Origin of the sequence: Saccharopolyspora hirsuta (genome assembly GCF_008630535.1) — a bacterium.
In the GTDB taxonomy this organism is placed as follows: Bacteria; Actinomycetota; Actinomycetes; order Mycobacteriales; family Pseudonocardiaceae; genus Saccharopolyspora; species Saccharopolyspora hirsuta.
In genome coordinates, this window is sequence record NZ_VWPH01000018.1 from 1 (window position 1) to 115343 (window position 115343).

The 115343-nt window shown below is 72.1% G+C and carries 104 protein-coding genes, 1 tRNA gene, 1 other RNA gene, 2 pseudogenes and 1 riboswitch (1 of these 109 running past the window's edge); of the genes and pseudogenes, 39 read left to right on the top strand and 69 right to left on the bottom strand.

The genetic code is table 11. The features are described from left to right. Nucleotides 1–483 precede the first annotated feature (483 nt). The 4 genes from F1721_RS30705 to F1721_RS30720 form a co-directional block, all read right to left on the bottom strand. The gene (locus F1721_RS30705) at nt 484–4146 is read right to left on the bottom strand and encodes an FkbM family methyltransferase (RefSeq protein WP_150070336.1); all 3663 of its coding nucleotides are present in this window, start codon (nt 4144–4146) and stop codon (nt 484–486) included. Nucleotides 4147–4429: 283 nt separating this feature from the next. Next, nucleotides 4430–5773 (bottom strand): glutamine synthetase family protein, encoded by a 1344-nt coding sequence (locus tag F1721_RS30710; RefSeq protein WP_150070337.1) that lies wholly within the window; start codon nt 5771–5773, stop codon nt 4430–4432. A gap of 56 nt (nt 5774–5829) precedes the next feature. Further along, nucleotides 5830–7440 carry an SLC13 family permease gene (locus tag F1721_RS30715; RefSeq protein WP_150070338.1) on the bottom strand — a complete coding sequence of 537 codons (1611 nt, stop codon included), beginning with the start codon at nt 7438–7440 and terminating at the stop codon, nt 5830–5832. A gap of 108 nt (nt 7441–7548) precedes the next feature. After that, entirely contained in the window at nt 7549–9072 is a 1524-nt protein-coding gene (locus F1721_RS30720; protein WP_150070459.1) for an alpha/beta hydrolase, read from the bottom strand. A gap of 143 nt (nt 9073–9215) precedes the next feature. Here F1721_RS30720 and F1721_RS30725 point away from each other — a divergent pair, with 143 nt between their 5' ends. The 4 genes from F1721_RS30725 (at nt 9216) to F1721_RS30740 (ending at nt 15949) form a co-directional block, all read left to right on the top strand. Then, nucleotides 9216–10961 (top strand): NAD+ synthase, encoded by a 1746-nt coding sequence (locus F1721_RS30725; protein WP_150070339.1) that lies wholly within the window; start codon nt 9216–9218, stop codon nt 10959–10961. 238 nt (nt 10962–11199) lie between these two features. Continuing rightward, entirely contained in the window at nt 11200–14187 is a 2988-nt protein-coding gene (locus F1721_RS30730) for a DEAD/DEAH box helicase (protein WP_150070340.1), read from the top strand. Further along, nucleotides 14180–15001: an SWIM zinc finger family protein gene (locus tag F1721_RS30735; RefSeq protein ID WP_150070341.1), complete on the top strand. Its 822-nt coding sequence runs from the start codon at nt 14180–14182 to the stop codon at nt 14999–15001. Before F1721_RS30730 ends, F1721_RS30735 begins: the two co-directional genes overlap by 8 nt. Nucleotides 15002–15139: 138 nt before the next feature. After that, the gene (locus F1721_RS30740; protein WP_246155417.1) at nt 15140–15949 is read left to right on the top strand and encodes an SDR family NAD(P)-dependent oxidoreductase; all 810 of its coding nucleotides are present in this window, start codon (nt 15140–15142) and stop codon (nt 15947–15949) included. 12 nt (nt 15950–15961) lie between these two features. On the opposite strand, the gene F1721_RS30745 is transcribed toward F1721_RS30740, so the two are convergent. Next, complete coding sequence (locus F1721_RS30745; RefSeq protein ID WP_150070342.1) at nt 15962–16390, bottom strand: PPOX class F420-dependent oxidoreductase; 429 nt, start codon at nt 16388–16390, stop codon at nt 15962–15964. A gap of 107 nt (nt 16391–16497) precedes the next feature. On the opposite strand from F1721_RS30745, the pseudogene F1721_RS35455 reads away from it, so the two are divergent. Continuing rightward, a pseudogene (locus F1721_RS35455) lies at nt 16498–16614 on the top strand (MerR family DNA-binding transcriptional regulator); the annotation flags it as partial. 228 nt (nt 16615–16842) lie between these two features. Here F1721_RS35455 and F1721_RS30755 read toward each other — a convergent pair. Next, nucleotides 16843–17373 carry a TetR/AcrR family transcriptional regulator gene (locus F1721_RS30755; RefSeq protein WP_246155418.1) on the bottom strand — a complete coding sequence of 177 codons (531 nt, stop codon included), beginning with the start codon at nt 17371–17373 and terminating at the stop codon, nt 16843–16845. Nucleotides 17374–17490: 117 nt separating this feature from the next. On the opposite strand from F1721_RS30755, the gene F1721_RS30760 reads away from it, so the two are divergent. Beyond that, nucleotides 17491–18414: an SDR family oxidoreductase gene (locus F1721_RS30760; protein WP_150070461.1), complete on the top strand. Its 924-nt coding sequence runs from the start codon at nt 17491–17493 to the stop codon at nt 18412–18414. A 96-nt stretch (nt 18415–18510) separates the two neighbouring features. Here F1721_RS30760 and F1721_RS30765 read toward each other — a convergent pair whose 3' ends face one another. Together F1721_RS30765 and F1721_RS30770 are read right to left on the bottom strand one after the other, a co-directional pair. Further along, nucleotides 18511–18960 carry a VOC family protein gene (locus F1721_RS30765; RefSeq protein ID WP_150070343.1) on the bottom strand — a complete coding sequence of 150 codons (450 nt, stop codon included), beginning with the start codon at nt 18958–18960 and terminating at the stop codon, nt 18511–18513. A 158-nt stretch (nt 18961–19118) separates the two neighbouring features. After that, on the bottom strand, nt 19119–19382 hold the full coding sequence (locus F1721_RS30770; protein ID WP_150070344.1) for a DUF1905 domain-containing protein: 264 nt from the start codon (nt 19380–19382) through the stop codon (nt 19119–19121). 179 nt (nt 19383–19561) lie between these two features. On the opposite strand from F1721_RS30770, the gene F1721_RS30775 reads away from it, so the two are divergent. After that, on the top strand, nt 19562–20356 hold the full coding sequence (locus F1721_RS30775; RefSeq protein WP_150070345.1) for a transporter substrate-binding domain-containing protein: 795 nt from the start codon (nt 19562–19564) through the stop codon (nt 20354–20356). Between the two features lie 4 nt (nt 20357–20360). On the opposite strand, the gene F1721_RS30780 is transcribed toward F1721_RS30775, so the two are convergent. Further along, nucleotides 20361–20789, bottom strand: a complete 429-nt coding sequence (locus tag F1721_RS30780) for an ester cyclase (RefSeq protein ID WP_170301661.1) — start codon at nt 20787–20789, stop codon at nt 20361–20363. Between the two features lie 191 nt (nt 20790–20980). Here F1721_RS30780 and panB point away from each other — a divergent pair, with 191 nt between their 5' ends. Then, entirely contained in the window at nt 20981–21835 is an 855-nt protein-coding gene (panB, locus tag F1721_RS30785) for a 3-methyl-2-oxobutanoate hydroxymethyltransferase (RefSeq protein WP_150070347.1), read from the top strand. A gap of 81 nt (nt 21836–21916) precedes the next feature. Then, on the top strand, nt 21917–22801 hold the full coding sequence (locus F1721_RS30790) for an NmrA family NAD(P)-binding protein (protein WP_150070348.1): 885 nt from the start codon (nt 21917–21919) through the stop codon (nt 22799–22801). A gap of 236 nt (nt 22802–23037) precedes the next feature. On the opposite strand, the gene F1721_RS30795 is transcribed toward F1721_RS30790, so the two are convergent. Further along, complete coding sequence (locus tag F1721_RS30795; protein ID WP_150070349.1) at nt 23038–24015, bottom strand: glutathione S-transferase family protein; 978 nt, start codon at nt 24013–24015, stop codon at nt 23038–23040. Nucleotides 24016–24096: 81 nt separating this feature from the next. Between F1721_RS30795 and F1721_RS30800 the strand changes: the two genes are divergently transcribed. After that, nucleotides 24097–24684, top strand: a complete 588-nt coding sequence (locus F1721_RS30800) for a hypothetical protein (protein WP_150070350.1) — start codon at nt 24097–24099, stop codon at nt 24682–24684. 10 nt (nt 24685–24694) lie between these two features. Next, nucleotides 24695–25441, top strand: coding sequence for an SDR family NAD(P)-dependent oxidoreductase (locus tag F1721_RS30805; RefSeq protein WP_150070351.1), 747 nt, complete (start codon nt 24695–24697; stop codon nt 25439–25441). Nucleotides 25442–25469: 28 nt separating this feature from the next. On the opposite strand, the gene F1721_RS30810 is transcribed toward F1721_RS30805, so the two are convergent. The 22 genes from F1721_RS30810 to cobC all read right to left on the bottom strand — a co-directional run bounded on the left by F1721_RS30810 (nt 25470) and on the right by cobC (nt 48551). Then, nucleotides 25470–25856 (bottom strand): DUF4326 domain-containing protein, encoded by a 387-nt coding sequence (locus tag F1721_RS30810; RefSeq protein WP_150070352.1) that lies wholly within the window; start codon nt 25854–25856, stop codon nt 25470–25472. A 173-nt stretch (nt 25857–26029) separates the two neighbouring features. Then, the gene (gene npdG, locus F1721_RS30815; protein ID WP_211840701.1) at nt 26030–26695 is read right to left on the bottom strand and encodes an NADPH-dependent F420 reductase; all 666 of its coding nucleotides are present in this window, start codon (nt 26693–26695) and stop codon (nt 26030–26032) included. A 79-nt stretch (nt 26696–26774) separates the two neighbouring features. Continuing rightward, nucleotides 26775–28208 (bottom strand): RNB domain-containing ribonuclease, encoded by a 1434-nt coding sequence (locus F1721_RS30820; protein WP_150070353.1) that lies wholly within the window; start codon nt 28206–28208, stop codon nt 26775–26777. A 5-nt stretch (nt 28209–28213) separates the two neighbouring features. Further along, entirely contained in the window at nt 28214–28402 is a 189-nt protein-coding gene (locus tag F1721_RS30825; RefSeq protein ID WP_150070354.1) for a hypothetical protein, read from the bottom strand. A gap of 78 nt (nt 28403–28480) precedes the next feature. Continuing rightward, a complete protein-coding gene (locus F1721_RS30830; protein WP_150070355.1) occupies nt 28481–28939 on the bottom strand; it encodes a hypothetical protein in 459 nt (152 codons plus the stop codon). Between the two features lie 135 nt (nt 28940–29074). After that, the gene (locus tag F1721_RS30835; RefSeq protein ID WP_150070356.1) at nt 29075–30088 is read right to left on the bottom strand and encodes a C40 family peptidase; all 1014 of its coding nucleotides are present in this window, start codon (nt 30086–30088) and stop codon (nt 29075–29077) included. Between the two features lies 1 nt (nt 30089). After that, entirely contained in the window at nt 30090–30665 is a 576-nt protein-coding gene (locus F1721_RS30840; RefSeq protein ID WP_150070357.1) for a hypothetical protein, read from the bottom strand. Nucleotides 30666–30719: 54 nt separating this feature from the next. Further along, a complete protein-coding gene (locus F1721_RS30845) occupies nt 30720–32627 on the bottom strand; it encodes a hypothetical protein (RefSeq protein WP_246155407.1) in 1908 nt (635 codons plus the stop codon). Then, complete coding sequence (locus F1721_RS30850) at nt 32624–35506, bottom strand: ATP-binding protein (protein WP_246155408.1); 2883 nt, start codon at nt 35504–35506, stop codon at nt 32624–32626. Before F1721_RS30850 ends, F1721_RS30845 begins: the two co-directional genes overlap by 4 nt. Continuing rightward, nucleotides 35481–36020 carry a hypothetical protein gene (locus F1721_RS30855; protein WP_150070358.1) on the bottom strand — a complete coding sequence of 180 codons (540 nt, stop codon included), beginning with the start codon at nt 36018–36020 and terminating at the stop codon, nt 35481–35483. The genes F1721_RS30850 and F1721_RS30855 overlap by 26 nt, the downstream gene beginning before the upstream one ends. Before the next feature lie 3 nt (nt 36021–36023). Then, a complete protein-coding gene (locus F1721_RS30860; protein ID WP_093151701.1) occupies nt 36024–36320 on the bottom strand; it encodes a hypothetical protein in 297 nt (98 codons plus the stop codon). 582 nt (nt 36321–36902) lie between these two features. Further along, nucleotides 36903–37295: RNase P RNA component class A (gene rnpB, locus F1721_RS30865), an RNA gene on the bottom strand. Between the two features lie 63 nt (nt 37296–37358). Continuing rightward, nucleotides 37359–38330, bottom strand: a complete 972-nt coding sequence (locus tag F1721_RS30870; RefSeq protein ID WP_150070359.1) for an N-acetylglucosamine kinase — start codon at nt 38328–38330, stop codon at nt 37359–37361. Then, the gene (locus F1721_RS30875) at nt 38327–39580 is read right to left on the bottom strand and encodes a 6-phospho-beta-glucosidase (RefSeq protein WP_150070360.1); all 1254 of its coding nucleotides are present in this window, start codon (nt 39578–39580) and stop codon (nt 38327–38329) included. Before F1721_RS30875 ends, F1721_RS30870 begins: the two co-directional genes overlap by 4 nt. A gap of 2 nt (nt 39581–39582) precedes the next feature. After that, nucleotides 39583–40392, bottom strand: a complete 810-nt coding sequence (locus F1721_RS30880) for a carbohydrate ABC transporter permease (protein ID WP_246155419.1) — start codon at nt 40390–40392, stop codon at nt 39583–39585. 158 nt (nt 40393–40550) lie between these two features. Beyond that, nucleotides 40551–41531, bottom strand: coding sequence for a carbohydrate ABC transporter permease (locus tag F1721_RS30885; RefSeq protein ID WP_211840702.1), 981 nt, complete (start codon nt 41529–41531; stop codon nt 40551–40553). Then, entirely contained in the window at nt 41531–42871 is a 1341-nt protein-coding gene (locus F1721_RS30890; RefSeq protein WP_150070362.1) for an ABC transporter substrate-binding protein, read from the bottom strand. The genes F1721_RS30885 and F1721_RS30890 overlap by 1 nt, the downstream gene beginning before the upstream one ends. Before the next feature lie 56 nt (nt 42872–42927). Next, nucleotides 42928–44166 carry an ROK family transcriptional regulator gene (locus tag F1721_RS30895; protein WP_246155409.1) on the bottom strand — a complete coding sequence of 413 codons (1239 nt, stop codon included), beginning with the start codon at nt 44164–44166 and terminating at the stop codon, nt 42928–42930. 642 nt (nt 44167–44808) lie between these two features. Further along, nucleotides 44809–45915, bottom strand: a complete 1107-nt coding sequence (locus tag F1721_RS30900) for a bifunctional RNase H/acid phosphatase (RefSeq protein ID WP_150070364.1) — start codon at nt 45913–45915, stop codon at nt 44809–44811. Beyond that, complete coding sequence (locus F1721_RS30905; protein WP_150070365.1) at nt 45912–46643, bottom strand: zinc ribbon domain-containing protein; 732 nt, start codon at nt 46641–46643, stop codon at nt 45912–45914. Before F1721_RS30905 ends, F1721_RS30900 begins: the two co-directional genes overlap by 4 nt. Beyond that, on the bottom strand, nt 46640–47497 hold the full coding sequence (locus F1721_RS30910) for a Nif3-like dinuclear metal center hexameric protein (RefSeq protein ID WP_246155410.1): 858 nt from the start codon (nt 47495–47497) through the stop codon (nt 46640–46642). The genes F1721_RS30905 and F1721_RS30910 overlap by 4 nt, the downstream gene beginning before the upstream one ends. A gap of 4 nt (nt 47498–47501) precedes the next feature. Continuing rightward, nucleotides 47502–48551 (bottom strand): Rv2231c family histidinol phosphate aminotransferase CobC, encoded by a 1050-nt coding sequence (gene cobC, locus F1721_RS30915; protein ID WP_150070367.1) that lies wholly within the window; start codon nt 48549–48551, stop codon nt 47502–47504. 118 nt (nt 48552–48669) lie between these two features. Here cobC and F1721_RS30920 point away from each other — a divergent pair, with 118 nt between their 5' ends. From F1721_RS30920 to F1721_RS30935, 4 genes are all read left to right on the top strand, one after another. Beyond that, entirely contained in the window at nt 48670–49128 is a 459-nt protein-coding gene (locus tag F1721_RS30920; protein ID WP_150070368.1) for a low molecular weight protein-tyrosine-phosphatase, read from the top strand. Between the two features lie 5 nt (nt 49129–49133). Further along, nucleotides 49134–50009 carry a fructosamine kinase family protein gene (locus tag F1721_RS30925; protein ID WP_150070465.1) on the top strand — a complete coding sequence of 292 codons (876 nt, stop codon included), beginning with the start codon at nt 49134–49136 and terminating at the stop codon, nt 50007–50009. A gap of 48 nt (nt 50010–50057) precedes the next feature. After that, on the top strand, nt 50058–50795 hold the full coding sequence (locus tag F1721_RS30930; protein ID WP_150070369.1) for an AAA family ATPase: 738 nt from the start codon (nt 50058–50060) through the stop codon (nt 50793–50795). A gap of 124 nt (nt 50796–50919) precedes the next feature. Then, nucleotides 50920–51825 (top strand): SURF1 family cytochrome oxidase biogenesis protein, encoded by a 906-nt coding sequence (locus tag F1721_RS30935; protein ID WP_150070370.1) that lies wholly within the window; start codon nt 50920–50922, stop codon nt 51823–51825. A 511-nt stretch (nt 51826–52336) separates the two neighbouring features. Here F1721_RS30935 and F1721_RS30940 read toward each other — a convergent pair. Continuing rightward, entirely contained in the window at nt 52337–53287 is a 951-nt protein-coding gene (locus F1721_RS30940; protein WP_150070371.1) for a cobalamin biosynthesis protein, read from the bottom strand. A gap of 144 nt (nt 53288–53431) precedes the next feature. Between F1721_RS30940 and F1721_RS30945 the strand changes: the two genes are divergently transcribed. The 4 genes from F1721_RS30945 to F1721_RS30960 all read left to right on the top strand — a co-directional run bounded on the left by F1721_RS30945 (nt 53432) and on the right by F1721_RS30960 (nt 62344). Beyond that, complete coding sequence (locus F1721_RS30945; RefSeq protein WP_150070372.1) at nt 53432–55066, top strand: TIGR02677 family protein; 1635 nt, start codon at nt 53432–53434, stop codon at nt 55064–55066. Beyond that, nucleotides 55063–56274, top strand: a complete 1212-nt coding sequence (locus F1721_RS30950) for a TIGR02678 family protein (protein WP_150070373.1) — start codon at nt 55063–55065, stop codon at nt 56272–56274. The genes F1721_RS30945 and F1721_RS30950 overlap by 4 nt, the downstream gene beginning before the upstream one ends. Next, the gene (locus F1721_RS30955) at nt 56271–60368 is read left to right on the top strand and encodes a TIGR02680 family protein (RefSeq protein ID WP_150070374.1); all 4098 of its coding nucleotides are present in this window, start codon (nt 56271–56273) and stop codon (nt 60366–60368) included. The genes F1721_RS30950 and F1721_RS30955 overlap by 4 nt, the downstream gene beginning before the upstream one ends. A gap of 734 nt (nt 60369–61102) precedes the next feature. After that, on the top strand, nt 61103–62344 hold the full coding sequence (locus tag F1721_RS30960; RefSeq protein ID WP_246155421.1) for a TIGR02679 family protein: 1242 nt from the start codon (nt 61103–61105) through the stop codon (nt 62342–62344). Here F1721_RS30960 and F1721_RS30965 read toward each other — a convergent pair. Then, a complete protein-coding gene (locus F1721_RS30965; protein ID WP_150070376.1) occupies nt 62325–62810 on the bottom strand; it encodes a GNAT family N-acetyltransferase in 486 nt (161 codons plus the stop codon). The genes F1721_RS30960 and F1721_RS30965 overlap by 20 nt on opposite strands. Before the next feature lie 83 nt (nt 62811–62893). Between F1721_RS30965 and F1721_RS30970 the strand changes: the two genes are divergently transcribed. Continuing rightward, entirely contained in the window at nt 62894–63454 is a 561-nt protein-coding gene (locus F1721_RS30970) for a VOC family protein (RefSeq protein ID WP_150070377.1), read from the top strand. A gap of 111 nt (nt 63455–63565) precedes the next feature. Here F1721_RS30970 and F1721_RS30975 read toward each other — a convergent pair whose 3' ends face one another. Both F1721_RS30975 and F1721_RS30980 read right to left on the bottom strand, forming a co-directional pair. Continuing rightward, nucleotides 63566–64621, bottom strand: coding sequence for a saccharopine dehydrogenase family protein (locus tag F1721_RS30975; RefSeq protein ID WP_150070378.1), 1056 nt, complete (start codon nt 64619–64621; stop codon nt 63566–63568). Nucleotides 64622–64715: 94 nt separating this feature from the next. Continuing rightward, nucleotides 64716–65462: an IclR family transcriptional regulator gene (locus tag F1721_RS30980; protein ID WP_150070379.1), complete on the bottom strand. Its 747-nt coding sequence runs from the start codon at nt 65460–65462 to the stop codon at nt 64716–64718. 257 nt (nt 65463–65719) lie between these two features. Between F1721_RS30980 and F1721_RS30985 the strand changes: the two genes are divergently transcribed. Then, the gene (locus tag F1721_RS30985; RefSeq protein ID WP_150070380.1) at nt 65720–66109 is read left to right on the top strand and encodes a hypothetical protein; all 390 of its coding nucleotides are present in this window, start codon (nt 65720–65722) and stop codon (nt 66107–66109) included. A gap of 121 nt (nt 66110–66230) precedes the next feature. Here F1721_RS30985 and F1721_RS30990 read toward each other — a convergent pair whose 3' ends face one another. The 4 genes from F1721_RS30990 to F1721_RS31005 all read right to left on the bottom strand — a co-directional run bounded on the left by F1721_RS30990 (nt 66231) and on the right by F1721_RS31005 (nt 70112). Continuing rightward, the gene (locus F1721_RS30990) at nt 66231–66809 is read right to left on the bottom strand and encodes a TMEM165/GDT1 family protein (RefSeq protein WP_246155411.1); all 579 of its coding nucleotides are present in this window, start codon (nt 66807–66809) and stop codon (nt 66231–66233) included. 377 nt (nt 66810–67186) lie between these two features. Further along, nucleotides 67187–67648, bottom strand: coding sequence for a hypothetical protein (locus tag F1721_RS34635; protein WP_170301662.1), 462 nt, complete (start codon nt 67646–67648; stop codon nt 67187–67189). Nucleotides 67649–67951: 303 nt separating this feature from the next. Further along, nucleotides 67952–69523: an alpha/beta hydrolase gene (locus F1721_RS31000; protein ID WP_246155412.1), complete on the bottom strand. Its 1572-nt coding sequence runs from the start codon at nt 69521–69523 to the stop codon at nt 67952–67954. Between the two features lie 124 nt (nt 69524–69647). Next, on the bottom strand, nt 69648–70112 hold the full coding sequence (locus F1721_RS31005) for a DoxX family protein (RefSeq protein ID WP_150070382.1): 465 nt from the start codon (nt 70110–70112) through the stop codon (nt 69648–69650). A gap of 81 nt (nt 70113–70193) precedes the next feature. On the opposite strand from F1721_RS31005, the gene F1721_RS31010 reads away from it, so the two are divergent. After that, on the top strand, nt 70194–70805 hold the full coding sequence (locus F1721_RS31010) for a MerR family transcriptional regulator (protein ID WP_150070383.1): 612 nt from the start codon (nt 70194–70196) through the stop codon (nt 70803–70805). Here F1721_RS31010 and F1721_RS31015 read toward each other — a convergent pair. The 5 genes from F1721_RS31015 to F1721_RS31035 form a co-directional block, all read right to left on the bottom strand. Then, complete coding sequence (locus tag F1721_RS31015) at nt 70790–71554, bottom strand: putative hydro-lyase (RefSeq protein ID WP_211840708.1); 765 nt, start codon at nt 71552–71554, stop codon at nt 70790–70792. The two genes, F1721_RS31010 and F1721_RS31015, sit on opposite strands and share 16 nt — an antisense overlap. An 86-nt stretch (nt 71555–71640) precedes the next feature. Beyond that, a complete protein-coding gene (locus F1721_RS31020) occupies nt 71641–72498 on the bottom strand; it encodes a 5-oxoprolinase subunit C family protein (RefSeq protein ID WP_150070385.1) in 858 nt (285 codons plus the stop codon). Next, nucleotides 72495–73106: a 5-oxoprolinase subunit PxpB gene (gene pxpB, locus F1721_RS31025; RefSeq protein WP_150070386.1), complete on the bottom strand. Its 612-nt coding sequence runs from the start codon at nt 73104–73106 to the stop codon at nt 72495–72497. The genes F1721_RS31020 and pxpB overlap by 4 nt, the downstream gene beginning before the upstream one ends. Then, the gene (locus F1721_RS31030; RefSeq protein WP_211840703.1) at nt 73106–73867 is read right to left on the bottom strand and encodes a LamB/YcsF family protein; all 762 of its coding nucleotides are present in this window, start codon (nt 73865–73867) and stop codon (nt 73106–73108) included. The genes pxpB and F1721_RS31030 overlap by 1 nt, the downstream gene beginning before the upstream one ends. 7 nt (nt 73868–73874) lie before the next feature. Then, nucleotides 73875–75095, bottom strand: coding sequence for an NRAMP family divalent metal transporter (locus F1721_RS31035; RefSeq protein ID WP_150070388.1), 1221 nt, complete (start codon nt 75093–75095; stop codon nt 73875–73877). A gap of 171 nt (nt 75096–75266) precedes the next feature. Here F1721_RS31035 and F1721_RS31040 point away from each other — a divergent pair, with 171 nt between their 5' ends. Both F1721_RS31040 and F1721_RS31045 read left to right on the top strand, forming a co-directional pair. Next, on the top strand, nt 75267–75965 hold the full coding sequence (locus tag F1721_RS31040) for a GntR family transcriptional regulator (RefSeq protein ID WP_150070389.1): 699 nt from the start codon (nt 75267–75269) through the stop codon (nt 75963–75965). Nucleotides 75966–76002: 37 nt separating this feature from the next. Continuing rightward, the gene (locus F1721_RS31045) at nt 76003–76704 is read left to right on the top strand and encodes a maleylpyruvate isomerase family mycothiol-dependent enzyme (RefSeq protein ID WP_150070390.1); all 702 of its coding nucleotides are present in this window, start codon (nt 76003–76005) and stop codon (nt 76702–76704) included. A gap of 94 nt (nt 76705–76798) precedes the next feature. Here the strand turns inward: F1721_RS31045 and mshB are convergent, their stop codons facing one another. Beyond that, nucleotides 76799–77623, bottom strand: coding sequence for an N-acetyl-1-D-myo-inositol-2-amino-2-deoxy-alpha-D-glucopyranoside deacetylase (mshB, locus tag F1721_RS31050; RefSeq protein ID WP_150070468.1), 825 nt, complete (start codon nt 77621–77623; stop codon nt 76799–76801). A gap of 139 nt (nt 77624–77762) precedes the next feature. On the opposite strand from mshB, the gene F1721_RS31055 reads away from it, so the two are divergent. Continuing rightward, complete coding sequence (locus tag F1721_RS31055) at nt 77763–78677, top strand: endonuclease/exonuclease/phosphatase family protein (RefSeq protein WP_246155413.1); 915 nt, start codon at nt 77763–77765, stop codon at nt 78675–78677. 69 nt (nt 78678–78746) lie between these two features. Here the strand turns inward: F1721_RS31055 and F1721_RS31060 are convergent, their stop codons facing one another. The 5 genes from F1721_RS31060 to F1721_RS31080 all read right to left on the bottom strand — a co-directional run bounded on the left by F1721_RS31060 (nt 78747) and on the right by F1721_RS31080 (nt 82133). Then, complete coding sequence (locus F1721_RS31060; protein WP_150070392.1) at nt 78747–79706, bottom strand: DUF3048 domain-containing protein; 960 nt, start codon at nt 79704–79706, stop codon at nt 78747–78749. A gap of 96 nt (nt 79707–79802) precedes the next feature. After that, nucleotides 79803–80372, bottom strand: coding sequence for an NADPH-dependent FMN reductase (locus tag F1721_RS31065; RefSeq protein WP_150070393.1), 570 nt, complete (start codon nt 80370–80372; stop codon nt 79803–79805). Between the two features lie 57 nt (nt 80373–80429). Then, entirely contained in the window at nt 80430–81269 is an 840-nt protein-coding gene (locus F1721_RS31070; protein WP_150070394.1) for an arylamine N-acetyltransferase family protein, read from the bottom strand. Between the two features lie 33 nt (nt 81270–81302). Beyond that, entirely contained in the window at nt 81303–81647 is a 345-nt protein-coding gene (locus tag F1721_RS31075) for a hypothetical protein (protein WP_150070395.1), read from the bottom strand. A 30-nt stretch (nt 81648–81677) separates the two neighbouring features. After that, nucleotides 81678–82133: an Lrp/AsnC family transcriptional regulator gene (locus tag F1721_RS31080; RefSeq protein ID WP_150070396.1), complete on the bottom strand. Its 456-nt coding sequence runs from the start codon at nt 82131–82133 to the stop codon at nt 81678–81680. A gap of 156 nt (nt 82134–82289) precedes the next feature. On the opposite strand from F1721_RS31080, the gene F1721_RS31085 reads away from it, so the two are divergent. Further along, nucleotides 82290–85715: an indolepyruvate ferredoxin oxidoreductase family protein gene (locus tag F1721_RS31085; RefSeq protein WP_150070397.1), complete on the top strand. Its 3426-nt coding sequence runs from the start codon at nt 82290–82292 to the stop codon at nt 85713–85715. Between the two features lie 90 nt (nt 85716–85805). Here the strand turns inward: F1721_RS31085 and F1721_RS31090 are convergent, their stop codons facing one another. From F1721_RS31090 to F1721_RS31100, 3 genes are all read right to left on the bottom strand, one after another. Then, nucleotides 85806–86258: a GreA/GreB family elongation factor gene (locus tag F1721_RS31090; protein WP_150070398.1), complete on the bottom strand. Its 453-nt coding sequence runs from the start codon at nt 86256–86258 to the stop codon at nt 85806–85808. Between the two features lie 70 nt (nt 86259–86328). After that, nucleotides 86329–87063 carry a Clp protease N-terminal domain-containing protein gene (locus tag F1721_RS31095; protein WP_150070399.1) on the bottom strand — a complete coding sequence of 245 codons (735 nt, stop codon included), beginning with the start codon at nt 87061–87063 and terminating at the stop codon, nt 86329–86331. Nucleotides 87064–87113: 50 nt separating this feature from the next. Continuing rightward, on the bottom strand, nt 87114–87419 hold the full coding sequence (locus F1721_RS31100) for a hypothetical protein (protein WP_150070400.1): 306 nt from the start codon (nt 87417–87419) through the stop codon (nt 87114–87116). Nucleotides 87420–87528: 109 nt separating this feature from the next. On the opposite strand from F1721_RS31100, the gene F1721_RS31105 reads away from it, so the two are divergent. Continuing rightward, nucleotides 87529–87999 carry a YcxB family protein gene (locus tag F1721_RS31105; protein WP_150070401.1) on the top strand — a complete coding sequence of 157 codons (471 nt, stop codon included), beginning with the start codon at nt 87529–87531 and terminating at the stop codon, nt 87997–87999. Here F1721_RS31105 and F1721_RS31110 read toward each other — a convergent pair. Continuing rightward, the gene (locus F1721_RS31110) at nt 87977–89470 is read right to left on the bottom strand and encodes an SDR family oxidoreductase (protein ID WP_150070402.1); all 1494 of its coding nucleotides are present in this window, start codon (nt 89468–89470) and stop codon (nt 87977–87979) included. The genes F1721_RS31105 and F1721_RS31110 overlap by 23 nt on opposite strands. A 148-nt stretch (nt 89471–89618) precedes the next feature. Between F1721_RS31110 and F1721_RS31115 the strand changes: the two genes are divergently transcribed. After that, on the top strand, nt 89619–90977 hold the full coding sequence (locus tag F1721_RS31115; RefSeq protein ID WP_150070403.1) for a cryptochrome/photolyase family protein: 1359 nt from the start codon (nt 89619–89621) through the stop codon (nt 90975–90977). Between the two features lie 80 nt (nt 90978–91057). On the opposite strand, the gene F1721_RS31120 is transcribed toward F1721_RS31115, so the two are convergent. From F1721_RS31120 to F1721_RS31135, 4 genes are all read right to left on the bottom strand, one after another. Continuing rightward, nucleotides 91058–91333, bottom strand: coding sequence for a tryptophan-rich sensory protein (locus F1721_RS31120; protein WP_246155414.1), 276 nt, complete (start codon nt 91331–91333; stop codon nt 91058–91060). 201 nt (nt 91334–91534) lie between these two features. Continuing rightward, nucleotides 91535–91606 (bottom strand) — tRNA-Val (locus F1721_RS31125). A gap of 101 nt (nt 91607–91707) precedes the next feature. Next, nucleotides 91708–92172 (bottom strand): peroxiredoxin, encoded by a 465-nt coding sequence (locus F1721_RS31130; protein WP_150070404.1) that lies wholly within the window; start codon nt 92170–92172, stop codon nt 91708–91710. A 178-nt stretch (nt 92173–92350) separates the two neighbouring features. Continuing rightward, nucleotides 92351–92785: a DUF3052 domain-containing protein gene (locus F1721_RS31135; RefSeq protein ID WP_150070470.1), complete on the bottom strand. Its 435-nt coding sequence runs from the start codon at nt 92783–92785 to the stop codon at nt 92351–92353. A 293-nt stretch (nt 92786–93078) separates the two neighbouring features. Between F1721_RS31135 and aceE the strand changes: the two genes are divergently transcribed. Next, nucleotides 93079–95847, top strand: a complete 2769-nt coding sequence (gene aceE, locus F1721_RS31140; RefSeq protein ID WP_150070405.1) for a pyruvate dehydrogenase (acetyl-transferring), homodimeric type — start codon at nt 93079–93081, stop codon at nt 95845–95847. 432 nt (nt 95848–96279) lie between these two features. On the opposite strand, the gene F1721_RS31145 is transcribed toward aceE, so the two are convergent. Then, on the bottom strand, nt 96280–97845 hold the full coding sequence (locus tag F1721_RS31145) for an alkaline phosphatase D family protein (protein WP_150070406.1): 1566 nt from the start codon (nt 97843–97845) through the stop codon (nt 96280–96282). A gap of 118 nt (nt 97846–97963) precedes the next feature. Here F1721_RS31145 and F1721_RS31150 point away from each other — a divergent pair, with 118 nt between their 5' ends. Continuing rightward, nucleotides 97964–99007: an isocitrate/isopropylmalate dehydrogenase family protein gene (locus F1721_RS31150; RefSeq protein ID WP_246155415.1), complete on the top strand. Its 1044-nt coding sequence runs from the start codon at nt 97964–97966 to the stop codon at nt 99005–99007. A 52-nt stretch (nt 99008–99059) separates the two neighbouring features. Here the strand turns inward: F1721_RS31150 and F1721_RS31155 are convergent, their stop codons facing one another. Both F1721_RS31155 and F1721_RS31160 read right to left on the bottom strand, forming a co-directional pair. Next, a complete protein-coding gene (locus tag F1721_RS31155; protein WP_150070407.1) occupies nt 99060–100337 on the bottom strand; it encodes a M14 family metallopeptidase in 1278 nt (425 codons plus the stop codon). A 57-nt stretch (nt 100338–100394) separates the two neighbouring features. Beyond that, nucleotides 100395–101042, bottom strand: a complete 648-nt coding sequence (locus F1721_RS31160) for a nicotinamide mononucleotide transporter family protein (RefSeq protein ID WP_150070408.1) — start codon at nt 101040–101042, stop codon at nt 100395–100397. 92 nt (nt 101043–101134) lie between these two features. Beyond that, nucleotides 101135–101266, bottom strand: a riboswitch (FMN riboswitch). A 162-nt stretch (nt 101267–101428) separates the two neighbouring features. Here F1721_RS31160 and F1721_RS31165 point away from each other — a divergent pair. After that, nucleotides 101429–102610 (top strand): MFS transporter, encoded by a 1182-nt coding sequence (locus F1721_RS31165; protein WP_150070409.1) that lies wholly within the window; start codon nt 101429–101431, stop codon nt 102608–102610. A 116-nt stretch (nt 102611–102726) separates the two neighbouring features. After that, nucleotides 102727–102960: a DUF3263 domain-containing protein gene (locus F1721_RS31170; protein WP_150070410.1), complete on the top strand. Its 234-nt coding sequence runs from the start codon at nt 102727–102729 to the stop codon at nt 102958–102960. A 202-nt stretch (nt 102961–103162) separates the two neighbouring features. Here the strand turns inward: F1721_RS31170 and F1721_RS31175 are convergent, their stop codons facing one another. Next, a complete protein-coding gene (locus tag F1721_RS31175) occupies nt 103163–104053 on the bottom strand; it encodes a peptidoglycan recognition protein family protein (RefSeq protein WP_150070411.1) in 891 nt (296 codons plus the stop codon). A gap of 132 nt (nt 104054–104185) precedes the next feature. Further along, nucleotides 104186–104920 (bottom strand): mechanosensitive ion channel family protein, encoded by a 735-nt coding sequence (locus tag F1721_RS31180; RefSeq protein WP_246155416.1) that lies wholly within the window; start codon nt 104918–104920, stop codon nt 104186–104188. Nucleotides 104921–105159: 239 nt separating this feature from the next. Between F1721_RS31180 and F1721_RS31185 the strand changes: the two genes are divergently transcribed. The 5 genes from F1721_RS31185 (at nt 105160) to F1721_RS31205 (ending at nt 110011) form a co-directional block, all read left to right on the top strand. Continuing rightward, nucleotides 105160–106374 carry a PucR family transcriptional regulator gene (locus tag F1721_RS31185; protein WP_211840704.1) on the top strand — a complete coding sequence of 405 codons (1215 nt, stop codon included), beginning with the start codon at nt 105160–105162 and terminating at the stop codon, nt 106372–106374. Nucleotides 106375–106570: 196 nt separating this feature from the next. Continuing rightward, nucleotides 106571–107491, top strand: a complete 921-nt coding sequence (locus tag F1721_RS31190; RefSeq protein ID WP_150070412.1) for an ACP S-malonyltransferase — start codon at nt 106571–106573, stop codon at nt 107489–107491. Further along, the gene (locus tag F1721_RS31195) at nt 107488–108468 is read left to right on the top strand and encodes a beta-ketoacyl-ACP synthase III (protein ID WP_150070413.1); all 981 of its coding nucleotides are present in this window, start codon (nt 107488–107490) and stop codon (nt 108466–108468) included. The genes F1721_RS31190 and F1721_RS31195 overlap by 4 nt, the downstream gene beginning before the upstream one ends. A 62-nt stretch (nt 108469–108530) precedes the next feature. Next, nucleotides 108531–108770 carry an acyl carrier protein gene (locus tag F1721_RS31200; protein WP_150070414.1) on the top strand — a complete coding sequence of 80 codons (240 nt, stop codon included), beginning with the start codon at nt 108531–108533 and terminating at the stop codon, nt 108768–108770. Next, complete coding sequence (locus F1721_RS31205) at nt 108767–110011, top strand: beta-ketoacyl-[acyl-carrier-protein] synthase family protein (protein WP_150070415.1); 1245 nt, start codon at nt 108767–108769, stop codon at nt 110009–110011. The genes F1721_RS31200 and F1721_RS31205 overlap by 4 nt, the downstream gene beginning before the upstream one ends. Nucleotides 110012–110148: 137 nt before the next feature. Here the strand turns inward: F1721_RS31205 and F1721_RS31210 are convergent, their stop codons facing one another. After that, nucleotides 110149–110643, bottom strand: coding sequence for an NAD(P)H-binding protein (locus F1721_RS31210; RefSeq protein WP_150070416.1), 495 nt, complete (start codon nt 110641–110643; stop codon nt 110149–110151). 93 nt (nt 110644–110736) lie between these two features. Here F1721_RS31210 and F1721_RS31215 point away from each other — a divergent pair. Next, nucleotides 110737–110886: pseudogene (locus tag F1721_RS31215) on the top strand (AraC family transcriptional regulator); the annotation flags it as partial. Here the strand turns inward: F1721_RS31215 and F1721_RS31220 are convergent. Beyond that, nucleotides 110824–111402 carry a hypothetical protein gene (locus F1721_RS31220; RefSeq protein ID WP_150070417.1) on the bottom strand — a complete coding sequence of 193 codons (579 nt, stop codon included), beginning with the start codon at nt 111400–111402 and terminating at the stop codon, nt 110824–110826. The pseudogene F1721_RS31215 and the gene F1721_RS31220 sit on opposite strands and share 63 nt — an antisense overlap. Before the next feature lie 58 nt (nt 111403–111460). Next, complete coding sequence (locus tag F1721_RS31225) at nt 111461–111937, bottom strand: DUF3145 domain-containing protein (protein WP_170301666.1); 477 nt, start codon at nt 111935–111937, stop codon at nt 111461–111463. Nucleotides 111938–112354: 417 nt separating this feature from the next. On the opposite strand from F1721_RS31225, the gene F1721_RS31230 reads away from it, so the two are divergent. Beyond that, nucleotides 112355–113596, top strand: coding sequence for a hypothetical protein (locus tag F1721_RS31230; protein ID WP_150070419.1), 1242 nt, complete (start codon nt 112355–112357; stop codon nt 113594–113596). 4 nt (nt 113597–113600) lie between these two features. Here the strand turns inward: F1721_RS31230 and F1721_RS31235 are convergent, their stop codons facing one another. Then, entirely contained in the window at nt 113601–114263 is a 663-nt protein-coding gene (locus F1721_RS31235; protein ID WP_150070420.1) for a hypothetical protein, read from the bottom strand. A gap of 94 nt (nt 114264–114357) precedes the next feature. Next, nucleotides 114358–115343, bottom strand: partial view of a hypothetical protein gene (locus tag F1721_RS31240; protein ID WP_150070421.1) — the 3' portion only. Its footprint extends 43 nt past the window's final position; only the last 986 of its 1029 coding nucleotides appear in the window; its start codon lies off the right edge, out of view; it ends in the stop codon at nt 114358–114360.

A 115343-nucleotide genomic window follows, 5' to 3' on the forward strand; every position in this document is an offset into this window, starting at 1 on the left:
GGGGGCATACAAGAACACTAACCAAAACAGTCCGCTGTTGAGTTCTCAAAGAACACACCCACACCATCACCCACAACCACTCACGGCCGTGCAGCTCCGGGGAGCATTTCCTCTGTTCGCTTTCGTGTGCCGGTAACTCTAGCAGGCGCTCTTTTCGGGGTTTCAGGGGGGTACCCCTCGCTGATCTCTCCGAAGATCAAGCCTTGCTTGAGTTATCAACACGCCCGGTTTCCTCATCGGCTACCTGGCGACCGCTTTACGTTACCCGGTGCGCTCCGCGGTGTCAAACCGCGCGCCCCGGTCGGTCTGCGCTCCGCGGAGATCGTATCCGTTCTCCGGGGCGCTCCCGCTGCCGTCCTCGCCAGGACTTCGCGTCCTGGTCCGTCCGGCTTTCCGTGCGGCGAGGAGAAAGTTACGCACACGCTGCGTCAAAGTCAAATCGCCTGGTCAGCCGCTTGACCTCGCTCGGACAGCGGATCGCGGCTACTTGTGCTTCGGGCGCAGCCAGAGCTTCACGGTGCTCGCCGAACCGGCCGCGCTGATCGCTTCCAGCAGGTCAGAGGCCCCGACCGGGCGGGTTCGGCCGACCGGGACCAGCTCGTAGCCCCAGGTGCCGAACTCGCGGAGCGCGGCCGCCGGATCGTCACCCAGCTGGCTGATCGCGTCCGGTGTGAAGGAGCACACGATCGATGGGCGGTCCCGGCGGAGCAGGCGGACCAGGCCGCCGAGCACCCGGTGCACCCGCCCACCCACGTCGACGTGCACCACGGACAGCTTCAGGTCCTGCAGGGCCGCGTGGCCCTCCAGCTCCCGGTCCAGGCGGATGCCGCGCACGGATGCTTCCGCACCGTCCTCCGCCGGTTGCACCGACAAGCCCCCGGCCAGCGATACCTCGGAGGTCATGTCGCACGGGGCGTCCCAGGCCGCGCCTTCCAGGAGGACCATGCGGTGACCCCAGGCTGCGGGGACGTTGACCTCGACGTTGCGCTTGAGCAGCTCCGCGCTGCGGGGACAGGGCTCCACCGCGACCACCGCCCCGCTGTTGCCGAGGCGGCTCAGCACCCGGACCGTCTGGTAGCCGACGTAGGCACCGATGTCGAGGAAGATCCCGTCCGGCTCCAGCAGGGAGTCGATCAGCGCGGAGACGTCGGAGTCCCAGGTCGGGTGGGAGGACAGCCAGGGGAGCATGAAGCTGTCGTCGGCTGGCAGGCGGAGCAGGCCCGCGTCGCAGAGGACCGGTGTTGTCGTGCCGTCCCCGGCTCCGGTGTTGCGCTCGTGCTCGCGCAGCAGGATGCGCTGCAGGACGTCGGTGCGCTGCAACGCGTTCGCCGCGTCGGCGGAGGCCGCGCGCACGGACGTTTCGACGTTCTGGTCCGGGGTTTGGCGCTTCTCCAGCGCATCCATCCGGTCGAGGATCCGCTCGACCGCACCGGTCAGGCTGTCCAGGCGCTCCGCGAGGGCGTCCACGCGGTGGTCGTCGACCGAGCCGCTTTCGAGCTCGCGCAGTCGGCGGTGCTGTTCGGCCAGGTCGGCGCGGGCGCGGACCACTCCGTCCTCGGTGCCCATGAGCTGGGCGCCGAGCTGGTCCTGGCGTTGGGCGAGCTGGGCGAGCTGGGCGCGCATCGCCTCCACGTCGCCGTCGCCGTCCGCCTCGTACTGGCGGCGCAGGAGTTCCGATGCGGTCTGCTCGACGCCGTCGACCAGCGAGCGCATGACGTCGCGGATGTGCTCGTCGTAGTGGCTGAGCGCTTTGAGCACCGCCTTGCGCAGGGCCGGGGCCATCGCGTTGCGGCTGCTCACGCCCGTGTCGGGCGCGCGGTGCAGCGCGTGGCGGGCCACCAGCAGCGGGCGCAGCGGGTCGTCGAACTGGCCGTGGCGGTCGGTCGACCACTTCGTCCGCCAGTTCCGGTAGGCGTGCTCGACCCGTTCGCGCAGGCGAGCACCAGCTCGGGCCACGGTGTGCGTGGCGAGCAGGTTGTCGCGCGCCGCGACGCCGAAGGCGGCGGTCGCGTCCGCGTCGTCGGCGGCCTCGCGGAGCAGTTCCGCCGCCGCGTCGATGTCGGGTTCGCCCGGGCCCTGGCAGGGCACGAGGCGGGCTGCTTCCGCGCCGAAGATCTCGGCGACCGCGCCGTGGTCCCCGGCGATCACCGGGATGCCGTGCGCGGCGACCTCGAGCAGCCGCAGGACGTGGTCGTCGGTCGCGCCGCCGCGGTGCAGCGAGGTGAAGCAGTCGGCGGCGGACAGCAGGGTCCGGAGGTCGGGCTCGTCCTCGATGAGCTGGATGCGCGGGTCGGCCGCGGTGGCCAGGCGCAGGCGCTCGGCGGCTTCGGGGAACTCACCGGCACCGACGACGCCGATCAGCAGGCGCACGTCGTTGCGCTCCGGGAACGCGGTGAGGAACGCGCTGACCGCGCCCAAGGCGTTGTCCGCGCGCTCGGTGGCGTGATCGGCGCAGGTGGTGATCACGAACTCGTCGGACAGCCCGAGGCGGGCGCGAGCGCCCTTCCGCGTCGGCAGGTCCACCAGCTCGCGCTCGGGCGCGGGCAGCGTGACCACCCGGGTCTTCGCGCCGCTGCGGCGGGCCACCGCGCGGCTGCTCTCGGAGAGCACCCAGGTCTCGGCGACGTCGTCGGAACCGACCGCGCCGGTGTGCACGTCGATCACGTACCTGCCAGCCGGGACCGGCAGGTCCGGGGCGCAGCGCAGGACGACCGGGTAGTAGGCGGTGTCCGCGGACGGCAGGCCCGAGGCGCGGACCGCGTCGCGCACCAGTTCGGCCAGCGGGCCGTCGCCCAGGACCGCCACCCCGAGCTGGTCCACCAGGGCCGCGCGGTTGTCGATGCGGCGGTGCACCGCCTCGGCCGGGACGCGACCGCTGGCCACGCCGACCCCGACGCACCACTCGTGGAAGGCCTCCGCGTCCGCGCCGAACGGGTCCGGGTAGTCGCGGCGCAGGACCGGGTCGTCCGCCCACACCGCCGCAGTCCAGCGGGAACCGCCCGCAGCCCGCTGCTGGTCGTCGGCCGGGGCGCAGGCCCACGACAGGAACTCCGGCAGGGCGTCCGGTTCGAACGGGCTCGGCGGGGCTTGGCCGTCGAGCCACGCCGCGAGGTACTCGCCGCGCAGGGTGGTCGGGAGCACGACGCCGTCCGGCAGGGCGTCGAACGGGTGCGGCTCCTCGCGGGTGTACCCCGCCTCCACCAGCGCGTTCCGGTAACCGGCGCACAGCCCGGCGAGCGTCTGGTGCTCGGACAGCAGGACGCGCGGGCGGTCGGCGTAGGCGGTGGACAGCAGCCATGGACGCTGCGGTTGGAAGCCGTCGAAGTGCACGCTGCGCAGCAGCGCGCCGTCCACGGTGTGGCTGCCGTCGGCAGTGGTCGCGAGCTCGCGCTGCGCGGCGTTCCACACCGAGAGGCCGACGCCGGGATCGCGGATCACCTTGTGGTCCACGAGCGCCGGGGCGTCGTCGAGCACCGGGGTGGCCATCGTCGGGTCGCTGCGCAGCTGCTCCACCCAGGTCTCGAGCAGCTGCTCGGCACCGGGGCGGACCGCGAACACGCTCGGGTCGAAGGTGCCGGACTCGGCGAGGTCGGCCGGGCTGGGGCGCAGGCCGTCCACCGCGAGCGGGCGGAGCACGCGCGGCACCAGGGCGACCGGGCGGTCCGGGGTCAGGCCGGTCAGCAGGTCGTCGAAGCGGCCGAAGACCTGCACCGACGGCTCGAAGTACAACGTGGTGTGACCGGTCTTGAGCAGGTGCTGCAGGAAGCGCGGGCGCAGCACGTTGCGCAGCTGCTCCGCGGTGCACCCGGTGGCCAGCCGGGCGAACTCCTGCGGGTCGATGCCGATGTCGGCGACCGACAGGGCGTCCGCCTCCACCTGTCCCGGCCGGTCCACCAGCAGGAGCGCGAACCGCGCGCTCGGGTGGTGGCGGCGGAAGGTGTCCCGCAGGACCCTGGCGGCCGGGAGCTGGTCCGGGCAGGCCAGGGTGCACCCGAGCAGGGTGCCCGACACCGGCTCCTCCGGCGTCTCCGCCGGCCACTCCGGCTCGAACAGCTCCGCCGACTGCTCCAGCACACCGGACTGCAGGGAGGACTCCTCGGAGCTCCCGGAGCTGATCGGGTCGTGCTTCGCCTGCGAATCAGTCACGGGCGCAACCTATCGCTATCCGAGCACCGACCAGAAGCCCAACCCCACCAGCCCCAGCAGCTGTGACGAACTCGGTCCGCGCACCCTCATCGGGAGCGCGATGACCACGGCCGATCCCGACCGTTCCTCACCGCTTCCGACGCGCCCCGGCGTGTCGTGCTCGACAACCGATTCGTTGTCTTTGAAGCGGCGCCAGCCGCTTAGCCCACCCTCGCAACCGGCACCGCCGCGGCCTCTGAGGTTCCGCCACCCGCACCGCAGAACGAGCCTGGAACACCTTCGATCAGAGCATCGGCATGAGGGTTCGGAGCTCGTACGGGGTGACGTGGCTCCGGTAGGAGTTCCACTCCTCGCGCTTGTTGCGCAGGAAGAAGTCGAAGACGTGCTCGCCGAGGGTTTCGGCGACCAGCTCGGAGGACTCCAGCTCGCCCAGCGCCTCGTTGAGGTTCTGCGGCAGGTTGGCGTAACCGGCTGCCTTGCGCTCGCGCTCGGTCAGGCTCCAGACGTCGTCCTCGGTGGCGGGCGGCAGCTCGTAGCCCTTGTCCACCCCGCGCAGGCCCGCCGCGAGGATCACCGCGTAGGCCAGGTACGGGTTGCAGGCCGAGTCCAGGTTGCGGACCTCGACGCGGCGGGAGGACGCCTTGCCCGGCGAGTACATCGGCACCCGGACCAGGGCGGACCGGTTCGCGTGGCCCCAGCACACCGCGGTCGGGGCCTCGCCGCCGACCACCAGGCGCTTGTAGGAGTTGACCCACTGGTTGGTCACCGCGCTGATCTCGCGGGCGTGGTGCAGGATCCCGGCCACGAACGCGCGGCCGATGTCGGAGAGCTCGAACGGGTTCTCCGGGTGGTAGAAGGCGTTCTGGTCGCCCTCGAAGAGGCTGAAGTGGGTGTGCATGCCGGAGCCGGGCTGCGCGCTGAACGGCTTCGGCATGAAGGAGGCGCGCACGCCCTGGGTGATCGCGACCTCCTTGACCACGTAGCGGAAGGTCATCACGTTGTCGGCCATGGTCAGCGCGTCGGCGTAGCGCAGGTCGATCTCCTGCTGGCCGGGCGCGCCCTCGTGGTGGCTGAACTCCACCGAGATGCCCATCGCCTCCAGCGTCTCGATGGCGTTGCGCCGGAAGTGCGGGGCGGTGTCGTGGCTGGACTGGTCGAAGTAACCGCCGGAGTCCGCCGGGACCGGTTCGGAACCGTCGTCGGGCAGGTTCTTGAGCAGGAAGAACTCGATCTCGGGGTGCACGTAGCAGGTGAAGCCCGACTCGGTGGCGCGGGCCAGGGTGCGGCGCAGCACGTGGCGCGGGTCCGACCAGCACGGCGAGCCGTCCGGCATGTGGATGTCGCAGAACATCCGGGCCGAGTAGTGCTCCCCGTCCGGGGTCTCCCAGGGCAGCACCTGGAAGGTGGCCGGGTCCGGCTTGGCGACCATGTCCGACTCGTAGATCCGGGCGAACCCCTCGATCGCCGAGCCGTCGAACCCGATGCCCTCGGCGAAGGCGCCTTCCAGCTCGGCCGGCGAGATCGCCACCGACTTGAGCATGCCGAGGACGTCGGTGAACCACAGCCGCACGAAGCGGATGTCACGTTCCTCCAAGGTGCGGAGCACGAACTCCTGCTGGCGGTTCATGCACGCAGCCTAAGAGTTCCGGCGCCGAATCGCGTAACTGGTCCGTGAACCCGGGACTACCCGAACCCGATGAGCGCGATCATCGGCGGCAGGACGAGCGCGATCAGCACCGCACCGGCCACGTCGAAGACCGCGCCGGAGCGGATCATCTTGGTGATCGGCACCGCTCCCGAGCCGTAGACCACCGCGTTCTGCGGGGTCGAGACCGGCAGCATGAACCCGAAGGAGGCCGCGAAGGTGGCCGCCAGGGCGGGCACGAACGGGTTGACCCCGGCCGCGACCGCGATCGGGATGACGATCGGCACCACCACGGCCGCGGCGGCGGTGTTCGAGGTCGTCTCGGAGATCAGCACCGCCAGCGCGATGGCGAAGACGGTGATCGCGATGACGCTGGAGAAGCCCAGCGCAGCGGCCGCGCCCCGGCCGATGGTCTGGGCGAGCTCGGTCTCGGCGAGCAGCGAGCCGAAGATGATGCCGGTGCCGAACAGCACCACCGTGCCCCAGTCGATGCGGCTGGCCTCGGTCCAGGTGAGCGTGAAGCGGCGCCGGGACCAGTCGGTGGGCAGCAGGAACAGCAGCGACGCCCCGAGCACCGCGACGATGCCCTCGTCGAGCCGGTCGCTGATCAGGTCGTAGGCCGGCGAGTCGTTGCCCGCGACCAGCGCGACCACGCCCGGCGTCACCCACAGCACGACGGTGGTGGCGAAAGCGATCAGGGTGTTCTTCTCCGCCCGCGAGAGCTTGCCGAGCTTGGCGCGCTCGGCTGCGACGTAGTCCTCGACGCCGGAGAGCTTGTTGATCTCGGGCCGGTTGAGCAGCAGCAGGACCCCGGCCAGCACGACGAACATCAGCAGGCAGACCGGCGCGGCCATGGCCATCCACTGCAGGAAGGAGATGCGCTGGCCGGTGGCCTCCTCGATCAGGCCGCGGCCGATCAGGTTCGGCGGCGAGCCGATCGGGGTGAGCAGGCCGCCGACGCTGGCGCCGTAGGCGAGCATCAGCATCAGCGCGACGCCGACACGCAGCCGCAGCGGGTCGAACGGGGCGCCCTCGGGCAGCTGCTTGCGGACCAGCTCGGCGATGACGGCGAGGATGCCGACCGCCGTGGGCAGCAGCATCGCGACGGTCGCGGTGTTGGAGACCACCGCGGACAGCAGGCAGGTGATCACGCCGAAGGCGATGATCACCCGCGCGGCGCTGCGGCCGACCCCGGGCAGCGACAGGATGGTGAACGCGAAGCGCCTGGCCAGGCCGTGCCGCAGCATCGCCTGGGCGAGGATGAACGCCCCGATGAAGGTGAACACGGTGGAGGACCCGAACGGTGCGAGCACGTCGTCGGGCGGCAGGACGCCGAGGACGACGATCGCGCCGACGCCGATGAGCCCGCCGACCGGGATCGGCACCGGTTCGCAGACCCACAGCACGATGACGCCGAGGAGCACGGCGGCGAGCTTGTGCTGGGCCGGTTCGAGCTGGGTGGGGAGCAGCAGGAAGAGGACGGCCAGCGCCGGGGCCAGGAACAGCCCGGCGGTGCGGCGAGCCCGCTCGAACCGCTCTTCGGCCGGGGAGAGGACCTGCTCGCCCAGTCCCCGGTACGTGCTGCCGGACAGCAGCACCGACGTCACGCTCTGCTCGTTGCTCTCGCGCCCACCGTCCCCTTTGTCCACTCCCAGACGATAGGCGCGGTGTGATTCAGTTCACCATCGTCCGTTCGGCCGCCGTGGCGGTGGTGCGAGCGGCGGAAGGCGCCTCCCGCGCGGGGAGGCGCCTTCCGGTCACTTCGACTCGCAGCGGGCCCCGTTCGCGGGGACGGTCAGGTCGACCAGGTACTTCGTGCCCGCGTCGTCGACGCAGGTGATGCCCTGCAGGAAGACCGTGTGCTGGGTGCCCTCGTAGGTGAGCAGCTTGCCGTGCAGCGCCTCGGCCAGCTTGACGCCCGCGTCGTAGGGCGTTGCCGGGTCGCCGGTCGTCGAGATCACCAGCGTCGGGGGCAGCGCACCCACCTCGGGGTCGGTCGGCTCGCCGGTGACCGGGACCGGCCAGAAGGCGCACATGTCGCGCGCCGCGCTCGGCGGGTTGCCGTCGTCGAGGAACGGTGCCGCCTCGCGGTAGCGGCGGTCGGCCTCGCGGCGCTGCTGCGGGTCCAGGACGCGCTGGTCGTCGACGCAGTGCACGGCGTCGAAGGCGTCGGTGGTGTTGGAGTAGCGACCGCTCTGGTCGCGGCTGAAGTAGCTGTCCGCGAGCGCCAGCAGGGTCCGGCCGCTGCCCTGGCGCAGCTCGGCGAGCCCGCTGTCCAGCTGGCTCCAGAGGCTGGGCGCGTAGAGCGCCTGGATGGCCCCCATCGAGGCGTCCGTGTAGGACAGCTCGCGGCCGTCGCCGGCGCGCGCCGGGTTCTCGACCAGCGGGCGGGTGATCTGCTGGAACTGCGCGACCGCGGCCTTCGGGTCGTGGCCCAGCGAGCACTGCTGGCGGGCCGCGCACCAGACCGCGAAGTCGTCGAAGGCGCGCTGGAACCCCGCGCCCTGGGCCACCAGCTGGTCGATGGCCGACTGGCCGGGGTCGATCGCGCCGTCGAGCACCATCGCCCGCACGTTGCCCGGGAACTGCTCGGCGTACTCCGCGCCGATCCGGGTGCCGTAGGAGTAGCCGAGGTAGTTGAGCTTCTCGTCGCCGAGCGCCGAGCGGAGCACGTCCATGTCGCGGACGACGTCGCGGGTGCCGACGTTGGCCAGCAGCTGGGTGCCGGTGCGCTCGGCGCACTTGGCCGCGTAGTCGCGCTCCTCCCGCTCGGTCTGCGCGACCCCGCTCGGCGAGGTGTCCGCGTCGGAGTCCAGCCGCTTGGCGTCGCGCTCCTGGTCGGTCAGGCAGCGCACCGCCGGTTCGGAGGCGCCGATGCCGCGCGGGTCGAAGCCGATCAGGTCGAACCGCTCCCCCAGCTCGGAGTTGCGCAGCGACCCGGCCAGGCTCGCCGCCGTGCTCATCCCGGACGCACCGGGACCACCCGGGTTGAGCTGCAGCGAACCGATCTTCTGCTGCTGGTCGGCGGCCGGGCTGCGGAGCACGCCGATGGTGATCACCTGGCCCTGCGGGGCGGCGTAGTCCAGCGGGACCTCCAGGCGCGCGCACTCGAGGCCCGGGTTGGCGTAGGAGGCGCGATCGCTCTCGGTCCTGGCGTAGGGCGCGCACGGCCCCCAGGCCAAGGCCTGCCCGTAGTACCGCTCCAGGCCCGGCGGGACGGGTCCGACCGGCCCCTTCTGATCGGTGTGCGGCTGCAGCGGCGGAGGAGCCTGGGTCGGCATGCTGCACGCGGCGGCGCTCAGCACGGCGAGCGCGGAAAGCACGGTCAGTAGGCGGTTCACCACTGGATCGTGACATGCACGAGCAGGTGTGAGTCGCGCCGGGCGGGACGACACCGCCCGGTCGGGTGCGCGAAGATGGGGTCATGCCCCAGTTGCGCATCGCACTCGCACAGGTCAACGCATGCGTCGGCGACATCGCCGGGAACAGCTCGATGGTCCTGGAGTGGACCCGCCGCGCGGTGCAGGAGGGCGCCCACCTGGTGGCGTTCCCGGAGATGGTGCTGTCCGGCTACCCGGTCGAGGACCTCGCGCTGCGCAAGTCGTTCGCCGCGGCGAACCTCGCCGAGGTCGAGCAGCTCGCCCGCCGGTTGCAGGACGCCGGTTGCGGCGACGCGCTGGTGGTCGTCGGGCACCTCGGCCGCGACGACCAGGGGCCGCGCAACTCCGCGTCGCTGCTGCACGGCGGCGAGGTCGTGGCGACCTACCACAAGCACCACCTGCCGAACTACGGCGTGTTCGACGAGGCCCGCTACTTCGCGCCCGGCTTCGACCTGCCGATCGTGCGGTTCCACGGGCTCGACGTCGGCGTGGTGATCTGCGAGGACATCTGGCAGAACGGCGGTCCGGTGGCCGCGCTGGGCCAGGTCGGGGTGGACCTGGTGGTCTGCCTCAACGGCTCGCCCTACGAGCGCGCCAAGGACGACGTCCGCACCCCGCTGGTGGTGCGGCGGGCCGCGGAGGCCGGTGCGCCGATGGCCTACGTCAACCTGGTCGGCGCGCAGGACGAACTGGTCTTCGACGGCGATTCGATGATCGCCGCGGCGGACGGCGAGATCACCGCGCGGGCACCGCAGTTCGCCGAGCACCTCCTGCTGCAGGACCTGGACCTGACCGCGGGCGGGCACACCTCGACCACGGTGTCCAGCGAGCCCGGCCCGATGCGGATGCCCGCCTTCGACGTGCAGCGGATCGTGCTGGAGCCGAAGCCGCTGCCGAGCTACGAGCCGCTGCCGCCCGCTCCCCCGGCCGAACCGCTGGACGACGAGGCCGAGGTGTGGGGCGCGCTGGTCACCGGGCTGCGGGACTACGTGCACAAGAACGGCTTCCGCTCGGTGACCTTCGGCTTCTCCGGCGGCATCGACTCGGCGGTGGTCGCGGCGCTGGCCGCCGACGCGCTCGGCGCGGACGCGGTGCACGGCGTCTCGATGCCGTCGAGCTACTCCTCCGAGCACTCGCGGTCCGACGCCGCCGAGCTGGCCGAGCGCATCGGGTGCCACTTCGAGGTGCAGCCGATCGCCGACATGGTCGAGGTGTACGTGCGGCAGCTGGAGCTGACCGGGCTGGCCGAGGAGAACGTGCAGGCGCGCGCCCGCGGGATGCTGCTGATGGCGCTGTCCAACCAGCGCGGGCACCTGGTGCTGGCGACCGGGAACAAGACCGAGCTGGCGGTGGGCTACTCGACCATCTACGGCGACGCGGTGGGCGCCTTCGCGCCGATCAAGGACGTGCCGAAGACGCTGGTGTGGAAGCTGGCGAAGTGGCGCAACGCGGACGCGGAGAAGCGCGGCGAGGTGCCGCCGATCCCGGAGAACTCGATCACCAAGCCGCCGTCGGCGGAGCTGCGGCCGGGGCAGGTGGACCAGGACTCGCTGCCCGAGTACGACGTGCTGGACGTGGTGCTGGACGGCTACGTGGAGGGCGACCGGAGCTACGCGGACCTGGTCGCCGAGGGCTTCGACGCCGAGCTGGTCGAGCGGGTGCTGCAGCTGGTGGACCGGGCCGAGTACAAGCGGCGGCAGTACCCGCCGGGGACCAAGATCACGTTCAAGGCGTTCGGCCGGGACCGGCGGCTGCCGCTGACCAACCGCTGGCGCGAGATCGCGCCGTGACGACGTCAGTCGTCCAGGTGCGGGTCCACGTCGGGCGAACGCGCAGTTTCAGTTGAAACCGCGGTTCCCACCCACGGCGGATCGCAGTTTCAGTTGAAACTGCGGACCGTCGGCGCGTCGGGGTCCGGACATGCCGACGTGCGTCGGGTGGCTCCGCGATTTCAATGGAAGTCGGACGTGCGATTTCCATTGAAATCGCGGCCGTCCGGGGTCGTGGCGACCTAAGGAGGAAGATCCGGTGTGGGCCGTGCACGCGCTGTGCACTGTGGACGGTCGGCTGGTGCTGTGGGCCGAGGACTCCGAGCTCCCCGCCCGGGTTCCCGGGCGCGCGCCGAGCGGTCCGCTGGCGCACCCGTTCGCGGTTCCGGGTGAGGCGCTGCGCGATGCGCTGGCCGGGGAGCCGGTCAAGGTCGACCCGGTGCGGGTTCAGCTGCCGTCCTACGCCTCCGCTCCGGTCCCGTCGCCGGAGCTGGTCCGGGACCCGCTGACCGCCGGGCCCGCGCCGCGCGGGAAGCTGCGGCTGCGGGAGTGGCTGGTGCCCGCCGTGTCGTGCAGCCCGGCTTCGGTGGTCGAGCTGCTGGACGAGGACGTGCCCGGCTGCCGGTCGGGGGCTTCGGCGCGGTTCCTGCGCGGCCTCGCCGAGTGGGCGGAGCAGCTCGTGTCGGGTGGGCGGGTGCTGCCCGCGCTGGTCGACGCGGACGAGTGGCCGACCGCGCGCTGGCGACCGGCCCTGTCCAGCACGGATTCGGCGCACTTCGTGGCCCTGCGCGACGCGATGCCACCGGCGTTCCGCTGCGAGCGCGGCGATGCCCCCGCCGAGGTCCTGCGCACCGCGCTGGACGTGCTGGTCGACGGCATCGCGCGCAGCCGGGTCGCCGATCTCGAGCTGACCCGCGGGCGGACCGCGGCGGCCGCGTGGCTGCGGGCGCTGACCGGGGAACCGCGGTTCGACAGCGCGGAGGGGCAGGTCCGCAAGCTCGCGCGGCAGCTGGACAGCTGGCGCGCCAGCGGGGGTCGGCAGAGCCCGGTGCGGACCTGCTTCCGGTTGCACGCGCCCGAGGACGACGAGGACTGGCGCCTGGAGTTCCTGCTGCAGGCCGTGGACGACCCGAGCGTGCTGGTGTCGGCCGAGGAGGTGTGGCGGGCGGACAGCAGGGTCCTGCAGCGCTGGGTCGACGAGCCGGAGGAGCTGCTGCTCACCGACCTCGGCGCGGCCAGCCGGATCTTCCCGGTGCTGGACCGGGCGCTGCGCGTGCCGCACCCGAGCGAGCTGCTGCTGGACGCCGACGGCGCGTACGAGTTCCTGACCAGCGCGACGCTGCTGGACCAGGCGGGGTTCGGCGTGCTGCTGCCGTCCTGGTGGGGGCGCACCGAGGAGCTCGGCCTGAAGCTGACCGCGACCAGCACCGGCACCGCTGGCGCGGTGGCCAAGGAGTCCGGCGTCGGGCTGGCCGACCTGGTCGACTACCGCTGGGACCTGGCGCTCGGCAACGAGCAGCTGACCGAGGCGGAGCTGGACGAGCTGGCCGCCGCGAAGGTCCCGCTGGTGCGGCTGCGCGGCCGGTGGGTCCGGATCGACCGCAAGCGCCTGGCGGCCGGGCTGGCGTTCCTGGAGCGGTCCGGGTCCGGGCAGATGACCGCGGGCGAGGTGCTGCTGCAGGCCGGGCTCCCGGCGGAGGACGCCGAACGGCCGATGCCGGTCGTGCAGGTCAGCGGGCGCGGGTGGGTCGGCGACCTGCTGTCCGGCCAGCTCGAGCAGCACCTGGAGCCGGTGGAGCCGCCCGAGGGCTTCAACGCGACCTTGCGCCCGTACCAGCGGCGCGGTCTGGCCTGGCTGGCGTTCCTGGACCGCCTCGGGCTCGGGGCGTGCCTCGCCGACGACATGGGCCTGGGCAAGACCGTGCAGCTGCTGGCGCTGGAGGCCCTGGTGCGCGCCGGGGGATCGCGCGGGCCGACGCTGCTGGTCTGCCCGATGTCGCTGGTCGGCAACTGGCAGCGGGAGGCCGCGCGGTTCGCGCCGTCGCTGAAGGTGCACGTCCACCACGGCTCCGACCGGCTCACCGGCGAGGACCTGCTGGAGGAGGCAGGCGGGCACGACCTGGTCATCACCACCTACCCGCTGGCCGCGCGGGATTCGGCCGTGCTGCGGGAGATCCGCTGGGACCGGGTGGTGCTCGACGAGGCGCAGAACATCAAGAACAGCAACTCCCGGCAGGCCCGGGCGGTGCGCGGGCTGTCCGCGCGGCAGCGGATCGCGCTGACCGGCACCCCGGTGGAGAACCGGCTCGCCGAGCTCTGGTCCATCATGGACTTCGCCAACCCCGGCGTGCTCGGCTCGCTGAGCACCTTCCGGGCGCGGTTCGCGGTGCCGATCGAGCGCGACGGCGACACCGGGGCGGCCGCGCGGCTGCGGCGCGTCACCGGACCCTTCGTGCTGCGGCGGGTGAAGACCGATCCGGCGATCATCAGCGATCTGCCGGACAAGATCGAGATGAAGCAGCTGTGCAACCTCACCGCCGAGCAGGCCTCGCTGTACCAGGCGGTGGTGGACGACATGCTGGCGCGCATCGACGAGAGCGAGGGCATGGAGCGGCGCGGCCTGGTGCTGGCGACGATGTCCAAGCTCAAGCAGGTGTGCAACCACCCGGCGCAGCTGCTCGGCGACGGCTCCCCGCTGCCCGGCCGGTCCGGGAAGCTGGCGCGGCTGGAGGAGATCCTCGAATCGGTGCTGGCCGACGGCGACAAGGCGCTGTGCTTCACCCAGTTCGCGGGCTTCGCCGGGATGCTGGTGCCGCACCTGGCCGCCCGGTTCGACACCGAGGTGCTGCTCCTGCACGGCGGCACGCCGAAGAAGGCCCGCGACGAGATGGTCCGCCGGTTCCAGGAGTCCGACGGCCCGGCGATCTTCCTGCTGTCGCTCAAAGCCGGTGGCACCGGGTTGACGCTGACCGCCGCCAACCACGTCGTGCACCTGGACCGCTGGTGGAACCCGGCGGTCGAGGACCAGGCCACCGACCGGGCGTTCCGCATCGGGCAGCGCCGGGACGTGCAGGTCCGCAAGCTGACCTGCATCGGCACCCTGGAGGAGAAGATCGACCGGATGATGGCGGACAAGAAGGCGCTCGCGCAGCTGGTGGTCGGTTCCGGGGAGAACTGGCTGACCGAGCTGTCCACCAGCCAGCTGCGCGAGCTGGTGGCGCTGGAAGCGGAGGCCGTCGGTGAGTGAGTGGCGCGGATTCCCCCGCCCCGGCAAGCCGATCCGCGTCGAGGGCGGCATCAAGGCGCGCAGCAAGCGCGGCGAGATCGCGCAGACCTGGTGGTCGCGGCGGTTCATCGAGGTGCTGGAGTCGTTCGGCATGGGCGGGCGGCTGCAGCGCGGCAAGAACTACGCGCGAGCCGGGCAGGTGCTGAACCTGACGCTGTCCACGAGCGTGGTGGTCGGCCTGGTGCAGGGTTCCCGGCCCGAGCCGTACCGGGCGCGCATCGGCATCAAGGCGTTCTCGTCGGCGGAGTGGGAGCAGGTCGAGCGGGCGCTGGCCGGGCAGGCGCTGTACGCGGCGAAGCTGCTGGCCGGGGAGATGCCCACCGACGTCGAGGAGGTCTTCGCCGAGCTCGGCCTGGAGCTGTTCCCGACGACGATGCGCGAGCTGACCATGGACTGCTCGTGCCCGGACTGGGAGATCCCGTGCAAGCACCTGGCGGCGACCTGCTACCTGCTGGCGGAGTCCTTCGACGCGGACCCGTTCCAGATCCTCGCCTGGCGCGGCCGATCCCGCGAAGAGCTCCTGGACCGCCTGCGCGCGCTCCGCGGCACGACCGGCCCGGCCACCCAGGAGCCCGCCGACGCTGAAACGCTGGCGGACCGCCTGGACACCTTCTGGACCGCACCGGAACTCCCGGCGCCACCGGCCGCCCCGCAGAGCACCGCTCCGGACGCGCTCCTCGACGAACTCGCCCCGCTCGACGTGCACGTCGGCGGTGTGCCGGCGGTCGACCTCCTCCGCCCCGCCTACCGGGCGATGTCCGCGCGGGAGCGGTGAGAACGGGCTCGGGAGGCGTTCCTGCCGGTAGGCTCCCCCTGCGGAAGATTGCGGTGGGCGAGGCTGTCCTGGTCACCGGGGCTTCGTCCGGGCTGGGACTGGCCACCTCGACATCGCTGGCGCGCGGGTCGGCCGGTGGTGCTCGGATGCCGCAGCGCTGACCGTGACGCCGCCGCTGCCGCCGCGATTCGCGAGGACGTTCCGGGCGCGGCCGTGGCCGTGCTCGAGGTGGACGTGGCCGATCTGTCCTCGGTGCGGAACGCGGTGCGCGCGTTGGACGGGCAGCCGCTGGGCGCGCTGGTGTGCAACGCCGGGGTCCAGATCACCCGTGGTGCACAGCGGTCCCACCGATGGGTACGAGCGACCTTCGCCACCAACCACCTCGGCCACTTCGCCCTGATCCGCGCGCTGCTCGGGCAGCTGGTCGAGCCCGCTCGCATCGCGCTCGTGTCCAGCGGTACGCACCTCGGGCCGTTGCGGTCGTTCGAGGTTCCCGCTCCTCGCTGGGAGGATCCCCGCGCACTCGCCGATCCCGCTCTGTCGTCGCTGGGCGGCTCGGGCCGCGACGGGCCCGTTCGCTACTCGACCTCGAAGCTGGCGAACATCTACACCGCTTACGAACTGGCGCGCAGGGGTGCGCGATCGGCGGATCGCGGTCAACGCCTTCGATCCGGGGCCGATGCCGGAGACCGGGCTGGCGCGCGATTACCCCGCGGCGATTCGGCGTCTCCACGCGCGAACCGGCCCGCTGCTGGTGCGTGCGGTTCCCGGCATCCGGCCGGTCGATCAAGCCGCAGCCGCCCTGACCTCGCTGATCACCGCCCCGTCGTCGGCCGGGTCAGTGGCGGGTACTTCGCGGGCCGCGAGCTGAGCCGGAGCTCAGCGGAGTGCTACGACGAGACGCACGCCCAAGAGCTCTGGGAAGTCTCGGACGAACTGGTCTCCTGACGAGCGCGGTTCTCAGCTGTCCGACGGGGTCTGGTGAACGGTGCGGCGCATTTCGTACCAGTTCTCGCCGACGGGTTCACCCGCCATGTTCCAGCTCCAGGAGGTGGTCGGGGTGATGCGCAGGTACACCCCCGGCCCGATCATCCCGACCCGCTCGATCGGCCCCTCCGCCTCGCCGTAGACGCGGATCCCCCGCGCGACGAAGGGGTCGAAGGACACCAGGTCGTCGAAGACCAGGGCGACCTTGGGGTTTCCGTCCCGGACGTTGCGGAACTTCCGGGTGTTGGCGACCGAGGCACCGCTCCCGCCGACCCAGAAGTAGATCCCGTCGAACTCGCAGGCGAGCGGCACCACATCGGGCTGCCCGTCGGCGGCGACGGTGGAGAACCGGACGATCGGCTGCGACCGCAGGTAAGCGATCTCCTCGTCGGTGAAGGACATGAACGACTCCTTCGCGCTGCTCGCGGCCAGCCTCCCATCACCCCGGTCCACCGGCCAGCGCGCACCAGCCTTGACCTTGTCGCAGCGTCAACGCTTCTACTGACGACATGCGAATCGGTGAGATCACCGCGCTGGTCGGCGTGTCCACGCGGACCGTGCGCCACTACCACCACCAGGGCCTGCTGCCCGAACCGGAGCGCCGGGCCAACGGCTACCGCCGTTACGGCCTGCGCGACGCGATCCAGCTGGCGCGGGGTTCGCCCGCCGGGTCGCAGCGGGCCGGGGTGGGAGTTCTGCCAACGGGAACACCCAGATCGCCGCGTTCACCCACCGCCGAACACCGCGCAATCGGAAGCAAGTGCGTGAACTGGTGCTACGGCCTTCGGTGCTGGTCCGTGAACAGCGCCTTCTGGCCATGCTCGACGAGCACGGGCAGCTGCCCCGTACAGGTGTCAGACGGCGGTGACCTTGCGCAGGTCCTCGACGGCCGACAGGATGTGCGACTCGAGATCGTGCCCGTCCTCGTCGGCGAGCCACTGGGCGAATCCGAACCGGAATGCGGCTACTCCGGCTGCAGCGGCGAGAGCGGCTTGCGGCTCGGATGCCCCTCTGTCGCGCAGCGCCTGCGTCATCGCCGCGCTCAACTTCGCGACCTTGGCCAGCTCGCGTTCCTGCAAGTCGGGGTGCGCATCGATCGCGCCCTGACGGCTCCGGGCCAGGGCGCGCCGCTCGTCGAACCACGCGGTGGTCGCGCCGAATGCGCTGATGATGGCCTCGAGCGGCGCCAGGTCCGGCGGCGCTGCGATCAGGGCGTCGACGACCATGCCGATGAAGCGTTCCTGACCGGCGAAGAGCACTTCTCGCTTGTCGGCGAAGTACCGGAAGAAGGTGCGCTCGGTGAGTCCCGCGGACGCGGCGATCTCGGCGACGGTGGTCCGGTCGTAGCCCTGGTCGGCGATCAGCTCCAGCGCGGCGCGCTGCAAGCGCCCTTCAGCGTCCGGCTGCCAACGACCCATTCCCGCAGTTTAGTGATGACAGTCGTTGACATGAAACGCACCGCCATGACAGTGTCTGACATCATTCCTCTGGAAGGGGTTCCCATGCGCGTCTTCGTCACCGGCGCGTCGGGCTGGGTCGGCTCCGCCGTCGTCCCCGAGCTCGTCGCCGCTGGGCACCAGGTCATCGGCCTCGCCCGCTCGGAGGCATCGGCGGCCGCCGTCACGGCTGCGGGTGCCACGCCGATCCGCGGCACCGTCGACGATTTCCACGTGCTGCGCGACGCAGCTGCAGCGTCCGACGCCGTGATCCACCTCGCCTTTCCTGTCGACCTCGCCCGCGCCGGGCGGATGCACGACGCCGTCGCCTCCGACGTGGCCACGATCCAGGCCCTGGGCCAGGCACTCCCCACCGGCGGCGCCATCGCAATCGCCACCGGCACTGCCGGACTCGCGCGGAACGGCGTCCCCGCCACAGAGCGAGATCGTCCCGCGGCGGACGCCCTGATCGCCGCGCGACAGCCCTCGGACGACGCTGCGCTCGCCCTCGCCGAGCGGGGTCTGCGCCCCTCGGTGCTGCGGCTGGCACCGGTCAACCACGGCGAGGGCGACAACGGGTTCCTCCCCGCCCTCATCGGGACCGCCCGCGAGAAGGGCTTCTCGGGCTACCCCGGCGACGGGTCGGCACGCTGGTCAGCGGTGCACGTCCGGGACACCGCCCGGCTCTTCCGCCTGGCGATCGAGACCGGGGCGACCGGGTACCTGCACGCGGTGGCCGAGGAGGGCATCCCGCTGCGCGAGATCGCCCAGGCCATCGGTCGCCACCTCGATCTCCCGGTGCGTCCGGTGCCGATGGATCGGGTCGACGAGCACTTCGGGTTCCTCGGGATGTTCCTCAAGTCCGACACCCCGGTCTCCAGCGCCCACACCCGAGAGGTCATCGACTGGGTCCCCACCTGGCCGGGTCTGTTCGAGGAAATCGAGGAGGGCCACTACTTCGCCCCGAACGCGATCAGCAACGGCCTCTGACGCCGGATTCCGCGCGAAGACGATGTCGCGCCCGCGGGTGCCGGCGATTTCGTGCGAGGTCACCAGCCCCCCCGGAGGACGTCGAAGGTGCCCTCGTCACCGGCTTTCGTCGATGGCGGGCATCGGGGTGCCTGTGGGGTGCCAGGTTTCGAGGAAGGGTTGTTGGCGGGTGAGGTCCACCAGTTCCACTCGGGCTCCGATGGAGTCCACCCGGTGGTAGGCGAAGGCCCTGCCGTACGGGCAGCCGGAGAAGTCCTCGGGGAGGCCCAGGGATTCCAGGCGGCGGGTGCCCGCTTCGAGGTCCGTCGTCCAGTAGCCGAGGTGGTCGAAGCGGGCTCCCGCCGAGGCGTCCCAGGGGCTGCCCGGTGGGCCTTCGATCAGCTCGATGAACGGGGCTCCGCCCGCGGTGAAGACGATGCGGTACTGCCAGTCGCCGAGGGTGCTGGTCTGCGGCTCGTGCCACTCGGCACCGGACGCGTTCTCGAGGTCGCGCATCGCTCGCTCGAGGTCGGGCACCGCGAAGCACACGTGGTAGAAGGACGTCACCGAGATCCAATCAGCGGGGGTTCGACCGGCCGCGGGAGGGAGGTACCCCCAGAACCCTCCCTCCCGCGGTCCCACGCGCTCCCCGCTCATTAGACGTCGGGGTCGGCGTTTGGTTGCAGCCTCCTTTTCACCGTTTTTCCCACCGCCGAGAACGCTGGTCAGAGGCGTTCCAGGAGGCGGACGACGACCTCGTCGCCGGGCTGCTTGCCCAGCTTCTCCCGGATCGCCGCCCTCACCGGGAGCTTGTGCGTGCCGTCGCCCAGGGCCATGAAGGAGCTCTGGAACGGTTCGCCGTCGATCGTGCCGCGCACCTTCACCAGACCGCGGGTGCCGAAGTACTCCGCCGATCGCGGCCAGACCACGTAGGTCCAACCGCCCGGCTTGGGGCTCTTCCGCAGCTCGGCGGTGAACGTCTCATCCATGGCAGCCTCCTCAGCGCTGCACGGGTAGACCCGCGGGCGCGGCAGAACTAATCGGTGTCAGCCGAGCACGCCGCGGCCCACCTCCGCGCAGGACGTCGCACGGATCCCGGCGTCCGCGCACTGGATTTCGGCGGGCCGACGGGTTATGCATGTGCGGCGAAGATCGAAAGGCGGGCGTCATGCGGTGGAAGCGGTTCGGGGTCGGGTTGGTCGTGGCCGGGGTCGTCGCGGTGAGCGCGTCGTGCACCCCGGCGCCGGAGCCCGCGGCCGCCGCGAACCGGCTGGACGAGGTCGTGCAGCGCGGTGAGCTGCGGGTGTGCAGCACCGGGGACTACCGGCCGTTCACCTACCGGGACCAGGCCGGGCAGTGGAGCGGCATCGACATCGACATGGCGCACGACCTGGCCGGTGAGCTCGGGGTGCGGGCCACCATCGTGCCCACCACCTGGAAGACGCTGGTCGAGGACTTCACCGCCAAGTGCGACATCGCCGTCGGCGGGGTGTCGATCACGCTGGAGCGCGCCCGGGAGGCGTTCTTCAGCCGCGCCTACGTCGTGGACGGCAAGACGCCGATCACCCGCTGCGAGAACGCCGCGCGGTTCCAGACGCTGGAGCAGATCGACCAGCCCGGCGTCCGGGCGGTGGTCAACCCCGGCGGCACCAACGAGAAGTTCGCCCGGGCCAACCTCAAGCGGGCCACCATCGTCGACCACCCGGACAACAACACGATCTTCCAGCAGATCATCGACGGCGAGGCCGACCTGATGATGACCGACGCCGCCGAGACCCGCTGGCAGGCCAAGCAGCACCCCGAGCTGTGCTCGGTGCACCCCGACCAGCCGTTCACCTTCAGCGAGAAGGCCTACCTGCTGCCGAAGGGCGACGTGGTGTTCCAGCAGTACGTCGACCAGTGGCTCAACCTCGCGATGCACGACGGCACCTACGCGCGGATCTCCGAGCCCTGGATCGGCTGACCGCTCAGGCGCGCCGGGTGGCCGCCTGCTCGACCAGGCCCAGCTGGGCCAGCAGGGTCAGCTGGTCGTAGTAGACCTCGCCGCCGATGACCCGGCCGTGCTCGTCGTAGCGCAGCGTCTCGCAGAACGCCATGTCCATCTGGCGACCGGTCGGCTCGTGCTTGCCGAGCGGGCCGTCGTTCTCGCCGCGGCCGTGGAAGTAGGCCACCGAGAAGCCGGGGCCGTCGACGTAGGACGCGCCGATCACGCGCGCGTCCGAGAACGCGCTGATCCACTCCCCCAGCCACTCCTTGAACTGGGCCAGCGTGTGCATGGTGCCGCGGCGGGGGTGGTCGATGTAGGCGAACTCGGCGCCGACGTGGTGGTCCATCTCGTCGAGCTGGCGCTCGTTGAACAGCTCGTGCAGCTTGCGGTGGGTGTCCTGGTTGCGCATCGCCGATCCCTCCCGCCCCCGCATGCTCCGCCCGCACCGCTGGAGCGGGCCAGGGGCGAAAGGCTCCCGGTGTGACGTTGCTCCGCCAGGTCTCGGCGCGGCCGCCGGAGCGTGCGACGCTTTCCGGTGCAACCATCCGCAACTACCCGGGGACCTGCCGAGCAGGCCTCGAGGGAACAGGACGGTCAACGATGACTGCTGCCCAGAACCAGGGCGAAACAGCTGCCCCGTACGGCTCGACCCCCACCAAGCGGCGGGTCCGCATCCACCACCTGCAGCAGCTGAAGGAGCGCGGCGAACCCTGGCCGATGCTCACCTCCTACGACATGTACACCGCGCGGATCTTCGACCAGGCCGGGATCCCGGTGCTGCTGGTCGGCGACTCGGCGGCCAACAACGTCTACGGCTACGAGTCCTCGCTGCCGGTGACCGTGGACGAGCTGCTGCCGCTGGTGCGCGCCGTGACCCGCTCCGCCGAGCGCGCGCTGGTGGTGGCCGACCTGCCGTTCGGCTCCTACCAGGCCTCGCCGGAGCAGGCGCTGGCCACCGCGACGCGGTTCATGAAGGAGGGCCGCGCGCACGCGGTCAAGCTGGAGGGCGGGCGGCGCTACGCCCCGCAGATCGAGGCGCTGGTCTCGGCCGGTATCCCGGTGATGGCGCACATCGGCTTCACCCCGCAGAGCGAGCACGGCCTCGGCGGGTACCGGGTGCAGGGCCGCGGCGACGCGGCCGAGGAGCTGCTGGCCGACGCGCTGGCGGTGCAGGAGGCCGGTGCGTTCGCCGTGGTGCTGGAGATGGTGACCGCGGAGGCGGCCAAGCAGGTCACCGGCGAGCTGCGCATCCCGACGGTCGGCATCGGCGCCGGGCCGGACTGCGACGCGCAGGTGCTGGTGTGGACCGACATGTCGGGCATGAACACCGGCCGCACGGCGCGCTTCGTCAAGCGCTACGCCGACGTGGGCGGCATCCTCGCCGACGCGGCCACCCGCTTCGCCGAGGACGTCCGCGGCCGCGCCTTCCCCGCCGCGGAGCACTCCTTCCGCTGACCGGGCGGCGGGGGCTCCCGCTCCGGGAGCCCCCGCAATCGCGGTCAGAACCCGGCCGCGATCGACCGTAGCGTTCCGGGCATGCAACACGAACCCAGGAAGATCGTCGTCACCACGCCCACCGGACACGTGGGCTCGCGAGTCGTGCAGCTGCTCCTGCAAGCGGGCGTGCGCCCGACGCTGCTGCTGCGAGCGCCGGAGAAGCTCGACGCGGCCACGCGCGACCGGGTGGACGTCGTGCAGTGCGATCAGGGAGATGCGGACGCCGTCGTCCGCGCGACGCGGGGCGCTGACTGCCTCTTCTGGGTGGACCCGCCCACGGCGGACGACGACCCGGCCGCCGGTTATGCCCGCATGGGCGCCAACGCAGCGCGGGCAGTTCGGGAGAACGACATCCCCCGCACCGTGTTCCTCAGCAGCATCGGCGCGGAGAAGCGCCACGGCGCCGGGGAGATCGACGGGCTGGCCAGGACCGAGGAGATGCTGAACGCCACCGGGGCCAGCGTGCTGCACCTGCGCTGCGGCTACTTCTTCACCAACCTGCTCATGGACCTCGCGGACCTGCGCAGCGGCGTGCTCCGCACCCCGTGGCCCCTCGACTTCTCGATGCCCTGGGTCGATCCCCGCGACATCGGCGAGGTCGCGGCCGCGAGACTGCTCTCGGACAGCTGGTCGGGCGCCGGTGTGCAGGCCGTGCACGGTCCGGAGGACCTGACGTTCTCGCGGGTGGCCGAGATCGTGAGCCGGGCCGTGGGGAACGAGGTGCGCGCTGTGCGGATCTCCGACGACGAGTTCCGCGCCGCACTGCGCTCAGCTGGTCTGAGCAGCGGGCAGGTCGAGGGCATCGTCGGCATGTCGGTCGGGCAGCGCGACGGCTTCACCCCCGAGGACGAGCGCAGCATCCTCACCACCACACCGACCACGCTCGCGGCCTGGGCGTACGCGCACCTCCGGCCCGCGCTCTGAAAACCGGTGAGGCGGCGGGACCACGTCCGACTTCCGCGCCTCAACCGCAGGCCAACCGCGCCCACGGTTCCCCGGTGGTTCGGTGGACCGCTTCGAGCTGCTCCAGGACCTCGTCCAACCGCCCGGGATCCGCGATGTACCCCAGCGCTCCCCGGCAGCGGCTCCACCATCCCCAGCTGCTCGCGACCGTCGAAGACCCGCAGGTGCCAGCGCCCCAGCCCGGTCGAGAACGGCCGCTAGGCGGGCGGGGTGCCGTCGCCGAAGGGCCTGCCGCCCAGGGATTCCCGGCCGTGCGGGGTGCGCCAGCCGGACAGGTCCGGGCCGGCCGGGACGATGCCGGTCGGGTTGATCTGGTGGTGGGTGGCGTAGTAGTGCCGCTTGATGTGGTCGAAGTCGACCGTGTCGCCGAAGCCCGGGGTCTGGAACAGGTCGCGGGCGTAGGCCCACAGCACCGGCAGCTCGGTCAGCTTCTGCCGGTTGCACTTGAAGTGGCCGTGGTAGACCGCGTCGAACCGGACCAGCGTGGTGAACAGCCGGACGTCGGCCTCGGTGATCGTGTCGCCGACGAGGTAGCGCTGGTCGGCCAGCCGCTCGGACAACCGGTCCAGGCGGGCGAAGAGCCGCTCGAAGGCCTCCTCGTAGGCCTGCTGCGAGGTGGCGAAGCCGCAGCGGTACACGCCGTTGTTGACGTCGGCGTACACCTCGGCGTTGACCTCGTCGATCTCCGCGCGCAGGTGCTCGGGGTAGAGCTGCGGGGCGCCCTCGCGGTGGTGCGCGGCCCACTGGGTGGACAGGTCGAGGGTGATCTGCGGGTAGTCGTTGGTGACGACCTTGCGCTCGGCGACGTCCAGGATCGCCGGGACCGTGTACCGCCCGGCGAACTCCGGGTCGGCGGCCAGGTACGCCTCGGACAGGTGGGAGATCCCGGTGACCGGGTCGCGGCCGTCCGGGTCGAGGCCGAACCGCCAGCCCGCCTCGTCCCGGATCGGGTCCACCACGCCCAGCGACAGCACGTCCTCCAACCCCAGCAACCGGCGCACGATCACCGACCGGTGCGCCCACGGGCAGGCCAGGCTCACCACCAGCCGGTACCGGCCCGGCTCCACCGGCCACCCGGAGGAGCCGTCGGCGGTGATCCGGTCGGTGAACCGGTTCGCCTGCCGCACCCACTCGCCGCGCTTCGACGTCTCCGCCCCGAACTGCGCCTCAGCCATGCCGCCACCCTAGGCCCGCGCGCCGCCGTTCGTCCGGATTCCCGGCTAGCGGGATGGTGGGGGCGTCCCTAGCCTCCGGTCATGGTGGTGCAGCGACTGCAGGCGGTTGCGCTCCTGCTGGGACCGGTGGTCTTCGCGATCTCGCCGTTCTTCTGGATCGACGGCCACTACGGGGTCACCGGCGGCGCGCTGATCGCGCTGTCCGCGGTGCCGTGGGTGTACGGGCTGATCGGCGAGTACGAGCGGCTGCGCGAGCGCCTGCCCACCCTGGCCGGGCTGTGGTTGTTGCTGCTGCTGATCGGGATGTTCGGCAGCATCGCCTTCGGGCTGCAGGGGTTCTTCGAAGGGGTTTTCGGCATCACCGGGCGGGCTTCGCTGGCGGCGTTCGAGGACTACCCGCCGCACAGCCTGTTCGTGCTGCTGCTGCCGGGGCCGGGCTTCCCGCTGGCGCTGCTGGCCTTCGGCGCGATGCTCGGGTGGACCCGGTTGGCACCGCGCTGGGTCTCGGTCCTGATCTGCCTCGCCGCGATCTTCTTCCCGCTGGCCCGGGTCCTCCGCGTCGACTGGATCGCCTACCTCGCCGACCTGCTGATGGTGGTGGCGTTCGGCCTCCTCGCGTGGCGCGCGTGGCAGCGGCGTGACCTTCCCGGCGGGGCCGCGGCGGCTTAGGGTGCCGGGCATGGATCTGGATCTCTCCGGGCGCTGCTTCATCGTCACCGGCGCCAGCAAGGGGCTCGGCTTCGCCACCGCCCGGGCGCTGGTCGACGAGGGCGCCAACGTCGTCGTCTCGTCCTCGTCGGAGGAGAACACCGCCGCTGCGGTCGCCGCGCTCGGCGACCGGGCCCGCGGGCTCGCCGCCGACCTGACCGACCCCACCGCGCCACGTCGGTTGATCGACTGCGCGCGGGAGCAGTTCGGGCGGCTGGACGGGCTCTTCGTCAGCCACGGCGGGCCGCCCGCCGGGATGCCGAGCGGGCTCGACGACGACACGCTGCGCCGCGGCCTGGAGATCGCCACCATCGCGCCGATCCGGATGGCCCGCGACGTCGCCGCCGAGCTCGGCGACGGCGGCTCGGTCGTGGTCCTGACCTCCACCTCGGGGGCGGAGCCGCTGACCGGCCTGGCCAGCTCGAACGTCGCCCGCCCGGCCACCCAGGGCTTCGTCAAGGACCTGGCCAACGAGGTCGGCCCGCGCGGCGTCCGGGTGAACGCCCTGCTGCCGGGCCGCTTCGACACCGAACGCGCCCGCGAACTCGTCGCGGGCAACCCGAAGGCCCAGGAAGCCGCCGAGCAGGCGGCGGCGCTGCGCCGCTCCGGCGACCCGTCCGAACTCGCGGACGTCGCGGTCTTCCTGCTCTCGCCCCGGGCCTCCTACGTCACCGGAGCGGCCTGGACGGTGGACGGCGGCCGCCGCGCCGAGATGTGACCGCCCGCTCCGCGGTGGTGCGGCCCGCTCAGCCCGCGCGCTTGGCGAGGACGTCGGCGTGGCAGGGCTTCGGCGCGCACCAGCAGCCCAGGGCCCGGCCGGACAGCTCACCGCCGCGGAGCTTCGCCAGCAGGTTCGGCTGCTCGTCGAGCCACTGCTCGTAGTGCCGCACCATCGCCTCGCGGTCGACCTTGGCCTCCTTGAGGAAGGGGCTGGCGAACTCCGACTCCGGCCAGGAGTGCCGCGGCCCGGAGTGCCCCACGTAGGTCAGCAGGCCGGACTCCTCCAGCCACGGCACCAGGTGCTTGTGCGGGCCGCCCTTGCGGACGTTGACCACCACGGTGTGGCCGTCGAGCAGGGCGTCGGCCCGCTCCCGCTCGTCGTCGCTCCAGGAACTCGCTTCCTCCGGCAGCACCGCCACCACCTCCGCCGCCCAGGGTGCCGCCGCGACCAACCCCCGACAACGCCGTCACCCGGGAGCGCGCAATTTCGCACGAAATCGCCGTTCACCCGGGTGACGGTCAATTTCGCGCGAAATCGGCACCACCCGCTCCCGGGTGCCGAGGATGCGGGAGCCGCTCGGAGTCGTCAGACGTCGGTGATGCGGAGTCCGGCGTGGGCCTTGTAGCGGCGGTTGATCGCGATGAGGTTCGCGGTGAAGGCCTCCACCTGGTGGGCGTTGCGCAGGCGGCCGCCGTAGATGCCGCGCACGCCGGGGATCGTGTCCGCCAGGGCGCGGACCACGTCGGTGGCCTCGCGGTCGTCGCCGAGCACCAGGACGTCCAGGTCGACGTGCTCGACGCCCAGGTCGGCCAGGGTCACCGCCGAGACGTGGTGGAACGCCGCGGTCACCCGCGACTCCGGCAGCAGCTGCTCGGCCTGCTGCGCCGCGCTGCCCTCCGGCACCGGCAGCGCGTACGGGCCCTTCTTGTCGAAGCCCAGCGGGTTCACGCAGTCGATCACGATCTTGCCCGCCAGCTGCGGCTGCAAGGACTTCAGCAGCTCCGCGTGGCCGTCCCACGGCACCGCCGCCAGCACGATGTCGGCCGCCGCCGCACAACCCGCGTTGTCCTGACCGGTGACGTCACCGCCCGCGACCTCGACGATCTCCTTCGCCGCCTGCTCGGCCCGGTCGGCGCTGCGCGAGCCGATGACGACCTTCAGCCCCGCCCGCGCCCACCGGATCGCCAGCCCGCGGCCCTGCGCCCCGGTCCCGCCCAGGACCCCGATGGTCATCTCCCGCACGTCAGCCACCTCTGGCCCCTCTCGTCACCGTCGATTCCCTCACATCAACGATCGACCGGCGCGCCGAAATCCGCCAAGGGGGTGTGCGTCAGGCCACTTCGAAGGCGACCTCGCGGCGGGCCGAGTCGGCCACCACCAGCCGCACCCGAACCTGCTGGCCCTCGCCGAGCCCGTCCCCGGTGCAGCGGGCGATGACCGGCGGATCGGCCACGAACACCTCGCCCGCCACGCCGTTCGACGCGCGCAGCACGGTCGCCGGGAAGTCCTCCCCCACCCGCGAGACCAGCGACCACGCCTGAGCTTGCGCTATGCAGGCCCGCTCCACCTGACCCGCGATCCGGTCCGAGCTGCCCATCGCCGACGGCAGCTGCGCCAGCGCCTCCAGCACCCACCCGGGCACCTGCCGGTCCCCGGCCACCGCCAGGCACACCTCCGCGCTGTAGCGGTCCACCAGGCGCCGCAGCGGAGCCGTGACGTGCGCGTACGACGCACCGATGCCCGCGTGGTTGGCCTTCGCGGGCGCGCCGTCGCCGAAGGCGGTGTACCCGGCCCCGCGCAGCAGCCGCGTCGCCGCGACGTGCACGGCGAGCGCTTCGGGCCGGATCGGGTCCAGCTCGGCCAGCGCGACCGCGGGCGGCAGGTCCACCGGCCAGTCCACCCCCAACCGCGCGGCCGAGCGGCGCAGCCCGGCGACCGTCTCCGGCTCCGGGTCCGGCACCGTGCGCAGCACCCCGATCCCGGCGGAGAGCATCATCTCCGCCGCGCACATGCCGGTGAGCAGCGAGATCTCCGCGTTCCAGGCCTCGACCACCAGCCGCGGCCGCAGCACCAGCCGCCAGCCGCCCGCCCCGTCGGACTCCACCTGCTGCTCGGGCAGCCCGAGCTCGATCGCGCCGCGCCGCATCGCCTGCTCCCGGCGCAACCGCCCGACGTCGGGCAGCAGCGCGATCGACGGGTGCGGGGCGCCCAGCTCCAGCGAGCGCTGCACCCCGTCGTAGTCCAGCTGCGCCACCGACCGGACCAGCGCGCGGCGGACGTCGACCCGCACCGGCAGCCCGTCCAGGTCCAGGTCGATGGTCCACAGCACGGCTGCGCGCACCTGGCCCGGCAGCAGGCTCGCGGCGTCCTCGGACAACCGCGTCGGGTGCAGCGGGACGTTGCCGTCGGGCAGGTAGAGGGTCTGGCCGCGGCGGCGGGCCTCCACGTCGAGAGCGCCGCCGGGGACCACGAACGCGGCCACGTCGGCGATCGCGTAGTGGATCCGGTAGCCGCGGTGACGGCGGCGGACCAGCACCGCCTGGTCGAGGTCCTTGGCGCCCGGCGGGTCGACGGTGACCAGCGGCAGGTCGGTGGCGTCCGCCCGGGAACCGGTGGGCACCGGCTGCGCCACGGTCTGCTCGACCTCGGCCAGCGCGGCCGGCGGGTAGTCCGCGGGCAGGCCCAGCTCGCTGCGGATCGCCGAGAAGTCCTGTGCGGCAGCGGCAACTCCGGTGCCACACGGTGGACCCACCGCCGCCGACACGAGGCTCAGTCCTCGTCGTCTTTCCAGCGCACGTCGGCCTCGTCGGCCGCCTTGGTGCGCTCCCTGGCTATCTCCAGCGCGCGGGCCGCGGTCTCCTGGTCCGGGTACGGCCCCAAGCGGTCAGCGGCTCGGCAGCCGGCCTTCGGCTCGACCTGCCGATGCTTCAAGCAGAAGTACCAGCGTCCGCGAGGCATGCACCGAGCCTCGCACGACTCCGCGCACCTGTCACGCACCGAGCCCCGACTCGACCGGGATGTCCGAATGAGATCCGGTCACCACGCTGGTGGCGGCGGGGCGGCCGGGGTCGGCTGCGGGCCGCCCGGGCCCTGCTTCGGGATCGGGTCCAGGCACGACACCAGCACCTGCTGGGTCTCCGGGTTCTCCACCCGGCGCCCGTCGCGGAGCCGGTACTCGAGCTCGCCGTTGTCGTCGACCTCCACGGTGCAGCCGACCTCGGCGAGCTGGTCGTCGTCGAGGTCCACCAGCCGCTCGTAGCGGGACGGCACGACCCGGTAGATCGGCCACTGCAGGTGCCCGAACGCCTGGTGGAACTCGGCCAGCAGGTTGCTCATCTGCTGCTGCCACGGCAGCGGCATCGCCTCGGCCAACGAGCGCGGCAGCACCGCGTACCCGGCGTCCACCCCGGGACGCGGCTGGCCGAGGTAGTCGCCCAGCGGCGTGCTCGACGCGGGCGGACCGGACGGCCGCGGAATCGGGTCTGGCGTGAACATCGTGCACCCTTTCCGAGAAGTCGCGCGGACGCGGAAGAGCGGCGCAGCCGCCCCACCACCTCGACGGGCCCTCGGGTTCCGGGGACCACGCCGAGCCGCGCGCTCTCAACGTCAGCAGGCCCCCGCCATTCTTACCTAACGCTGGCCGCCCGCGGCAGGAGCAGCAGCCTCCTTCGGGGGCGTGTCGGCGGCCGGTCGGACCACCATGGGCAGCAGCTCGCCGCCGTCCCACAGCTTCTCCACCTCGACGGACTCACCGGGCTGCGGCGCGTGCAGGACCTGCTCGTCGCCCAGGTACAGCGCCACGTGGTGGATGCCCTTCGGGTCCCGGCCGCTGCCCCAGAAGACCAGGTCGCCGGGCTGCGCCTGGTTCAGCGGCACGTGCACGCCGCCCTGGAAGTACTGCGTCTGCGAGTACTTCGGGATGTCCACCCCGGCGGCCTTCCACGCCTGCTGGGTCAGCCCCGAGCAGTCGAAGGTGTCCGGCCCGGCGGCGCCCCACACGTACGGCTTGCCCAGCTGCGCGTGCGCGTACTTGAGGGCCTGCTCGGCCAGCACGCCCGCGCTCGGCAGGTCCTCGCAGCCGCTGATGCCCGCGACGTCGCCCTCGGTGCTGACCAGGTGCGCGGCCATCGCCTCCCACTTGTGGTAGCGCAGCGGGAACGCCGAGCGCTCCACCTTCTGCGCGGCGGTGCCGGGCCGCATCTCCTCCCAGCCGGGCACCTCGAGGAGCACGTCGTAGAACTTGTTGATCGCGTAGTCCACGTCGGTGACCTGCTGCGGGCTGCCCCAGCCCATGGACGGGCGCATCTGGAAGATGCCCAGCGAGTCGCGGTCGCCGTAGTTGACGTTGGCCAGGTTCGACTCGGTCTTGCCCGCCTGGATCGCGATCTGCCAGGCCCGCGGCGGCAGCCCGCGCTGCTGGCCGATCTCGATGATGCGCTGGGCGATGCGGACCGAATCGTCGCTCAGCGTCGCGGCGTCGCGCTCGCCGCGCTCCTGCCCGTCCCCCCACGGGCCGAGGTCCGAGCTGCAGCTGGACCAGCCAGCCCGGCCCCCGCCGCCGGACAGCAGCACGGTGACCGCGCCGATGCCCACCAGACCTGCGAAACCCGCGAGCACGACGAACGCAACCACGAGCTTCCGCATGTCAGCCTTCCTTGTCGTACTGGGCCACTCGCCAACCGGCCTCGGTCTTGGTCACGGTCACCTGCAGCACGCCGATGTCGGTGGGCAGGCGCACCAGCATCGCGCCCCCGGTCGAGCTGATCGCGGTCGCGGCGCCGGTGATCACGTTGCCCGCGTTGACCGGGTCCACCGAGGCCATCTCGGTGATGAACTCGTCGGTGGTGAAGGGCTTCAGCTTCGCCAGCCACTGCGCGCGGTCGGCGCCCACCGGGTGGTCCACCCACGCCTTGCCCCACTCCTCGACGACCGCCAGCCCGGCCGGGTCCGGGGCGGTCTGCGGGGGCGGGTCCGCGGGCACCGAGATCGTCGGCGGGGCCTTCGTCGGCCGCGGCACCACCGCGGAGTGCGCGGGTGGTTGGCCGGGGGCAGGCTCGGCCAGGTTCTCGCTCGGCGGCGGTTCGGGGAGCACGAAACCGATCAACGTCGCCACGGCGGCGAGCGCGACCACCGCCGCGGCCAGGTGCCTGGGCGAGCGCAGCGGCCAGCCCCACAACCTGCGGTACACCGCAGCGCGCCCGCGGTGCGTCCGGATCGGCATCAGGCCCCCTTCTTCCGGCTGTCCTCTAAGCGGTTCTCACCCGGTGTCCGGATCTCAGCCATCGGCCACCTCCAGGCCCCTGGAGGGCCGGTAGATCACGTAGACCGGGCGGCCCGCGACGACCTCCATCTCGGCGCGGCGCGGACCCGCGGGTTCCGGCGGGCCGGAGATCGGGGACCCGGCCGTGCGGGACGGGATCAGCACCGGGTCCTCGTCGACGCCGTCCCACTTGGCGTCCGCCACCGGGTTGGTGTCGACGACGCGGCTGGTGCTCCGCGCCTCCGGCAGCGCGGGCATGCCACCCGGTCGGCGCGGCGCCCCGCTGGACAGCGCTGTACCGGCCCCGGCCGTCACCGCCGCGGGCGCCTCGCGGTCCAGCCGCTGCGCGGTGGCGGCGACGGACGGGTGCTGGGCCTCCGGGCGGCTGCGCCGCCGCTCCCGCGGTGCCTCGGCGTGCTCGGCGTCCGGGTCCATGCCCCGCGCCCGCTCCCAGAAGCTGCCCTCCTCCTCGTCCTGGGGCCGCCCCCGCCGGAACCGCGAGAAGATGCCCTGCGGTGCGCGCGGCACCGCCCGTCCGACGGTGCCCACGGACAGCTCGACCATCTGCCCGATCCGCCGCACCGGCTTGGCCACCATCAGGAACACCACGGTGACCAGCGCGGCGAGCAGGATCTGGACCAGCGGGTTGAACCCGCGCAGCGGGTCGAAGATCCAGGTCAGGATCAGGGTGTGCAGGCCCGCCATCGCCGCGATCATCACCACGTTGAGCACCGCGGCCCCGGCGACGCGGCCGATGGTGCGCAGGACCTGGTGGTAGACCAGCGCGACCAGGCCGATCAGCGGTCCGGCCAGGATCAGCACCCGCAGCAGCACCTGCGCGAGCAGGATGGTGGCCTTGGCCAGCAGCTGGAACGAGGCGTAGGCGAAGGCCTGCACGGTGGCCAGCACCCCGGCACCGACGCGGCTGCCGTCCACGCCCTGGAAGTAGCCGTAGGCGCTGGTGCCGCTGAGCCGACCCGCGACGTCCTGGAACGCCTGCTTCTTCGGCTCCGCCGAACCGGCGTCGACGCCGTCGTTGACCTCCTGGCGGGTCCACGACTGGGCGCGCAGCAGGTCGCGGCCCATCTCCTTGGCCTGCGGCGAGTCGGCCGAGCCGAACTCGCCCTGCAGCCAGTTGCGGTAGATGACCTGGTCGTGCAGCAGGGTCGGCAGCGCGTGGCGCTCGTCGACGCCCACCTCCTGCAGGAACCCGGCCTGCACCGCCGAGGTGCCGGTGATCAGCACGTCGTCGAGCGCGTGCGTGTAGACCAGCGGGGTCAGGTAGGTCGCGGAGGCGAACCAGAGCCCGGCCAGCGCCCACATCCCCCGCTTGCCGATGGCCGCCAGGTCACCGGTCCAGATGTAGCGGAAGAGCACTATCGCCAGCACCAGCGCGACCAGGCCGAACCACGGGGTGAACACGCTGTCGTAGAGCGCGATGGTGCCGGTCGACACCAGCTCGTCCAGCGGCGCGAGCAGGTTCCCGTTGAGCAGCGCGTAGTGCAGGCCGTTGGTGGCGCCGACGAGGTTCTTGGCGACGTTGAACAGCTCGTTGCCCACCCACGTGTCGACCGTGGCGTTCGGGTTGGTCACGCCCTGCGGGCCGCAGCCGAGGTCGTAGGTGTGCCAGACCAGACCGGCGTAGCCGACCTCGTTGTAGGCGCTGCCCGGGTACCCGGTGCCGAGCGAACCCGGGTCCAGGGCGCCGACCATGCCGGAGCCGGGGCGTTCGGGGTTCGGGGCCTCCTTGCAGTCGAAGGGCTGGCCGAAGGCCGGGGCGCCGATCAGCGCCTGGATCGCCAGCAGCCCGGCGACCACCGCGAACGCCCGGCGCTTCGCGCGCTCACGCCTCCCCCGGCGCCGCCGCAGCAGCACCGCGCCGATCACCGCGGCCAGCGCGACCGCCAGCAGCGCGCCGGTCACCGGGCGTCATCCCCTCCCCGCTCGCCCGCGGGGGTCGAGCGGTCGCTGCCGTCATCGCCGTATCCGATGCCGACGGTTTCGAGCTCGAACTCGTCGAAGGTCTCGTCGAGGTCTTCCGGGTAGTCGTCGGACGACCGCAGCGCGGGCGCGGCGGAGTCGGAGTTGGCTCCGTCGGCCGGTTGCAGCGCGCGCGGTTCCACGTCCTCGTCCACGGCGGGGGTGGTGTCCAGCGCGTTGCGCAGGTGCTCCAGGTGCGGGCCGGAGAAGTCGATGCGGATCTTCTCCACCCCGCCGGCGCCGTCGCCGAAGATGAACTGCCGCGGCGAGCGGTCCCGCTCGGTGCTGTTGCGCGCCGGGCCCGGTCGGCGGCCGAGGGCGGCCACCACCTGCTCGTACCCGGCACCGACCGGCACCTTGAGCAGGCGCAGCGCGTCGGCCTGGGCGTCCTCGTCGTCCAGCCGCCCGATGAACACCGAGTCCAGCAGCGACACGAAGCCCTGGATGCGCAGGAAGTCGGCCGGGATCTGGCTGGACAGCAGGACCCGGACGTTCCACTTCCGGGAGTCGCGGGCGAACCGGTTCATCAGCACCCGGCCGGTCGGCACCTCGGAGAGGAAGAACGCCTCGTCGATCCAGACGCCCTTGCGCTCGTTCTTGGGCCGCTCGTAGATCGACCGCTGGGTCAGCCAGGCGGCCAGGTTGAGCATCTCCACGCCGAGGGCCTCGGCGTCGGTCCAGTGCTCCCGGCCCACGCCGTCCTTGGGCAGCGCCAGCCCGGCCATGGTCAGCACGGTGAGCCGGTCCTCGCGGCGCTCGGAGTACGGGTCGGCGTCGGCCTCCGGGATCAGCAGCGACATCCGCTCCCGGATCTCGTCCAGGAAGTCGGCGACCACGACGGCGTGCTCGTGGTGCTCGCTGGCGTCGCGGCGCAGCGCCTCGAAGACCATGCCCGGGTGCGCGTCGGGCCGACCGCCGACCGCGCGGACCGCGCGCAGCAGCACGATCCGGGTCTGCGGCAGGCGCGCCACCTCGTAGGGCAGCAGCCCGGTCAGCACGTCGAGCACCAGGCGACGGCGGGTCGCGGCGGCCAGCGCGCGCTCCCGGCGCCAGCTGCGCTCCGGGTCGTCCTCGTCGACGAAGTGCTCCAGCTCCGGTTCGGCGACCACCCGGTACGGGTTGAGGATGCCGGGCTGGGCGTTGAGCAGGTTGATCGGCCGGGCGTAGGGCCGCAGCTCCGGCAGCTCGCACAGCGCTGCCAGCGGGCCGGAGGGGTCCAGCAGCGTCCAGTTCGCCCCGGACCGCAGCGTCTTGTAGACGGTGCCGCCGCCGAGGAACGACTTGCCGCCGCCCAGACCGGCGACGATGGCCGTCAGGCCGGAGGCGTCGCGGACCTCCTGGGCCATCCACGGGTCCCAGGCGACCGGGCGCCGGGTGGCGGTGCAGGTCTCGCCGAGCAGGATGCCGCGCCGGTCGCCGACCTCCGCGGTGGCCTGCGGGACCGCCGAGGCCGCCCACACCACCGAGCCGCGCCGCAGGTAGGCGCTGTTGGCCAGCGGCTCGCCGGGGATGAACTCGCGGGCCAGCGCGTACTGGGCCTCGGGGTGCTCGATGGCGATCTTCGGCTTGTACAGGTCGAGGATCTGCTGGGCCAGGCGCAGCGCGTCGCGCTCGGTCGGGCCGGACACCGCGAGCCGCCACCAGGACTTGACCCGGGTGGCCAGCGCGGTGAACCCGGAGGTCATCTCGTCGTCGACCTCCAGCACCCGGTTGGCCTGCCGGGCCAGCGAGGTCGGCGGCTCCAGGCCGTGCTCCTCGGTGTAGTGCCGGACCTGCGAGCGCACCTTGTTCATCTGGCGCTGCAGCTCGCCGCCGACGTCCTCGGGGCGGCGCACGTAGATCCGCGCGGACCACTCCACCGGCGCGGGCATCCGGTCGGAGTGCTGCATCCACGGGTCGTCGATCTCGGGGATCTGCAGGCCGTGGGTCTGGCCGACGGTGAGCACCGCGAGGTGCCGGACGACGCCCGCGTTGGACCCGGTGCGGCCGCGGACCGTCACGGTCGGCGCGTACGGGTCCTGGTGCATGTCGGAGGCGTCGGTGAACGACGCGAGGTCTTCCGGCTCCCACGGGGCGCCGGGCACCGCGGGCAGGTTGCGCGGTGCGGGCAGGCCCAGCGAGCAGGAGCGGTGCATCAGCCAGGAGATCTCCTCGGCGGTGACCGGGCGGCCGTCCAGCCCGGCCGAGCCGATGACCTGGTCGAGGTGCTCGATCTCGCTGTCCAGGGCGATCAGCTCGGCGTCCACCGCTTCCGGGAAGACCTTGCGCAGCAGCGGCGCGGCGCGCTCGACGGCGCGGTCCACCACGTTGCGGGTCTGCACCTGGACCCCCAGGTAGACCTCCTTCTCCGCCATCGAGCGGCCCATCAGCTGCTGCTGCTCGCCGACCATGTAGTCGTCGAAGCTCAGCGCGCCGGGGGTGTCCGGGATGGGGTTGCGCGCGTTGTGCACGTGCGCCTCGGCCCACATCCGGATCGGGTAGGGCCGGTTGGTCACGCGCAGGTGCAGCCAGCGGCCCTGCAGCTCGGCGTACTGGCCGGCGATCGCGGCGATCAGGTCCTGGCGCTGGGAGTCCGAGCGGAACGACCAGCGCTGCGGGGAGAGCCGGTACCAGGCGAACACGTCCTGGCCGGTGCGCAGCAGGTGGCCGTCGATGGACCGCGCCGCGATGGACGGCGTGTAGGTCGGGATCGACTGCTCGTCACCCGGGGTCCGACCGCGTTTGCCGGGGTTGCCCTTGGCACTGCGGGCCTTGCCGTGCGAACCGCGGGGGCCCGGGACCTGTTGCGTGTTGCGCTCACGGCCTCGCCGGCGACCGAACACCGCGAACCTCCTTGCTACGCGCGCGCCTGCTGGGAACCGTGTTGCGGGCCGCCGGTTTCCCGGACCGGGCGGGCCGCTGCTGCCGCTGGGGGTGGCCGCGGTGGGCCTGCTGCTCCGGCGCCTTCCTCCGGTTGGCGGCCTTCTGCTTGGGGCGGGGTCGCTGCGCCCGGACCCTGATCCGGGCCGCGCTGGCCGCCCCGCCCCTGCCGGAGGTCTTCGCCCGGGGAGCGGTGAGCTCGCGCAGCCACATCACCATGACCGCGCCCAGCGGTCGTTCGTGCCCGATCTTGGCGCAGATGATCCGGGTGAGCACGACGGTGATGATCACCGCCCAGGCGGTGGAGAAGAAGCCGAAGCCGATGTTCATCCGGCGCTCCACCGCGAGCACGATCAGGAACACCACGATGCCCACGCCCCAGGCGACGTAGCGCGCCCGCCACGGGAAGGTCGCTTTCGGCGGCCCGAGCCAGACCGCGTCGACCCGGTAGATCTCGTCGTCGGTGCGTATTCGCACTGGTCAGCCCCCGGAGCTGAACAGGCCGGCGATGAACGTGCCGATGTTGACCCCGGCGTTGGTGGTGACCGCCAGGCCGATGATCGCCAGCGCGACGATGACACCGCCGACGCGCCGCATCACGCCGGCGTTGTCGCCCTTGCCGCCGCCCAGCCACAGCAGCAGGATCGCGACGGTCAGCAGCAGCAGCGGGAGCAGGTTCTCGAGGATCCAGCCCTGAATCCCGCCGGTGCCCAGCTGTCCCGGTTGCTGCGCCAGTACGTCCAGTTGCGCCAGTGTGTCCAGCGACGTGGCGATCATCTCTTTACCCCTGAGTGCGCGGAGTGTCGTCGGGCCGGTACCTCAGCGCGCCGGGAGTGATCCGGCACGCAGGTACGAGTAGAACATGACATGGTCACCAGAAGTAGTGGTTGCGAGTTCGGGTGTGGCGGGGTACGGCACTGCCGACCGGTTGCCGTCACGCCGCGAATAGGCCGTTCGGGGTTGCCGCTTTCGGCGCACCACCGGGAAAAACGCGCTCACCAGGTCGGTTCCCGCCTGGAATCTCGTGGCTGTTCACCCGCTTGCGAACCCCTTCGTAACGCACCGTGCACGACTCGGTCATCCAGTGGATTTCCGCACATCGCGTCATGATGCACCCGACCGGATCACGCGAATGTGAACTCGCGGAGCGGGATCGGGCTGAGGTGATCTAGACGCGCTGCCTCAGCGTAGCGGCCCGTGTACAGCGACCGACGGGCAGGGCCACCGCAGGAGCGAACCGGGAAGTGCACAGTGGACGATCCACCTGCCGAAACCCGCTCCCGGAGGATCGAGCAGGAACGTTCGCGTCGTGGCGCCACCGGCAACGCAAACCAGCCGCTGGAACAACTCGGTACGGGGCGGATGAGTCGGCCTGTAAGCCGGATTCTGTTCCGGGGGCCTCGCGGCCGTCCCTTCGGTGACCATCCATCTCGACCCGCCGTCGCCGACGGGCTCGTGCGGCCTACCCGCGGACTCGGGCGGGCCGCCCTCGATCGTCCGCGCAGACGCCTGGTCGGGCGTCCTCTTGGCCTTGCTCCGGGTGGGGTTTACCTAGCCACCCCGGTCACCCGGGGTGCTGGTGGTCTCTTACACCACCGTTTCACCCTTACCCGGCGGTGTCCGCCGGGCGGTCTGCTCTCTGTGGCACTGTCCCGCGGGTCGCCCCGGGTTGCCGTTAGCAACCACCCTGCCCTGTGGAGTCCGGACTTTCCTCGACGGGATCGCTCCCGCCGCGGTCACCCAGCCGACTCATCCGCCCGTCAAGTCTAGAACGCCGGGGGTGCGCGCCGGGGTCCGGCCCCGGCACGCACCTGGTCACAGCGCTGCCCGGCTCAGGCGTTCGCGGGCGGCCCGGTCGGCGCCGATGCGGTCCAGGCCGAGCAGCCCGGCGCCGATCACCGGGGGTGCTTCGACCAGGCGGACCTGCACCTCGGGGGCGACCTTCGCGCACCGGCGGCGGATGTCGGGCAGCAGCCGCCGACCGGCCCCGGCCAGCACGCCGCCGCCGAGCACGACGGTCGGCGCGTCGAGCAGGTCCAGGCGGCGCAGCGTCACCGAGGCCATCAGCCCGATCTCCTCGGCCTGCCGGTCGACGAGCTCGGTGGCGATCGCGTCCCCGGCCTCGGCGACCTCGAACAGCAGCGGGCACAGCTCGTGCAGGACCGCGTGGTCGAGCTCGCCGAAGTGCAGCGCCTCGACCACCTCGGCGGCGCTGCGCGTCCCGAAGTGGGCCACGACGGCGGGCAGCAGCTCGGTGGGCGCCCCGCGACCGTCCTCGGCCCGCACCGCCCACCAGAGGGCTTCCTGCCCGAGGAACGCCCCGCCGCCCCAGTCCCCGGAGATCCGGCCGATCGCCGGGAAGCGGGAGGTGCGGCCGTCGGCGGCGACGCCGACGCTGTTGATGCCCGCCCCGCACACCACCGCCACCCCGACCCCGTCGTCGGTCCCGGCGCGCAGCAGCGCGAAGGTGTCGTTGTCCACCGACAGGGTCTCCGACCAGCCGCGTTCGGCGATGGCCCGGTACAGCTCCTCCTCCTCGCGCGGCAGGTCCGCCCCGGCCAGGCAGGCCGCGGTGTGCCGGGCGAACGGCGGTCCGGCGGGCAGCCCGGCCCGGGCGGTGGCCTCGGCGGCGAGCGCGGCTAGGGCGTCCATGCAGCGCTCGACGCCGACGTGCTGCGGGGACGCTCCGGGGCCGCGCACCGAGGCCAGCACCGAGCCGTCGTCGGCGACGAGCAGGACGTCGGTCTTGCTGTTGCCGCCGTCGACGGCCAGCACCGCGGGCTTCATCGGGCCCACGGCAGGTACTGGGCGTTGCGCCGCACGAGCTCGTCGGCCAGCTGGTCGGCGAGCGCGTGCTGGCCGACCAGCGGGTGCGCGAGCAGGGCGTCGGCGACGCGGTCCCGGCCGCCGCGCAGCGCCGCGTCCAGCGCCAGCTGCTCGTAACCGGCGACGTGGCCGATCAGCCCGGCCAGCGCGGGCTCCACCGGGCGCACCGGCAGCGGCCGGGCGCCGTCGGAGTCCACAGTGGAGTTCGTCTCGACCACCATGTCGTCCGGCAGGAACGGCAGCGCGCCGTCGTTGCGCACGTTGACGACGTGCTCCTCCGGTCCGCCGGAGGTCAGCGCGTGCACGAGCTGCACCGCGGCCTCCGAGTAGTACGCGCCGCCGCGCTTGGACAGCTCCTCCGGCTTGGTCCTGAGCTCCGGGTCCGCGTAGCGCTTGAGCAGGTCCCGCTCCACGTCGGCGACCACGGTCGCCCGGGGCGGTGCGGTGCGCTGCTCGGCGACGACCTCGTCGTGCGCGTAGAAGTACTTCAGGTAGTACGACGGCACCGCCCCCAGCCGCCGGAACAGCTCCGGCGGCAGCCCGATGTGCTCGGACATCGCCCCGGCGTGCTCGCCGAGCAGGTCCGGCAGGACGTCGCGCCCGCCGACCTGCACCCCGCGCACCCAGGTGAGGTGGTTGAGCCCGGTGTGCTCCAGGCGCACCGAGTCCGGCGCGACGTCGAGCAGGTCCGCGATCCAGCGGCTGAAGGTGATCGCGACGTTGCACAGCCCCACCGCGCGGTGCCCCTCGGCGAGCAGTGCGCGGGTGACGATGCCGACCGGGTTGGTGAAGTTGACGATCCACGCCTGCGGCGCGACCGCCCGCACGTGCTCGGCGATGTCGAGCACCACCGGCACCGTGCGCAGCGCCTTGGCCAGGCCGCCCGCGCCGGTGGTCTCCTGGCCGACGCAGCCGCACTCCAGCGGGAACGTCTCGTCGCCGTACCGGGCCTGCTGGCCGCCGACGCGCAGCTGCAGCAGGACCGCCGCCGCCCCGGTGGCCGCCTCCACCACGTCGGGCGTGGTGCGCAGCCGCGCCGGGTGCCCGGCCTCGCGCAGCAACCGGCGGCAGAACTCGGCCACCACGTCCAGCCGCTCCGCGTCCGGGTCGACCAGCACGATCTCCTCGACCGCCGGTTCGCGGCGCCGGGCCAGGCCGTCGATCAGCTCGGGCGTGTAGGTGGAACCCCCGCCCACCACGGTCAGTTTCATGGTCACCCCTTGACTCCGGTGAAGGTGATGCCGCGGACGAAAGCGCGCTGGGCGAACAGGAAGAGCACGATGACCGGCAGCATGACCAGGACCGTGGCGGCCATCGTCAGGTTCCACTCCACGCGGTGCATGCCGCGGAACGAGGCCAGCCCGATGGACAGCGTCCAGGACTGCTGGTTCTCCCCGGCGTAGAGCAGCGGGCCGAAGAAGTCGTTCCAGGTGTAGAGGAAGCAGAACATCGCCGCGGCGGCGATGCCCGGCCGGGCCATCGGCAGCACGATCCGCAGCATCGCGGTGAACTCCGAGCAGCCGTCCACCTTCGCCGCGTCCACGTAGGACCGCGGGATGGTCAGGAAGAACTGCCGCAGCAGGAAGATGCTGAAGGCGTCGCCGAACAGGTGCGGGATGATCAGCGGCCACAGCGTGCCGGTCAGCTCGAAGCGGGTCCACAGGATGTACAGCGGCACCGCGGTGACCTGCGGCGGCAGCATCATCGCCGCGATCACCAGCACGAACGACACGCCGCGGCCGCGCCAGCGCAGCTTGGCCAGCGCGTAGGCCACCGGGATGCTGGAGATCAGCATGAAGGCGGTGGCCAGCGTCGAGTACAGCAGGCTGTTGAGCAGGAAGCGCAGCATCGGCGCCTGGGTGAAGACCGCGGCGAAGTTCTCCCAGTGCCACTCCTGCGGCCAGAGGTTCGCGGTCAGCGCCTGCTGGTCGGACATCACCGCGGTGAGGAGGACGAACACCAGCGGCAGCAGGAACATCACCCCGAGGGCGAGCCCGAGGCTGTGCACCGCGATCCAGTGCAGGCGCTGATTCCGCCGGTTTCGCGCAGTTCCGCCTCTCCGCGATTCACAGTGGTGGTTGCGTTTGAGGTCGATCTCGCGTTTCGCGGTTTCTCGTGGCCGGGTTGCGTCACGTTCCCCTGAGGTGCGGTCGCGCGGGCCTGGGGTTGGCACACGGCTGTTCATGCCACCTCCTCGGCGTTCGTGCCGCCGCGCATGCGGCGGATCAGCAGGGCGGTGAAACCGAGGGAGAACGCGAACAGCACGACGGCCATCGCCGCGGCGTAACCCATGTTGTAGTAGTGGAACCCCTGTTGGTAGAGCCAGGCCGGGAAGGTCAGCGTCGCGTTGTCCGGGAAGCCCAGGACCTTGCTGCTGCCCACCACCTCGGCCTGCCCGGAGGCCACCGCCCCGGCCACCACGGCCTGCGTGAAGTACTGCAGCGAGAAGATGATCGAGTTGACCACGCCGAACAGCAGCACCGGCGCGATCGACGGGATCGTGACGTGCCAGAAGCGGCCGATCGGACCGGCGCCGTCCAGCGCCGCCGCCTCGTGCAGCTCCTGGGGCACGTCGAGCAGCGCGGCCAGCATGATGATCATCAGCTCGCCGCTGCCCCACAGCGTCAGCAGGGTCAGCGCCGGTTTGGCCCACGCCGGGTCGTTGAACCACAGCGGACCGTCGATGCCCAGCAGGCCGAGCAGCCCGTTCACCGGCCCGGTCCCGGGGTTGAACAGGAAGGTGAACGCCAGCGTGGCCGCGACCGGCGGCGCCAGGGCGGGCAGGTAGCACAGCGTGCGGACCAGCCCCACCCCGCGGCGCAGCCGGGCGATCACCGCGGCCACGCCGAGGGCGAACACCACGCGCAGCGCGGTGAGGACCAGCACCAGCCACAGCGTGTTCGCCGCCGCGATGCGCACCACCGGGTCGCCGAACAGCAGGTACGCGTAGTTGCGCAGGCCGACCCAGTCCGGCGGGCTGAGCAGGTCGTAGCTGGTGAGCGAGAAGTACCCGGTGGCCAGCAGCGGGTACGCGAAGAACAGGCTGAACCCGATGATCCACGGCGACATGAAGGCCAGCACCTGCAGGCGCTTGCGGCGTGCCCTGCGGGTGCGGGCCGGGGCGGCGCGCCCCGGCTCCGTCCTCTCCAGCGTCGCGGTCATCAGTTGCCGCCCAGCGCCTTGGCGGCGTCGATCTGGGCGTCCAGCTCGCGCAGCGCGGCACCGAGGTCGCCGACCTGGCCGCTCTGCCACTTCACCGAGAAGTCCTCAGTGGACTTCATGTAGGCAGCGCCGTTCGGGCTCGGCGGGCTGGGCACCAGCTGCGGGTTGTCGAACAGGTCGAGGAAGGTCTGGTACTGCTCGTTGCGCTCCACCCGCGGGTCGTGCAGGGCCTCCTTGGTGGTGGGCACGTTCTTCAGCCCGTTGGCCAGCTCGACCAGCGCGTTGGTGTCGGTGGTCAGGTAGCGGACCAGCTCCCAGGCCGCACCGGCGTTCTCCGCGCCGCGCGGGATGCCGATGATGGTGCCCGTGACGAACCCGGTCCCGTAGAGCTCGGGCTCGGAGTCGGCGACCGGGAACGGCGCGGTGCCGTAGCGCAGCTCCGGCGCGTCGTCCTCGATGAAGCCGGTGCGGTACTCGCCGTCGATCATCATCGCGATCTTGCCGCGCTGGAAGGCGTTGTCGGCGGAGTACTGCTGGCCGAGCCCGGCGGTGAACTGCACCAGCTTGTCCCAGCCGTAGAAGTCGACGAGCTCCTTCTGCCAGCGGTACATCTCCTGCCAGGCGGGGTCCTTGCCCAGCACGGACCTGCCCTGCTCGTCCATCCACTCCGCGCCGAAGTGCGGCGCCCAGTTCCACGGGTGGTTGGCCTGCGAGCCGAGCACCGGCAGGAACCCGGCGACCTTGATCGAGCCGTCCGGGTTGAACTCGGTGAGGCGCTTGGCCATGTCGGTGAGCTCGGACATGGTCTTCGGCGGCGCGGTGATGCCCGCGCGGGCGAAGGCGTCGGCGTTGTAGTAGAGGCCGTAGACGTCGGCCAGCAGCGGCATCGCGCAGCGCTTGCCCTCGAACTGCGTGTACTGCTGGGCGACGTCCACGATCTGGGTCATGTCGACCTGGTCGCGCTGCAGGTAGGGGCCGAGGTCCTGCCAGGCTCCGCTGGAGCAGAACTGGCCGAGGTTGATGGTCTCCGCCGAGATCGCCACGTCCGGCGGGTTGCCGCCGCGGATGGCCTGGGTGATCTTGTCGTCGTCCTGGTTGCCCTGGCTGTTGATGGTGATGTTGGGGTGCTGGGCGTGGAAGCCGTCGAGCACCCGGTTGAGCACGTCCAGCTCGCGGTCGGTGAACTGGCTGGACACCGTGATGGTGACCTGCTCGTCCGGGCCCGGCGCGGGCTGCGGACCGTCCGATGTGGACCCGGCGGTGCAGGACGCCGCCACCAGCGCCGCGGTCGCGGTCGAGAGGGCTAACAGCCCGCGTCTGACTTGGAACCTCGATCTCATCGCGCCTCCTCCTCAGTGCCTTCCGGGACAGGTCGGGCTCGCGAGCCGGGACCGGCTCACGGGCCCTCCTCGACTTGCTCGTCGTGCGGGACGGACCGGACCCCCACCGCGGTGACGGGCAGTCCGAAGACCTGCTCCCGGGCCAACCCGAGAGCGACCTGCAGCGCACCGGCGCGCACCGCGTCGTCGGTGCACTGCGCGGGTTCGACCGGGGTCCGCGGCACCACCAGGCGGTGCAGCTCCGCGGTCACCAGGTCGGTGAGCTCCGGGCCGCCGACCTGCGCGATCTCGGCGGTCAGCAGCACCAGCTCGGGGTCGAGGACGCTGACCACCCCGGCCACGCCGGTGGCGACCCGGCGCGCCAGGTCCGCCAGGAACGCCTGCCCGGCGGCGCCGCCGGTGCGCGCCGCCCGAACCGCGGCGACGGCGTTGCGGGCCCTGATGCCGTGCGCCCGGGCGAGCTTGTTGATCGAGCGGTAGCTGAGGAGCTGCCCGAGGCGCGCGCCGCTGCGGTCGACACCGGTGTCCCGGCGCGCCCGGTCGGGCACCCGGATCCAGTCGATCTCGCCCGCGCCACCGGTCGCCCCGCGGTGCAGCACGCGGTCGATCACCACCGCGGCGCCGAGCCCGTCTCCGAGCCAGACCAGCACGAAGTCGCGCACGTCCCGAGCGCGGCCGGTGGTCATCTCCACCAGGGCGACGAGGTTGACGTCGTTGTCCACGACGACGTCGGTGCCCAGCACCTCGCGCAACCTGCCGGGCACGTCGAAGCCCTCCCAGCCGGGCAGGTGCGGGGCGAACCCGAGGTGCCCGGTCGCCGGATCGACCCCGCCCTGAGCACCGACGACGACCTTGGCCAGCTGATCGGTCCGCAACCCGGCTCGCCCGGCGGCCTCGACCATCACCGCGGCGAACCCCTCGGGCGCATCGCCCCCGGACGGCAGAGCGCCGCGGTGCTCGACCCGCACCTCCCCGGTGATGTCGGCGATCACCACGTCGACCTCCCCGGGCACCAGGCTCACCCCGGCGACGTGCGCGAGATCGCCGTTGACGGACCACATCTGCGCAGCGGGCCCGCGGTTCCCGCCGCGCAGCTCGCCCCGCCGCACCATCCCGGCCTTCTCCAACCTGGCGAGCAGCGAAACGGTCGCGGGCTTGGAAAGCCCGATGGCGGCCTCGAGCTCGGCCCGGGTGAGCGCGCCACGACCCAGCATCGCCTCGATCGCCGCCCGATCGTTGATCTCCCGCAGCAGCCGCGGACTCCCGTCCCGCGCCCCGCCCGACTCCCGAGCCACCAGCACCCCTATCCGTTAACTTCCCATACGGTTTCAGGGACGCTAGTAACCCACCTCACACATGTCAATGGTCTGCACCAGACCGGACGCCCGACCCCGGACGCGCAAGACCCCCTTGCGATGGCAGCAGAAACCCTCGAAACCCGGCAGGTATCACCGCCTACGCCGAAGTGGTGACGACGCAATTTCGATTGAAATTGCATCACCCCAAACCGACCACCCACCGCTTCGAACTCAAAAGCAACCCCGCGCCCAACGGCGCCTCTCCGCACCAACCCACCCCGGTATCACCACTGAGCCTTTTTCATCCTGTCCGTGGACCGCAGCTGCGAAGGGCGTCCGGCACCGGTCGGCAGGTGTCGCGTGCGCCGCAGGCGCATAGCCCACCCTCGCAGCTTGCACCGCCGCGGGTTCTCAGCGTTCGCCTAGCGAGGACGGCCCAACTGCCGTGTATTGGCATACATAAAGTTGGGCACCCGGAGTCCAGGCGGGCGCTTAGGTTCCGCCACCGGCACCGCCACTCAGAACGAGGCTGGAAAAACCTCACTGACCCCCAAGCCCTCGCAAAGCAAACGGGGCACCACCGCCAACCCCGGGCGGTGGTGCCCCGCTAGCTCCGTCGAATCCCCGGCCGGAGCGGGGTCAGGACTGCCAGTGCGAGATGTCGTTCACCAACCGCACCGACGAATTCCCGTCCGGGTAGAACTCCACGATGGACAACGACGCCAGGTCCAGGTGGAGGCTGTAGAACATCTCCGGCCCCACCCCCAATGCCAGGCGCAGCAGCGCCTTGATCGGGGTCACGTGGCTCACCACGATGATCGTCCGGCCCGCGTACTCGGCCACCAGGTCGTCGCGCGCCGCCGCGACCCTCCGGTAGACCTCGTCGAGGCTCTCGCCGCCCGGGGGCACGACGCTCGGGTCGCCGAGCCATTCGCCGTGCAGCTTCGGGAACTGCTCGGAGGCCTCCTGGAAGGACAGGCCCTCCCAGTCGCCGAAGTCGGTCTCCAGCAGGCCGTCGTGGAAGTGCAGCTCGCCGCCGGTGGCGTCGACCACCGCCTGCGCGGTCTGCCGGGTGCGGGTCAGCGGCGACGCGATCACCGGCGCCACCCCGTCCGGGGTGATCACGCCGTCCATCGCCGCCAGCCGCTTGCCCGCCGCCCGCACCTGGCGCTCGCCCAGCTCGGTCAGCGCGACGTCGCCGCGCCCGGAGTAGCGGCGCTCCACCGACAGCGGGGTCTGGCCGTGCCTGAGCAGCAGCATCTTCGTGGGCGTGCCGTCGGCGCCGAGCCACCCGGCCGGTTGGATGCGTGCGCCGGGCGCGGGGTCGGCCGAACCGCCCTCCTGCTGGTCCATCGCCTCGTTCGCCAGCCGGTCCGCGTGCGCGTTCGCCGCTCGCGGCACCCACTCGAAGCCGACCCGCTCGAACTCGGCGACCAGGCTGCGGGCCTCGGCGGCCAGCGGCTGCAGGTTCGCGTGCTTGACCTTCCAGCGGCCCGCCATCTGCTCGATGACCAGCTTGGAGTCCATCCGCACGTCGACCTCGGCGGCGCCCAGCTCGGCGGCCGCGCGCAGCCCGGCGATCAGGCCCTGGTACTCCGCGACGTTGTTGGTCGCGATGCCCAGGCCGATCGAGCGCTCCGCCAGCACCGCGCCGGACGCGGCGTCGCGCACGACCGCCCCGCAGCCCGCGGGCCCGGGGTTGCCGCGCGAACCGCCGTCGGCCTCGACCAGGACCGCCGAGCTCACCGGCTCTCCCCGGTGCGCACCAGGATCGCGCCGCACTCCTCGCAGCGGACCACGTCGTCGTCGGCCGCCTCGCGCACCTCGTTCAGCGCCGTCCGGTCCAGCTCGATCCGGCACGCGCCGCAGCGGGCGCCCTGCAGCAGCCCGGCCGCGACCCCGCCCTTCGCCCGGATGCGCTCGTAGAGCGCGAGGAGGTTCTCCGGGAGCGACTTGGCGATCAGGTCGCGCTCGCCCTGGAGCCGGGCCTGCGACGACTCCAGCCCCGCGAGGGCTTCGTCGCGGCGCTCCTGCACCTCGGTCAGCCGCGCCTCGGCCTCGGTCAGCGCCTCGCGGGACTTGGTCACGTTGGTCTCCAGCGCTTCGCGCTGCTCCATGACCTCGAGCTGCTCGTCCTCCAGGACGCCCTGGCGCCGCGCCAGGGTCTGCAGCTCGTGCTCCAGGTCCTCCAGCTGCTTGGCGGAGGCTCCCGAGGCCATCAGGTCGCGGTCGCGCTGCTCCCGCTTGCGCACCTGCTCGACCTCGTTCTCCAGCCGCTTGACCTCGCGGTCGAGGTCGCTGAACGCGGTCTCGGCGACCACCAGCTCGTCGCGCTTGGCCCGCACCTCGCGCTCGGCCTCGCCGATCTGGTCCAGCTCGGGCAGCGACCGCCGACGGTGCTGGACGCGGTTGAGCTCCGCGTCCGCGTCCGCGAGATCGAGCAGCCGTCGTTGCACGGCGGGGTCGGCTTTCACGCCAGCGCCCTCCCTGGGTCGGATGCCGCACCGGCGTGGAGCGTCCACGGGTCGGTCCGGCGGGTGGAAACGAGGACTTCGACTGTATCCGGCAACGCGGCGGCCACGATGTCCGCGGCCTGCTGGCACCACGGCCACTCGCTGGCCCAGTGCGCCACGTCCACCAGCGCGGGCACCTCGGTGCCCGGCACGTCGGCGCGCGCGATGTGCTCACCCGCCGGGTGGTGCCGCAGGTCAGCGGTCACGTAGGCGTCGACCCCGGCCGCCGCGGCGGTGGCCAGGTACGAGTCGCCCGCGCCGCCGCACACCGCCACGGTGCGGATCGGGCGCTCCGGGTCACCGGCGCCGCGCACGCCCCACGCCGTGGTGGGCAGGTTGTGCGCCACGCGGGCGACGAAGTCGCGGAACGGCTCGGCCTCGGGCAGCTCGCCGATGCGCCCGAGCCCGGTGCGCGTCCCCTCGGCGTGCGGCGCCAGCGGGCGCGTCACGGTCAGGCCGATCGCTTCGGCCAGCGCGTCGGACACGCCCTGCACGGCGCTGTCGGCGTTGGTGTGCGCGCAGTACAGGCCGATGCCCGCGCGGATCAGCCGGTGCACGATGCGCCCCTTGGGGTCGTCGGCAGGCACCCCGTGCACCCCGCGCAGCAGCAGCGGGTGGTGCGAAACCAGCAGCTGCGCACCGAAATCCACCGCTTCGTCCACAGTGGCCTCGACCGGGTCGACGCAGAACAGCACCCGCTGCACCACGGCGTCCGGGTCGCCGCAGGCCAGCCCGACCGCGTCCCAGTCCTCCGCCAGACCGGCCGGGTAGGCCGCCTCCAGCGCCCCGACCACGTCCCGAATCCGAACCGCCACCGGTTCACCCCCGTCCCAGAACATCGTGAAAAGCCTTGATCAGCAAGGCGTTCTGCTCCGGGTCGCGCACCGCGACCCGGAGGTGGTCAGCACCCAGGCCGGGGAACGTGTCGCCGCGCCGCACGGCCACGCCCCGCGCCCTCAGCTCCGCCCGGACCTGCTCGCCCCCGTCCACCCGCAGCAGCAGGAACGGCGCCCGCGCGGGCAGCGCGACCCGCAGGCCCGGGATCGCGCTCAGCTCGGCGACCAGCCCGGCCCGGTGCTCCTCGAACTCGACCGCGGCCCGCTCCGACTCGGCCAGCGCGGACGGCTCGCAGCAGGCGATCACCGCTTCCAGCACCAGCGAGCTGATCGGCCAGTGCGGGCGGGTCCGGCCGAGCTCGGCGAGCAGGTCCGGCGCGCCCAGCGCGTACCCCGCGCGCAGGCCGGGCAGCCCCCACATCTTGGTCAGGCTGCGCAGCACCAGCAGCCCCGGCTCCCGGCACCCGGCCAGCGACTCCGGCTCGCCCGGCACGGTGTCGCTGAACGCCTCGTCCACGACCACGACCCGCCCCGGCCGCAGCAACCGCTTGATCTCCGCCGCCGGGTGCAGCACGGACGTCGGGTTGGTCGGGTTGCCCAGCACCACGAGGTCCGCCTGCTCGGGCACCGCGTCGGCGTCCAGCCGGTAGCCGTCGGCCGGGTCCAGCTGGACCCGGGTGACCTCGACCCCGGCGTTGCGCAGCGCCAGCTCCGGCTCGGTGAACGACGGGTGCACCAGCGCGGCCAGGCGGGGGCGCAGCGACGGCAGGAGCGCGAAGCCCTCCGCCGCGCCCGCGAGCAGCAGCACCTCGGTCGCGTCGCGGCCGTGGCGGGCGGCGGCAGCCGCGCGAGCGGCGAGGTCGTCGGCGGCCGACGGGTAGCGGCCGAGGCCGTCCAGCGCCGCCGCGAGACGCTGGCGCAGCCACGCGGGCGGGCGGTCCAGCCGGACGTTGACCGCGAAGTCGAGCAGTCCGCTCTCGGCGTCCACATCGCCGTGGTGGCGCAACAAATCCTGCTCGTGCCCGCTGCTCATCGCCGGAAGTCTAACCAGGACGGAACCACCGGCCGTGCGCCCCGAAGCCCATCCGTGATCTCCGTCCGCGCCCGCCGCCCCGGACCGGCGGTGGGCGCGGCCCGTACCCTCGGTGGACGTGCACATCTCCTTCATCTGCTCCGGCAACATCTGCCGGTCCCCGATGGCCGCGCTGGTGTTCCGGGAAGAGCTGCGCCGGGCCGGGCTGGACGGGCAGGTCGAGGTCTCCAGCGCCGGGACCGGACCCTGGCACGTGGGCGAACCCGCCGATCCGCGGACCGCGAAGGTCCTGGCCGACCACGGCTACCCGACCGAGCACGTCGCGGCGCAGATCGACGACCACCACCTGGGCGCCGACCTGCTGCTGGCGATGGACGCCGGGCACCTGCACGCGGTGCGCCGCCTCGCCGACGACCCGTCGAAGGTGCGCTTGATGCGTTCCTTCGACCCCGCTGCCGACGAGGGCGCCGAGGTCCCGGACCCGTACTACGGCGGTCCGAGCGGTTTCGACGACGTGCTGGCCATGGTCGAGGCCGCGACTCCCGGGCTGCTCGACTGGGTGCGCGAACGGCTGTGACCGCGATGCACGACGAAGCCCGAGCGGCGGTGGCGGCGATCACCGGCCGCGCACCGGTGGAGGTCCGGCAGCTCGGCGGCGGGGACACCGCGGCGGCGTTCGCGGTGCGCCTCGACGACGGCACGGCGGTGTTCGCCAAGACCGCGCCGGAGACGATGCCGGGCGCGATCGCGGCGGAAGCCGCGTCCCTGTCCTGGCTCGCCGAGCCAGGGGCGGTCGCGGTGCCCGAGGTGTTCGGGTGCTCCGAGCGCTGGCTGGTCACCGAGCACATCGCGGAATCCGCCCCCACCGCAGCAGCGGCGGAGCGGCTCGGGCGAGGCCTCGCCGAGCTGCACGCGGCCGGGGCACCGGCGTTCGGCTCCCCGCCACCGGGCGGTCCGGCCGACGCCTGGATCGGCCTCGCGCCGATGCGCAACGAACCCGCACCCGACTGGCCGACCTTCTACGCCCACCACCGGATCGAGCCCTACCTCCGGCGAGCAGTGGACTCCGGTGCGCTCAGCGCTCGGGACGGCGAGGGGATCTCGCAGGTCTGCGCGGCCATCGACAGGCTGGCGGGCCCGCCCGAACCACCTGCCCGCCTGCACGGCGACCTGTGGAGCGGCAATGTGCACTGGGCCGCGGATCAGGCCTGGCTCATCGACCCGGCGGCGCACGGGGGCCACCGCGAGACCGACCTGGCGATGCTGCACCTGTTCGGCTGCCCCCACCTGGAACGCGTCGTGGCGGCCTACCACGAGACCCGCCCGCTGGCGGACGGCTGGCGCGACCGCATCGCCCTCCACCAGCTGTTCCCGCTCCTGGTGCACGCGGTCCTCTTCGGCGGCGGCTACGCCGCCCAAGCCGCCAGCGCCGCCCGCTCCGCCCTCCGCGCGGGCTGAGGCACGTGCCACGCTCGTGGCGTTCGTTACTTCAACTGATGGGGGAAGATGCTCGTCCGCCGCGCTTACATCCCCGACGCGCAGCGCCCGGAGTCGTTCGACGCCTGGCCCTACACGGTGCCGTGCGTGGCCGAGCTCGCCGGGCGGGGCCTGACGTTCACGGCGCCGGTGACCATGCTGGTCGGTGAGAACGGGTCCGGGAAGTCCACGCTGGTCGAGGCGATCGCGGAGGGCTTCAAGCTCGATTCGCACGGCGGGCGCGCGGGCCGCAAGTACGTCAACGACCGGCCGAAGACCCCGCTCGGGGAGGTCATCGAGCTGGAGACCACCCCGGCGGGCAGCCGGATGCTCACCGGGCCGCGGTCGCGGCGCAAGGGGTTCTTCCTGCGCGCCGAGACCGCGTTCGGACTGCTCAACGCGGTCAGCGGCAAGTACGGGTACTGGGACGAGGACACCGCGGAGATGTCGCACGGCGAGGGGTTCCTGACCGTGTTCGGCGCGATGTTCCGCGAGCGCGGGTTCTACGTCATGGACGAGCCCGAGGCCGCCCTGTCGTTCGAGTCCTGCCTCAAGCTGGTGGGGCTGATGCACCAGCTCGCCGGAACCGGCGCGCAGGTGGTGTGCGCGACGCACTCGCCGATCCTGGCCGCCACCCCCGGCGCGGACATCATCGAGGTCGGCGAGCACGGCACCCGCCGCGCGAAGTGGGACGAGCTCGACCTGGTCGACCACTGGCGCCGCTACCTGACCGACCCCGACCTCTACCTGCGCCACATCACCGGGTGAAACCCGGACCAACAGCCCCATTCGGACATCGCGCGCGCGAGCTGACCTGCTAAGACGCACGTGCTCAAGGCCCCGGGGGCAGCCGAAAACCGCAGGTCAGAGTAGCTCAGCTACGGTAGGGGGCGTGCGTCTGAAGTTCTTGCTGCGACCTGGTTGGCTCGGCCTGATCGCGCTGGTCGCGGTCTTCACCACGCTGTGCTTCACCCTGCTGGCACCCTGGCAGTTCAGCCGCAGCGACGAGGCTCAGGCCCGCAACAACGCGATCTCCGAGTCGTTCCACACCCCACCGCGCCCGCTCGCCGAGGTGCTGCCCGCCGGTCAGGTTCCGGACCAGCGCACCGAGTGGACGCAGGTGCTGCTGCGCGGCCAGTACCTGCCCGGGGGCGAGACGCTGGGGTGGCAGCGCACCGTGCTGGGCGAGCCCGCGTTCGAGGTGCTGACCCCGTTCCGGCTGGACGACGGCACGACGGTGCTGGTCAACCGCGGGTACATCCGGCCCGTGGACGGCACCCGGACCCCGGCCTACGCCGCGCCGCCGACCGGCGAGGTGACCCTCACCGCGCGCGTCCGCACCGATGAGCACGACAGCAAGCAGCGCCCGCTGTTCGAGCACGACGGGCACCGCTGGGCCTACGCGCTGAACTCCCGGACCATCTCCGAGGGCACCGGCATCGACCTGCGCCCCGGCTACTTCGCCCTCAACGAGGGCCAGCCCGGCGTGCTCGGCGCGCTGCCGCTGCCCCGCCTGGAATCGGGACCGTACTTCTCCTACGCGCTGCAGTGGATCGCCTTCGGCATCATGGCGATCATCGCCATCGCCTACCTGATCTACTCGGAGCTGCGCCCCGGCGCCCGCCCGGCCTGGCGCGAGGGCGCCGAGCCCGCGGAGGGCGAGAAGCCGGTCCGCCGCAAGAAGATGTCGGTGGCCGAAGCGATCGCCGAGGACGAGCGCCGAGAGCGAGAAGAAGCCGAACGCCGCGAGCGCGAAGCCACGAACACCTCCGACGCGGAACCGAGCAACAGGCCCTGACCAACCCGGTCACGCCCGTCCGAGGACGTCCCGTCCATCCACAGTCTCAATTGGAACCGCAGGTTCCCCGCAGGCCGGACCACAGTTTCAACTGAAACCGCGGATGTCCCGCAGGCCAGATCACAGTTTCAGTTGAAACTGCGCCCCTCACGGCGTGTCGTGGCCTGACACGCCGACGGCTGCGGGCCACTCATGCGATTTCAATGAGCCTTTTTCATCCTGTCCGTGGACCGCAGCTGCGAAGGGCGACCGGCACCGGTCGGCAGGTGTCGCATGCGCCGCAGGCGCATAACCCACCCTCGCAGCTCGCACCGCCGCGGGTTCTCAGCGTTCGCCTGGCGAGGACGGCCCGGCTGCCGTGTATTGGCATACATAAAGCCGGGCACCCGCAGTCCAGGCGGGCGCTGAGGTTCCGCCACCGGCACCGCCACCCAGAACGAGGTTGGAAAAACCTCATTGAAATCGCATGGGTCCTGGCTGGAGGTCGGAGCAGGTGGGGTTGAGACGGGGGTCAGCGGCGGTTGCGGCGGAGGGCTCGGGTCAGGGCGAAGCCCGCCGCCAGGACACCGGTCACGGTGCCGATCACACGGGAGAGCTCGACGCTGCGGGTCACGTCACCGGCGTCCGCCGTGCGGCCCTCGCCGAGCACCGGGCGCTGCTCCACGACGTGCCCGTACACCGTCCGGCCGCCGAGGCGGATCTGGAGCGCCCCGGCGAAGGCCGCCTCGATCTGCCCGGCGTTGGGGCTCGGGTGCGCCGAGGCGTCCCGGCGCCAGGTGCGCCACGCACCCTTGGCCGAGCCGCCGACCACCGGCGCGCACGCCGAGGTCAGCACCGCCGCCAGGCGGGAGGGCACCAGGTTGAGCAGGTCGTCCAGCCGCGCGGAGGCCCAGCCGAAGTTGCGGTAGCGGGGCGAGCGGTGGCCGACCATCGCGTCGAGGGTGTTCGCCGCGCGGTAGGCGACCAGCCCGGGGATGCCTGCGACCGCACCCCACACCAGGGGCGCGACCACGGCGTCGGAGGTGTTCTCCGCCACCGACTCGACAGTGGCGCGGGCCAGCCCCTGGCCGTCCAGCACGGCGGAGTCGCGGCCGCACAGGTTGCGCAGCCGGTCGCGGGCCGCGTCGATCTCACCCGCGTCGAGCAGCCGGGCCATCGCGGTGCCCTCGTCGGCCAGCGAGGACCCGCCGAGCACCACCCAGGTCACCAGGCCGGTCGCGGCCGCTTCCAGCACCGGGCTGCGCTTCGACAGCCGCTGCGCGAGCACCCCCAGCCCGACCGTGCCGCCGACCAGCACCCCGGTGTAGATCACCCCGGCGAACCGCTGGTCGCGGTGCAGCACGCGCTCGGCGGCCTGCGCCGCCTTGCCGAAGACCGCGACCGGGTGTCCGCGCTGCGGGTCGCCGAGCGCCGCGTCCGCGGCCACGCCGAGTAAGAGTCCGACCGCCCGTCCCGCGCTCACCGGTGCCGTTCCTCCAGATCGATCTGCCGGGGCCTCCCCCGCGCGCGAAGCTGCCCCGAAACGCTACCCCCGAGGCCGGTGCGGCCGGTCACCGCATGGCCAGGTGACCGGCCGTGTCCGGCCCACGGGATATCGTGGCGGACCGTGACGGCCCCGGACCACGAAGCCGATGTGCTGCGCGCGGGCGTCGCGGGTACCGCGGCGGACGTGCCTGCGCACGCGCTCGACGACACCCGCGACGACGGGCAGCGCCTGCAGCTGTTCGCCTACCTGCAGGCGCCCGAGCACCGCACCTACCTGGCGATCATGCGGCTGTTCACCTCGACGCTGCTGGCGGACCTGTCCGCGGGCGAGGTGGGCGCCGCGCTGGCCGCCGCCGAGCGGGAGGGCCGGGTGGCGCCCGGCGAGTCCGATGTGGACACCGTCATCGACCGGCTCAAGCGGCTGGTGAAGTGGGGCAACCTGGTGGTGGGTCGGCGCGAGACGATCGCGTCGAGCATCGCCGAATTCCAGCACGGCAGCGTGCGCTACCAGGTCAGCAAGCTCGCGGTCCGCGTCCAGCGGGACGTCGACGCGCTGCTGCGGGTGCCGGAGGGCGCGCGCGAGGTGTCCCGTGAGCTGCTGCCCGCCATCGACCGCGGGCTGGCCGGGATCGGCAGCGCGCTGTCCGAGGCGCTGGCCGCCGAGGGCCGCGACCCGCGGGCCAAGGCCGCGCGGCAGGCCCGGGAGCGGCTCGCCGAGCAGGTCACCACGGTGTTCCTGCAGCACGCGGAGCTGGCCGCCACGGTCCGCGACTTCTACGCCTACCTGGGCCAGGTGGTGACCCGCCACCAGCTGGCGCCGGAGGAGATCTCCGGGTTCCGGAACCTGCTGGTCGAGTACATCCAGATGGTCGTCGAGGACGTGCTGCGGCACACCGAGACCATCGCCGGTTCGCTGGCGGGCCTGGCCGGGGTCCGCGGCGAGCTGCTGCGCCTGCTCGGCCCGGCCGACCAGCTGGGCACCGACGTGGAGCGGGCGCGCGGGCGCACCGCGGCGGACTGGCAGGAGCTCACCGACTGGTTCGTGGACTCCCCGGGTCGCCCCAGCCAGGTCGCCGCGCTGCGGGAGGCCACCGCGCGGGCCATCGGCTCGCTGCTGGCCAGCGTGAAGCGGGCCACCTCCGGCGGCGGGCTGGTGCCGGGGCGCCGCGGCGAGCTGCTGAAGCTGGCGAAGTGGTTCGACGGCGCCGACGACGCCACCGCGCACCAGCTGTACTCGGCCGCGTTCGGCCTGCACTCGGCCCGCCACCTGCAGCCCGCGCCGGACTACGACACCGACAACGACAAGGTGTCCTGGCGCGACGGCCCGGTCCTCGACGTCACGGTCAGCGTGCGCAGCCGCGGCGACCGCGGCGCGCGGGGCCGGACCTCGCGGGTGCTCGACGACCCGATGACCGAGGAAACCCTGCTCGCCCAAGCGCGCGAGGCCGACCAGAAGCGCAGCGCAGCGGTCGCGGAACTCGCGGCGGCCGGTCCGCGGCTGGGCGAGGAGCAGCTGTCCCCCGACGCGCTCGGCGTGCTGTGCGAGCTGCTGACCCTGGCGATGGCGCAGCGCGAAGGTTCCGACGAGCAGGGCACCGCGCTCGACCCGGTGCACCGCCTGCGCGTCACCGTGCGGCCGGTGGCCGGGCAGCACACCGAGATCGCCAGCGCGGCGGGTGTGCTGACGCTGCGCGACACGGTGCTGGAACTCAGCGGGGACGGCGCGATCCCGCAGGAGCAGGGGGCCGCCCGATGACCACGACCTTCGACGAGCTGCCCGACATCGACGCGGCGAACGTCGTCCGCTGCGCGCGGGTGCTGCTGCGCCGCCCGCTGCTGCGCGCCGGTGGCCCGGACGGCGACCTGCTGCCGATGATCTACCGGCAGCGCGCGGTGCTGCAGGAGGTGTTCTCCTCGCTGCTGGGCTACCGGCTGGTGGTGGAGCGGCGCTTCGCCCGGCTGTACAAGTCGGGCGCGGGCGAGGACACCACCCGCGGCGAGGCGTCGCTGAGCCCGCGCGGCTACGCCTACCTGGCGCTGACGCTGGCCGCGCTGACCGGCATCGGCCGCCAGGTGCTGCTCTCGCGGCTGGTCAGCGACGTCCGCGCCGCCGCGGCGGAAGCCGAGATCAGCGTGGTCGACGACCCGGCGGACCGGCGCGCGCTCACCGCCGCGCTGCGGCAGCTGGTGGCGCTGGGCGTGATCACCGAGACCGAGGGCTCGGTCACCGCCGAGTCGTCCGCGGAAGCGCTGATCACCATCGACACCGACCTGCTCGGGCAGCTCGTCGCCGGACCGCTCGCCGAGGCCGACAGCCCCGCGCAGCTGATCGAGCTGGCCGGAGCGGCCGGGCCCCGCAACATCGAGCACGCGGTGCGGCGGCGGCTGGTCGAGGACCCGGTGGTGCTCTACAGCGATCTCCCGGCCGAGCAGGCGAGCTGGCTGCGCGAGCACGTGACCGGCGAATCCCGCCGGTTGGAGCGGTTCTTCGGGCTGGTCAGCGAGTGCCGCGCCGAGGGCGTGGTGGTCTGCGACCCGGAGGACTACCTGACCGACGTGGCCTTCCCGGGACCCGGCACGGTGGCCCGCATCGCGCTGCTGGCGCTGCCGGAGCTGCTGTCCCGGTCCGATCCGGACGCCGCCGGGAAGCACCCGGTGACCTGGCAGGATCTCACCGACGTGTGCCAGGAGCTGGTCGACGCCTACCCTGCCGCGTGGTCCCGGGCGGCCACCGAGGACCACCAGGAGCTGGTGCACTCCGTGGTGGCGCTGCTGCGTCGGCTCGGCCTGCTGCAGGACGCCGGCGGGAGCTGGCTGCTCGGTCCGGCCGCGCACCGCTGGCTGCCGCAGCCGGACGCCACCCCGGCGCCGAACCGGGAGCCGGAGCCGCCCGCGCCGGAGCCACCGGGCTGGTCGCTGTTTGACGAGATGGTGTTGGACGAGGAGCAGGGGGAACAGCGGTGAGCCAGGAGAGCACGGGGGCCGCGGCGAACCGCTGGCGGCTGCACCGCGGCGGGATCGTCAACATCTGGCAGTACGCCGAGACGACCTTCGACCTCGACGGCGGGCGGGCGATCTTCCAGGGCACCAACGGTTCCGGCAAGTCCCGCACCCTGGAGCTGCTGCTGCCGCTGTGCCTGGACGGCGATCTGCGGCAGCTGGGGTCCAAGGGCTTCGACACGGTCAGCATCCGGCGGCTGATGCTCGACGAGTACCCGGGCGGGCCGAACCGGATCGGCTACGCCTGGATCGAGCTGCGCCGGGAGAACCCCGACGGCGGCGAGGAATTCCTGACCTGCGGGGTCGGGGTGAAGGCCTCCAAGACCTCGCAGTCGATCAGCGACTCGTGGCGGTTCATCACCAGCCGCCGGGTGGGCATCAACCTGCACCTGGTCGGCGCGGACCGGGTGCCGCTGGGTTCGGCGCAGCTGCGCGACCTGCTCGGCGCCGACTGCGTGCTGGACGACCAGGCGTTCCGCGCCAAGGTCGCGGCCACCGTCTACGGCGTGCCCGCCGCCCGCTACGGCGACCTGCTGCACCTGCAGCGCACGCTGCGCAACCCCGACGTCGGGCTGAAGGTGCTGGAGGGGCAGCTGGAGCAGATCCTCTCCGACGCCCTCCCGCCGCTGGACGCCGGTCTGATCGAGCGGCTGGCCACCTCCTTCGACGACCTGGAGTCGATCCGGGAGAACATCGTCCGGCTGACCGGAGCGGACAAGGCGCTGACGGCGTTCCTGTCCACCTACTCCGGCTACGCGTTCGGCGCGCTGCGCGACCGGGCCGAGGCGATGCGCACCGCCCAGCAGAAGCTGCGGGCGCTGCGCAAGGAGCTCTCCAGCTTGGAGAAGCAGGTCGCCGACAAGCAGCAGGACCGGGAGACCGCGGAGCGGACGATCGCCGAGCTGGAGCAGCGCGAGGCCGAGCTGGAGTCCAGCATCGACGCCCTGCGCTCCCACCCCGCCTACTCCGAGCTGCAGAACCTGCGCGACCGCGAGCAGCTGGTGGAGAGCGCCCGCAGCTCGGCGGTGTCCGCGCTGGACACCGCGGCCAAGCACCGCGCGCAGGAGCACCGGTCGGCGGAGTCGCTCGTGGGCGTGCTGCGGCGGTTGTCCGGTGACACCGAGGCAGCCGGTCAGGCGGCCGCGCGAGCCGCGCAGCAGCTGTCCACCGCGGGTCTGGACGGATCGCTGGTGCCGCGACCACCGGCGATCCCGGCCGCGGAGCTGCGCGCCGAGCAGGCCGAGGTGCGCACCTCGCCGGAGCCGGATGCCGTGCCGGAGGCGGTGCAGCGCGCCGTCGCACCGCAGCTGGACGCCGAGTCGCTCGCCGCGGAATTCCGCGCTGTGGTGGCGAATTCGCAGCAGATCGCCGCCGCCGCCCGGCAGCGCTCGGCGCTGACGCTCGCGCTGCACCAGCAGGCCGTGGAGCTGGACGCCGAGCAGGACAAGGTCTCCGAGCTGCAGCGGCTGGCCCGGCAGGCGCAGCTGACCGCGACCGAAGCGGCCGGGCGGCGCAACCAGGCCCAGCAGGAGCTCTCCGACGCGGCCGCGGTCTGGGTGGAGCGGGCGCAGAAGTGGGCCGCCGCATGGCCGTCCACTGCGGAGGACCCGGCGCCGGAACCGCCCGCCGCCGACGAGATCGCCGAGGACCGCACCGCGACCCGGCAGGCCCGCGAGCAGGCGCGGCGCTGGGCGCGACCGCAGCTGCACGAAGCGCGCCGCCAGGTGTCCGCCGTCGAGCAGGAGATCTCCGAGCTGCGCGCGGAATCCCGCACCCGGGAGCAGGAGCTGGCCGAACTCCGCGCCGGTCACGAGCAGCACCCGGCCCGGCCCGGCTGGGCGGACGCCGAGCGGGACCCGAACCGCGGCCGCGCCTTCTACGAGCTGGTCGACTTCCAGCCGTCGGTGAGCCCGGAGGACCGGGCGGGGCTGGAGGCGGCGCTGCAGTCCAGCGGCCTGCTCAACGCGTGGGTCACCGCCGACGGCGCGGTGCCCGGCCTGGCCGACCTGCTCGCCGAACCCGCGGACCCGAGCACCGGCGGCACGCTCGCCGACCTGCTCTCCCCCGCCGCCGTGACGGACTGCCCGGTCCCACCGGAGCGGGTCGCCGCGCTGCTCGCCGCGGTGTCCACCGACGGCGGTGCGGGGCTTTCGGTGTCGGTCGACGGAACCTGGCGCGCCGGAGTGCTGTCCGGCGCATGGCGCAAGGACGCCGCGGAGTACGTCGGAGCGGGCGCCCGCGAAGCGGCCCGCGCGCGGCGCATCGCGGAGCTGGAGGAGGACCTCGCGCGGCTGCGCGCCGAGATCGGCGAAGCCGAGCGGCGGCACCGCGAGGCGTCCGGGCACGCGGCGGAGCTGGAGCAGCACCTGGAGTCCTACCCGGACGACGGCGACCTGCTCACCGCGCACGCGAAGCTGACCACCGCGATCGAGGCCGCCGCGGACAGCGAGCAGAAGGTGGTGCAGCTGCGCGAGCAGCACGAGAGCGCCGACCAGCGCTGGCAGGCGGCGCACGCCGAGCTGGTGCGCTCGGCGGGCGAGGCGGACCTGCCCGCCGACACGCGGGCGCTCGACGCCGCGCACCGGGCCGCCATCGACGCCCGCAGCGGGATCGACGCGCTGCGCGAGGCGATCGAGTCGCGCTGCCTGCCGACGCTGGCCGACCTGCAGGAGATCTCCCTGCACCACGACGTCGCCATCGCCGACCGGATGGAAGCCGAGTCGCAGGCCGAGCAGCGCTGTGCCGCGTACGCCGAGCAGGCCACCGGGCTGGCCGAGCTGACCTCGGCCGTCGGCGGCGAGGCGCAGGAGATCTCGGACAAGGTGAGCGCTTTCGAGCGCGAGCGCGCCGAGCTGCGCAAGCAGCTGCCGCAGGCGCGGGAGCAGATCAGCTCGCTGCGCGAGGCCGCGGCGCGGCTGGAGACCCAGCTGGAGAACAAGCAGTCGCAGCTGGCGGGCCGCGAGCAGGACGCGTCGTCGGCGACCGAGACCTTCCAGCAGGCACTGCGCATCCCCGGCCTGTGGTCGGCCGCCGAGGTCGCCGAGGAGCTGCCCGCCGAGCTCGACGAAGCCGCCGCGCTGCTCACCTCCGCTGAGCGGCGCGGATCGTCGGAGGCCACCGTGCTCAACCGGCTGCAGACCCTGCAGCACTCGCTGAGCGGCAACTACGACATCACCGCCGCCGACCAGCACGGCCTGCTCACGGTGACCGTCACCGGCGAGGAGGGGCCGCAGCCGGTGGCCGAGGCGGCGCGCCGGGTCGGCGAGCGGCTCGGCGAGCAGCGGGGCTACCTCAACGAGCGCTACCAGTCGATCTTCGCCGACTACCTGATCCGCGACCTGGCGGAGCGCCTGCGCGGGCAGATGTCCATCGCCGAGGACCTGTGCAAGCGGATGAACGAGGTGCTCGACGGCGCCCGCTCCAGCCAGGGCGTGCACGTCCAGCTGGACTGGCAGCCGTCGGCGGCGCTGGGCGACGACATCAAGCAGGCGATCGACCTGGTGCGCACCCCGTTCGCGGACCGCAGCGACGACCAGGACAGCCTGCTGCGCCGGGTGTTCACCGACCTCATCGAGGCCGAGCGGGACAGCACGTCCGGCGGCTACGCGGAGATCCTGGCCCGAGCGCTGGACTACCGCTCCTGGTTCGCGTTCACCGTGCGGGTCCGCGACACCGGCCCGGACGGCAAACCCCGGGTGCGGCGCCTGCGCCAGCTGTCCTCCGGCGAAACGCGCCTGATCTCGTACGTGACGCTGTTCGCGGCAGCGGCGGCGTTCTACGACGCGGTCAGCGTCTCCTCGGACGGCCGCGGCCCGCTGCGCCTGGTGCTGCTGGACGAGGCGTTCGAGCGCCTGGACGACCCGACGATCGCGCGCATGCTGGGCCTGCTGGTCGACCTGGACATGGACTGGCTGATCACCTGGCCCAGCGGCTGGGGAGTCTCGCCGAAGATCCCGAAGATGCACATCTACGACGTCCTCCGCCCCCGCAGCGGCCACGGCATCGCCTGCACCCACACGACCTGGACGGGCACGGCCCTCCACCGCACGGACGCCTGACGCGACGTTGCGCCGATTTCGTGCGAAATCGGCGCAACGCGGGACCCCAAGGATCAGCGGCGCTGTGGTGCGGCTTGGGGCGCAGCGGTGATACCGGGGTGGGGTTGGCGCGGAGAGGTGCCGTTGGGTGCCGGGTCACGTCGGGTTCAAAGCGGTGGGTGCTCGGCTCGGGGTGACGCAATTTCAATCGAAATTGCACCGTTCCCGACGCAACCTGCGGTGCCGAGGTGGGCAATTTCAATCGAAATTGCAGTCGTCACCACTTCGCGCTCGGCGGGCGGCGGTCGGTGGTGATGTCCGCTGGCGGCACCCCTGGTACCGACGCTACCGGCGGACCCCAGACCGTGCGATCGGAGCCTCGACTGCTCCCAAGGCGACGCCCCGATCCCACCGGGAACCGGATATCACCTCCTTCGGAGCGGCGGTGAGGGCCGTGATTTCGATTGAAATTGGCGCACCTCACCACCGCGGGTTCCGCCGAAAACGCAACGGTGCCAATTTCGATTGAAATTGCGTCACCCAACGCAACCCCCTACCGCTTCGAACCCGAAAGCAACCCCGCACCCCGCGGCACCCCTCCGCACCAACTCCACCCGGTATCACCACCGATGGTCCGGTCACGGCGCACGGCCCGAACCCCTTGGCGGGCGCGAGAAAGCGTTCGCCCATGATGCTTCGGGAACAACGGCGAGCGGGGAGGTTGTCAGGTGGGCGTTGCGGACGACGTTCGCGCTGTGTGGGGAGTCGAGGCCCTGCGCGGGTTGTGGGAGAAGGCACGAGAGGCGTTGGAGTCACCTAAGCCTCCGGCGACGTTTCGGTTGGAGTTGCCCGACGACGAAGCTCGAAGGCTCGTCGGCGAGGTCTACGGGCGGCCGATGTGGGGACAGGGGACTCGGATCAGCGTGTCCAAATTGGACTCCGCAGTGCGCGGGAGCCGGTTCGGGTTGGAGCTCGCAGAAGTTCTGGAGATCCTGCACGGGCGGCCGGTGGGACAACGCGAGTCCGGTTCGGCCGACGAGCAGCAGGATCCGACGGTCGAGACGCTGCGCTCGGCGCTGGCGGAGCGCGGGCTCGCCGATGCGGATTGGGCCGCGCCGTGGATGCAGTGGATCCACCAGTACGGGCGGGTCGCGGCCGACGAACTGCCCACCATCGCGCGGCGCGCCGCCGGAGTCCTGTCCGCGCTCGCCCTGGACCGCGCGCCCGAGACGTGGATCTCGCGCGGCGAGCTCGCCGCGAGGGTTGGTGGAGCGCACCAGCTCGACAACGGCACGACGTTGAGCCGGGTCGTGCTCAAGGCCGCTGCGTTGGCCCACGGTGTCGAATCGCCCGGCAACGAGCGGGAGCGGCGGGCTTTGTGGGAGCGCTGCGGGGTCACGCTCGACGCTGTTTCCGCGACCGTGCTCTGCTGGGCTCTGCCGCTGGCCGGTTCCGATGACTGGTCGCGCAGCGTCCGGCAGCGGTTCGCGATCGGGCTCCCGGCGCACCTGACCCACCTCGACCTGCGCACCGCTCCGGCGCGGTTGGTCGAGCCCGGTACCGCCGTCGCCGTGTGCGAGAACCCGCGAGTGCTGGAGTCCGCCGCCGAGGAGCGCATCGAGCACCCCGTGGTGTGCTTGTCCGGCCATCCGACGACCGTCGCGCTGACCCTGCTGGACCGGCTGGTCGCCGACGGCGCGACGCTGCACCACCACGGGGACTTCGACTGGGCCGGTGTCGGCATCACCCGATCGCTCTGGGAGCACCACGGCGTCCGGCCGTGGCGGATGTCGGCCGGGGACTACCGCGAGGCGCTCGACCGGGCGGCCGCGGACCGCACCGACCTGCCGAACCTCGTCGGCGCTCCGGTGGGGACTCCGTGGGATCCGGCGCTGGCCGAGCTCATGTCCACCGCGGCGCGCGCCGTCGAGGAGGAGGTCGTGCTGCCGGCGCTCCTCGCCGACCTCCGGGCCGGGCTCACAGCAGCTGGTACATGACGTGCAGGCCGACGTAGCCGTGCTCCGGGTGGCGGAAGGCCTGCGGCAGCGTGGCGACGATCTCCATGCCCAGCGAGCGCCACAGCGCGACCGCCCGGGTGTTGGTCTCCACCACGGCGTTGAACTGCATGGCGCGGAACCCGTCGGCCCGCGCCCGGTCCAGCACGTGCTGCCCCAGCGCGCGACCGACACCTCGCCCGGCGTGCGCCGGGTCGACCATGAAGCTCGCGGTCGCGACGTGCCCGGCCGGGCCCTCGTGGTTCGGCCCGGACACCGCGGTGCCGAGCACGGTGCCGCCGTCCACCGCCACCACCGTGCGGCCCGGCGGCGCCGGGAACCAGCGCTGCCGGGCCCGCTGCTCGGAGATGTCGCGGTCCCAGGAGAAGGTCTCCCCCGCCGCCGCGATGTCCCGCATGAAGGGCCAGATCGACGGCCAGTCCCGAGGATCAGCGTCACGCACTCGCACGACCAGTAGCTTCGCCCACCGGGACGACCGCGCGCCAGTTCTCTCCACCGGTCCCGATCGGGCGATTGGGGTAGTTTTCGACTATGGCACCGGTGGTCGTGGAGTTCTCGGCGCAGGAGCCGCAGCGGCTCGCGCGGTGGTGGGCCGACGCGCTCGACTGGGACCTCGACGCCGGGTCGGGGACCACCGTGCGTCCCGTCGGCCCGGGCGTCGAGCTGCGGTTCGTGCCGGGCGCGACGGCCAAGACCGGCAAGAACGGCGTGCACCTGGACCTGCGCAGCGGATCGCACGACGACCAGAACAAGATCGTCGAGCGGCTGTTCAACGCCGGTGCCCGGTTCGCCGACATCGACCAGAGCAGCGACGTGCCCTGGGTGGTGATGGCCGACATCGAGGGCAACGAGCTGTGCGTGCTCGAACCCCGCAAGGTCTACGAGCGCACCGGCCCGGTCGCCGCGGTCGTGGTCGACACCCCGGACCCGCGCGCGCTGGCCCGCAGCTGGGCCGAGATCACCGGCATGGACCTCACCGGCGACAGCCCCGAGTTCTCCGCCCTGCACCCGACCTCCGGCGAAGGCCCCCACCTGGAGTTCCTCGCCGCGGAATCCGACCCCGGAGGCCGCCTCCGCCTCCTCGCCGAATGACCACCGAGGCCGTCGGCCCACCAACCGCAGTTTCAATTGAAACTGCAAATCCCGTGGGGAACGAACCGCAGTTTCAGTTGAAACTGCGGCCTCGAGTGCCGCGGCCGGTCGTCAGCGGCGGGCGGGTTCGATGATGCGGACTCCGTGGAGGCGGCGGACGAAGTCCGCGCCGAACGCCGTGGACGGCGTGTGGGCGCCGGGGGTCGGCGGTGCGGACTGCAGGGCGTTGACCGCGCGCAGGACGGAGTCCGCCGTGAGGTCGTAGGTGTCCGGGCCGATCAGCGCCGCTGAGACGCTGCGCCCGGAGTCGTCGGTGGCCTCGGCGTACACCTCGACCCAGCTGCGCGAGCGGGCGGCGTGGCCCGGACCGCGCACGACCGCGCCGATCGCCGCCTTGCCCAGCCGCTGCACCACGTGCGTGCGCATCAGCGCTTGGGACAACCGGCTCGACCGGTGACCCACCCGGTCCAGGCCGGGCAGGTGGGCGAACGTGGTGATGTTGCCGATCCCGGTGCTGCGGTAGGCCGTGCTCACATCGCCCCAGGGCAGCGAGGTCACCCGCCGCGGACCGGACGGGAACGGCACCTCCCGGCGCCGCCACGCCAGCGGCACCACCCGCACCTCGCCGTCGATGCGGGCCCGGCCGCCCACCGCCGCACCCTCCAGCGCGCTCTTCAAGGTGCCGCCGCTGATCCCGCCGCTGGCCTGGAAGGCCAGGTCCAGATGGGTCGCGGTGGGCAGCTCGGCGGCGACCATCGCGGCCAGGCAGTCGGTCGGCACCACGTCGAAACCGGCGCCGGGCAGCAGCACCGAGCCCGCGCTGCGGGCTTCCTCGTGGCGCGCGAACACCGACTCGAACACGTCGATCTCGCCGGTGATGTCCAGGTAGTGCGCACCGGCCCGCAGGCAGCCGTCGACCATCGCCGCCGAGGTGGCGGAGAACGGCCCGGCGCAGTGCGCGACGACGTCGATGCCCCGCAGGCCCGCGTCCACCGCGTCGGGGTCGGCCAGGTCGAAGGTCCGGTGCGGCAGGCCGCGCGGGGTGGCCACCGCGGCGACCTTCGCCGGGTCCCGACCGGCCAGCACCGGGCGTTCGCCGCGGTCGATCGCCAGGTCCGCGACCAGCCGACCGGTGTAGCCGCTCGCGCCGTAGATCATCCAGGTCATCGCGATCCTCTCCGGGTACGACCGAACATCCTGCTAACGAACACCCGTTGGCGGGGTCACGGGTTGCCAGGAGTTCCGTCGATCACCCGAGCGGTCAGCGCAGCGGGCGGCCGAGCGCGGTGGCGATCGCGTTGGCCGCCTCCCGCAACCGGTGGAGCGGGTTGTCCGCCGCGGGCTGGTCGGCCGCGGCGCGGACGGTGGTCAGCGAGATCGCCGCCCCCAGCTGGCCGGTCGCGTCCGGGATCGCGACGCCGGTGCAGTGCACCAGCGGCTCGAACTCGGCCCGGTCGGTGGCGTAGCCGAGGCGCGCGACCGCTTCGAGGTGCTCGCGGAACTCGGCCGGGTCGGTGATGGTGCGCTCGGTGAAGCGGGTGAAGGTGTGCGCGGCCAGCAGGCGGTCGCGGTGCGGCGCGGGCAGCGCGGCCAGGATCACCTTGCTGACGGCCGCGGTGTGCAGCGGCACCGCCCGGCCGATGCGCGACCAGGTGCGGATCGTCGCCGCGCCCTCGATCTTGTCCACGTAGACGATCTGGTCGTCCACCAGCTGGGCCAGGTGCACCGTCGCGCCGGTCGCATCGGCGAGCGCGACCAGGTGCGGTCGGGCCACCACCCGCAGGTCCATCTCGTCGAGCACCTGCTGGCCGAGTTCGACCAGCCGGAGCCCGAGCCGGTACCGGCCGTCCGGACCGCGGGCGATCAACCCGCCGTCGACGAGCGGCTGCACCATGCGCAGCGCGGACGAGCTGTGCACGCCCAGCTCCCGCGCCAGCTCGGCGATGGTCTTGGGCGCCTCGGCGAGGGACCGGAGCACGTGGACCGCCTTGGCGACCGTCTTGGACATGCGCACCCCCTCGACCGAGGCGCAAGATTAACAGACCCATTGCACATATTGCATGGCCGATACATGATTCGGGTTCATATTCCATCGGTCCCGCGGAGAAATGCGCGGAATGCAAACGCGGCCGACACGCCGAATGGAGCTACTCGGCCGGGTGAAAAATTCTCCCCCTCTCGACCCCGAATTGACAGCGATCAGGCCGGGTGATCGACTTCCGATGCCCCTGTTGGCAATTCGGCAGACGGAAAGAAGGCATCGGAATGCGACGTTCACCCGTCCTGTTCGGCGTTGCGGCCGCGCTCACCGCGTTCGCGCTCGCGCCCGCTGTCCCGGCGATCGCCGCCACCCCCGAACAATCCCCGGCGTGCGCGCTCTTCGCCTACCAACCGACGCGCGAGGGCAACACGCTGGTCGCCAACGGCGGGCGCACCGGCTGCCTGAACACGGCGACGGTCAACGTCCGCATCGTCGTGGCCCAGAAGGACGCGACCCCCAAGGTCATCGGCGAACTGGCCCAGAGCGGCACCGAGATCAACCTGACCGCCAAGGCCCCGTGCAACACCGGCGGCACGGTCGAGGTCTACACGGAAACGGTCAGCTCCACCGGGGCCACCTACCGCTCCGCCTCCGCCACCTTCGAGAAGTGCTGACGATTCTTCGATAGTTCCAGCGGCTGGTTTGCGCGGCGGCGCGGAAACTGAGCGCCGGTGCGAACCGCGGAGCGGGTGCGATTCCTTCTGGGATCGCACCCGCTCCTTCGTTCCGCCGCGGTCACGCCAGGGCGAGGGCCGCGTCGACGATGAGCCAGGTGCCGAAGATGGCGAAGAGGGCCGCCGCTCCGTAGCGGATCGCCCGCTCCGGCAGGTGCTTGCCGAGCAGCAGGCCCACTCCGATGGCCAGCGCGTCGGCCACCACCATGCCGATCGTCGAGCCGATCCAGGTGCCGAGCCAGTCGTGGTGGGTGGCGAGCGTGACCGTGGCCAGCATCGTCTTGTCGCCCAGCTCCGCGAGGAAGAAGGCGACGGTCACCACCAGCACCGCCGAGCCGACGCGCTGCGAGGCCTTCCGCTTCTCCTCCTCGGTCAGGTGATCACCGCGCAGCGTCCACGCGGCGAACCCGAGGAACGCGACTCCCGCGATGAGGGCGATCCACTCGGTCGGCAGCAGTTCGCCCATCCCGAAGCCCAGCGCGACCGAAACCGCGTGCACCAGGGTGGTGGCGACGGTGATGCCGAGCAGCACCTGCCACGCGCGGTAGCGGGTCGCGAAGGTCATCGCCATCAATTGGGATTTGTCCCCGAGCTCGGCCACGAAGATCGCCACCGAACTCAGCGCAAGACTGCCCAGCACGACGAATGCCACCTCTTCCGATCACGGCCAGGACGAAGGCGCGCAGCAACTTCGGCCCGGCATGCCATTGCCGGTTCCGAAGGTCTCGCCCACCTCGAATCCAAGGCTCCGCGACCGGGTGCGCACCGAACGGGCACCAGCATGTCGACCGCGGTATTGCGGACTACTCCCCTTCTCCGATCCGGAACACTACCTCCTTTCCCGGGAAAATCCAAAACCCGATCCGAACACCGCGACCAAAATGCTCGTTCCGATTCACCAATTCGCTTTTTCGGCTCGCCGCAAACCCGGATTTCGCCGCGCCATTCGACCTTTTCCCGAATCGCGAACCGCGTTTCTCCGGAATTCAGCAGGACCGGCCGCGACCTGCGCCGACGTCAGGACTGCCCGAGGGGCCGCCCCGGCACGTCCGGGTCGCACCCCAGCCTGGGCAGCTGGGCGCGCACCGCGGCCCGGGTGCGCCCGAGCTCCTCGGCGAGCTCCCCGGCCAGGCGCCCCGCCGACTCGCCGAGCGCGCTCAGCCACCGCTCCCGCAGCAGCTCGCCGTCGGCTTCGGTCCACGGCCGCCCGGCGTTCGGCGGGCGTGGTCGCCCGCGCCCGCTCGCCCACGGCGCGTGCAGCGCCGCCAGGCCGTCCAAGGTCCGGGTGAGGAAGGCGCTGGCGTCGCCGAGCCCGTCGACGGCGATCACGAGGTTGCCCTCCGCCACCACGCGACCGTCGGCGTCCGCTCCGGTGAACTCCACCGCCACGCTGGCCGGTTGGTCCTCGCTGGCGGGCTCGCCCTTCGCGCTGATCCCGTAGGTGTGCTGTCCGACTCGAATCTCGTTGTGGAAATCCATGTCTCGAAGCTAAGACCGGGAGCGGCGCAACCCCTGCAGTCAAGCGCCGAACCGTCGCGTGTCGGGACGGGATCTCGATCGAGTGAGGGGCGGCTCACACCAGATCTCGGAACACCGGCCCGCACCCACCCGTTGAACAGTCTGGTCGATGCGCCCGTGTCCCCCGGGCCTCAACTATTGCCTTCGCGGAATACCGTCCGGCTGGAGCCGCGTCGCGCCACTCGCCGCAGAGGCGACCGGCGTGTCGACCCCAACGGAAGAAGACCCCCGCCCTTCTCCTCGGGCGGGGGTCTTTTCGGTTCCTCAGTTGAACGGTTGCTGGTCCGGTTGGCAGGTCTGGCCCGGCTGCGGGACTTGCAGGTCCACCAGGTAGTTCGTCGTGATCGTGTCCGCGCAGGAGCTGCGGCCCAGGATGCAGTGGCCGTGCGCGTCGACGGTGACCAGGCGGGCGTTGCCCAGCTGCTGCTCCATCCGGCGGGAGAACTCGTACTGCGTCGCCGGGTCGAAGCGGTTGCCGAACAGCAGGACCGGGTTCTCCGCCTGGTGCGCCCACGGCCCGCGGTGCACGTCCGGGTTGGTCTTCGGCCACATCGAGCAACCCGCCACGTCGCTGAAGGCCTGCGAGCGGCCGAAGGTCGGCGACTCGGCCTCCCACTCCGCCGCGATGTCCGCGACCCGCTCGGGATCGTGCGGGATCGGCTTGTCCGTGCAGTTCACCGCGAAGTAGCTGTCGTCGACGTAGCCGGAGTCGGCGTCGAGGCGGCCGAGCGAGGTCGGCACGTTCAGCAGCGTCAGCAGTTCCGGGACCAGTCCGGGCTTCGGGTGCAGCTGGCGGTGCAGCGCCTGCAGGTCGGTGGCGAGCTGCCGGTACTTCTCCGGGTCGTAGAGCGCGCTGCCGGTGCTGTCGGTGAACTGGTCGAGGGTGATCTCCGTGCCGTCCGGCATGGTGATCGGACCCTCCCGCAGCCGGTCGCGGATCTCGTCGAACTTCGCCCGCGGGTCGCCCTCGGCGAAGGCGCACTTCGTCGGGTTCTCCGCGCAGCGCTGCAGGAATCCGTCCAGCGCCAGCTCGAAGCCCTGCGCGCGTTCGCGGTCGTACTGGACGCCGTCGGCGGTCCGCAGCGCCGGGTCGACGTTGCCGTCGAGCACGATCGCGCGGCTGCGCTCCGGGAACAGGTTGACGTAGGTCGCGCCGAGCAGGGTGCCGTAGGAGAAGCCGACGTAGTTGAGCTTGTCATCGCCCACGCCCTGCCGCATCAGGTCGAGGTCCCGCGCGACGTCCTTAGTGGACATGTGCCGCAGCAGCTCACCGGCGTTCTTCTCGCAGGACTCGCCGTACTCCTGGTAGGCGTCCAGGGTGGTGTCGATCTGCTCCTCGGTGACCGGCACCGACGAGATCCGGCCCAGCACGTCCTCGGCCTGCTTCGCCGACTTGAAGCAGCGCAGCGGGTCGCTCCGGTTCACCCCGCGCGGGTCGAAGCCGATGATGTCGAAGCGCTCCAGCACCTCGGGGTCGAAGCGGTCGGCCGCCGTCGTGGGCCGGTTGTACCCGCTGCCGCCGGGGCCGCCCGGGTTGAGGAAGAGCGAGCCGATGCGCTCGTCCGGGTTCGTCGCCTCCCGCCGCATCATCGCCAGGCCGACGGTGCCCTTGCTCGGGTCGTCGTGGTCGATCGGCACCGGGTAGGTGGCGCAGCGGAAGAGGTACCGCTGCGTGACCGGAACTCCTTCCAGGTCCGCTGGAGCGCACTTCTTCCAGGAAACCGGCTTCGCCCCGGCCGGTTCGGCCGCGACGGGCGCCACCACCCCGGTGCCCGCGACCAGCGCGGCCGCCGCGACCGCCAGCACCCTGCTCGATCGACCCGAATGCGCCCCCACGCGCGCCTCCTCGTTCCGCCTGCCAACTCCGAGCTGGAGTCAACAGCCGGAACGGCGGCCGCCACACCGCAGAATGCACGAACCTCGCGCGGCCGGAAACGCGGTATTCGGCCGAATCCCGGTGTCAGCGGGGCGTTTCGGCCGTCCTGTTCGGACGATCGCGGAGGTGGTGCACGACGACCGAGATCGCCGCCGCCAGGAAGACGATCTGCATCAGCGTTCGTCCCAGCAGCGAACCGGCCGGGTCGGTGAGCTCTTCGTGGACGTTCGCGGGGAACATCACCACCAGCAGCGCGGCGAGCCCGGCCGCGGCCCACGGCGCGGTCCGCCGCAGGAGCAGCCCCGCCGCGCCGAGCAGTTCGAGCACGCCGGTGATGGTCACGAGCAGGCCCGGTGCGGGCAGCGCTGGCGGGACCATCGCGATCAGCTCTTCCCGCAGGTAGATGAAGTGGACGACGCCGGTCAGCACGAACATGGCGGCGAGCCCGCCGCGGACGGCCACCGGCCAGGGGCGCAACCGCCGCGCTCCGGCAGCACCGGCCACGAGCAGCAGTGCGGTCACGACGACGAGGGTGATGAGCGGTTCCACTCGAGCGTCCCCTTCGGCAATTTTGGAGAGCGACGCTATCCAATATAGGATAGTGCTGCTATCCAGTTCAAGGAGTCGAGCGTGCGCATCTCGGAGCTCAGCCGCACCAGCGGGGTCGCGGTCGCGACGATCAAGTACTACCTGCGGGAAGGACTGCTCCACGAAGGCCAGCTGACCTCGGCGACCCAGGCGCAGTACGACGAGAGCCACGTGGCGCGGCTCCGGCTGGTGCGCGCGCTCATCGGCGTCGGCGGCCTCAGCGTCGCGGCCACCCGAGAAGTGCTGGACCAGCTGGACAACCCGCCGGAATCCACGCACGACCTGCTCGGTGCCGCGCACCGCTCGCTGGGCCCGGCGGTCGACGAGGAAGTGGACACGCGTGCTGCCGAGTCGGTGCTCGAACGCCTCGGCTGGCGGGTGCAGGGCGCCGACCGGCAGGCCGTCCGGCAGCTCGCCGCCGCGCTGGCCGCCCTCGAAGCAGCGGACTTCCCGCTGCCCGAGGACGACGTGATCTCCTACGCGCACGCGATGCGCGAGATCGCCGAGCGCGAAGTCGCCGGTGTCCCGGTGGAATCGACGGAGGCGGCCGTGCGCTACATGGTGCTGGGCACCGTGCTGGTCGAGCCGCTGCTGCTCGCGCTGCGGCGGCTCGCGCAGGTCGACGCCTCCGCGCGTCGCTACGGGACCAGGTAGCGGCTGTCGCGGGAGTCGGTGATGGCCATGTGGCCCGGCGCGTGGCCGATGGCGAACGGCGGCTTGGACTGCATCACCGCTGCCTGCGGCGTCACCCCGCACGCCCAGAACACCGGGATCTCACCCGGGCGGATCTCCACCGCGTCACCGAAGTCCGGCCGGTCGACGTCGGCGATGCCCAGCGCTTCCGGAGCTCCGACGTGCACCGGGGCGCCGTGCACGGACGGGTAGCGGGAGGTGACCCGGACGGCGGTGGGGACGAGCTCGGCCGGGACCGGGCGCATCGACACCACCAGCGGCCCGGACAGCCGACCGGCCGGGCGGCACTCCCGGTTCGTCCGGTACATCGGCACGTTGCTGCCCGCCTCGATGTGCCGCACCGGGACCTCGGCCTCCAGCAGCGCGGCCTCGAAGGTGAAGCTGCAGCCGACCAGGAACGACACCAGGTCGTCCCGCCACAGGTCGGTGACCTCGGTCCGCTCCTCGACCAGCTCGCCGTCCCGGTAGACGGTGTAGGCGGGCAGGTCGGTGCGCAGGTCGCCCGCGAAGATCCCGGCGCTGGTCCCGCCGGGCTCGGTCACGTCCAGCACCGGGCAGGAGCGCGGGTTGCGCTGCGCGAAGAGCAGGAAGTCGTAGGCGAACTCGCGCGGCAGGGAGATCAGGTTGGCCTGCGTCCACCCGGCGCTGTAGCCCGAGGTGGGCACGCGCAGCCCGGCCCGGAACGCGGCGCGGGCCTGCTCCGGGGACATCTCCTGCGGATCGGTCATGGCAGAACTCCTCATCATCGTCGTGAGTGCGAAAACCGGCTGGAACCGGCTTTTGCACTCACGATCCCTCAGCCCTTGCGGCGGAAGCGGATTCGCTGGCCGGGGCGGGCTTGGGCCGCCTTGTCCAGGTCTGCGGCGACCACCACGGCGATCACCGGGTAGCCGCCGGTCACCGGGTGGTCGGCGAGGAACAGCGTCGGCCGCGCCGACGGCGGGACCTGCAGGGCCCCGGCGACCATGCCCTCGCTGGGCAGCTCGTCGGTGCGGCAGCGCTCCAGCGCCGGTCCGGACAACCGCATGCCGACCCGGTTGCTGTCCGCAGTGACCTCGTAGGAGCTGCTGACCAGCGCGGTCAGCGCGTCCTCGGTGAACCAGTCGTGCCGCGGCCCGAACGTCACGCGCAGCGTGATCTCGTCGGCCTCGCACGCCGCCACCGGCGCCAGGTCCACCTGCGGGAACCGCTGCGGCGGCGGCCCCACCGGCAGCACCGAGCCCGGCGCCAGCGGGTCCGGCCCCAGCCCGGCGAGCACGTCGGTCGCCCGCGAACCCAGCACCGGTTCCACGGCGATACCGCCGCGCACCGCGAGGTAGCTGCGCAGGCCCCGGTCGGGCATGCCCAGCCGCACGACCGCGCCCGCCGGGATCCGCAGCACCGAGTTCACCGCGGCGGCACGACCGTCCACAGTGATCGGACAGGGCGCCCCGGTCACCGCTGCGGTCAGGTCCCGGGTGGCGCGCACCGCGAGCCCGCCGAAGGTGACCTCGATCGCCGCCGCGCACTCGTCGTTGCCCACCAACCGGTTTGCCAACCGGAACGCACCGCCGTCCGCCGCGCCCGAGGGACCGACGCCGATCCCCGCCAGCCCCGGCCGCCCCAGGTCCTGGACGGTCGAGAGCGGCCCGGTGGCCAGCACCTCCAAGCTCATCGGACCTCCTGGAAACTCACCCGCACGCCCGGCCGCAGCAGCGCGGGCGGATCCCGGTCCACCCGCCAGATCTCCAGGTCGGTGCGCCCGATCAGCTGCCAGCCGCCGGGGGATTCGCGCGGGTAGATGCCGCTGAACGCCCCGGCGAGCCCGACCGACCCGGGCGGCACCCTGGTCCGCGACTCGGCCCGGCGCGGTACCGCGAGCTCCGGCGGACCTCCGGCGAGGTAGCCGAATCCCGGTGCGAAGCCGCCGAAGGCGACCGTCCACTCAGCACTGGTGTGCCGGTGCACCACCTCCCGCTCGGAGAGCCCGGTCAGCTTCGCCACCTCCGCGAGGTCCGCACCGTCGTAGACGACCGGCACCTCCACCAGGGCTCCGTCGCCGTCGGCGGTTCGGCGCGGCTCGACCTCGCGCACCGCGGCCTCGATCGCCGCGGCGTTGGCGCGCTTGGGATCCAGGTGCAGCAGCAACGTCCGCGCTGCCGGGACCAGGTCCGTGACCCCCTCGGGCGGCGCCTCGGCCAGCGCGGTGTAAAGCGCCTGCACGGCTTCGAGGTCGGCCAGTTCGACGAGCAGGCCCGAGTCAGCGCACCGCAGGAACCGCATCACAGCCCTCGCGCCGCGAACGGCTTCAGCTGAACACCACCGGCGACCAGGTGGTCCCGCACGGATCCGGCGATGGCCACCGCGCCGGGGCTGTCCCCGTGCACGCAGATCGAGTCCGCCTCGACGCGGATCTGCGAACCGTCGACGGCCTCGATCGGCTCCCCGGCCGCCAGCCGCAGGCAGCGCTCCGCGATCAGCTCGGGGTCGTGCAGCACCGCACCGGGCTCGCGCCGCGACACCAGCGTGCCCTCCGGGGTGTAGGCGCGGTCGGCGAAGGCCTCGCGGAACACCCGCAGCCCCGCCCGCTCGGCCTGCTCCAGCCACTGCGAGCCGGGCAGCCCGAGCACCGCCAGCGACGGGTCGTAGGCGCGCACCGCCTCGACCACGGCGGCGGCCTGGTCGGCGTGGTGCACGATCGCGTTGTAGAGCGCGCCGTGCGGCTTGACGTAGGCGACCTCGGTCCCGGCGATGCGGGCGAACCCGGCCAGCGCGCCGATCTGGTAGATCACGTCGTTGGTCAGCTCGCGCGGCGGCACGTCGATGAACCGGCGGCCGAACCCGGCCAGGTCGCGGTAGCTCACCTGCGCGCCGACCACCACGCCCCGCTTGGCGGCCTGCTCGACCGCGTCGCGGATCACCGTGGCATCCCCGGCGTGGTAACCGCAGGCGACGTTCGCGCTGGTCACGATTTGCAGCAGCGCCTCGTCGTCGCTGAGCTCCCAGCGCCCGAAGCCTTCCGCGAGGTCCGAGTTGAGGTCCATGCCCACCTCACTTCCACAGCGCGGCGATGCCGCCGAGCGAGTTGACTCCCAGGTACACGGTCAGCAGCCAGGCGACCACACCCACGATCAGCAACCACCGCGGGTAGCGGTATCCCCCGAGCAGGTCGCGGCGCTTGGCGGCGACGAACATCAGCACGCCGAAGCCGACCGGCAGGATCAGCCCGTTGAGCGCCCCCGCCAGCACCAGCAGCGTCGTCGGGGCCTTGTCGAGCAGCAGGAACACCGCGGCGGAGATCCCCACGAAGGCCACCACGAGCCAGTTGCGGGCGCGCGCCAGCTTCGGCGAGAAGGTCACCAGGAACGACACCGAGGTGTAGGCGGCGCCGACGACCGAGGTGATGCTGGCCGCCCAGAGGATCATGCCGAACAGCCGCATGCCGATCTCGCCGGTGGCGTGCTGGAACGCCTCGGCGGTCGGGTTGGCCGAGGTCAGCGCCACGCCACCGGCCACCACGCCGAGCACCGCGAGGAACAGCACCAGCCGCATCAGGCCGGTCACCAGCAGCGAGACCACCGAGCTGCGGCTGACGTCGACGACGCGCTCCGGGCCGGTCACCCCGGCGTCGACCAGGCGGTGCGCCCCGGCGTAGGTGATGTAGCCGCCGACGGTGCCGCCGATGAGCGTGGTGATGGCCAGGAAGTCGACCTCGCTGGGCCACACCGCCTGCACCAGCGCCTGCCCGACCGGCGGGGCGGAGGAGAACGCGACGAACGCGGTCAGCAGGATCATCACCACGCCGAGCACCACGACGATGCGGTCCATCGCCACCCCGGCCTTCTTGCTCAGGAAGATGCCGATGGCGATGACCGCGGACAGCGTGCCGCCGATCTTGGCGTCCAGGCCGACCATCGCGTCCAGGCCGAGCGAGGTGCCCGCGATGTTGCCGACGTTGAACACCAGCCCGCCGAAGACGACCAGCGCGGCCATCACGTAGCCGAGGCCGGGGACCACCTTGTTGCCCAGGTCCTGCGCCCGCATGCCGGAGACGCCGATGACCCGCCAGACGTTCAGCTGCACGGCGATGTCGACCACGATCGACACCAGGATCGCGAAGGCGAACGCGGCGCCGAGCTGGATGGTGAACTCGGTGGTCTGGGTGATGAAGCCGGGCCCGATCGCGCTGGTGGCCATCAGGAACACCGCGCCGAGCAGCGTGCTCCGCTTGGCGGCCGAGGATCCCTTCTCGGCCGTGGTCGGTTCAGCCATGGCACTCCGATCAGCTGGGCACCGACCGGAGGCCGGTGAGGGGAACGTCGACTTGGGGCCGCACTAGCAGGCGGTTCGGGTCAACATAGAGAATTGTTGAACAATCCTGCAATACCCCGCGTGGAACTTTCTCGTTACACTCGAGATCAACTGCGAGCGTGGGGAGCTGGATTGACCGCGGACCCGTGGGCGGACCTCCTGGCGGCCGACCGGTCGCTGCTCGACCGCACGAGCACGGCCGAACGGGTCGCCGACCTGCTGCGCCAGCGGGTCATCGACGGGGCGCTGGCGCCGGGCACCCGGCTGTCCGAGGAGAGCGCGGGCCGCGCGCTGGCCGTGTCGCGCAACACGCTCCGCGAGGCGTTCCGGCTGCTGGTGCACGAGCGGCTGCTGGTGCACGAGTTCCACCGCGGGGTGTTCGTCCGGGTGCTCAGCGACGAGGACGTCATCGACCTCTACCGGATCCGCCGGTTGCTGGAGATCAGCGCGGTGCGCCGGGCCGGTCGCGCCCCGGCGGAGCTGGTCGCGGCGGTGGACCAGGCCGTCACCGAGGGCGAGCGCGCGGCGGTGGACGAGCGCTGGTGGGACGTGGGGACCGCGAACATGCGCTTCCACGAGGCTCTGGCGGCGCTGGCCGAGAGCCCGCGGGTGAACGAGACGATGCGGCGGCTGCTCGCCGAGCTGCGGCTGGCGTTCCACCGGATGTCCCGGCCGCGCGAGCTCCACGAGCCCTACCTGAAGCCGCACCGGGAGATCTCGGACCTGATCAGCGCCGGTCGGGTGCAGGACGCGGCCGACCGCCTGGAGGGCTACTTCGACGCCGCCGAGGCCCAGCTCGTCGCCGCCTACCGCAGCTACACGCCGGAGTGATCCCGGCCGTCGGCGGCGAGGGCTAGGATCGCCGCGCGTGAGAGTTCCGCTGCATGCCGTCCTCGAAGGTCACCAGTACCTCCGCGAAGCCATCTCCACCCTGACCGACGAGCAGGTCGCCGCGCCGTCGCTGCTCCCCGGCTGGACCCGCGGGCACGTGCTCGCCCACCTGACGGACAACGCGCGGGCTTTCGCCCGGGTCTCCGCGCACGCGCTGCGCGGTGAGCTCGTCGACGCCTACGACGGCGGGCAGGCGGAGCGCGACGCGATCATCGAAGGGCTCGCCGGGGACAGCGCTGAGGAGCACCGGGCCCGGCTCGCCCGGCACAGCGCGGCGCTGGAGGCGGTCTGGTCGCAGGCGGCCGAATCGGACTGGGACCGCCCGGTGCGGTTCCGCAACGGCGACCTCGCCGGGATCGTGCGGATGCGCTGGCGGGAGGTCTGGATCCACCTGGTGGACCTGGACGTCGGCGTCGGCCCCGAGCGGTGGAGCGCGGAGTTCTCCGGCCACGCCATCGAATTCCTGCTCCCGCGCCTGCCCGAGGGGTTCGTGCTCCGGGAGACCGACGGTGACCGCACCTGGTCGACCGGCGCCGCTGAGATCAGCGGCCGGGCCCACGACCTCGCGGCCTGGCTGGCGGGCCGGACCCCGCAGCGCACGCCGGACGGCCCGCTCCCGGAACTGGGCCCGTGGCCGCCGCACCCGGAACCGATCCCGGCCCAGCGCCGCACCGGCTGAGCCGGGCCGCTGCCCGGCGCTGGACCGCAGTTTCAACTGAGACTGCGGTTTCCACGGCGCGGGACCACCGCGCCGGTCGGGTCGCCTCCGGCGATCAGCCGAGGCCTGCGAAGAGGTCCGGTTCCCAGTTGTTCGGGCCGGTTCCGGGGCCTCGGTCGCCCCGGACCAGGAGGTAGTGCTCCAGGGCGAACTCCGGGCGCAGGACCATGTTCGCGAAGAACTCGCCGTCGTCGAGGTTGACCTGGCTCCGGTAGTGGCGCAGCGCCGCGATCTTGGCCTGGTGGAAGTCGCGGCCGTCGACCATCGCGGTCAGCTCCTCGTCCGGCACCGTGTACGGCTCGAAGCCCTCCACGCCCGCTTCCTCGACCTGCTTGAGGATCGAGCGCGGCAGCGTCGTCCAGTACACCTTCGGCACCTGCCACGCCTCGCCGAGCTCCGGGGCGTAGTCCGGGTCGGCGGCCGGGTCTAGGGAGGTCATGACGGCGCGGTGCGCGGCGATGTGGTCCGGGTGCCCGTACCCGCCGTGCTCGTCGTAGGTCACCACCACGTGCGGGCGCTCCGCGCGCAGGATCTCCACCATGGCCCGGGTGACCTCGGCCGGGTCGGCCGCGGCGAACGCGCCCGGCGCGGTGTTGCCGTCCGCACCGGCCATCCCGCTGTCCCGGAAGCGGCCCGGGCCGCCCAGCCAGTGGTGCCGGACCTCGCCGAACTCGGCCAGCGCAGCGCGGATCTCGCCGCGCCGGTGCTCGCCGAGCGCCTCCGGGTCCCCGCGCAGGTGCGCGAGATCGTCGGCGACGACCTCGCCGAGCTCACCGCTGGTGCAGGTGACCAGCGCGACCGCGGCCCCCTCCGCGCAGTAGCGGGCCATCGTGGCGCCGGTGGCGGTCGCCTCGTCATCGGGATGGGCGTGCACCAGCAGAAGACGACGATCGTTCATGTCGTCGAGCCTAGTCCCGCCCACCGACAGCGGGCCGGGAAGTTCCGGCAGAGTTCGCCCTCCGGTCAACCAGAACCGGTCCGGCGCGCGTGAGGATCTCCGAGCAGGAGAAGGAGGCGTTGTGTCTGGAATTTCCCGACGAGGTGCGCTCGGCCTGGCGGGCGCGGCAGCGGTCGCCGGTGCACTCGGCACCGGGCAGGCGTCGGCCGCACCGGCTGGCGAGGCGTTGATCGGTCCCGCCAAGGGCGAGCAGCTGCACGTCATGAGCTTCAACATCCGCATGGACTCGAAGGCGGTGCCGCCGAACCCGGACTCGTGGCGCATCCGCCGCCCGATCCTCGCCGAACTGCTCGGCACCGAGCAGCCCACCGTGCTCGGCGTGCAGGAGGCGCTGTTCACCCAGGTCAAGGAGGTGTTGCAGGACGTCCCGCCGTTCTACGACTGGATCGGGCTGGGCCGCGAAGGCGGTGGCCGCGGCGAGTTCATGTCGATCTACTACGACACCCGACGGCTGGAGCCGCTGGACTACGACCACTTCTGGCTGTCCGACACCCCGTCGCTGATCGGCTCCAAGTCCTGGGGCAACGACGTGGTCCGGATGGTCACCTGGGTGCGCTTCCACGACCGCCGCAGCGGCCGCGAGTTCACCCACGTCAACACGCACTTCGACCACCGGTCGGAGCCGTCCCGCCAGCGCAGCGCGCAGCTGGTGGGCCAGCGGATCGCCGGGTTCGACGCCGGGCTGCCGGTGGTGCTCACCGGTGACTTCAACACCCCCGCGGGCAGCTCGGAGTCCTACCGGATCCTCACCGGCGGCGGCCTGGCCGACACCTGGACGACCGCGGACCGGCAGCTCACGCCCGCATGGGGCACCTTCGGCGGCTACGAGGAGCCCGTCGAGGGCGAGGACCGGATCGACTGGATCCTGCACAACGACCGCGTCGCGGTGCGCGCAGCGGCGATCAACACCTTCCGCCGCGACGGCTACTTCCCGTCCGACCACTTCCCGGTCCAGGCCCTGGTCGACCTGGTCTGAGCTTCTCCGCTGATCGAGGCCCGTGAGCACTTCGTGGTGCTACAGCACCAGAAAGTGCTCACGGTCCCGCTACGGCGCGGGAACGAGGACGATCCAGACCTGGCCGGGGGCGAAGGGGATCGGGTCCCCGGCCGGGGTGGTGTAGGTGGTGCCGAGCTCCGGGGCGGGGCGGTGCCAGCGGCCGTCGAACGCCGCGCCGTCGCGGAGCACCACCGCGCGGCCGGTGCCGACGGTCTCCGCGAACGGCGACGGGTTGCCCACCACGTCCTGGAACGGCGAGTCCGACACCGGAACTTCTTGCAGCACAACGGTGCTCGCGGCGAGACGTCCGCTGTCGGTCGCCACGTGCGGCCGCCCGTCCATCGACACCAGCCACCGCTGCTCGCCCGGCGACCAGGTGAACCCGACCCGCGCCGACCGGTACCCGACCACCTCACCGCTCGTCGGGACCCCGCCGGGCGGCGCCGGGCCGAACGTCAGCGCGGCGTTCGGCGACCACCCCTCCCCCGCGGGAAGCCGGGACGGGCGCACGTAGAGGTTGTGCGGCGCCCGCCCCGGACCGCGGTAGAACGCGCCGGGCACCGCGGTCGGCGAAGCGCTGACCACCGGCGCCCGGTCGATCTCCGGCAGGAGTTCCGGCGCCGCACCGGAGAACGCCAGCGCGGGGCGGCCGAACTGCGGCAGCAGGCGCAGATCGGTCTGCCGGGCGCTGCGCACCGGTCCGACCACGGGCGGCCGCCGGGTCCCGAAAACCGCCACCAGCCTGCTGATCCCGGCCTCCACCGGTTCCACGTACACGACGTCCGCCGCCCCGATCCCGGTCGGCGGGCGGGCCGGTGGCGAGTTGTCCACCTTCACCGCGAGCACCGGTGGCCCGACCGGCGGCGGCGCGGGCGGCGGTTCCGGCGGCGGCGGTGGTGGCGATTCCGCGATCGGCACCGACCGGGTTCCGGTCGGCTGCAGGGCCAAACCGCCGAGCAGCACGGCGCCGACGGCCACCACCGTGCCGAGCAAGCGCAACCACCACATGGCCCCTCCCCCAGCGGTGCAGTCCGCTGCCGGGTAGCTTCACCCGCTGCAACGGCGCCGACAAGGGGCCGAACCGAGTCATTTCCGACCACCGCGTCAGCTGTACGGACGTCGGCGTCGCGCTTCGGCCGTCGCCCGCGCCCACCACACGAGCTGGTCCAGCAGCACCTTCGCCGCCGCGGCCGGACCGGTGGTGTCCCGGGGATTGCCCTCCTCGTCGAAGCACTCGCCCGCACCGTGGAAGCTCACCGTGTCGCGGACGGTCACCGCGTGCAGCTCGGCGAAGACCTGCCGCAGCTGCTCCACCGCCCGCAGCCCGCCGGAAATGCCGCCGTAGCTGACGAATCCGACGGGTTTGGTCTGCCACTCCGCGTACGCCAGGTCGATCGCGCCCTTCAGCGCCGCCGGGTAGCCGTGGTTGTACTCCGGCGTGACCACCGCGAAGCCGTCCGCGGCGCCCAGCCGGGCGGTGAACTCGCGCAGCTGCGGGGTTTCCGCCGCGGGCATCACCGCGGGCAGGTCGAGCTCGGCCAGGTCGATGAGGTCGACCTCCAGCTCCGGGTGCTGCCAGGCCTGGTCGGCGAACCAGTCGGCGACGGTCCGGGCGAACCGCCCCTCCCGGGTGCTGCCGACGATGATGCCCACGCGCAGCCGGTCCTCGAACATCTGCTTCCTCCCATGCTGATCGGCTTCCGGCGACCATCATGGAACTTCGACATTACTCTAGGTCAAGGACGAATCCGCGCTGGTTCCCAGGAGTTTCCGGAGTTCGTCGAGCTCCCCCTCCGACAACGCGAGGTCCAGCCCGGCCAGCACGTCCGCGAGCTGCTCCGGAGCCACCTTCGTCACCTCGGGCTCGCCCGACGGCCGCAGCACGGTCAGCTCGTCGCCGACCAGCTTCCGGCTCACCCCGGGGGCCAGCCGGAACACCACCGGCTTGCCGATGAACGGCGAGTGCGGGTGGGTGGCGACGTAGTGGTGCGCGACCTCGTAGTCGGCGAAGCGCTGCGGCTGCTCGTCGGAGGCGTGCAGCACCTCCCAGCCGTCCGTCCCCGCCCGCTCCAGATTCCACAGTGGACCGCGCCGGACCAGCCGGTGCCGCCAACCGGCCTGGTCCACCACCGCACCGTCCTCGAACGGCATCGGCGACAGCACCCCCGCGCCGAAGCCCACGTCCGCCAAGTAGTCCGCCCCGTCAGCGCGAACCCGGAGCATCATGTGCGTCCGGTAGCCGGAGCCGTCGGGCTGCACCCGCGCCATCCGCCGCTCGACGTCGAACCCCAGCTGCTCCAGCACCGCCGCGAACAGCAGCGCGTGCTCGAAGCAGTACCCGCCGCGCCGTCGGCGGACGAGCTTGTCGTAGATGGTGGCCAGTTCGATCCCGGGGTGCTGCCCGAGGGCCACGTCGATGTTCTCGAACGGGATGGCCTGGACGTGCGCCTCGTGCAGCGAGCGCAGCACCGCCGCCGACGGCCCCGCCACCGCCGGGTGCCCGATCCGCTCCAGGTAACCGTCGAGGTCGACCGCCTCGATCCGCCATTCGTCCTTCGCCTGCTCTGCCATGCCCCCAGCCTGGCGATTCGAGCGCACTGGAAGTCAAGCCCGCAGGTGCTCGCACTCGTCGGGTTCGGCGCGCAGACCGGTCAGGGAGTGCCAGAACCCGAGCGCCTCGGTGGTCGGCTCGAACGGCCCGGCGCTCCACCGGTAGTCCGACCAGGACTCGCGCAGCAGCCCGAGGGCGAGCGTGGCCAGCCCGCGGCGGCGGCACCGCCGGTCGATGCGGACGTGGTCGAGCACGGCGACCCGGCAGGCGTGGCAGACCCGCAGCTCCAGCTCCCCCACCACGAGCCCGTCCAACCGGATCTCCACCCCCGGCGGACCGGCGGGCAGCAGCGCCGGGACCGCGGCCAACTCCAGATCACCGACCATGCCGACCAGCATGTCCGCTCCCGACCGCTTTGTCCTGCCGAGTCACGGAGATTTGCGGCCGCGCTGCCAGGAGTCCAGGGCGATCAGCGTCTTGGTGCTGGTCACGCGGTGGCTGCGGCGGATCTCGTCGATGGTGCGCTGCAGGTGCGCCATGTCCCGGACCCGCAGCCAGACCAGCGCGTCCGGGTCCCCGGCGATGGTGAACACCGCCTGCGCCTCCGGCATCCGGGTGGTGGTCTGGACGATCTCGTCCACGCCGCTGGTGCCCAGGAAGCGCAGCTCGATGAAGGCCTCCACCGCCGAGCCGAGCTTGGCGTGGTCGAGCTGGACGGTGTAGCCGAGGATCACGCCCATCTCCTGCAGGCGGTCGATCCGCCGCTTCACCGCGGCCGTGGACAGGGTCACGCGGGTCGCGATGTCCGACAGCGTGCGGCGAGCGTCCTCGCGCAGCAGCGCCAGGATCTCGTGATCCGTCGCATCGAGCGTCTGGTCGGCCATGCGCAGGGATGGTACGCAAAATTCAGCGGCGCGGAAGGGCTGGAACGACCGAAGTTTGCGCGCTCTTCACCGTTTCGGGGCGCGGTGTTGTGCGCCACATCGTTTTGAGCTGAAGTGGCGTCGATCACGATGCGCGCCGGAGAGAAGGAGTTCGACATGGCCGCGTTCACGCTGGACGACCGCTACCTCCGGGATGCGGGCACGGTCTACGTGACCGGGGTGCAGGCCCTGGTGCGGGTGCTGTTCGACCGGATCCGGCTGGACCGGCGCGCGGGCGCGAGCACCGCGGCGTTCGTCTCCGGCTACGAGGGCTCGCCGCTGGCCGGGTTCGACCTGGAGCTGGCGCGCCGCGCGAAGCTGCTCGACGAGCACGACGTGGTCCACCGGCCCGGCTTGAACGAGGAGCTGGCCGCGACCTCCGTGCTCGGCAGCCAGCTCGCCGAGCGGCTCGGCACCCAGCGCCCGGACGGCGTGCTCGGCGTCTGGTACGGCAAGGCCCCCGGCCTGGACCGGGCCGGGGACGCCCTGCGCCACGCCAACCTCGCCGGCGCCGACCCGCGCGGCGGCGCGGTCGCGCTGGTCGGCGACGACCCGAACGCCAAGTCCTCCACCGTCCCGGCCGCGTCCGAGGCCGCCCTCGCCGACCTGCACATCCCGACGTTCTTCCCGGCGGATTCCCAGGACCTGCTGGACTTCGGGCGGCACGCGGTCGAGCTGTCCCGGGCCAGCGGGCTGTGGTCGGCGCTGAAGGTGGTCGCCAACGTCGCGGACGCGGCCGGGACCGCGACCGTCACCCCGGACTGGACCCCGCCGGAGATGCGCCCGGAGGCGTACTCGCACCGCCCCAGCGCCCGGTTGCTGGGCGCGGAGCTCGCCGGGCTGGAGAGCAGCCTGTACAACATCCGGATCCCGCTGGCGCTGGAGTACCTGCGGGCCAGCGGCGTCAACCGGATCACGCACTCCGGCAGCGCGGACCGGATCGGCATCGTCGCCGCCGGGAAGTCCTACCTGGACCTGCGCCAGGCGCTGCGCACCCTCGGCCTGGACGAGTCCGACCTCGCGCGCTTCGGCATCCGGCTGCTCAAGCTCGGCGCGATCCACCCGGTCGAACCCGGCATCATCCGGGAGTTCGCCGAGGGGCTGGCCGAGATCGTGGTGGTCGAGGAGAAGCGGGCGTTCCTGGAACCGGTGATCAAGGAGATCCTCTACGGCCGCCCGGACGCACCGCAGGTGCACGGCAAGAAGACGCCCGACGGCCGGACCCTGTTCACCGAGCTCGGCGAGCTCGACCCGGACCGCATCGCCCGCGGCCTGGCCGACCGGCTGACCGCGCACGGCGAGGTCCCGCAGGTCGACGCCTGGCGCCAGCGCCGCCGCCGCGAGCGGATCTCGGTCCCGCTGCTGGCCCGCACGCCGTACTTCTGCTCCGGCTGCCCCCACAACTCCTCGACGAAGGTGCCCGACGGGACCGTGGTCGGCGCGGGCATCGGCTGCCACACGATGGCGCTGTTCATGGACCCCGACCAGGTCGGCGACGTCGTCGGCATCACGCAGATGGGCGGCGAGGGCGCGCAGTGGATCGGCATGGCGCCGTTCGTCAGCACCGAGCACTTCGTGCAGAACATCGGCGACGGCACCTTCACCCACTCCGGCAGCCTGGCGGTACGCGCCGCGGTCGCGGCCGGGGTGAACATCACCTACAAGCTGCTGCACAACTCGGCGGTGGCGATGACCGGCGGGCAGGACGCGGTCGGCGCGCTGCCGGTCGGCAAGATCGCCGAACTCCTGCTGCTGGAAGGCGCTTCGAAGGTCGTCGTCACCAGCGACGCGCCGAAGCGGTTGCGCGGCAAGCTCCCCCGCGGCGTGACCGTCCGCCACCGCGACGAACTCCTCGCCGCACAAGCGGAACTGGCCGAGGTACCCGGTGTCACGGTGCTCATCCACGACCAGGAGTGCGCGGCGGAGAAGCGCCGCAAGCGCCGCCGCGGCAAGCAGCCGACCCCGGCGGAGAAGGTGCTGATCAACGAGCGGGTGTGCGAGGGCTGCGGGGACTGCGGCGCGAAGTCCAACTGCCTGTCGGTGCAGCCGGTGTCCACCGAGTTCGGCCGCAAGACCCGCATCCACCAGTCGTCCTGCAACGTCGACTACTCCTGCCTGGCCGGGGACTGCCCGTCGTTCCTGACCGTGGTGCCCAGCGGCCGCAGGCGGCGCCGCGAGATCAGCGAGCTGCCCGCGTCCGAGCTGCCCGAACCGGAGCGCGGCGACGACGACTTCACCGTCCGCATCACCGGCGTCGGCGGCACCGGCGTGGTCACGGTGACGCAGGTCCTGGCCACGGCCGCGGTGATCGACGGCCGCCAGGTGCGCACCCTGGACCAGATCGGCCTGGCGCAGAAGGGCGGCGCGGTGGTCTCCGACCTCAAGATCACCTCCGCCCCGGTCGAGCAGGCGCCGAAGCTGGCCGCCGGCGAGTGCGACCTCTACCTGGGCTGCGACCTGCTGGTGGCCGCCGACCCGGTGCACCTGGCGGCGGCCGACCCGGCCCGGACGACCGCGGTGGTGTCCACCACCGAGGTCCCGACCGGCCGGATGGTGGTGGACACCGAGGTCTCCTTCCCAGCGCAATCCGGCATCCGCTCGACCCTCGACGACGCCACCGCCCGGGCGTTCTACCTGGACGCGCGCGGCCTGGCCGAGGAGCTGTTCGACGACGACCAGTTCGCCAACATCCTCCAGCTCGGCGCGGCCTACCAGTGCGGTGCGCTGCAGCTGTCGGCGGAGAGCATCGAGCGGGCGATCGAGCTCAACGGCGCGGCGGTGGCGGCCAACATCCAGGCGTTCCGCCGCGGCCGCCAGGCCATCGCCGACCCGGACGCGCTGCAGGCCGAGATCACCCCGGCCCCGGTCGAACCACCGGCGCCGAGCCCGGCCGCGCAGCGGGTGCGGGCGCTGGTCGAGGCCCCCGAGGGCTCGGAACTGGCGCGGCTGCTGGACATCCGCATCCCGGACCTGGTCGAGTACCAGGACGAGGACTACGCCCGCAGCTACGCGGAGTTCGTCGAACGGGTGCGGCGCGGCAGCTCGGCGGCGGTGGCCGAAGCGGTGGCCCGCAACCTGCACAAGCTGATGGCCTACAAGGACGAGTACGAGGTCGCCCGGCTGTCCCTGGACGAGCGGCTGCAGGCCGACATCGAGGCCCAGTTCGGCGCGGGGTCCCGCTACTCGTTCCGCCTGCACCCGCCGGTGCTGCGCGCGCTGGGCATGAACCGCAAGATCAGCCTCGGCCCGTGGTTCCGCCACGTGTTCAAGCTGCTGCGCGCGATGCGCAAGGTGCGCGGCACCCGCCTGGACCCGTTCGGCTACGCCAAGGTCCGCCGCGTGGAGCGCGAACTGGTCGAGCAGTACCGCGAGGTCGTCGAGCAGGCGCTGGCCGCCGACCACCCGGCGCTGCTGGAGCTGGCCGAGCTGCCGGACGTGATCCGCGGCTACGAGGAGATCAAGCTGGCCAACGTCGAGACCTACCGGAAGAAGCAGTCCGAGCTGCTCAGGTCGTCGACGCCGGATCGGGTCGGCGCGGCCTGAGACGCGGACCGGGGTTCCCGCGATTTCAATGGAAATCAGAGGTCCGATTTCCATTGAAATCGCATCCGGGAACCCCGGTCCTCGGTCGGTTCAGCTCGGTCGGCGGATGCTGAGCACTTCGGCTTCGGCCTGCCCGTCCGGCGTCGGGTAGCGAACGGTCTCGCCCTGCTGGCAGTGCGCCAGGGCCAGCCCCAGCGGGCTGTCGGAGGTCACCGTGAAGTCCTCCTCCCCGGCCAGGACCTCCTCGGGGATCGCCACGACCTTGTAGGTCTGCGTCGCCCCGTCCGACGAGCGCAGCACCACCTCGGTGCCCGGCGCCACGCCCTGCACGTCGATCCCGCCGACCAGCAGGTTCTCCAGCTCGGCGATGCGGTCGTCGATGGCGACGACCTCGTCCCCGCCCTGCAGCTCCTGCGAGGCGTCACCGCTGTCCCCCGGCCCGGAGCTCTGCACCAGCTCGTCCACCAGGCGCTTCCGCCGGGCGCGCAGCGAGCGGATCTCCTCCGCCAACCGCGCCCGGGTGGCCGGATCCGCACCGCCCATCGCCGCTCCTCCCCCGAGGTTTCCGCAGCTGATGCTCGACTTCGGCGCCGGGGAGCACAACTCGATCAGGTCACTCCGCGAGCTTCGCGGTGATCTCGGCCAGCGCCGCGGAGACCTTCTCCTCGGTGGCGGCCTTCTCGATCCCGAGGCCGGAGAGCACCCCGGTACCGGCCTCGTGCTCCAGCAGCGCCAGCAGGACGTGCTCGGTCCCGATGTAGTTGTGCCCGAGCCGCAGCGCCTCCCGGAACGTCAGCTCCAGCACCTTCTTCGCGGCACCGTCGAACGGGATGAGGTGCGGCACCTCGCCGACGGCGGCGGGCAGCGCCTCGACAGCGGCCTGCCGAACGGCCTCCAGCGAAACGCCCTGCGCGACGATGGCCTTGGCCCCCAACCCGTCGGACTCCTCGACCAGCCCGAGCACCAGGTGCTCCGGTCGGATCTCGGCGTTCCCGGCGTCCCGGGCCTCCTTCTGCGACAGCACGACGATGTTGCGGGCCCGCGGCGTGAACCGGCTGAACCCCTGGCTCGGATCGAGGTCGGAGACCTCGCCCGGCCCCTTGGGCACGAACCGCTTCTGCGCGGCCTGCTTGCTGACGCCCATGCTCTTGCCGATGTCGGTCCACGAAGCGCCGGACCGCCGCGCCTGGTCGACGAAGTGCCCGATCAAGTGATCGGCGACCTCCCCGAGGTGCTCCCCGGCGACGACGGCGCTGGCCAGCTGCTCCAGCTCGTCCCCGTGCACCTTCTTGATGGCGGCGATCAACTCGTCCAGCGAAACGTGGTCGGAAATCTTCAACTCATCCATACCGTCAACCATAGGTTGACGCAGCCGCCGCGTCAACCACGAGTTGACGATCAGCCCAACCGCTCCCCCAAAACCCGCGCGAACTCCAGAGCGGCCGGATCGACGTCCTCGGCCTGCGCAGCCGACCGCAACCACGCGACCAGCGGCGCCGCAACAGAAGGCGAGAAGGCGGCGATCCACCGAGCGCTCCTCGCCCGAGCCTCAGCCACGTGCTCGGCCGAACCGTCGGGGAAGCGCGCGACGACATCCGGTCGAGTGGCGAGCAACCCCCCGCCCCGCCAATCCCCACCGGTGGAAACCCCAGCAAGCCGCTCGATCCCCTCGGCCACCGCAAGAAGCTCATCCCGCTCGCGCATGCACACATCATCCGCGCCCGCGGCCCGAACACGCGCTCCCGTTCGCGGAACATCCGTGCGCTGCGAGAACATCGCACTCCCGGGGCCTTCGGAGCTCTAAGCTGCACGGGTGCAGATCTCGATCTCGGTCCCCTACGACGAACAGCGCCTGCGACGCACCCTGCGCTTCCTCGCCAACCGCCAGATGAAGCCCTACCGCATCCTGGGCGTGGCCTTCGTCGTCCTGGGAGCAGCGCTCATCGCGCTCGACCTGACCTCACCCGCGGGCTACGGCATCACCGCAGGCGGCTTGGCCCTGCTGTTCGCCGTCGTCCCGATAACGGTGGCATCGGGGATGCGCATGCAGTCCGCGGCCGTCAAGCAGGGCTACCACCTGTCCCTGACCGACGAGTGGGCCCAGGTGAGCTACCCCCTGGTGGAGTCCCGCTTCCGCTGGCAAGGCCTCGACCGCGTCGTCGAAACGCCCGAGGTCTGGTACGCGATGTTCGGCAAGGCCCAGGCCCTGACCATCCCCAAGGACCTGATGGCTCCCGAGCAGCAGGCGCAGTTCAGCGCCTTCACCGCGAACCTGCCGAGGTGACCACGCGCCCCTCGGCGGCGCCGAGGATCCTCGGCGCCATGCCGCCGAAGACCAGCCCGTGCAACGGAGCCACCGCCCACCAGTAGAGGTGCCCCAGCAGGCCGCGCGGGATGAACACCGCGCGCTGCCGGTACCTCGCTCCCCCGTTCGCGGGCTCCACGGACAGCTCCAACCACGCCTGGCCCGGCACCCTCATCTCGGCCCGCAGCCGGAGGAAGCGCCCCTCCGCCAACTCCTCGACCCGCCACCAGTCGAGCGCCTCGCCCGTCCGCAGCCGCTGCGGATCGCGCCGTCCGCGACGCAGCCCGACGCCACCCAGCAGCCTGTCGATCCACCCCCGCACCGCCCAGGCCAGCGGGAAGGAGTACCAGCCGTTTCGCCCCCCGATCCCTTCGACGACCCGCCAGACGGCTTCGGGGGACGCGCCGGTGACCCGCTCGCGCACATCCCGGTAGACCGTGCCCCCGGACCACTCGGGGTCGGACGGCAGCGGCTCCCACGGGGCGCTGACCGGTGAGGCGTCCGACCACCGCGTCTCGACCTCACCGCGCTGGATCTTGCGCAGCGCCAGCGCGACGGCGTCCCGGAAGCCCGTCAGCCCGCCCTCGGGGTGCGGGATGTGCTCGTCGATGTCGTGCTCGGCGCAGACCGCCTCGTTGATCAGCGACTCGATGAGCGGCATCCCGATGCTGCGGGGCACCGGGGTGACGATGTTGATCCACAGCGAGCTCAGCTCGGGCGACAGGACGCTGACCGGCAGCATCAGCCGCCGCGGCAATCCGGCCACCGCGGCGTAGGTGCGCATCATCTCCGCATAGGTCAGGACGTCCGGCCCGCCGATGTCGAAGGGGCGGCTGACCTCGGTGGGCAACTCCGCCGCACCGACCAGGTAGTGCAGCACGTCCCGCACGGCGATCGGCTGGACCCGGTTGCTCACCCAGCGGGGCGTGACCATCGCCGGCAAGCGCTCGGTGAGGTAGCGCAGCATCTCGAAGCTGGCCGAGCCCGAGCCGATGATCACCGCGGCCTGCAGCACGGCGGTCGGCACCCCGCTGCGCAGCAACGTCTCCCCCACCTCGGCCCGCGACCGCAGGTGCTCGGACAGCTGCCCGGTCCTCGGGTGCACTCCGCCGAGGTACACGATCCGCGTCACCCCGGCCTGCCGCGCGGCCCGCCCCGCGATGGTCGCCGCCCGCCGGTCCAGATCGCCGAATTCCTTCTGCTGCAAGGAGTGCACCAGGTAGTACAGGACGTCCGCGCCGTCGCACGCCGCGCGCACCGCACCGTCGTCGAGCAGATCCCCGCGCACCACCTCGACCTGATCGCGCCACGGCACGTCGCGGAGCTTCTCCGGAGTCCGCACCAGGCAGCGCACCCGGTACCCGCTGGCCAGCAGCCGCGGCACGAGCCGCCCGCCCACGTAACCGGTAGCTCCGGTCACCACGCACAACCTCGATCCCTCGATTCCCATCCGCACCGGATACCCCGGCTCCGCACCTGCCAAGCAGACCTCGCGCCCCGATCGGGGGGCCTCCGGCACTCCGTTCCTCGGCGGGGGCTCACGACTTCGCAGGCTGATAGCCTCGAACGAACTCCCTGGCACGAGGGCGGAAAATCATTTGCGCACGACGATCTGCCTGTTCACCCGCGACCTGCGGATCCGCGACAACCCGGTCCTGCAGCAGGCTGCACGGGCCGATCAGGTGGTCCCCCTCTTCGTGCTCGACGAAGTGGTGCTCCGGGGCCCCTTCACCCGCCCCAACCGCACCGCTTTCCTGCTGGACTGCCTCCGGGACCTCCGTGCTTCGCTCGGCGAGCTCGGCGGCGGTCTGGTCGTGCGAACGGGCACTCCCGCAACCGAGGTCGCGAGGCTGGCGGACGAGGTCGGCGCGGCCGAAGTCCACGTGGCCGCCGATGTCAGCGCCTACGCGCGAGCCCGCGAGGTCAGCCTGCGGCGAGCCCTGAGCACCCGCGGGTGCGCGCTGCACGTCCACGACTCCGTGGTGACCGCGCAGCCACCGGGCGAACTCGTCCCGGGTGGCAAGGACCACTTCGCCGTGTTCACCCCGTACTTCCGCCGCTGGGCCGCCGCACCCGTGCGGCGCACCGCGGACGTGCCCGAGGCGCTGCGGGTGCCGCAGGTGCGGACCGGAAGGCTTCCCGCCCGCGAGGAGCTCTGCCCCGGTGACCTGTCGCCGGAGCTGCCGACCGGCGGGGAGTCCGCAGGACGGCAGCTCGCGCAGCAGTGGTTCACCGGCGGAATCGCGGAGTACGAGAGCGGGCACGACGACCTCGCCGACGACGCGACGTCGCGGCTGTCCCCGTACTTGCACTTCGGCTGCGTGTCCCCGGTCGAACTCGTCCACCGCGCCGGGAACAGCACGTCCGAGCGCGCGTTCGTCCGCCAACTCGCCTGGCGGGACTTCCACCACCAGGTGCTCGCCGCTCGCCCCGAGTCCAGCCACCGCGACTACCGCCCGAGGGGCGATCGGTGGCGCGACGATCCGGAAGCGTTCCGGGCGTGGCGCGAGGGCCGAACCGGCGTTCCCCTCGTGGACGCCGGGATGCGCCAGCTCGCGGCGGAGGGCTGGATGCACAACCGGGCGCGGATGATCACTGCCAGCTTCCTGGCGAAGACGCTCCACCTCGACTGGCGCCTGGGCGCCCAGCACTTCCTCGACCTGCTGGTGGACGGCGACGTCGCCAACAACAGCATGAACTGGCAGTGGATGGCGGGCACCGGCACCGACACCCGCCCCAACCGGGTGCTCAACCCGGTCCGCCAAGCCCAGCGGTACGACCCGACCGGCGAGTACATCCGCCGCTACGTCCCGGAACTGCGCACCCTGCCCGCGGAGGTGCTGCACGATCCGCAGCTCCTGGACCCCGCCGACCTCGCCCGCCTCGGCTACCCCGCTCCTGTCGTCGACGTCGACGCGGCCAACGCGCAGTTCCGCGCCAGCCGCGGAAAACCGTGACACCGGCGATCAGTCCAGCACGACGATCGCCACGTTGAGCACCGTGGCGAACAGCGTCCACGCCGCGTTCAGCACCAGGTTCACGCCGTACCAAGCCATCGCGAGACCGCGCGACCGCCCTGGCCCTGCGACCAGGCACGCCATCCCGCGACCGCCAGCAAGGCGCACAAGACCGTCCACACCGGACCGAACAGCCACGGCGGCGGGACCCATCGCGGTAGTCGCAGCGCGGCGCACTGCTCGGCGGACGTGGCCGCGGCGATCGATCCGATCACCGCGACGACCAGCACTGCGCCGACGGAAACCGCTGCGGCGACGGCCACCTCCCGCTTCGAGCACCGCATTCCAGCGAGCATGCGGTGCCTCCACCTGATCCGCGCCGATCGGGAGCGTGCGGCATCGTGATCATCTGCTGCCCGCAGCGCCCGCCCCGGTCGAGCAGCCGCTCGACGCAGGCACCGCGCGGCCGATGCTGGCGCACGGCCGACCGCCGCGTCCGGAGCAGCGGCCCCCAGATCGCAGGCTTCCCATATCTTCGCAGGTCAGGGCATATGCGGTGGGCGCAGTAGGGTTCGAACCTACGACCCCTTGCTTGTAAGGCAAGTGCTCTTCCGCTGAGCTATGCGCCCTGGGTGGTGGCCGGGCCGGGGGCTCGGCTGATCACCGCCGACACCTTACCTCCGGGTCGGGGCGATCCGGACACCCGGTCGGCCACCTGCTGCGTGCTGGGTCAGGCCTTGAGCCCGGCCAGGGCCTTCTTCCAGACGTCCTGGTCGCGGGCCTCGCCCGGCTGGTTCACCTCGGCGAAGCGGACCTTGCCCTCGGTGTCGATCAGGAAGGTGCCGCGGTTGGCCATGCCAGCCGCCTCGTTGAACACGCCGTAGGCCTTGGCGACCTCGCCGTGCGGCCAGAAGTCCGACAGCAGCGGGAAGGTGTAGCCCTCCTTGTCCGCCCACGCCTTCAGCGCGAACGGGGAGTCCACCGACACGCCCAGGACCTGGACGTCGTCGTTCTGGAAGTCGCTGAGGTCGTCCCGGACCTGGCAGAGCTCGCCCTGGCAGATCCCGCTGAACGCGAACGGGTAGAAGACCAGCAGGACGTTCTTCTTGCCGCGGAAGTCGGCCAGCGAGACCTTCTCCTTGTTGTAGTCCGGCAGCGTGAAGTCCGGCGCCTGCGCACCGACCTCGACCGTCATGGGCGAACCCTCCTGTTCCACGTGACCTTGTCATCGCCGAACCTACACCGACCGGGCCGACCGGGGCACCGATGAGCTCACCAGGTGGACTCCGGGAGCCGGGCCGATCAACCGCCCGAACAGCGACGTGGGCACCGGCGTTGATCACCGGTGCCCACGTCGCTGGATGTCGTCGACGTCAGCGCTTGGCCTTCGTCGAGCGGTAGGCCAGGCGGGTGCCCTTCCACCCGTCGCTGACGGTGACGTTGGCCGTCTGGGCCAGGTTCGCCGTCGATGCCGCTTCCGTGATGTCGGCCGGGTCGACGGACCCGTCCCGGCCGGTCTTCGGGGTCAGCACCCAGATGACCCCCTCGTCGGACAGCGGCGTCATGACGTCGAGAAGCGTGTCCGTCAGGTCACCGTCGTCTTCGCGCCACCAGAGCAGCACGACATCGACCACTTCGTCGGCATCTTCGTCGAGCAGATCGCTCCCGCAACGCTCCTCGATCGCGGCCCGGACATCATCATCGACATCCTCGTCCCAGCCGATTTCCTGGACAACCATCTCGGGCTCGATGTCGAGCCTCTCGGCGACGTCGGCTTCGCCTTTACCGGCGTCTCCCGCGGCGACCACGGTTTGCTCACTCCTCCAATGCACCGGTGCGGCACCCGCGGCGCCGCACACCTTCCAGATATGGCCGATAGCGAACACTGCCGACCGCCACCGGCGCAACTGCTGACGGCACGACACGCCGCAGCAGCGGTCAGGCCATGACTGTAGACCGGGAAACCCCCCACCAACAGCCTGGTCGGCGGCGCGGCCGTCGACGGTGCACGCATCCGTGGCCGAAATGGGGGACGATGACAGTGTTCGACATCACTGTTCGAACGCCCTGCCACAGCCACGACGCAGTCGAGGAGTTCGCCTTGTCCCCGCTCAACAACGACGCCGGTGCCGCCCCCACCCAGCGGGTTCGGGTCATCCGGGACGGTCTCGCCTCCCACCTGCCGGACATCGATCCGGAGGAGACCGAGGAGTGGCTGCAGTCCTTCGACTCGGTGCTGTCCGGCCACGGGCAGCAGCGCGCGCGCTACCTGATGCTCCGGCTGCTGCAGCGCGCCCGCGAGAGCGGCGTCGGCGTCCCCTCGCTGACCAGCACCGACTACGTCAACAGCATCCCCACCGAGCAGGAGCCCTGGTTCCCCGGCGACGAGGAGACCGAGCGCCGCTACCGCGCCTGGATGCGCTGGAACGCGGCGATGATGGTGCACCGGGCGCAGCGGCCGGGGGTCGGCGTGGGCGGCCACATCTCGTCGTTCGCGTCCTCCGCCAGCCTCTACGAGGTCGGGTTCAACTGGTTCTTCCGGGGCAAGGACCACCCCGGCGGCGGTGACCACCTCTACATCCAGGGCCACGCCTCCCCCGGCATCTACGCCCGCGCGTTCCTCGAGGGCCGGTTGTCCGCCCAGCAGCTCGACGGGTTCCGCCAGGAGTACTCGCACGCCGGTCCCGGCGGCGGGCTGCCGTCCTACCCGCACCCGCGGCTGATGCCGGACTTCTGGGAGTTCCCCACCGTTTCCATGGGGCTGGGCCCGATGAACGCGATCTACCAGGCCCGGTTCGACCGCTACCTGCACGATCGCGGCATCAAGGACACCAGCCAGCAGCGGGTGTGGGCGTTCCTCGGCGACGGTGAGATGAACGAGCCGGAGTCGCGCGGGCTGCTCCAGGTCGCCGCCAACGACGGGCTGGACAACCTCACCTTCGTGATCAACTGCAACCTGCAGCAGCTGGACGGGCCGGTGCGCGGCAACGGCAAGATCATCCAGGAGCTGGAGGCGTTCTTCCGCGGCGCCGGGTGGAACGTGATCAAGGTGATCTGGGGCCGCGAGTGGGACGCCCTGCTGCACGCCGACCGCGACGGCGCGCTGGTCAACCTGATGAACACCACCCCGGACGGCGACTACCAGACCTACAAGGCCAACGACGGCGCCTTCGTCCGGGAGCACTTCTTCGGCCGCGACCCGCGCACCAAGGAGATGGTCAAGCACCTCTCCGACGACGAGATCTGGGGCCTGCGCCGCGGCGGGCACGACTACCGCAAGATCTACGCGGCGTACAAGGCGGCCACCGAGCACCACGGCCAGCCGACCGTCATCCTGGCGAAGACGATCAAGGGCTACGGCCTCGGCCCGCACTTCGAGGGCCGCAACGCCACCCACCAGATGAAGAAGCTGACCCTGGACGACCTGAAGCTGTTCCGGGACAGCCTGCGGATCCCGATCGACGACGACCAGCTCGACCCCTACCTGCCGCCGTACTACCACCCCGGCCAGGACGCGCCGGAGATCCAGTACCTGCAGGACCGGCGCCGCCAGCTGGGCGGGTACCTGCCGGAGCGGCGGGCCAAGGCCAAGCCGCTGGTGCTGCCCGGCGACAAGGTCTACGACGTGATCCGGAAGGGCTCGGGCAAGCAGGAGGTCGCCACCACGATGGCGTTCGTCCGGCTGCTCAAGGACCTCGCCAAGGACAAGGAGATCGGGCCGCGGATCGTGCCGATCATCCCGGACGAGGCGCGGACGTTCGGCATGGACTCGATGTTCCCGTCGCAGAAGATCTACAACCCGCTCGGCCAGCTCTACACGCCGGTGGACTACCAGCTGATGCTGGCCTACCGGGAGAGCGAGCAGGGGCAGATCCTGCACGAGGGCATCAACGAGGCCGGGTCGACCGCGTCGTTCACCGCGGCGGGCACCAGCTACGCCACGCACGGCGAGCCGATGATCCCGATCTACATCTTCTACTCGATGTTCGGCTTCCAGCGCACCGGCGACGGCTTCTGGGCCGCCGCCGACCAGATGGCCCGCGGCTTCGTGCTCGGCGCGACCGCCGGGCGGACCACGCTGACCGGTGAGGGCCTGCAGCACGCCGACGGGCACTCGCAGCTGATCGCCGCGACGAACCCGGCGGTGGTCGCCTACGACCCGGCGTGGGCGTTCGAGGTGGCGCACATCGTCAAGGACGGCCTGCGGCGGATGTACGGGGAGGACGCCGAGAACGTCTTCTACTACCTGACCGTCTACAACGAGCCCTACCAGCAGCCCGCCGAACCGGCCGACCTCGACGTCGACGCGCTGCTGCGCGGTCTGTACCGCTACCAGGCGGCGCCCGGCGGGTCGGGGCCGAAGGCGCAGATCCTCACCTCGGGCGTGAGCATGCCGCTGGCGCTGAAGGCGCAGCAGATGCTCGCCGAGGAGTGGGGCGTGCAGGCCGACGTGTGGTCGGCGACGTCCTGGTCGCAGCTGCGGCGCGAGGCCGAGGCCGCCGACCGGCACAACCTGCTGCACCCGGAGGCCGAACCGCAGGTCCCGCACGTGACGCGGGCGCTGGCGCACGCCGAGGGGCCGGTGGTCGCGGTCAGCGACTGGATGCGCGCGGTGCCGGACCTGATCCGGCCGTGGGTGCCGGGCGAGATGGTCAGCCTCGGTGCGGACGGGTTCGGGTTCTCCGACACCCGCCCGGCCGCGCGGCGGGTGTTCCTGGTCGACGCGGAGTCCACTGTGGTCGCGACGCTGGCCGCGCTGGCGCGGGCCGGTCTGGTGGACCAGTCCCAGGTCGTCGAGGCGACCCGCCGCTACCGCCTGGACGACGTCCAGGCCGCCGGGCCGCAGACCTCGGACCCCGGCGTCGCCTGACCGAGCAGTGCGCGAGGGGTACCTCCGGCCGGGAGGTACCCCTCGCTTCCGTCGAGGAGCAGTTTCAACTGAAACTGCGGTCCCACGGCGTGCCGGTGGAGGTCCGACCGCGATTTCAATGGAAATCGCATGTCCGATTTCCATTGAGCCTTTTTCATCCTGTCCGTGGACCGCAGCTGCGAAGGGCGAACTGCACCGGTCGGCAGGTGTCGCATGCGCCGCAGGCGCATAACCCACCCTCGCAACTCGCACCGCCGCGGGTTCTCAGCGTTCGCCTGGCGAGGACGGCCCTGACGCCGTGTATCGGGTCATACATAAGTCAGGGACCCCGGAGTCCAGGCGGGCGCTGAGGTTCCGCCACCGGCACCGCCACGCAGAACGAGGTTGGATAAACCTCATTGAAATCGCGGATCACCCGGTGCCTGCGGCTGGTCAGACCGCGTGGAGGCCGGGGTCGCGGTCCTGGGTGACGAAGCTGGCCGCCGTCGTCGCCGGGGCGCCGGGCTTCGAGACGTGCGGCAGCACCCGGTAGTCGGCGCGGACCAGGTCCGGGGTGATCCGGGTGCGCACGTAGCCGCGGCGGGCGCTGTAGAAGTGCACGTGCTCGTTGGCGGCCTTGAGCTTGTCGCCGCCCTCGCTGGTGTCCGAGCCGTCGCCGCCGGACGTGATGGAGGTGGTGGTCAGCTCCACGGCGACGGTGCGCGACCGCGAGTCGTCGAAGTCGTCCTTGAGGTCGGCCGCCCAGTGCGAGTGCACGTCACCGGTGAGCACCACGACGTTGCGGGCGGTGTCGAAACCGGCCTTGATCCGCTGCCGCGACGCCTGGTAGCCGTCCCAGGCGTCCATCGGCAGGATCTTCGCCGGACCCGGGTCGTGGTCCATCTGGGCGAACCAGACCTGCTGGCCGAGCACGTCCCACCGCGCCCGCGACTCGCGCAGCCCGTCCAGCAACCACACCTCCTGGTCCTTGCCGGTGATGGTGCGCCCAGGGACGTGCAGGTCCGGGCCGTCCGGCTTGTTGCCGTCGCCGTAGGCCTGGTCGTCGCGGTACTGGCGGGTGTCGAGCATGTAGAAGTTCGCCAGCGACCCCCACGCGCGGCGCCGGTAGAGCCGCATGGAGTCGCCGTGCGGCACCGACTCCCACCGCAGCGGCATGTTCTCGTAGTACGCCTGGAAGGCGGCCCGGCGCCGCTCGAGGAACGCCCGCCCCGGCGTCTCGGACTTCGCCTCCGGGACGTCGGCGGCCCAGTTGTTCTCCACCTCGTGGTCGTCGAGGACGACCAGCCAGGGCGCGGTGGCGTGCGCCAGCTGCAGGTCCGGGTCGGTCTTGTACTGCGCGTGCCGCTGCCGGTAGTTGGCCAGCGTGACGGTCTCGGGGCCGTGCACCTCGCGCACGTCCTTGCTCGTGCTGGCGGCGTACTCGTACTGGTAGTCGCCCAGGTGCAGGATCAGGCCCGGCTCGTCCTCGGCCATGCGCCGGTAGGCGGTGAAGAAGCCCTCGCCGTAGTGCGCGCAGGAGGCGAAGCACATGGTCAGCGCACCGAGCGAACCCGGCTCCGGGGCGGTGCGGGTGCGGCCGACCGGCGAGAGCTCGCCCCGCGCGCGGAACCGGTAGAAGTACTCCGTGCCGGGCCGCAGGCCGTTGACCTCGACGTGCACGCTGTGCGCCGCGCGCGGTGCAGCCTCGGCCCGCCCGCGCTGCACGACGTGCTTGAACCGCTCGTCGGTCGCCATCTCCCAGTCGACCTTGATCTCCTGGTCCGGCATCCCGCCGCGACCGTCCTCGGCCAGCGGATCGCGGGCCAGCCGGGTCCACAGCACCACGCCGTGCGGGAGCGGCTCGCCGGACGCGACGCCGAGCGTGAACAGCTGGCCGGGGCGCACCGGTCGGCCGACGCCGCGGAGCTCCGAAGCGGCGGCGGGGATCGCGGGCGCAGCGGCGGCGAGCACCGCGCCGCCGACCAGAACCGACCGGCGGGACAGGGATTTTCCGGGCACCTCGGCTCCTCACGGCGAACGGCGGTCGGCATGATCTTCATCGGCGCGGTCGAACTGCCGGGCGCTCCCGCATGGCCGCTGGGTGAACAGTGCGGCGCGATTGATCCATAATGCCCGGGTGCTGGTGGCGTGCATCGACGGCGACGGGATCGGCCCCGAACTGGTGGGCAGCGCTCGGCAGGTCCTCGCCGCGGCAGCGGACGCCGACGGGATCGCGATCGAGTTCGCCGACGAGCCCGGCGGTGCGCGGACCTTCACCGAGACCGGTGCGCCGTTGGCCGAAGGGGCGCTGGAGCGCTTCCGGACCACTTACGACGCCGTGCTGAAAGGTCCGGTCGGGCTGCCCGAGGTGCGGCACCCGGACGGCACCGAGGCAGGCGTTCTCGGCGGCGTGCTGCGCAACGGTCTGGACACCTACGCCAACGTGCGGCCGGTCCGGCTGCTGCCCGGCGTGCGGGAGGCCAGCTCACCGATCGACTACGTCATCGTGCGCGAGAACACCGAGGGCCTGTACCTCTCGCGCGGCAGCGGGGTCCGCAACGCCCACGCGGCCAGCGACCAGCTGCTGATGACCCGCGTCGGGGTCGAGCGGATCGCCCGGTTCGCCTTCGAGCTGGCGCGCAAGCGCGCCGGGGCGCCGAAGGACGGCGTGCGGCGGGTGACCTGCGTGGACAAGAGCAACGTGCTGCGCAGCTTCGCGTTCTTCTGCGCGATCTTCGACGAGGTCGCCGCGCAGTACCCGGACGTCGAGGCGGACTACCGCTACACCGACGCCGCCGCCCACGACCTGGTCGCCGACCCGGGGCACTTCGACGTGGTGGTCACCGAGAACTTCGTCGGCGACATGCTCAGCGATCTGGGTGCGGCGACGGTCGGCGGGCTGGGCATGTGCCCGTCGGGCAACATCGGCGACACCGCGGCGTACTTCGAGCCCGTGCACGGCAGCGCCCCGTCGCTGGCCGGGACCGGCCGGGCCAACCCGACCTCGCAGATCCGCAGCGCCGCGATGCTGCTGGAGCACGTCGGAGCCACCGCCACCGCGCAGCGGATCGAGTCGGCGGTGACGGCCGCCTACGCCGAAGGTGCCGTCCGGCTCCGACCGGACGGCACCCCCGAGTGCGGCACCGACGGCGTGACCCGAGCGGTCATCGACCGCCTCTGACTCGTGAGCGGCGATGGTCGCCCTTGCCACCATCGCCGCTCACAACTGCGGATCAGCAGGACAGCGGTTCCCCGTCGGCGATGCGGAACTCGGCGCGGGAGTCGAGCAGCAGGGCGACCAGGGAACGGGCCTCCTGGCGCATCGGGACCACGCGCGAGCCGTCCGGGCCGGGGATGCTGCGCACGCCGTGCAGGTCGAGCTCGTCGCGCACCTCGCCGAACTGGTCGGCCGTCAGGCGGTAGCCGCACGGCGGGTTCTCGTCGACCTGCTCCGGGGCGGGCGGTTCGTTGTCGGCACCGCCGAAGTAGATCGGGCCCTGGTCGCGCAGGCCCGCCAGCCGGGCTTGCGCGGTCGCGGTCGCGATCTCGCCGCGGCGCTCGGACATCATCCGCAGCGTCGCACCGACCCCGGCCAGCTGGGAGTCGACGCGGCGGTGGTTGTTCACCGCCGGGTCCGCCTGCTCCTCCTCGGTCAGCGGGTCGACGCGGGTCTCCACCAGCAGGCCGAGGGCGTTCTTGACGCCGATGGTGTTGCGCAGGATCCGCTCCTGCCCGTCACCGGCGACCTGCTTGATCGGCTCACCGGTCTCCGGGTCGGTCCAGATGCCGTAGATGCCGGTGGAGAACCCGGCGTCCTCGACCGCAGGCCGGACGTACTCCTCGGACAGCCGCTCCGACTCGCCGTGCACGCCTTCCGCGGTGTTGAGGTTGCGCGGCCACAGCGCGAGGAAGTCCTTCACGTAGTACGGCGGTTTGGCGCCGTACTCGTGCAGGTCGTGCACGACGTCGGGCCGCTCGTCGCGCACCACCCGCGCGATGGCCCGCGCTTCGGGCGACTTCAGCGCGAGGTGGTCGCGGTTGATGTCCACGCCGTCGGCGTTCTCGCGGGTGTTGGCGACGTTGCCGTCCGGGTTGGCGTTGGGCACGAACAGGACGCTCGTGGTGCGCAGGAAATCGCGCGTCTGCGGGTCTTCGGCGAGGCCGAGGTCGCGGATGCTGCTGAGGCAGGCCTCGCGACCGGACGGCTCGTCGCCGTGCTGCGAGCAGGTGAACAGCACGGTCGTGCGCGCCGACCGGGCGCCGACGCGGACCAGGCGCAGCGGGCGGTCCTGCGTGCTCCTGCCGACCTCCTCGATCGAGACGGCATCGCTCGCCTCGTCAACGGCCTGCAGGAACTCGGTCTCCTCCTCCGGCGTCGTCCACCTCTTGCCGTCGGTCTGCTCGAAACCCGTCGTCGGTGCAGCGGCCCGCTCCTGGGCGGACGCCGTCGGCGCCACCAGCAAGGTGCAGACGGCCAGCGGAACCACCGCGCTTCGCGCGAGACGCCCCATTTCGACCCCTTTCGGCGATTGTGATCATGCGTATACACCATCGCCGAACGGCCGGAGTCAAGCCTTGACAGCAGCACCTTCCCGCGCCCGCTGAACGCGCGCCGTGCGGTTCCAGCTCCACCAGCCGTGGATCACCAGGGCCGCGAACACCACGTAGATCGCTGCGCTGAAGTGCAGGCCGGATGCGATCTGCAGCGGCACACCCACCGCGTCCACGGCCAACCACACCAACCAGAACTCGACCAGCCCGCGGCCCTGAGCCCAGAAGGCGACCAGCGTGCCGATGAAGATCCAGGCGTCCGGCCACGGTGCCCAGGAGGCGTCCAATGCGGACAGCAGCATCGCGAACGCGGAGGTGCCGAGGGCCAGCGCCCCGACCAGCACGAGGCGTTCCACCCCGCTGGCCTTGCGCACGGCGACGCCGTAGACGGGGTCGCTGCGGCGGCTCCAGGCCCACCAGCCGTAGATGGAGATCAGCAGGATCATCACCTGCCGGACGGCCAGACCGCCCAGGTGCGCCGAGGCGTAGACCGCGAACAGCAGGACCGTCGCCGAGACCTGGACCGGCCAGGTCGCCAGGGTTCTGCGCTGGGCGAGGAAGACCACGGCCAGGGCGCACAGCTGCCCGACGAGTTCCGCCCACGAGATCTGCTGGCCCAGCACGGTGATCCCGTTGCCGAGCAACCATTCCGCGACAGTCCGCACGCCCGCTCCTCCCACCCGCGACGTGCACGCCGGGGTGCGCGAGCAGCACGAGGGGACCCCTGCCTGCAGGTGCAGTCCTGCCCCGGCCACCCGTGCGCTGCCTCTCATCCGGACTTTCACCGTCGGTTCCGGAATTCCACCGGATCGGCCGACACCTCGCCGGGAGGTGCCGGTTCGCGGACTGTCACCGCCGGTTCGGATTTTCACCGAGCCCCGGAGCGCACGACTTCGTTCGTTCTGCGCAACATCGTGCGCCGGCCGATCTGTTCCCGGGAGCGGACGTGGGTCGGATCACACCCCCGGCTCGAAAACCGGTTGCGCCGCCGCCCGCGCGCGCTGGATCTTGCTTCCATGCCCGGTTCCCCCGACCTGCGCGAGCGCGACCGGTGAGCCGCCTGCTCGTCCTGCTGCTGTCGCTGACCTGCGGGATCAGCGTGGGAAACATCTACTTCCCGCAGGCGATCAGCCCGCTGGTCGCGGTCGGTCTGGACGTGCCGCCCGACGCGGCCGCGCTGGTCGCCACGGCCGTGCAGCTCGGTTACGCGGTCGGCATCTTCCTGCTGGTCCCGCTCGGCGACCGGGTGCCGTACCGACCGCTGATCACGGGCCTGCTCGTCGCCACCGGCCTGGGACTGCTCGCCGCAGCGGCAGCTCCCTCGCTCCCACCGCTCGTGGCTGCCAGCGCGTTGATCGGCACCACGACCGTGATCGCGCCACTGGTCAGCCCGATGGCCGCGGGGTTGGTGGGCGAGGATCGCCGCGGCGCGGTCATCGGGATGCTGCTGAGCGGGTCGATCGGCGGGATGCTGCTGTCCCGCGCATTCGGCGGTTCGCTCGGTGAATGGCTCGGATGGCGGGCGCCGTACCTGGTGGCCGCCGCGCTCCTCCTGATCATCGCCGCGGTCCTGGCGTTCGCGGTGCCGAGCACGGCGCCGTCGTCGGCGCAGCGCTACCCGGCGCTGCTCGGCGAATCGCTGCGGCTGCTGCGCACTGAGCCGGAGCTGCGGCGCTCGTGCTTCTACCAGGCGATGGTGTTCGCCGGTTTCACCGCCGTCTGGACCGGGGTGGCGCTGCTGCTCACCAGCCCGACCTACGGGCTCGGCGCGCCAGCCGTCGGTGCGCTGGCGGTGGTCGGCGCGGCGACCATGATCTGCACCCCGATCGCCGGTCGCCAGGCGGATCGGCGGGGCCCGGACGTCGTCAACCTCGCGTGCATGATCGGCACGATCGCCGCGGCCGCGGTGCTCGTCGGCGGCACCTTCGGCGGAGTGCCGGGGTTGGTGCTCCTCGTGCTGGGCACGCTGCTGCTCGACGTGACCATGCAGTCGGGCATGGTCGCCAACCAGGTGCGGATCTACGCGTTGCGCCCGGAAGTCCGCAGCAGGCTCAACACGGCCTACATGACCTGCGCCTTCCTCGGCGGCAGCGCCGGGTCCTGGCTCGGGGTGCGGGCTTTCGCGCACTTCGGCTGGCCGGGGGTGTGCGGTCTGGTGGCGCTGCTCGCGGGCGCGGCGCTGATCAGGCATCTCGTGGCGATCCGCCGAGGTGCCGTTTTCGCACGCCTGTGACGTCGCGGTCCCGCGCGGAATCGGCGGTGTGAGCAACACCCTCCGGACGGCCGATCGAACAGGCGTGCCCCCACCGGTAGACTCGATCAGCAGCTCGTCGTGGAGGGGGACGCCTGATGAACGACACCGATCACGCGATCCTCGCCTTCGAGCTCGAGCACTGGCAGTACCAGGGCAACAAGGAGCGGATCATCCAGGAGCGCTTCGGCTTCTCCCCGAACCGCTACTACCAGCGGCTGAACCGCCTGCTGGACGAACCCGAAGCCCTGAAGCAGCAACCGGCCCTGGTCAAGCGCCTGCTGGACCGCCGCGACCAGCGCGCCCAGCGCCGCGCCGCCCGCGACGCCTGACGCCCCCACTTCGCCGTACCGCGCCCGAGAACCGCAGTTTCAACTGAAACTGCGATCACCCCCCACGGCGGATCGCAGTTTCAATTGAAACTGCAGCGCGGAGCGGACGACGGCCCGCACATCGCGACCGGCCGACCGCGGGGATTCCGCCAGGACGAGAGCCCCGCAGCACCTGGTGCCACGGGGCTCTCGGAGAACGGGCTCACTGCTGGGAACGCTCGGCGTACTGCTCCGGGGTGAGCTGGCGGCCCTGCTGGATGCGGACCAGCTCGGCCAGCAGCGGTGCCGCCTGGTCCGGCGGCAGCGCCTGGAAGGCCTTCTTGATCGCCTCCGGGTCCCCCGCACCGGCCTGCGCCGGGATGTTCGGCGCCTGCTGGTTGGCCACCACCTTGTTCACCAGGTCGACGAGCATCGCGACGATGGTGCGCGGCCCGACCTCGGTGTGCCAGCCCTGGATCTCGCCGTTCGGCCCGCGGGGACCGAGCAGCTCGTGCTCCAGGCGCCGCAGGATCGCGTCCTGTTCCGGGGTCATCTGGTCCTCCTGGTCCTTGTTCCCGAGTTCGGCGCGGAACCGGTCCATGTCCACGTGACCGGGGTCGATCTTGCCGGTGACGCTGGTCTCCTTGTGGCCGCGCGCGGCGTCCATCGGGCGCCCCAACCGCTCGAGCACCACCCGGGTCGCCTTCAGCGCGGCCGCGTACTGCTCCGGGCTCGGGCCCTGGTCGACGCCCTGGTAGTCCCACTCGAAGCCGACGTAGAGGGTGTTGCCGTCGCCGCCCGGGTTCGGGCCGGACGCCTTCGCCTCGCCCGCGTGGTTGGCGCGGCCCGCGGCGATCATGTGCACCACCCCGTCGAAGCCGATCACCGCGTGGCAGAGCGGTCCGGCGAGGTCCGGGCGGCCGTCGATGCACAGCTGGACGCTGGGCGCCGGGTTGTCGTAGGACGCGGGCGTGGCGGTGTGGTGCTCGAGCACCCCGACCGGTGCTGGCTGCGGCCCCGAGGTGGCGGTGCGCTCCCGCCAGCCGTCGGTCTCGACCACCGTCAGCCCGGCCGCGCGCAATGCGTCCGCCAGCCAGACGAGGGGCAATGCCAACCTGATCACTCTCCCGGCTTGATCCGTTCCCTCATGGTGTCGCGATCGGGTGCGAGCGACCACGGCCAAGTGCGTGAAAATGGTCGAGACCCACCCAACGGGTGAGCCTCGACCATCCGTCCATCCAGTGATTCAGAGCCCGCTGGTCCCGGTGTTCGGGTTGGTCGGCTCCGGGGTCGGTTCCGCCCCGTTCTTGGTGCCGTTCTTCGTGCTGAACTGGGACTCCACCCCGGTCAGCCACTTCGACCAGCGCTGCTGCATCGGCCCGATCAGGCCGCCGCCGACGCCGACCACGATCACGCCGCCGACGGTGGCCAGCACGGTGATCAGGATCGGGGTGGTCACGGTGAGCGCGATGCCCATCTGGTTCAGCGCGGCGATCACGCCGAGGGCCACGATGAAGCCGAAGGTGATCTTGCTCAGCACGCCGCCGACCGGGCGGCCGCCCAGCGCGCCGCGCACCAGGTCGGCGACCACGCGGCCCACCGCGGCGGCCACCAGCACCAGCACGATCGCGACCAGCACGCGCGGCAGGAACAGCACGATCTGGTCGATCAGGTCCTTGACCGGGTTCGGGCCGAAGGCGCCGAGCGCGAGCTGCAGGAAGATCAGCAGGATGAAGTAGTAGACGACCTTGATCAGCAGCCCGCCGAGGTCGACCTGCGTCTTTGCCGCCATGTCGGCCAGCCCGGCGCGCTTGAGCAGCCGGGTGAACCCGAGCCGAACGAAGAGCACCTGGATGGCCTTCGAGACGGCCTTGGCGATCAACCAGCCGATCAGCAGGATGACCAGGAACATGACGAGCTTGGGCACGAATGTGGCGATGGCGGCCCAGGCCTGGGCCAATCCGGTTTGCAGGGTATCCACGATTTCACCTCGGAAAAGCCGAACGGCGACGTTTGATGGGTGATCGTTTCTGCTATTCGACTGATCGACAAACCGAAAGCCCGCCTCGAACGGGCGAATTGCTTCCCCGAACGGATTAAGTGAAATCACGTCGGGTCAGCACCGGCCGGAATGCACCTTTTCCCGGCTCGGTGTGAGCCCGCCCGCACCCGCCAACCGGTGCCCGCCGGAGCTGATCGGCGGCGTGCGATTCTGGAACCATGAGTACCGAACGCGCAGGTGAGCGGGACAGCGGGGCGCAACGGCAGATCTCCGCCCCCACGCTCCGCCGCCTGGAACGCGCTTCGGGCGGGCTGGCCGGGTCCAGCATCAGCGCGATGGAGCAGCGGCTGCCGTGGTTCCGCCGGCTGCCCGCCGACCAGCGCGCCAGCGTGCTGCTGGTGACCCAGACCGGCGTCTCCAACTTCGTGGCCTGGCTGCAGGACCCGACCGAGGCGATCCGGTTGACCGCCGAGGCGTTCCGCGCCGCCCCGCGCGACCTGTCCCGCTGGGTCAGCCTGCGGCAGACCCTGGAGCTGGTGCGGGTCGCCATCGACGTGTTCGAGCAGCAGCTCCCGGAGCTGGCCGACCAGCAGCACGAGCGCACCCTGCTGACCGAGTCGATCCTGCGCTACACCCGCGAGATCGCCTTCGCCGCGGCGACCTCCTACGCGGCCGCCGCGGAGGCGCGCGGCGCGTGGGACGCGCGGCTGGAAGCGCTGGTGGTCGACGGGATCGTGCGCGGCGACGCCGAGGAATCGCTGCTGTCCCGCGCCGCGGCGCTGGGCTGGGAGCCCTCCTCGGAGGCGACCGTGCTGGTCGGCAACGCCCCGTCCGACGATCCGCCGACCATCGTCTACCAGGTGCGCAGCCGCGCGGCGCGGCTCGGCTGCCCGGTGCTGCTCGGGGTGCAGGGCAGCAGGCTGGTGGTCGTCTTCGGCAGCTCCGGCGAGGAGCGCTCCGACGAAGAAGCCGCGGTGCGGCTGACCGAGGCGTTCGACGAGGGCCCGGTGGTCGTCGGCCCGACCGTGTCCAACCTGGCCGAGGCGCACCGGTCGGCCGCGGACGCGATGTCCGCGCTGCGCGCCGTGGTGGCCTGGCCGACCGCACCCCGCCCGGTGCCCGCCGGTGACCTGCTGCCGGAGCGGGCGCTGGCCGGTGACCCGGAGGCCGAGCGGCAGCTGGTCGAGCGGATCGTGCTGCCGCTGGTCGACGCCGGCGGGTCGCTGATGGAGACCGTCGACACCTACCTCGAGGTCGGCGGCGTGCTGGAGAACTGCGCCCGGCAGCTGTACGTGCACCCCAACACCGTCCGGTACCGGCTGCGCAGGGTGGCGGAACTCACGGGCCGCACCCCGTCCAACGCCCGCGACGCGCACGTGCTGCGGGTGGGGCTGGCGGTCGGCAGGTTGGCCAAGGCGCGCGGCCTCTGGTGAGCACAGCCGCCACGTCCGGTACCAGGGCATTACCGTTGTTCACCGATGTGTCACCGACCGGACACAGCCGACAACGAATCACCCTCCTGCCCGCCCCGGCGCGGGACCGGCTTGTAGACACCCCACAAGTTTGCGCTCCGGACTTCGTCCGTCTCGACATCACTCCGAGCGCACCGCGACGTGTTCAGTAGCAAGGGTGATCGCGCTTCTAGCCCCCGGACAGGGGTCGCAGACCCCAGGGATGTTCAACCCGTGGCTCGAGCTGGACGGCGTCGCCGAGCGACTGGGCGCCTGGTCCGAGCTGACCGGCCTGGACCTGGTCCGCCTCGGCACCACCGCCGAGGCGGAGGAGATCAAGGACACCGCGGTCACCCAGCCGCTGGTCGTGGCGCTGTCGCTGATCGCCGCCGAGGAGCTGCGCCGCCGCGTGACCGTGCCGGACGGCACCCCGGTCGCCGGGCACTCCGTCGGCGAGCTGGCCGCCGCAGCGGTCGCCGGTGCGCTGAGCGCCGACGACGCGGTGGCCCTGGCCGCGGTCCGAGGCCGCGAGATGGCCGCGGCGTGCGCGCTGGAGCCCACCGGCATGTCCGCCGTGCTCGGCGGTGAGGCCGACGACGTGGTGACCCACCTGGAGCAGCTCGGCCTGGACCCGGCCAACCGCAACGGCGCTGGTCAGATCGTCGCCGCCGGGCGGCTGCCCGCGCTCGAGCAGCTCGCCGCCGAACCTCCGGCCGGTGCCCGCGTCCGCCCGCTGCCGGTCGCCGGTGCCTTCCACACCCGCTTCATGGCGCCCGCGCAGGAGACCCTGGCCAAGCACGCCGAGCAGGTCAGCGCGAGCGACGCCGCACTGCCGCTGCTGTCCAACGCCGACGGCGCGGTCGTCACCGACTCGGCCGAGATCGTGCGCCGCCTGGTCTCCCAGGTGACCAACCCGGTGCGCTGGGACAGCTGCATGGCGGCCCTGGCCGAGCGCGGTGTCGAGGCCGTCGTGGAGCTCCCGCCCGCGGGCACCCTCAGCGGCCTGGTGCGCCGCGAACTCAAGGGCGTCAAGACCGTCGCTCTGAAGACCCCCGCCGACCTGGACAAGGTCGCCGAACTGCTCGGGAGCGACGAGTGACCAAGCCCCGCATCGCCCAGAACCCGATCCCGGCGGGCACCCGGCTGCTCGGCTTCGGCAGCACCCAGGGCAACCGGATCGTCACCAACGACGACCTGGCCAAGATCGTCGACACCAACGACGAGTGGATCCGTCAGCGCGTCGGGATCGTCCACCGCCGCCTCGGCGACGAGAGCCAGACCGTGGTCAGCATGGCGGTCGAGGCCGGGGCCAAGGCGGTCGCCGACTCCGGCCTGTCCCCGTCGGACATCGACCAGGTGATCGTGGCCACCTGCACCATGCCGGGCGGCATCCCGAACGCCGCGGCCCAGGTCGCCGACCAGATCGGCATCAAGGCCCGGGGCGCCTTCGACGTCAACGCCGCCTGCGCCGGGTTCGTCTACGCGCTGTCCGCGGCCTCGGACGCGGTGCGCTCCGGTTCGGCCCGGAACGTGCTGGTCATCGGCTCCGAGCGGTTCCAGGAGTGGCTGGACTGGCAGGACCGCGCGAACTGCATCATCTTCGCCGACGGCGCGGGCGCCGCGGTGGTCGGTCCGGCCGAGGAGCCCGAGATCGGGCCCAGCGTGCTGGGCAGCGCGGGCGACCTGGTCGACACCATCTACCTGCGCGACGGCAAGTACATCTACCAGGAGGGCCAGGCGGTCTTCCGGTGGGCCACCACCCAGATCGCCCCGGTCGCGGCCCGCGCGGTCGAGGCGGCCGGGCTCCAGCTGTCCGATGTGGACGTCCTGGTGCCGCACCAGGCGAACCTGCGGATCGTGGAGGCCATCGCCAAGAAGCTGCAGAGCCAGGGTGCGCGTGACGACCTCGTGGTCGCGCGTGACATCGTCTACTCCGGCAACACGTCGTCGGCGTCCATCCCGCTGTCCATCGACCACATGCGGGGTGCTGGGGAGATCTCCAGCGGTGACGTGATGCTGCTCGTGGGCTTCGGGGCCGGGCTGTCGTACTCCGCCCAGGTCGCCGTCTGCCCCTGACCCCCAAGCTGCCGCGGGCCGCAAGCCCGCGGTGAGGAACGCAAGCACCAGGAAGGAACACCGTGTCCAACGAGGAAATCACCAAGGGTCTGGCCGCGATCGTCGAAGAGGTCGCCGGTGTCGACGCCGAAGAGGTGTCCGTCGACAAGTCCTTCGTCGACGACCTCGACATCGACTCCCTGTCCATGGTCGAGATCGCCGTGCAGGCCGAGGACAAGTTCGGCGTGAAGATCCCGGACGACGAGCTGGCCAACCTCAAGACCGTCGGTGATGCGGTGGACTACATCACCAAGAACGCATGACGACCGAAGTCGTCATCACCGGGCTGGGCGCGACGACGCCGCTGGGCGGCGACGTCGCGTCCACTTGGGACGGAGTGCTGAACGGCGCCACCGGCATCAAGCGCCTCGAGGAGGAGTGGCTCGACCGCTTCGAGCTGCCCGCCAAGATCGGCGCGCCGCTGGCGGTGGAGCCCGCCGACGTGCTGCCCCGGGTGCAGCTGCGCCGGATGGACCGCTGCGAGGCGATCGCCGTCATCGCCGCCCGGGAGGCGTGGGCGGACGCCGGCTTCGAGCTGCCGTCCGACGAGTCCGAGCCGGTCGACCCGGACCGGCTCGGGGTCGCGCTGGGCACCGGCATCGGCGGCCCGCTGACCCTGCTGCAGCAGGACGACCTGCTGGAGACCCAGGGGCTGCGGAAGGTCTCGCCGCTGACCGTCCCGATGCTGATGCCCAACGGCCCGGCCGCGATGGTCAGCCTGGACCTGCGGGCCCGCGCCGGGGTGCACTCCCCCGCGTCGGCCTGCGCGTCGGGCGCCGAAGGCCTGGCCAAGGGCTTCGAGATGATCCAGCAGGGGCACGCGGACGTCGTGGTGGCCGGTGGTGCGGAAGCCTGCATCCACCCGATCACCATCGCCGGGTTCGCCCAGGCCCGGACCCTGAGCACCCGCAACGATGAGCCGGACCGGGCCTCCCGCCCGTTCGACGTCGACCGCGACGGGTTCGTGATGGGCGAGGGCGCCGGGGTGATCGTCCTGGAGAGCGCGGAGCACGCCAAGGCGCGCGGCGCGCGGATCTACGCCCGGCTGGCGGGCACCGGCATCACGTCCGACGCCTACCACATCACCGGCAGCCACCCGGACGGCCGCGGCCAGATCGGGGCGATGCGCAAGGCGCTGCGCAGCGGCGGCCTGGAGCCGTCGGACATCGGGCACGTCAACGCGCACGCGACCTCGACCGTGGTCGGTGACGTCGGCGAGGCCAACTCGGTGCGCCAGGCCATCGGCGAGGGCGCGGTGGTGACCGCGCCGAAGGGCTCCCTCGGCCACCTGGTCGGCGGGGCCGGTGCGGTGGAGAGCATCGTCACGATCCTCTCCCTGCAGCACGGCGTCATCCCGGCGACCCGGAACCTGGAGAAGCTGGACCCGAAGGTCGAGCTCGACGTGGTCGCCGACAAGCCGCGCCACGTGGAGCAGACCGCCGCGATCAACAACGCCTTCGGCTTCGGCGGGCACAACGTGGCCCTCGCCTTCGCGAAGGCCTGACCGCAGGCACCGGGAAGCGGGCTGAGCACGGCTCAGCCCGCTTCCTGCTTTTCCGCACCGCCCAGCAGTTTCAATTGAAGCTGTGAACCGTCGTGGGCGGGAACCGCAGTTTCAATTGAAACTGCGGAAGCACGTGCTCAGGTGAGCGGGTTCCAGACTCCGGTGGGAGCGGTGCGCCGGGCGTAGTCGGCGAAGTCGCGGGGTTCGCGGCCCAGCGCCCTCCGAACGCCGTCGCTCAGGTGCGCGTTGCGGCCGTCGAGGACCTCGGCGAACAGGTGCTCCACCATCGACACCACCTCGGGCGGCACGCCGTGCTCTGCCATCGCCGCCCGGTACTGCTCGGGGCTGATCGACGAGAAGGCGACGTCCCGGCCCGCGGCGGCGGCGATCTCGCCGACCGCCTCAGCGGCCCCCGGAACGGCCAGGTCCGGCTGGTAGGACACGTACACCGCACCGACGCCGGACAGCACGGCGGGCCAGGTGGCGGGGTCGGCCCAGTCGAAGGGCGGCGTCGCCGAGCGGGAACCGGCGCGGACCGGTCGTCCCAGGGACGTGAGGCGCTCGAGGACGCGGCGACCGGTCCGGCCGGTGGCGCCGAGGACGAGCACTGGCTTCTGTTCGTTGTCGGACATGGCCCCAGTCAAGCCCCAGCCCGCTGGACGCCCCATAGCCGAAAATCCACATCCCATAATCGGCCGTCCAACCTTCGCGATTTCAATGAGCCCCGCCAGGTCGGCTACGGCAGCGCGTTCGCGCTCAGCAACGCCTTCAAGCGGCGGTACGGCACGAGCCCGCAGGAGTACCGGCGCGGGTCACTGCTCGCAGGGGCGGCGCAGCGCGCTGTTGGGGAGCTTGCTGGTGTCCAGGCGCAGTGACCGCCCCGAGTCGGTGACGACCATCGGGTACACCAGGTTCCACTCCAGGCAGTGGTACGGCATGTCCGGCGGCGCGTCCTGCGGGTCCTGGAGGCTCTTGAAGGTCAGCAGCGCCAGCAGCGAGCCGTCCGGGCCGGGGTCGATCCGGTGCACGACGATGTCGATGTCGTCCGTGGAGTCGTAGGCCTGGGACCACTTGTCCCGGGGCAGCTCGTCCCACTTGCTCGGGACCACTGTGGACTTCCACAGGTCGTAGTCCCGGGTGTTGATCGACCGGAAGTGGTTGTCCAGCAGCTTCTGGACCTCGCGCTGGTCGGGGTGCTGGACCGCGCCCGGCGTGTAGACCACGCCCTCCACGCTCTTGACCGACTCGACCGGCTCACCCTCCGGGTGCAACGGCGCGTTCGTCCGCGCCGGTTCGCGGTAGACCTGCTCGGCCAGCACCGCACCACCACCGGCACCCGCCAGCAGCACGACGACCGAGACCGGCAGACCCCACTTCACCCAGGAACGCACGGCCCCAAGCTTCCCACACCTCGATCAGCGGCACGGCCGTTTCCGGTCGGTCCGCGGCTCAGCCGACGCGGTGCAGCCAGGTGACCGGGGCCCCGTCGCCGGCGCGGCGGAACGGTTCGAGCGCGTCGTCCCACGCCGCGCCCAGCAGCTGGTCCACCCGGTGTGCGAAGGCCTCCGGCCCCTTGGCGTTGGCCGCGAGGGTGCGCAGCTGGTCCTCGCTGACCACGATGTCGCCGTTGGCGCTGGTGCAGGCGCGCCACAGTCCCAGGCCGGGGGCGTGGCAGAACCGCTGCCCGTCCACCCCGGGGCTGGGGTCCTCGGTGACTTCGAAGCGCAGCATCGGCCACGCGCGCAGTGCGGTGACGAGGCGTGCGCCGGTACCCGGCTCGCCCGTCCAGTTGCACTCCGCTCGGAGTTGCCCTGGGGCTGCCGGTTGGGCCGTCCAGCGGAGTTCCGTCCGCATGCCGAGTGCGCCAGAGATCGCCCACTCGACGTGCGGGCAGACCGCAGACGGCGACGAGTGGACGTAGACCACACCAGCGGTGTGGCCACGGTCGCTGCCACGGGTGCTCACTGCTGACCTCCGCTGTTCGACGAGGGACGTCTTCCCCTACGACCTCGCGAGCACGACGATCAACAGATGCGGCGTCATTCTGCATCGCCCGTCGCGCGCTCCGCCACCAGAACGCCGTGTTCCACCGCGGCACCGCGGCGTCCCGGGTTGCGGAGCGCCGCGCGGCGCTGACTGCTCCGATCAGGCGAAACCGCAGATCCCAGGGGTGCACACGCGTCCCACCAACGCTCAGAAGCACCAATCGGCCAGCGTCGAGCGAGTGGTGGATACCACTCGATCGGACGAATATTGGATCTCCGCGACAACCCCCGGACCGCCCGACTAACGTCAGGGCCCGGAGAAGGTGCGCTCGCCGGGCTGCGGGAAGGGGAGGTCCTCATGCGACTCGTGCGGCTCGGTGCGGAGCCGACCAAGGTCGGTGCCGACATCCGGGCGGCGATCTCCGCGTGGGGCGCCGGCCGCTCGGTGCTGGGCGGTGTCGCCGTGCTCGGCTGCCGACCGCCGGGCGCGCCCCGCGCGCTGGACGCGGTGATCGTGCTGCCGCGCGGCGTGGTCGTGGTGCTCGGGGTGGATCTGCCCGAACCGGCGCTGAAGGTGGAGGCCCCGCTGCGGACACCGTGGACAGTGGACGGTTGGCCGCTGGTGCGCACCGAGGGCGCGGTCAACCCCGGGTTGGAGGGCCTCGAGTCCGCCGCCGCACTGGCCCGCAGCCTGCAGTCGCGCGGGCTGGAACCGCTGCCGGTCGCCGCCGTCGTGGTCGTCGGCCCGTACGCCGGGCAGGTCACCCAACCCACGACGGACCTGCACCGCGGCGTCCGGGTCGTCGCGCCGAACACCACCGCGATCCTGGCCGCCGCCCGCGAGCTGGCGACCTACGAGCGGTCCTGCCCGGTCGAACCCGCACAGCGGCTGCTGGAGGTGCTCGACGAGGATTGCCGGGTCAGCGCCGCCGACCTGGTCGAGGAGGGCTTCCCGGAGTCCGCGGACACCGACCTGGCCACCGCGGACACGATGCTGATCCCGAAGTTCACCGATCCTCCGGCCGCGGGCCGGTTCTCCCGCCGGACCGCCCTGATCGCGGTCGCTTCAGCGCTGGTGCTGCTGTGCGCCGCGCTGGTCGGGTGGCTCGCGTTCGGCCGCCCGGCCGCCAGCACCGCGCCGCCCGCGCCGCCGGTCCAGCGGGTCGACGGCGTGGAGTTCGCGCAGCGGGTGACCGACCGCGAGCAGACCTGCGTCACGCACTCCTTCGGCGACGTCCAGCGCTGGTTCGAGCAGCAGCCCTGCCGGAACCTGACGCGCGCGGTGTTCGAGACCCGGGTGGAGGGCAAGCCCGCCGCGGTGTCGGTCGCGATCGTCGAGCTGCCGGACGAGCAGTCCGCGCGGGAGCTGCGGAACCTGGCCGCCGAAGCCGGGACCGGCGGGATCACCGACCTGGTGGCCGAGGGCCGGGGCTGGCCGGGCGGACCGGACGGCTTCGACGACGCGGCCCAGGTCGCCCAGCAGAGCGGCACCGAGGTCCGGATCGTGCAGACTGTCTGGCGCCACCGCTCCTCCACCCCGGACGACGTCGCCCTCCGCGCCCTCGCCGAACGCGCCCTCCGCCTCACCCCCCGCCCCTGACCGGTCAGGGGCGTTCGGGTTCTCGGGCTTTTTCCGGGGGCGCTTGTTCGGGGATGGCCGCGCGGTCGGGGAATATGCGGCGCGGGGGCTTCGTGACGTACGGGCGTCCCAGGCGGTTCAGGAAGAACGCCGGGGCGAACAGCGGGACCACCGCCGACAGCGCCGCCGCCGTCACCCCGGCCCGCAGGACGTCGCGCGGCAGCAGCACCGCTCCCCGGTCGACGAAGCGGTTGCTGGTCACCGCCGCCAGCCAGAGGACGACCACGAAGCACACCATCGTCCCCAGCGCCAGCAGCACCGCGGGCTGGTAGCCGAGGCGCTCCGCGCCGAGCATCACCGCGACCCAGCCGAGCAGCGCGGGGAGCTGGCCGCGCTCGGTGGTCGCCGCCCACAGCAGGCCGCCGAGCACCGCGAGCCCGCCGCCACCGCTCTGCCACGCCTCCGACAGGCGCTCGGCCCAGGAGCCGGTGGTCATGCCGAGCCGGGCGAGGAAGTGGCCGAGGACGTCCAGGGCGCTGGGGCTGTCCGGCCGGGTGGTGAACTGGCCGACGATCCAGACCAGCGTCCACAGCGACACGGCGAAGGCCAGCACCTGCTGCCATCGGGGGCGGTCCAGCGCTGCCCGGTACAACCGCGCCAGTTCCCGTTGTCGCGCTTGCACATCCACCCCTGTCCTCGATGTCGGCGGCGGAAACGATGGTCGGCCAGCAGGGGTCGCAGGGTCGGGATTGATCAGATCGGGGGCGTGTTGCGGGGCGCGGTCAGCTCCAGAAGGTGCCCGGGCCGGAGGCGCAGGCCCCGCTGGTGGTGCAGGCGGGCGGCAGCGGGCGCACCTCGGAGCCGTCGACCAGCCACTGCCCGCGCCCGTCGGTGGAGACCAGGAACCGCCCGAGCGGATCGGCGGACAACCGGGCGGTACCGGCGGTCAGCTCCGGGGTCCGGAACGGCACGCCAGCGCCGAGCTTGCGACCGCTGTTCGCGGCGAAGGTGGCCACCCGCGCCTGCCCGGCACCGCAGGCCGGTGGCTCCAGCGCGGCGACGTCGTGCCCCGACCAGGCGATCGCCACCGGTCCGCAGGCGTCGGAGGTCGCCTCGACGTGGTCGGCCAGCGAGGTCGCCTCGGGGGCGAGCACCAGCACGGACGCCCGGTCGCGGCCGGGTTCGGCGGCCAGCAGCGCCAACCGGCCGTCGTCGGACAGGGCGAGGTCGTCCACCCGCATCCCGGCCGGGAGCGCGATGCGCTGCTGCTCGCCGCGCAGCACCACGACGGAATCGCCGTCCTGGTAGGCGATCCGCCCGCCGCCCGCGGTCAGCAGCCGCGCGTCGCCGACCGGCACCGGCAGCACGTGCTTGGCGCCGTCCGCGGCCACCTCCACGAGCTGCCTGCCGTCGGACGTGGTGGCCACCGCGAGCACCCGGTTCCGGTCGGTGGCCAGCACCTCCGGGTCGGCGCCGGGGATGTCGGAGAGCACGCCGTTCTGCCGACCGGAGTAGATGTCGAACGAGGCGATCACGCCGGGCTCGGGTGCCGCCAGGTAGCTGTTGGGCTGCGCGCTGACCGGCGTGGGCTGCTGCTGACCGGGCAGGACCGCGACCGCCACGACGAGCGCCACCGCCGCCGCGGCCACCGCGCCGATCGCCGCGAACAGCGGGCGGCGGCTCGGCTTCCGCCGCCGCGCGGCGGCGAGCATCTTGGGCAGCGCGTCGGGGCTGGGCTCGACGTCGTCCACCAACCGGTGCAGCTGCG

What these genes read in the sequence shown, in the direction of transcription:
- F1721_RS31095 (WP_150070399.1), bottom strand. Translation starts at nt 87,063, where the DNA reads ATGGATGAGTTGAAGATTTCCGACCACGTTTCGCTGGACGAGTTGATC.
- F1721_RS30780 (WP_170301661.1), bottom strand. Translation starts at nt 20,789, where the DNA reads ATGCGCAACCAGGACACCCACCGCAAGCTGCACGAGCTGTTCAACGAG.
- F1721_RS30875 (WP_150070360.1), bottom strand. Translation starts at nt 39,580, where the DNA reads ATGAAACTGACCGTGGTGGGCGGGGGTTCCACCTACACGCCCGAGCTG.
- F1721_RS31120 (WP_246155414.1), bottom strand. Translation starts at nt 91,333, where the DNA reads ATGCTCGCTGGAATGCGGTGCTCGAAGCGGGAGGTGGCCGTCGCCGCA.
- F1721_RS30930 (WP_150070369.1), top strand. Translation starts at nt 50,058, where the DNA reads ATGCTCGTCCGCCGCGCTTACATCCCCGACGCGCAGCGCCCGGAGTCG.
- F1721_RS31020 (WP_150070385.1), bottom strand. Translation starts at nt 72,498, where the DNA reads ATGAGCTTGGAGGTGCTGGCCACCGGGCCGCTCTCGACCGTCCAGGAC.
- pxpB (WP_150070386.1), bottom strand. Translation starts at nt 73,106, where the DNA reads ATGCGGTTCCTGCGGTGCGCTGACTCGGGCCTGCTCGTCGAACTGGCC.
- F1721_RS31210 (WP_150070416.1), bottom strand. Translation starts at nt 110,643, where the DNA reads ATGTCCGACAACGAACAGAAGCCAGTGCTCGTCCTCGGCGCCACCGGC.
- F1721_RS31075 (WP_150070395.1), bottom strand. Translation starts at nt 81,647, where the DNA reads ATGCTGGTCGGCATGGTCGGTGATCTGGAGTTGGCCGCGGTCCCGGCG.
- F1721_RS30980 (WP_150070379.1), bottom strand. Translation starts at nt 65,462, where the DNA reads ATGTCCAAGACGGTCGCCAAGGCGGTCCACGTGCTCCGGTCCCTCGCC.
- F1721_RS31230 (WP_150070419.1), top strand. Translation starts at nt 112,355, where the DNA reads ATGCGACTCGTGCGGCTCGGTGCGGAGCCGACCAAGGTCGGTGCCGAC.
- F1721_RS30800 (WP_150070350.1), top strand. Translation starts at nt 24,097, where the DNA reads ATGGTGGTGCAGCGACTGCAGGCGGTTGCGCTCCTGCTGGGACCGGTG.
- F1721_RS30790 (WP_150070348.1), top strand. Translation starts at nt 21,917, where the DNA reads ATGCAACACGAACCCAGGAAGATCGTCGTCACCACGCCCACCGGACAC.
- F1721_RS30950 (WP_150070373.1), top strand. Translation starts at nt 55,063, where the DNA reads ATGACCACGACCTTCGACGAGCTGCCCGACATCGACGCGGCGAACGTC.
- F1721_RS34635 (WP_170301662.1), bottom strand. Translation starts at nt 67,648, where the DNA reads ATGGATTTCCACAACGAGATTCGAGTCGGACAGCACACCTACGGGATC.
- cobC (WP_150070367.1), bottom strand. Translation starts at nt 48,551, where the DNA reads ATGAGCAGCGGGCACGAGCAGGATTTGTTGCGCCACCACGGCGATGTG.
- F1721_RS30825 (WP_150070354.1), bottom strand. Translation starts at nt 28,402, where the DNA reads ATGCCTCGCGGACGCTGGTACTTCTGCTTGAAGCATCGGCAGGTCGAG.
- F1721_RS31155 (WP_150070407.1), bottom strand. Translation starts at nt 100,337, where the DNA reads ATGGGGCGTCTCGCGCGAAGCGCGGTGGTTCCGCTGGCCGTCTGCACC.
- F1721_RS31110 (WP_150070402.1), bottom strand. Translation starts at nt 89,470, where the DNA reads ATGGGAATCGAGGGATCGAGGTTGTGCGTGGTGACCGGAGCTACCGGT.
- F1721_RS30970 (WP_150070377.1), top strand. Translation starts at nt 62,894, where the DNA reads ATGGCACCGGTGGTCGTGGAGTTCTCGGCGCAGGAGCCGCAGCGGCTC.
- F1721_RS30720 (WP_150070459.1), bottom strand. Translation starts at nt 9,072, where the DNA reads ATGCCGACCCAGGCTCCTCCGCCGCTGCAGCCGCACACCGATCAGAAG.
- F1721_RS31090 (WP_150070398.1), bottom strand. Translation starts at nt 86,258, where the DNA reads ATGGGCGGTGCGGATCCGGCCACCCGGGCGCGGTTGGCGGAGGAGATC.
- F1721_RS31065 (WP_150070393.1), bottom strand. Translation starts at nt 80,372, where the DNA reads ATGTTCGAGGACCGGCTGCGCGTGGGCATCATCGTCGGCAGCACCCGG.
- F1721_RS31015 (WP_211840708.1), bottom strand. Translation starts at nt 71,554, where the DNA reads ATGTCCCCGGAGCAGGCCCGCGCCGCGTTCCGGGCCGGGCTGCGCGTG.
- F1721_RS31030 (WP_211840703.1), bottom strand. Translation starts at nt 73,867, where the DNA reads ATGGACCTCAACTCGGACCTCGCGGAAGGCTTCGGGCGCTGGGAGCTC.
- F1721_RS30830 (WP_150070355.1), bottom strand. Translation starts at nt 28,939, where the DNA reads ATGTTCACGCCAGACCCGATTCCGCGGCCGTCCGGTCCGCCCGCGTCG.
- F1721_RS30760 (WP_150070461.1), top strand. Translation starts at nt 17,491, where the DNA reads ATGCGCGTCTTCGTCACCGGCGCGTCGGGCTGGGTCGGCTCCGCCGTC.
- F1721_RS30805 (WP_150070351.1), top strand. Translation starts at nt 24,695, where the DNA reads ATGGATCTGGATCTCTCCGGGCGCTGCTTCATCGTCACCGGCGCCAGC.
- F1721_RS30725 (WP_150070339.1), top strand. Translation starts at nt 9,216, where the DNA reads ATGCCCCAGTTGCGCATCGCACTCGCACAGGTCAACGCATGCGTCGGC.
- F1721_RS30840 (WP_150070357.1), bottom strand. Translation starts at nt 30,665, where the DNA reads ATGCCGATCCGGACGCACCGCGGGCGCGCTGCGGTGTACCGCAGGTTG.
- F1721_RS30775 (WP_150070345.1), top strand. Translation starts at nt 19,562, where the DNA reads ATGCGGTGGAAGCGGTTCGGGGTCGGGTTGGTCGTGGCCGGGGTCGTC.
- F1721_RS30710 (WP_150070337.1), bottom strand. Translation starts at nt 5,773, where the DNA reads ATGAACCGCCAGCAGGAGTTCGTGCTCCGCACCTTGGAGGAACGTGAC.
- F1721_RS31170 (WP_150070410.1), top strand. Translation starts at nt 102,727, where the DNA reads ATGAACGACACCGATCACGCGATCCTCGCCTTCGAGCTCGAGCACTGG.
- F1721_RS30925 (WP_150070465.1), top strand. Translation starts at nt 49,134, where the DNA reads ATGCACGACGAAGCCCGAGCGGCGGTGGCGGCGATCACCGGCCGCGCA.
- F1721_RS30835 (WP_150070356.1), bottom strand. Translation starts at nt 30,088, where the DNA reads ATGCGGAAGCTCGTGGTTGCGTTCGTCGTGCTCGCGGGTTTCGCAGGT.
- panB (WP_150070347.1), top strand. Translation starts at nt 20,981, where the DNA reads ATGACTGCTGCCCAGAACCAGGGCGAAACAGCTGCCCCGTACGGCTCG.
- F1721_RS30985 (WP_150070380.1), top strand. Translation starts at nt 65,720, where the DNA reads ATGCGACGTTCACCCGTCCTGTTCGGCGTTGCGGCCGCGCTCACCGCG.
- F1721_RS31185 (WP_211840704.1), top strand. Translation starts at nt 105,160, where the DNA reads ATGAGTACCGAACGCGCAGGTGAGCGGGACAGCGGGGCGCAACGGCAG.
- F1721_RS31100 (WP_150070400.1), bottom strand. Translation starts at nt 87,419, where the DNA reads ATGCGCGAGCGGGATGAGCTTCTTGCGGTGGCCGAGGGGATCGAGCGG.
- F1721_RS30795 (WP_150070349.1), bottom strand. Translation starts at nt 24,015, where the DNA reads ATGGCTGAGGCGCAGTTCGGGGCGGAGACGTCGAAGCGCGGCGAGTGG.
- F1721_RS31035 (WP_150070388.1), bottom strand. Translation starts at nt 75,095, where the DNA reads ATGGCTGAACCGACCACGGCCGAGAAGGGATCCTCGGCCGCCAAGCGG.
- F1721_RS31060 (WP_150070392.1), bottom strand. Translation starts at nt 79,706, where the DNA reads ATGTGGTGGTTGCGCTTGCTCGGCACGGTGGTGGCCGTCGGCGCCGTG.
- F1721_RS31130 (WP_150070404.1), bottom strand. Translation starts at nt 92,172, where the DNA reads ATGACGGTCGAGGTCGGTGCGCAGGCGCCGGACTTCACGCTGCCGGAC.
- F1721_RS30885 (WP_211840702.1), bottom strand. Translation starts at nt 41,531, where the DNA reads ATGACCGCGACGCTGGAGAGGACGGAGCCGGGGCGCGCCGCCCCGGCC.
- F1721_RS31070 (WP_150070394.1), bottom strand. Translation starts at nt 81,269, where the DNA reads ATGGCAGAGCAGGCGAAGGACGAATGGCGGATCGAGGCGGTCGACCTC.
- F1721_RS30770 (WP_150070344.1), bottom strand. Translation starts at nt 19,382, where the DNA reads ATGGATGAGACGTTCACCGCCGAGCTGCGGAAGAGCCCCAAGCCGGGC.
- F1721_RS30860 (WP_093151701.1), bottom strand. Translation starts at nt 36,320, where the DNA reads ATGATCGCCACGTCGCTGGACACACTGGCGCAACTGGACGTACTGGCG.
- F1721_RS31085 (WP_150070397.1), top strand. Translation starts at nt 82,290, where the DNA reads ATGGCCGCGTTCACGCTGGACGACCGCTACCTCCGGGATGCGGGCACG.
- F1721_RS31205 (WP_150070415.1), top strand. Translation starts at nt 108,767, where the DNA reads ATGACGACCGAAGTCGTCATCACCGGGCTGGGCGCGACGACGCCGCTG.
- F1721_RS30975 (WP_150070378.1), bottom strand. Translation starts at nt 64,621, where the DNA reads ATGACCTGGATGATCTACGGCGCGAGCGGCTACACCGGTCGGCTGGTC.
- F1721_RS30870 (WP_150070359.1), bottom strand. Translation starts at nt 38,330, where the DNA reads ATGAAGCCCGCGGTGCTGGCCGTCGACGGCGGCAACAGCAAGACCGAC.
- F1721_RS30745 (WP_150070342.1), bottom strand. Translation starts at nt 16,390, where the DNA reads ATGTCCTTCACCGACGAGGAGATCGCTTACCTGCGGTCGCAGCCGATC.
- F1721_RS31080 (WP_150070396.1), bottom strand. Translation starts at nt 82,133, where the DNA reads ATGGCCGACCAGACGCTCGATGCGACGGATCACGAGATCCTGGCGCTG.
- F1721_RS30890 (WP_150070362.1), bottom strand. Translation starts at nt 42,871, where the DNA reads ATGAGATCGAGGTTCCAAGTCAGACGCGGGCTGTTAGCCCTCTCGACC.